At 34.6% G+C, this 115343-nt stretch carries 82 protein-coding genes and 2 tRNA genes (1 of these 84 only partly in view); 57 read left to right on the top strand and 27 right to left on the bottom strand.

Annotated elements, in window-relative coordinates; translation table 11 throughout:
* Nucleotides 1-310: the final stretch of a M48 family metallopeptidase gene (locus R1X58_RS14670; RefSeq protein WP_240573095.1), read on the top strand. It extends 506 nt beyond the left edge of the window; 310 of the gene's 816 nt are visible here — the last part of the coding sequence; the start codon falls outside the window, past its left edge; the stop codon is at nt 308-310.
* 93 nt (nt 311-403) lie between these two features.
* Nucleotides 404-1735 carry an MFS transporter gene (locus tag R1X58_RS14665; RefSeq protein WP_240573094.1) on the top strand — a complete coding sequence of 444 codons (1332 nt, stop codon included), beginning with the start codon at nt 404-406 and terminating at the stop codon, nt 1733-1735.
* Nucleotides 1736-1804: 69 nt separating this feature from the next.
* Here R1X58_RS14665 and R1X58_RS14660 read toward each other — a convergent pair whose 3' ends face one another.
* The gene (locus R1X58_RS14660) at nt 1805-4351 is read right to left on the bottom strand and encodes an ATP-dependent Clp protease ATP-binding subunit (RefSeq protein WP_240573092.1); all 2547 of its coding nucleotides are present in this window, start codon (nt 4349-4351) and stop codon (nt 1805-1807) included.
* Between the two features lie 257 nt (nt 4352-4608).
* Here R1X58_RS14660 and gyrA point away from each other — a divergent pair, with 257 nt between their 5' ends.
* Nucleotides 4609-7179: a DNA gyrase subunit A gene (gene gyrA, locus R1X58_RS14655; RefSeq protein WP_240573090.1), complete on the top strand. Its 2571-nt coding sequence runs from the start codon at nt 4609-4611 to the stop codon at nt 7177-7179.
* 11 nt (nt 7180-7190) lie between these two features.
* On the top strand, nt 7191-8438 hold the full coding sequence (locus tag R1X58_RS14650; protein WP_240573089.1) for a tetratricopeptide repeat protein: 1248 nt from the start codon (nt 7191-7193) through the stop codon (nt 8436-8438).
* Between the two features lie 50 nt (nt 8439-8488).
* Here R1X58_RS14650 and R1X58_RS14645 read toward each other — a convergent pair whose 3' ends face one another.
* Together R1X58_RS14645 and R1X58_RS14640 are read right to left on the bottom strand one after the other, a co-directional pair.
* Nucleotides 8489-9238: a C40 family peptidase gene (locus R1X58_RS14645; protein WP_240573087.1), complete on the bottom strand. Its 750-nt coding sequence runs from the start codon at nt 9236-9238 to the stop codon at nt 8489-8491.
* 5 nt (nt 9239-9243) lie between these two features.
* Complete coding sequence (locus tag R1X58_RS14640) at nt 9244-10422, bottom strand: acetyl-CoA C-acyltransferase (RefSeq protein ID WP_240573462.1); 1179 nt, start codon at nt 10420-10422, stop codon at nt 9244-9246.
* A 125-nt stretch (nt 10423-10547) separates the two neighbouring features.
* On the opposite strand from R1X58_RS14640, the gene R1X58_RS14635 reads away from it, so the two are divergent.
* From R1X58_RS14635 to R1X58_RS14620, 4 genes are all read left to right on the top strand, one after another.
* On the top strand, nt 10548-12608 hold the full coding sequence (locus R1X58_RS14635; protein ID WP_240573085.1) for an HD family phosphohydrolase: 2061 nt from the start codon (nt 10548-10550) through the stop codon (nt 12606-12608).
* A gap of 105 nt (nt 12609-12713) precedes the next feature.
* Nucleotides 12714-12797, top strand: a tRNA-Ser gene (locus R1X58_RS14630).
* A 53-nt stretch (nt 12798-12850) separates the two neighbouring features.
* Nucleotides 12851-12925 (top strand) — tRNA-Pro (locus tag R1X58_RS14625).
* Nucleotides 12926-13129: 204 nt separating this feature from the next.
* Complete coding sequence (locus tag R1X58_RS14620; protein ID WP_317292995.1) at nt 13130-14350, top strand: site-specific integrase; 1221 nt, start codon at nt 13130-13132, stop codon at nt 14348-14350.
* Nucleotides 14351-14748: 398 nt separating this feature from the next.
* Here R1X58_RS14620 and R1X58_RS14615 read toward each other — a convergent pair whose 3' ends face one another.
* Both R1X58_RS14615 and R1X58_RS14610 read right to left on the bottom strand, forming a co-directional pair.
* The gene (locus R1X58_RS14615; protein ID WP_240575078.1) at nt 14749-16602 is read right to left on the bottom strand and encodes an alpha,alpha-trehalase; all 1854 of its coding nucleotides are present in this window, start codon (nt 16600-16602) and stop codon (nt 14749-14751) included.
* On the bottom strand, nt 16586-17812 hold the full coding sequence (locus R1X58_RS14610; protein ID WP_240575077.1) for an MFS transporter: 1227 nt from the start codon (nt 17810-17812) through the stop codon (nt 16586-16588). The genes R1X58_RS14615 and R1X58_RS14610 overlap by 17 nt, the downstream gene beginning before the upstream one ends.
* Before the next feature lie 464 nt (nt 17813-18276).
* Between R1X58_RS14610 and R1X58_RS14605 the strand changes: the two genes are divergently transcribed.
* Nucleotides 18277-19299, top strand: coding sequence for a LacI family DNA-binding transcriptional regulator (locus R1X58_RS14605; protein ID WP_240575076.1), 1023 nt, complete (start codon nt 18277-18279; stop codon nt 19297-19299).
* 7 nt (nt 19300-19306) lie between these two features.
* Here R1X58_RS14605 and R1X58_RS14600 read toward each other — a convergent pair whose 3' ends face one another.
* Nucleotides 19307-19480 (bottom strand): hypothetical protein, encoded by a 174-nt coding sequence (locus R1X58_RS14600; RefSeq protein ID WP_240575075.1) that lies wholly within the window; start codon nt 19478-19480, stop codon nt 19307-19309.
* Nucleotides 19481-19813: 333 nt separating this feature from the next.
* Between R1X58_RS14600 and R1X58_RS14595 the strand changes: the two genes are divergently transcribed.
* The 9 genes from R1X58_RS14595 to R1X58_RS14555 all read left to right on the top strand — a co-directional run bounded on the left by R1X58_RS14595 (nt 19814) and on the right by R1X58_RS14555 (nt 38835).
* Nucleotides 19814-20071: a hypothetical protein gene (locus R1X58_RS14595; protein WP_240575074.1), complete on the top strand. Its 258-nt coding sequence runs from the start codon at nt 19814-19816 to the stop codon at nt 20069-20071.
* A 54-nt stretch (nt 20072-20125) separates the two neighbouring features.
* A complete protein-coding gene (locus R1X58_RS14590; RefSeq protein WP_240575073.1) occupies nt 20126-21178 on the top strand; it encodes an alpha-L-fucosidase in 1053 nt (350 codons plus the stop codon).
* A gap of 33 nt (nt 21179-21211) precedes the next feature.
* Nucleotides 21212-23302 (top strand): alpha-galactosidase, encoded by a 2091-nt coding sequence (locus R1X58_RS14585; protein WP_240575071.1) that lies wholly within the window; start codon nt 21212-21214, stop codon nt 23300-23302.
* Nucleotides 23303-23463: 161 nt separating this feature from the next.
* Nucleotides 23464-26631 (top strand): SusC/RagA family TonB-linked outer membrane protein, encoded by a 3168-nt coding sequence (locus R1X58_RS14580; RefSeq protein WP_240575069.1) that lies wholly within the window; start codon nt 23464-23466, stop codon nt 26629-26631.
* A gap of 42 nt (nt 26632-26673) precedes the next feature.
* Nucleotides 26674-28143: a RagB/SusD family nutrient uptake outer membrane protein gene (locus tag R1X58_RS14575; protein WP_240575068.1), complete on the top strand. Its 1470-nt coding sequence runs from the start codon at nt 26674-26676 to the stop codon at nt 28141-28143.
* 238 nt (nt 28144-28381) lie between these two features.
* A complete protein-coding gene (locus R1X58_RS14570) occupies nt 28382-31612 on the top strand; it encodes a VCBS repeat-containing protein (protein WP_240575067.1) in 3231 nt (1076 codons plus the stop codon).
* A 219-nt stretch (nt 31613-31831) separates the two neighbouring features.
* A complete protein-coding gene (locus R1X58_RS14565) occupies nt 31832-35179 on the top strand; it encodes a VCBS repeat-containing protein (RefSeq protein WP_240575066.1) in 3348 nt (1115 codons plus the stop codon).
* Between the two features lie 175 nt (nt 35180-35354).
* Nucleotides 35355-37382, top strand: a complete 2028-nt coding sequence (locus R1X58_RS14560) for a thioredoxin domain-containing protein (RefSeq protein WP_240575065.1) — start codon at nt 35355-35357, stop codon at nt 37380-37382.
* Nucleotides 37369-38835, top strand: a complete 1467-nt coding sequence (locus R1X58_RS14555) for a vanadium-dependent haloperoxidase (RefSeq protein WP_240575064.1) — start codon at nt 37369-37371, stop codon at nt 38833-38835. Before R1X58_RS14560 ends, R1X58_RS14555 begins: the two co-directional genes overlap by 14 nt.
* Before the next feature lie 390 nt (nt 38836-39225).
* Here the strand turns inward: R1X58_RS14555 and R1X58_RS14550 are convergent, their stop codons facing one another.
* The 6 genes from R1X58_RS14550 to R1X58_RS14525 form a co-directional block, all read right to left on the bottom strand.
* Entirely contained in the window at nt 39226-40068 is an 843-nt protein-coding gene (locus tag R1X58_RS14550; RefSeq protein WP_240575063.1) for a universal stress protein, read from the bottom strand.
* A 32-nt stretch (nt 40069-40100) separates the two neighbouring features.
* Nucleotides 40101-40949, bottom strand: a complete 849-nt coding sequence (locus R1X58_RS14545; RefSeq protein ID WP_240575062.1) for a universal stress protein — start codon at nt 40947-40949, stop codon at nt 40101-40103.
* A 381-nt stretch (nt 40950-41330) separates the two neighbouring features.
* The gene (locus tag R1X58_RS14540; protein ID WP_240575061.1) at nt 41331-41717 is read right to left on the bottom strand and encodes a hypothetical protein; all 387 of its coding nucleotides are present in this window, start codon (nt 41715-41717) and stop codon (nt 41331-41333) included.
* 5 nt (nt 41718-41722) lie between these two features.
* The gene (locus R1X58_RS14535) at nt 41723-42571 is read right to left on the bottom strand and encodes a universal stress protein (protein ID WP_240575060.1); all 849 of its coding nucleotides are present in this window, start codon (nt 42569-42571) and stop codon (nt 41723-41725) included.
* A gap of 87 nt (nt 42572-42658) precedes the next feature.
* Nucleotides 42659-43717: a response regulator gene (locus R1X58_RS14530; protein ID WP_240575059.1), complete on the bottom strand. Its 1059-nt coding sequence runs from the start codon at nt 43715-43717 to the stop codon at nt 42659-42661.
* Complete coding sequence (locus tag R1X58_RS14525; protein ID WP_240575058.1) at nt 43714-45594, bottom strand: PAS domain-containing sensor histidine kinase; 1881 nt, start codon at nt 45592-45594, stop codon at nt 43714-43716. Before R1X58_RS14525 ends, R1X58_RS14530 begins: the two co-directional genes overlap by 4 nt.
* A gap of 131 nt (nt 45595-45725) precedes the next feature.
* On the opposite strand from R1X58_RS14525, the gene R1X58_RS14520 reads away from it, so the two are divergent.
* The 8 genes from R1X58_RS14520 to R1X58_RS14485 all read left to right on the top strand — a co-directional run bounded on the left by R1X58_RS14520 (nt 45726) and on the right by R1X58_RS14485 (nt 51524).
* Nucleotides 45726-46133, top strand: a complete 408-nt coding sequence (locus tag R1X58_RS14520; protein ID WP_240575057.1) for a hypothetical protein — start codon at nt 45726-45728, stop codon at nt 46131-46133.
* 110 nt (nt 46134-46243) lie between these two features.
* Nucleotides 46244-47131, top strand: coding sequence for a DnaJ C-terminal domain-containing protein (locus tag R1X58_RS14515; RefSeq protein WP_240575056.1), 888 nt, complete (start codon nt 46244-46246; stop codon nt 47129-47131).
* Nucleotides 47131-47427, top strand: a complete 297-nt coding sequence (locus R1X58_RS14510) for a chaperone modulator CbpM (RefSeq protein ID WP_240575055.1) — start codon at nt 47131-47133, stop codon at nt 47425-47427. Before R1X58_RS14515 ends, R1X58_RS14510 begins: the two co-directional genes overlap by 1 nt.
* 9 nt (nt 47428-47436) lie before the next feature.
* Complete coding sequence (locus tag R1X58_RS14505) at nt 47437-48357, top strand: mechanosensitive ion channel family protein (RefSeq protein WP_240575054.1); 921 nt, start codon at nt 47437-47439, stop codon at nt 48355-48357.
* Nucleotides 48344-48931, top strand: a complete 588-nt coding sequence (locus R1X58_RS14500; RefSeq protein ID WP_240575053.1) for a CDP-alcohol phosphatidyltransferase family protein — start codon at nt 48344-48346, stop codon at nt 48929-48931. Before R1X58_RS14505 ends, R1X58_RS14500 begins: the two co-directional genes overlap by 14 nt.
* Before the next feature lie 15 nt (nt 48932-48946).
* A complete protein-coding gene (locus tag R1X58_RS14495) occupies nt 48947-50167 on the top strand; it encodes a metallophosphoesterase (protein WP_240575052.1) in 1221 nt (406 codons plus the stop codon).
* A 127-nt stretch (nt 50168-50294) separates the two neighbouring features.
* Nucleotides 50295-50792, top strand: a complete 498-nt coding sequence (locus R1X58_RS14490) for a nicotinate-nucleotide adenylyltransferase (RefSeq protein ID WP_240575051.1) — start codon at nt 50295-50297, stop codon at nt 50790-50792.
* A gap of 63 nt (nt 50793-50855) precedes the next feature.
* Nucleotides 50856-51524, top strand: coding sequence for a BON domain-containing protein (locus R1X58_RS14485; protein WP_240575050.1), 669 nt, complete (start codon nt 50856-50858; stop codon nt 51522-51524).
* 49 nt (nt 51525-51573) lie between these two features.
* On the opposite strand, the gene R1X58_RS14480 is transcribed toward R1X58_RS14485, so the two are convergent.
* The 3 genes from R1X58_RS14480 to R1X58_RS14470 are packed head-to-tail and all read right to left on the bottom strand — an operon-like array spanning nt 51574 to nt 54126.
* Nucleotides 51574-52560, bottom strand: coding sequence for an MlaD family protein (locus tag R1X58_RS14480; protein WP_240575049.1), 987 nt, complete (start codon nt 52558-52560; stop codon nt 51574-51576).
* A 12-nt stretch (nt 52561-52572) separates the two neighbouring features.
* Nucleotides 52573-53352 carry an ABC transporter ATP-binding protein gene (locus tag R1X58_RS14475; protein ID WP_240575084.1) on the bottom strand — a complete coding sequence of 260 codons (780 nt, stop codon included), beginning with the start codon at nt 53350-53352 and terminating at the stop codon, nt 52573-52575.
* 3 nt (nt 53353-53355) lie between these two features.
* Nucleotides 53356-54126 (bottom strand): MlaE family ABC transporter permease, encoded by a 771-nt coding sequence (locus tag R1X58_RS14470; RefSeq protein ID WP_240575048.1) that lies wholly within the window; start codon nt 54124-54126, stop codon nt 53356-53358.
* Between the two features lie 218 nt (nt 54127-54344).
* Between R1X58_RS14470 and R1X58_RS14465 the strand changes: the two genes are divergently transcribed.
* Entirely contained in the window at nt 54345-54947 is a 603-nt protein-coding gene (locus R1X58_RS14465; protein ID WP_240575047.1) for a hypothetical protein, read from the top strand.
* Nucleotides 54948-55028: 81 nt separating this feature from the next.
* Here the strand turns inward: R1X58_RS14465 and R1X58_RS14460 are convergent, their stop codons facing one another.
* Both R1X58_RS14460 and R1X58_RS14455 read right to left on the bottom strand, forming a co-directional pair.
* Nucleotides 55029-56732 (bottom strand): ABC1 kinase family protein, encoded by a 1704-nt coding sequence (locus R1X58_RS14460; protein ID WP_240575046.1) that lies wholly within the window; start codon nt 56730-56732, stop codon nt 55029-55031.
* 4 nt (nt 56733-56736) lie between these two features.
* A complete protein-coding gene (locus R1X58_RS14455) occupies nt 56737-57105 on the bottom strand; it encodes a hypothetical protein (protein WP_240575045.1) in 369 nt (122 codons plus the stop codon).
* Nucleotides 57106-57306: 201 nt separating this feature from the next.
* Between R1X58_RS14455 and R1X58_RS14450 the strand changes: the two genes are divergently transcribed.
* Nucleotides 57307-57714 carry a CBS domain-containing protein gene (locus R1X58_RS14450; RefSeq protein ID WP_240575044.1) on the top strand — a complete coding sequence of 136 codons (408 nt, stop codon included), beginning with the start codon at nt 57307-57309 and terminating at the stop codon, nt 57712-57714.
* 22 nt (nt 57715-57736) lie between these two features.
* Nucleotides 57737-58636, top strand: a complete 900-nt coding sequence (locus tag R1X58_RS14445) for a L,D-transpeptidase (protein ID WP_240575043.1) — start codon at nt 57737-57739, stop codon at nt 58634-58636.
* A 46-nt stretch (nt 58637-58682) separates the two neighbouring features.
* On the opposite strand, the gene fucP is transcribed toward R1X58_RS14445, so the two are convergent.
* Nucleotides 58683-59987: an L-fucose:H+ symporter permease gene (gene fucP, locus R1X58_RS14440; protein ID WP_240575042.1), complete on the bottom strand. Its 1305-nt coding sequence runs from the start codon at nt 59985-59987 to the stop codon at nt 58683-58685.
* Between the two features lie 214 nt (nt 59988-60201).
* On the opposite strand from fucP, the gene R1X58_RS14435 reads away from it, so the two are divergent.
* The 3 genes from R1X58_RS14435 to nagB all read left to right on the top strand — a co-directional run bounded on the left by R1X58_RS14435 (nt 60202) and on the right by nagB (nt 66299).
* Complete coding sequence (locus R1X58_RS14435) at nt 60202-62100, top strand: exo-alpha-sialidase (RefSeq protein WP_240575041.1); 1899 nt, start codon at nt 60202-60204, stop codon at nt 62098-62100.
* A gap of 30 nt (nt 62101-62130) precedes the next feature.
* Nucleotides 62131-64236 carry an alpha-L-fucosidase gene (locus R1X58_RS14430; protein ID WP_240575040.1) on the top strand — a complete coding sequence of 702 codons (2106 nt, stop codon included), beginning with the start codon at nt 62131-62133 and terminating at the stop codon, nt 64234-64236.
* A gap of 131 nt (nt 64237-64367) precedes the next feature.
* Nucleotides 64368-66299 (top strand): glucosamine-6-phosphate deaminase, encoded by a 1932-nt coding sequence (gene nagB / locus R1X58_RS14425; protein ID WP_240575039.1) that lies wholly within the window; start codon nt 64368-64370, stop codon nt 66297-66299.
* Nucleotides 66300-66417: 118 nt separating this feature from the next.
* Here nagB and R1X58_RS14420 read toward each other — a convergent pair whose 3' ends face one another.
* Together R1X58_RS14420 and R1X58_RS14415 are read right to left on the bottom strand one after the other, a co-directional pair.
* Entirely contained in the window at nt 66418-67131 is a 714-nt protein-coding gene (locus R1X58_RS14420) for a LytR/AlgR family response regulator transcription factor (RefSeq protein WP_240575038.1), read from the bottom strand.
* Nucleotides 67132-67169: 38 nt separating this feature from the next.
* Entirely contained in the window at nt 67170-67970 is an 801-nt protein-coding gene (locus R1X58_RS14415) for a sensor histidine kinase (RefSeq protein WP_306468594.1), read from the bottom strand.
* A 375-nt stretch (nt 67971-68345) separates the two neighbouring features.
* On the opposite strand from R1X58_RS14415, the gene R1X58_RS14410 reads away from it, so the two are divergent.
* The 18 genes from R1X58_RS14410 to R1X58_RS14325 all read left to right on the top strand — a co-directional run bounded on the left by R1X58_RS14410 (nt 68346) and on the right by R1X58_RS14325 (nt 99743).
* Nucleotides 68346-70589 (top strand): GH92 family glycosyl hydrolase, encoded by a 2244-nt coding sequence (locus tag R1X58_RS14410; protein ID WP_240575036.1) that lies wholly within the window; start codon nt 68346-68348, stop codon nt 70587-70589.
* Nucleotides 70590-70593: 4 nt separating this feature from the next.
* The gene (locus R1X58_RS14405) at nt 70594-72468 is read left to right on the top strand and encodes a sodium:solute symporter family protein (RefSeq protein WP_240575035.1); all 1875 of its coding nucleotides are present in this window, start codon (nt 70594-70596) and stop codon (nt 72466-72468) included.
* A gap of 12 nt (nt 72469-72480) precedes the next feature.
* Entirely contained in the window at nt 72481-73446 is a 966-nt protein-coding gene (locus tag R1X58_RS14400) for a glycoside hydrolase family 130 protein (RefSeq protein ID WP_317292994.1), read from the top strand.
* A 40-nt stretch (nt 73447-73486) separates the two neighbouring features.
* Nucleotides 73487-74527, top strand: a complete 1041-nt coding sequence (locus R1X58_RS14395; RefSeq protein ID WP_240575081.1) for a carbohydrate-binding family 9-like protein — start codon at nt 73487-73489, stop codon at nt 74525-74527.
* Between the two features lie 69 nt (nt 74528-74596).
* Entirely contained in the window at nt 74597-75766 is a 1170-nt protein-coding gene (locus tag R1X58_RS14390) for a glycoside hydrolase family 18 protein (RefSeq protein WP_240575034.1), read from the top strand.
* 59 nt (nt 75767-75825) lie between these two features.
* The gene (locus R1X58_RS14385; protein WP_240575033.1) at nt 75826-76941 is read left to right on the top strand and encodes a family 10 glycosylhydrolase; all 1116 of its coding nucleotides are present in this window, start codon (nt 75826-75828) and stop codon (nt 76939-76941) included.
* Nucleotides 76942-76950: 9 nt separating this feature from the next.
* Nucleotides 76951-79191 carry a GH92 family glycosyl hydrolase gene (locus tag R1X58_RS14380; RefSeq protein WP_255802978.1) on the top strand — a complete coding sequence of 747 codons (2241 nt, stop codon included), beginning with the start codon at nt 76951-76953 and terminating at the stop codon, nt 79189-79191.
* Between the two features lie 10 nt (nt 79192-79201).
* Nucleotides 79202-80218, top strand: coding sequence for an isoaspartyl peptidase/L-asparaginase family protein (locus tag R1X58_RS14375; protein WP_240575031.1), 1017 nt, complete (start codon nt 79202-79204; stop codon nt 80216-80218).
* A gap of 23 nt (nt 80219-80241) precedes the next feature.
* Nucleotides 80242-82569 carry a glycoside hydrolase family 20 protein gene (locus R1X58_RS14370; protein ID WP_240575030.1) on the top strand — a complete coding sequence of 776 codons (2328 nt, stop codon included), beginning with the start codon at nt 80242-80244 and terminating at the stop codon, nt 82567-82569.
* Between the two features lie 25 nt (nt 82570-82594).
* Nucleotides 82595-83923, top strand: coding sequence for an alpha-L-fucosidase (locus R1X58_RS14365; RefSeq protein ID WP_240575029.1), 1329 nt, complete (start codon nt 82595-82597; stop codon nt 83921-83923).
* A gap of 13 nt (nt 83924-83936) precedes the next feature.
* On the top strand, nt 83937-86264 hold the full coding sequence (locus R1X58_RS14360; protein WP_394804312.1) for a GH92 family glycosyl hydrolase: 2328 nt from the start codon (nt 83937-83939) through the stop codon (nt 86262-86264).
* Nucleotides 86265-86271: 7 nt separating this feature from the next.
* The gene (locus tag R1X58_RS14355; RefSeq protein ID WP_240575027.1) at nt 86272-87747 is read left to right on the top strand and encodes an alpha-L-fucosidase; all 1476 of its coding nucleotides are present in this window, start codon (nt 86272-86274) and stop codon (nt 87745-87747) included.
* 149 nt (nt 87748-87896) lie between these two features.
* Entirely contained in the window at nt 87897-90320 is a 2424-nt protein-coding gene (locus tag R1X58_RS14350) for a glycoside hydrolase family 3 N-terminal domain-containing protein (protein WP_240575026.1), read from the top strand.
* 11 nt (nt 90321-90331) lie between these two features.
* On the top strand, nt 90332-92593 hold the full coding sequence (locus R1X58_RS14345) for a GH92 family glycosyl hydrolase (protein WP_240575025.1): 2262 nt from the start codon (nt 90332-90334) through the stop codon (nt 92591-92593).
* Nucleotides 92594-92809: 216 nt separating this feature from the next.
* A complete protein-coding gene (locus tag R1X58_RS14340) occupies nt 92810-96124 on the top strand; it encodes a SusC/RagA family TonB-linked outer membrane protein (protein WP_240575024.1) in 3315 nt (1104 codons plus the stop codon).
* Between the two features lie 15 nt (nt 96125-96139).
* The gene (locus tag R1X58_RS14335) at nt 96140-98125 is read left to right on the top strand and encodes a SusD/RagB family nutrient-binding outer membrane lipoprotein (protein WP_240575023.1); all 1986 of its coding nucleotides are present in this window, start codon (nt 96140-96142) and stop codon (nt 98123-98125) included.
* A gap of 29 nt (nt 98126-98154) precedes the next feature.
* Nucleotides 98155-98493 carry an SdrD B-like domain-containing protein gene (locus tag R1X58_RS14330; protein WP_240575022.1) on the top strand — a complete coding sequence of 113 codons (339 nt, stop codon included), beginning with the start codon at nt 98155-98157 and terminating at the stop codon, nt 98491-98493.
* A 167-nt stretch (nt 98494-98660) separates the two neighbouring features.
* Complete coding sequence (locus tag R1X58_RS14325) at nt 98661-99743, top strand: formylglycine-generating enzyme family protein (RefSeq protein WP_240575021.1); 1083 nt, start codon at nt 98661-98663, stop codon at nt 99741-99743.
* Between the two features lie 92 nt (nt 99744-99835).
* Here the strand turns inward: R1X58_RS14325 and R1X58_RS14320 are convergent, their stop codons facing one another.
* Nucleotides 99836-100468, bottom strand: coding sequence for a hypothetical protein (locus R1X58_RS14320; RefSeq protein ID WP_240575020.1), 633 nt, complete (start codon nt 100466-100468; stop codon nt 99836-99838).
* A 168-nt stretch (nt 100469-100636) separates the two neighbouring features.
* Between R1X58_RS14320 and R1X58_RS14315 the strand changes: the two genes are divergently transcribed.
* The gene (locus tag R1X58_RS14315) at nt 100637-101614 is read left to right on the top strand and encodes a DUF3667 domain-containing protein (protein WP_240575019.1); all 978 of its coding nucleotides are present in this window, start codon (nt 100637-100639) and stop codon (nt 101612-101614) included.
* 57 nt (nt 101615-101671) lie between these two features.
* On the opposite strand, the gene R1X58_RS14310 is transcribed toward R1X58_RS14315, so the two are convergent.
* Entirely contained in the window at nt 101672-104284 is a 2613-nt protein-coding gene (locus R1X58_RS14310) for a T9SS type A sorting domain-containing protein (protein WP_240575018.1), read from the bottom strand.
* A gap of 620 nt (nt 104285-104904) precedes the next feature.
* Entirely contained in the window at nt 104905-107685 is a 2781-nt protein-coding gene (gene uvrA, locus R1X58_RS14305) for an excinuclease ABC subunit UvrA (RefSeq protein WP_240575017.1), read from the bottom strand.
* Nucleotides 107686-108009: 324 nt separating this feature from the next.
* On the opposite strand from uvrA, the gene R1X58_RS14300 reads away from it, so the two are divergent.
* Together R1X58_RS14300 and R1X58_RS14295 are read left to right on the top strand one after the other, a co-directional pair.
* The gene (locus R1X58_RS14300) at nt 108010-108594 is read left to right on the top strand and encodes an RNA polymerase sigma factor (RefSeq protein WP_240575079.1); all 585 of its coding nucleotides are present in this window, start codon (nt 108010-108012) and stop codon (nt 108592-108594) included.
* A 57-nt stretch (nt 108595-108651) separates the two neighbouring features.
* Nucleotides 108652-108798: a hypothetical protein gene (locus tag R1X58_RS14295; RefSeq protein WP_240575016.1), complete on the top strand. Its 147-nt coding sequence runs from the start codon at nt 108652-108654 to the stop codon at nt 108796-108798.
* Between the two features lie 22 nt (nt 108799-108820).
* Here the strand turns inward: R1X58_RS14295 and R1X58_RS14290 are convergent, their stop codons facing one another.
* The gene (locus R1X58_RS14290) at nt 108821-109480 is read right to left on the bottom strand and encodes an endonuclease III domain-containing protein (RefSeq protein WP_240575015.1); all 660 of its coding nucleotides are present in this window, start codon (nt 109478-109480) and stop codon (nt 108821-108823) included.
* Nucleotides 109481-109565: 85 nt separating this feature from the next.
* On the opposite strand from R1X58_RS14290, the gene bcp reads away from it, so the two are divergent.
* Nucleotides 109566-110021, top strand: a complete 456-nt coding sequence (bcp, locus tag R1X58_RS14285) for a thioredoxin-dependent thiol peroxidase (protein ID WP_240575014.1) — start codon at nt 109566-109568, stop codon at nt 110019-110021.
* 68 nt (nt 110022-110089) lie between these two features.
* On the opposite strand, the gene R1X58_RS14280 is transcribed toward bcp, so the two are convergent.
* Nucleotides 110090-111553: a TonB-dependent receptor gene (locus tag R1X58_RS14280; protein ID WP_240575013.1), complete on the bottom strand. Its 1464-nt coding sequence runs from the start codon at nt 111551-111553 to the stop codon at nt 110090-110092.
* Nucleotides 111554-111650: 97 nt separating this feature from the next.
* Here R1X58_RS14280 and R1X58_RS14275 point away from each other — a divergent pair, with 97 nt between their 5' ends.
* On the top strand, nt 111651-112412 hold the full coding sequence (locus R1X58_RS14275) for an MBL fold metallo-hydrolase (RefSeq protein WP_240575012.1): 762 nt from the start codon (nt 111651-111653) through the stop codon (nt 112410-112412).
* A 10-nt stretch (nt 112413-112422) separates the two neighbouring features.
* The gene (locus R1X58_RS14270) at nt 112423-112923 is read left to right on the top strand and encodes a hydrolase (RefSeq protein ID WP_240575011.1); all 501 of its coding nucleotides are present in this window, start codon (nt 112423-112425) and stop codon (nt 112921-112923) included.
* A 103-nt stretch (nt 112924-113026) separates the two neighbouring features.
* Here R1X58_RS14270 and R1X58_RS14265 read toward each other — a convergent pair whose 3' ends face one another.
* Entirely contained in the window at nt 113027-113395 is a 369-nt protein-coding gene (locus R1X58_RS14265) for a DNA topoisomerase IV (protein WP_240575010.1), read from the bottom strand.
* Between the two features lie 56 nt (nt 113396-113451).
* Nucleotides 113452-113871, bottom strand: a complete 420-nt coding sequence (locus R1X58_RS14260; protein WP_240575009.1) for a helix-turn-helix domain-containing protein — start codon at nt 113869-113871, stop codon at nt 113452-113454.
* A gap of 335 nt (nt 113872-114206) precedes the next feature.
* Between R1X58_RS14260 and R1X58_RS14255 the strand changes: the two genes are divergently transcribed.
* Nucleotides 114207-115340 (top strand): M14 family zinc carboxypeptidase, encoded by a 1134-nt coding sequence (locus R1X58_RS14255; protein WP_240575008.1) that lies wholly within the window; start codon nt 114207-114209, stop codon nt 115338-115340.
* Nucleotides 115341-115343 lie beyond the last annotated feature (3 nt).

Here is a 115343-nt window from a genome sequence, read left to right as displayed (position 1 = left end):
AGATCAGAAGTCGTTAGATATTTTCAATCAGGCTTATGGTGTTGGTTCTCAGGTAGGTGTGATGTTGCCTTTTAGTCGTTCGCACGAAACAGAAGCTGATGAGATTGGATTATATTTAATGGCTATAGCCGGTTATAATCCAGATGAAGCAGCAGAATTATGGAAACGCATGAATTCGCTAGGCGGTGAGGCACCACCAGAAATGTTAAGTACACACCCGTCAAATGAATCGCGTATTGCTAACTTAACAGCATTGGCACCTAAAGCAAAAGCGGAAGCTGCTAAATTTGAGGTGACGTCATTTAAGTAAAATTTCATCAAGAAGAAGTTAAAAATATTTGTTTACTTTGAGGCTGCTCGTTTTGGGCAGTCTTTTTTATTTAAAAACGATTAAGGTTACTTTATGAAGCAATTAGAAAAAGGAAGTAAGAAACTATTAAATGCGTGGGCTTTTTACGATTGGGCAAATTCGGTTTATAGTTTAGTTATCGCATCGGCTATATTTCCTATTTTTTATGGTGCGCTTTTTAGAATTGCAGACATAGAAAAAGTATCAGTATTTGGAGGTGAAATCTCAAGAGCACCTTTAATTAGTTACACCACATCTTTGGCTTTTGTTTTTATAGCTATTGTAACACCCTTGATTTCTGGAGTTGCCGATTATTTAGGAAATAAGAAGGTTTTCATGAAGTTTTTCTGTTATCTGGGTGGTGTTTCATGTATAGGTTTATATTGGTTTTCATTGGAACATATTTATTTCAGTCTGGCGTGTTACTTTTTTGGCTTAGTCGGTTTTTGGGTAAGTTTTGCTATTAATAATTCGTATTTACCCGATATAGCATTCACCAATCAACAAGATAAAATTAGTGCCAAAGGATTTTCATTAGGCTATATAGGAAGCGTGATACTTTTGTTGCTAAACTTGGCTATGGTTATGAAGCCTGATTTTTTTGGTATCACTACAGATGAAAGTGGAGCAGCCGAGATTAAAGCTATGAAGTATTCTTTCGTATCTGTTGGGATTTGGTGGATATTATTCAGTCAGTATTCATTTTACTATTTGCCAAAAGGAAACAAAAAGGGAACTGAAAGTCCGAAGAAGAATATTATCTTAAACGGTTTCAAAGAATTAAAATTAGTTTGGAATCAATTGGCTCACAATGTAAAACTGAAGCGTTATTTAGGCGCCTTTTTCGTGTATAGTATGGCAGTTCAAACGGTTATGTTAATCGCTACTTATTTTGGTGAAGAAGAAATTGATTGGGGAAGCGATACCGAGCGTACAATAGGATTAATTGTGAGTATTTTGGTGATTCAAGTGGTTGCTATTTTAGGAGCTGTGGTTACAGCGAGAATTTCAAAAGTGTTTGGAAACATAAAAACCCTAATTGGTATCAACGTTATTTGGGCGATAATTTGTGTGTATGCGTATTATGTTATCACGCCAATGGATTTCTATATCGCGGCCGGTTTTGTGGGTATTGTTATGGGCGGAATTCAAGCGTTATCAAGATCGACATATTCTAAATTTCTTCCTGAAACTAAAGACACGACGTCGTTTTTTAGTTTTTACGATGTCGCTGAAAAGATAGGTATTATCATTGGAACATTTTTGTACGGTTTTGTAGCACAGTTTACCGGAAGTATGCGTAATGCCGTGTTGTTTTTATTTATATTCTTTTTTGCAGGGATTGTACTCTTGTTTAGAGTCCCAAAAGAAGTTGATATGAAATAAGCTTAATTAATAAACATAAAAAAGCCCGAAAGTAAATTTCGGGCTTTTGTTTTTATAAAGAGAATCAAATTATGATTCTGTTGGATTATTTTCAGCTTTTTGAATACTGATATCTAATTCCTGAGTTGTATCGTTTAAATCGATAGCAATGGTATCACCTTCTTCAACATGAGAAGTGATGATTTCTTCAGCAAGTGCATCTTCAATGTATTTTTGGATGGCACGTTTTAAAGGTCTAGCACCGTATTGTTTATCGAAGCCTTTTTCAGCAATATAATCTTTAGCTTTATCACTTAGTTTTAAGATGTATCCTAAATCTTTAATACGAACTAAAAGTTTGCTTAATTCGATATCTATAATCTTGTTGATGTCTTCTTTTTCAAGTGCATTAAACATGATGACATCATCAATTCTGTTTAAGAATTCAGGAGCAAACGATTTTTTAAGTGCGTTTTCAATAACACTCTTCGCATTGGCGTCTTCCTGAGCTTTTTGCGATGATGTTCCGAACCCGATTCCTGTACCAAAATCTTTAAGTTTACGAGCTCCAATGTTTGAAGTCATAATGATGATTGTGTTTCTGAAATCGATTTTACGACCTAAACTGTCTGTTAAATACCCGTCGTCAAGCACCTGAAGTAACATGTTGAATACGTCAGGGTGTGCTTTTTCGATTTCGTCTAATAAAATTACAGCATAAGGTTTACGTCTAACTTTTTCAGTTAACTGACCACCTTCTTCGTAACCCACGTATCCTGGAGGTGCTCCAATTAATCTAGAGATGGCAAATTTCTCCATGTATTCGCTCATGTCGATTCTAATTAATGAATCTTCACTGTCAAATAACTCTCTGGATAACACTTTGGCTAACTGTGTTTTACCAACTCCCGTCTGACCTAAAAATATAAATGAACCAATTGGTTTATTCGGATCTTTAAGTCCGGCACGATTACGCTGAATGGCTTTTACAACTTTAGCAACTGCTTCATCCTGACCAATAACTTTACCTTTAATTAAGTTTGGTAAATCGGCAAGTTTATTAATTTCAGTTTGCGCTATTTTGTTTACAGGAATGCCAGTCATCATCGAAACGACGTCGGCAACGTTTTCTTCAGTAACCACTTCGCGATGCTGCTTGGTGTCTTCTTCCCATTTTTCCTGTGCAACAGCTAACTCTTTTTCAATACGTTTTTCATCATCTCTAAGCTTAGCAGCCTCTTCGTATTTCTGTTTTCTTACCACAGCATTTTTGGTTTCCTTAATAGCTTCAAGCTGTTTTTCAAGCTCGATAATTTGTTTAGGAACTTCGATGTTTGTGATGTGAACACGTGAACCAGCCTCATCTAAAGCGTCGATTGCCTTGTCTGGTAAGAAACGCTCCGTCATATAACGGTTTGTTAATTTCACACAGGCTTCAATAGCTTCAGGAGTGTAATCCACATTATGGTGTTCTTCGTATTTTGCTTTAATGTTATTTAAAATCTCAATGGTTTCAGAAACACTTGTAGGCTCCACAATAACCTTTTGGAAACGACGCTCTAAAGCACCATCTTTTTCGATATACTGTCTGTATTCATCAAGTGTAGTAGCACCAATACATTGAATTTCACCTCTAGCCAATGCAGGTTTAAACATGTTGGAAGCATCTAGACTTCCGGTTGCGCCACCTGCGCCAACAATGGTATGAATTTCGTCGATGAATAAAATAACATCGTCATTTTTTTCTAGCTCGTTCATAACGGCTTTCATACGCTCTTCGAACTGTCCACGGTACTTGGTTCCGGCAACTAAACTTGCCAAATCTAAAGTCACCACACGTTTATTGAAAAGAATTCTGGACACTTTTCGTTTAATGATTCTAAGTGCTAAACCTTCGGCGATGGCAGATTTACCAACTCCGGGTTCACCAATTAAAAGCGGGTTGTTCTTTTTGCGACGACTTAAAATTTGCGATACACGCTCAATTTCCTTTTCTCTTCCAACAACAGGATCTAGTTTACCTTCTTCCGCTAAAGCGGTAAGGTCGCGACCGAAGTTGTCTAAAACAGGTGTTTTAGACTTCTTATTGGTTTTACCTGTTGGGCTGTTGAAAATGTCTTTTGACGCATCATCATCAGAACTCGTATCATCTTGAAACGATTCTGCTTTTGGCTCTATATATTCATTATCGTTTGTAATCATAAATTTAAATTGTTCTTTAACATTATCGTAGTCAATTTTTAGCTTATTTAAAAGCTTGGTAGTGGGGTCGTTCTCGTTTCTTAAAATACACAGTAAAAGGTGTGCAGTGTTGATAGAAGAACTTTGAAACAGTTTAGCTTCTAAAAAGGTTGTTTTTAGCGCGCGTTCTGCTTGCCTAGTAAGGTGCAGGTTCTTTTTTTGGTTTGTAGCTGCCGCAATATTAGGGTTCGCAGGACTTAATATTTCAACTTTTCGTCTTAGATGATTTAAATCCACATCTAAAGCGTTTAGAATATTTATAGCCTTACCGTCTCCATCGCGTAATAACCCAAGCATCAAATGTTCGGTGCCAATAAAATCATGACCCAAACGAAGCGCTTCTTCTTTGCTGTAGGCAATTACGTCTTTTACTCTTGGTGAAAAATTATCATCCATAATTATTTCCTTTCTGCATTAAAAATACTAAAACATTTTACTAAAGGCAAAAACTATACCCTAAAATGTGTGAAAGTTGCTAATTGACAAAAAAAACTTCATAAAATCAAAATTTAGCTAATCATTTTTATTAACTAAAAAAAGTGTTAAAATTGTTAATAAAAATACGAAAAAACACAAGAAAAAGTCAGGCCGTGATTGACGAAATACTTATATTAGCGTGTTTTGAAAAACACATAAAACTTAATTAAATATTTATGGCAGAAGGAGAAAAATTGATCCCTATTAATATTGAAGATGAGATGAAATCGGCTTACATTGATTACTCAATGTCAGTCATTGTGTCACGTGCCTTACCAGATGTTAGAGACGGATTAAAACCGGTACACAGACGTGTATTGTTTGGTATGCATGAGCTTGGTGTTAAATCTAATACAGCATATAAAAAATCAGCGAGAATCGTAGGAGAGGTTTTGGGTAAGTATCACCCGCACGGTGATAGCTCTGTTTATGATACCATGGTGCGTATGGCTCAGGAATGGAGTTTACGTTATATGTTGGTTGACGGACAAGGGAACTTTGGATCTATAGATGGAGATAGTCCTGCGGCGATGCGTTATACCGAAGCACGTATGCGTAAGATATCTGAAGATATGTTAGCAGATATCGACAAAGAAACAGTAGATCATAAATTAAATTTCGACGATACATTACAGGAACCAACGGTTTTACCAACGCGTATTCCAGGACTTTTAGTTAACGGAGCGTCTGGTATTGCTGTAGGTATGGCAACTAATATGCCACCTCATAACCTTTCTGAGGTTGTAGATGGAACCATTGCTTACATTAACGATAACAGCATTGAAGTTGATGAGTTAATGAAGCACATAAAAGCACCAGATTTCCCAACAGGAGGAACCATTTACGGTTATGATGGTGTTAAAGAAGCATTCCATACAGGACGTGGAAGAATAGTACTTCGTGGTAAAGCGAATATCGAGGAAGTTCAAGGTCGCGAATGTATTATTGTGACAGAGATTCCTTATCAGGTAAACAAAGCAGAAATGATTAAAAAAACTGCTGATCTGGTAAACGAGAAAAAGCTTGAAGGTATTTCAACCATTCGTGATGAGTCTGATAGAAACGGTATGCGTATTGTTTACGTACTTAAACGCGATGCGATTCCAAATATCGTTTTAAATAAATTATACAAATACACGGCGTTACAATCGTCTTTTAGCGTTAATAACATTGCGTTGGTAAAAGGACGTCCGGAATTATTAAACTTAAAAGATTTAATTTATCATTTCGTAGAGCACAGACATGAAGTAGTTGTAAGACGTACGCAATACGAATTGCGTAAAGCAGAAGAGCGTGCTCATATTTTAGAAGGTTTAATTATTGCTTCAGATAATATTGACGAAGTTATTGCAATCATCAGAGCGTCTTCAAATGCAGATGAAGCGAGAGCAAGTTTAATTGAACGCTTCAAACTTTCTGAAATTCAAGCGAAAGCGATTGTTGAGATGCGTCTGCGTCAGTTAACAGGACTGGAGCAAGATAAGTTACGTTCAGAATATGACGAATTACTTAAAACAATTGAAGACTTAAAAGATATCCTAGACAAGAAAGAACGTCGTATGGATATTATTAAAGAAGAACTTGAAGTTGTAAAGGAGAAATACGGAGACGAGCGTCGTTCAATTATCGAGTACGCTGGTGGTGATTTAAGTATCGAGGATATGATTGCAGATGAGCAAGTAGTCATTACTATTTCGCATGCTGGTTATATTAAACGTACATCACTTAACGAATACAAAACTCAAAATAGAGGAGGTGTTGGGCAAAAAGCATCAACAACACGTAATGAAGATTTCTTAGAGCATTTATTTGTGGGAACGAACCACCAGTACATGTTATTCTTCACGCAAAAAGGAAAATGTTTCTGGATGCGCGTTTACGAAATTCCGGAAGGAAGTAAAACTTCTAAAGGGCGTGCGATTCAAAACCTTATCAATATAGAACAGGACGACAAAGTTATGGCGTTCATCTGTACCCAGGATTTAAAGAATGAAGATTACATTAACAGTCATTATGTTATCATGGCGACTAAGAATGGTCAGGTTAAGAAAACATCTTTAGAACAATATTCTCGTCCGCGTACAAATGGTATCAATGCGATCACTATTAAGGAAGATGATGAATTACTAGAAGCACGTTTAACTACAGGAAACAGCCAGGTTATGCTTGCGCTGAAATCTGGTAAGGCTATTCGTTTCGAGGAAGCTAAAACACGTCCGATGGGTCGTAGTGCATCAGGGGTTCGAGGTATTACTTTAGCTCATGAAGGAGACGAAGTAATTGGTATGGTAACCATTGAAAATCCACAGGAAGAATCGGTACTTGTAGTTTCTGAAAACGGATATGGTAAACGTACATATATTGATGATCCGGAAGATGGAGAACCAGTTTACAGAATTACAAACAGAGGTGGTAAAGGAGTTAAAACCATTTCTATTACAGAAAAAACAGGACAGCTTGTTGCTATTAAGAGCGTAACAGATAACGATGATTTAATGATTATCAATAAATCTGGAATAGCGATTCGATTAGAAGTTAGCAATCTGCGTGTTATGGGTAGAGCAACTCAAGGTGTTAAGCTTATTAATCTTAAAGGAAAAGATTCTATTGCTGCTGTTGCGAAAGTAATGCACGAAGAAGAGCAGGAAACCGAAGAAGGCGTTGTAGATGCTCAAAATGGTGAAGGTATAGAGGGTGGCACAACTCTTGATATCAACACAACAGAAGAGAATAACAATGATAATTAAATAAAACAAAAATGAAAAAACAGATTATTGTAGCTTTAGCGTTTTCGGTTAGTGCACTTTCATTTGCACAAAAGAAAGAATTGAAGGCAGCGGAAAAAGCTATTAAGGGAACTAATTATGCTGAAGCTAAATCTGCTCTTAAGCAGGTTGAAGCTTATATGCCTTTAGAGGATAAGTATAAAGCAGAATATTATTATTTATATGCTCAAACCCTTTATGCAGGAGGAGCAGGTTCTTTAAGCGATATTGATGAAGCTATAAAAAGCTTAGGAAACATTGATGGGGCTCTTTCAGCCGAAAGTACAGAATTAAAGCAACAAATGATTAATTCTTTACTGACTAAAGGAAACGAGTCTTACGAAGGTAACGACTATGCTAAAGCTTCTCAATACTTTGAGAAAGCTTACCGATTAAGTACAAAGGACACCTTGTTCTTATATTACGCAGCGGCTACAGCAATTAATGTTCAGGATTTCGACAGAGCTTTAAGTATCTATGAAGAATTAAGAGATTTAGGATATACAGGTATTAAAACAGAGTATTTCGCGACTAATGTTGAGACAAATAAAGAAGAAGTTTTCGAAAACAAAAACATGCGTGATATTTCGGTTAAAGCAAAATCTCATAGTAACCCAGGTGATCGTACTACAGAATCTAAAGAGCCAGAAATCGTAAAAAATATTGCTATCATTTATGTGAATAAAGGTGATAACGAAAAGGCGATTGAAGCTATGGCTGCAGCAAGAGCGCAAAGCCCTAACGATGTTAATTTGATTTTAACAGAAGCTAATGTTCACTACAAAATGGGGAACACGGAGAAATTTAAAGCGTTGTTAGAACAAGCGACTAAAATGGATCCAGCTAACCCGGAGTTACAGTATAACTTAGGAGTTATAGCTTCAGAATCTGGAGAAACTGAACAAGCTAAAGGGTATTATGAAAAAACAATCGAGTTAGATCCTAATTACGTTAATGCATATATCAACCTTTCAGCTTTAGTATTATCAAAAGAAGAAGGTATTATTAAAGAAATGAATGGTTTAGGAAGCTCTAAAAAGGACGATTTACGTTATGATGAGTTAAGACAGCAACGTCAGGATCTTTATCGTGAAGCAGTGCCTTATTTAGAAAAAGCTTTGGCTATTGATAATCAAAACATCAACGCTGCTAAAACATTAATGAATATTTACAGTATTCTTGGTGAAACAGATAAGCATAAAGAAATGCAAGCTAAAGTAGCTGAATTAGAAGGAAACTAATTCATTCAGATATAAATACAAAAAAGCCGCAATTTTAATTGCGGCTTTTTTTATATAATCTTTTTAATGACCCTTAATTTATGGGTGTGCATGCGTTTGTCGACGTTGTAAATTCCCGTATGATCTAATCGGTCAATTCTAACCTTTCCGTGGGCATGAATAATGTAATTATCACTCATAATTAATCCTACATGAGTAATAACACCTTCCTGATTATCAAAAAATGCTAAATCACCTGGTTCGCTTTCTTCAATAAAACTTAAAGGTTCACCTTGTGTAGCCTGTTGCGAAGCGTCACGCAATAATTTATAACCGTTAAGCTTGTAAACCATTTGTGTAAATCCGGAACAGTCTATTCCAAATGGCGTTTTTCCTCCCCATAAATACGGTGAGTTTAAGTATAGAAAAGCAGTTTCTATCAGGTTGTTTTTTGAAATTTTCCCAGAAACCGTATTGCCGTCATGAGTGTGATTTAATAGTGATAACCCATTTAATGATGATCCCAGTAAAATGGGGTGCAACTGGTGTTGCGGGTCTTCAATAAATTCAACTAAATCTATCGATAATTTTGGTGTTTCGCGTTGCAGGTGGTTATAAGCTTCAGCAGATATTTCTATATACTGTTTACTATCAATCCAACCTTCATATTTATCGAAAGACAATCTTATTTTACTCCAGTTTTTGCGTTGTTCCAACACTTTAAAAAAGTCACCGTATAATACCTGAGAAACAAGTTCGCTGGCATCTGAAGGTTCTCTTCTTAAAGGGACAATGCTTAAATTACAAATTCCGTATTGCATTAAACTTAATTACGTTCTATAATAATTGCAGATGCGCCACCGCCACCGTTACAAATAGCAGCTGCGCCAATTTTAGCATCGTTTTGTTCTAAGACATTTAATAATGTAATAATGATTCTAACGCCCGAACATCCCAGTGGATGTCCTAAAGAAACGGCACCGCCATTGACATTAACTTTAGAATCGTTAAGACCAAGAAGTTTCATGTTAGCTAAACCAACCACAGAAAATGCTTCGTTAAACTCAAAATAATCTACATCATCAATGCTGATATTTGCCTTGCTCAGTGCTTTAGGAAGTGCTTTAGCTGGAGCAGTTGTAAACCATTCTGGCTCGTGAGCGGCATCGGCATAGCTTTTTATAGTAGCAAGAGGTGTTAATCCTAACTCCATAGCTTTGTCTTTACTCGTTAAGATAACAGCGCCAGCACCATCATTTATGGTTGAGGCATTTGCAGCTGTTACTGTTCCTTCTTTTGTGAATGCCGGACGTAGCTGTGGAATTTTATCCAGATTTACGTTAGTGTATTCTTCATCCTTTGAAACAATAAGCGCATCACCACGACGCTGAGGCACTTCAACAGGAACCACTTCGTTACCAAATTTTCCAGCCTCCCATGCTGCGGCAGAACGTTTGTAAGATTGAATAGCGAAAGCATCTTGTTCTTCGCGCGTAAAGTTGTATTCAGTGGCACAAGCATCAGCACAAACACCCATAGCGTGTTCATCGTAAGCGTCAACCAAACCATCTTTTTGCATGCCATCAACTAAAGTTGCAGGTCCGAATTTAGTACCTGTTCTTGCATGTAAATAATGCGGTATTAAACTCATATTTTCCATACCGCCGGCAACAACAATTTCGGCATCACCAAGAGCGATGGCCTGAGCGCCTTGCATTACAGATTTCATACCGCTTGCACATACTTTATTAACTGTTGTACAAGGTACAGTATTGGGGATTCCGGCATAAATAGCTGCCTGTCTGGCTGGTGCCTGACCCGTTCCTGCCTGTACCACATTACCCATTAGCACTTCATCTACCAACTCGGGTTTTAAACCAATTTTGTCTAAAGCGCCTTTTATGGCAATGGCACCTAATCGGGGTGCTGGAACTGTAGATAAAGCCCCTAAAAAGCTACCAATAGGGGTTCTGGCTGCAGAAACGATTACAACTTCTTTATTCATCATTTACTGTTTGTCTTATTACCTGCGAAATTAATCATTTTTTAGTAAATAGGGGAAGGATTCATTTATTATAAAAGTTATTGAAGTTTATAATTTTATTACATTTGATTTACTTATCACTTTAAATGAAAGACTTAATAAATAAACTCTACAAAAACCACTCCTTGATTTACAAAGGGTTACTGTTTTTGTGTACATCGTTTTTAATTGTTTATCTGTTTCCGAAAAGCGGAAAATTCAGATATAATTTTGAAAAAGGAAAACCCTGGCAATCTGAAAATTTATATGCACCATTCGATTTTGCGATAAAAAAGACAGATGAAGAAATTGCTTTTGAAAAACAGAATATTATTGATAATTCGGTATTGTATTTTGATATTGATAATTCGGTTGAATCTAAAGTAAAAAACTTATACAAGGAGCAGTTTAAAAAAGTCTTTACAGATTCTTTGCCGGTAAAGTCATTTCAAACGGTTTATAATGCTGGAATGGATATCATTGACGAACTTTATAGTTATGGTATTCTTAATGAATCTTACGATTATGCCGACACCAGAATTATTACTTTATTAGCAGATCGTACAAAAAAGCAAGACGGTTTCTTTGGCGATTTAATTAAGCTGGATGCTGTTAGTCCTATTATTAGTAAAGTTTTAGAAAGTAGGGAGCTTCAAGCTTATAAAACGAATTTTACATCGCTGTTTTTTGATATTGTTGAACCGAACTTAACCTTCGATAAATCGTTTACCGATAAAGCTTTAGAGGAAGAATTAGGGAAAATAGCTTATACACGAGGAAGTATAGAAAAAGAAACCTTGATTATTTCAAAAGGAGAAGTTATTGAGGGAGATAAATATCAGGTTTTGAAATCACTTGAATCGGAATACGAGTCGCAAGTCTGGACCAAATCAAATTACAACTGGATTATTTTTGCATACACGCTACTTGTAGCTTTGGCGTTGTTGATGCTGTTGCTATTCTTAAGAAAATACCGTGTTGAAGTTTTTGAGAACAATAACAAAGTAACCTTTATTTTCTTTAATGTGTTCTTGATGGTGTTTATGACGACGCTTGTTGTAAATTACAATTCAGAGTTTGTATATGTGGTTCCTATCTGTATTTTACCACTTATTTTAAAAGCCTTTTTCGATGCTCGATTGGGTATGTTTACGCATGTCATTACTGTCTTACTTTTAGGTTTTATTGTTCCGAATAGTTATGAGTATACCTTTCTTCAAATTATAGCAGGTATCGTTACTATTTTAACGGTTTCAGAGCTTTATAAACGCGCTAACTTGTTTATTTCTGTAGGACAGATCACTTTGATTTATATCGTGGCTTATTTTGCCTTTTTCTTAATTCATGAAGGAAGCATTGAAACCATCAAGTGGGAAATGTTTAAGTGGTTTCTTTTAGGTGGATTAGCTACTTTGTTTGTTCAGCCATTAATTTATGCTTACGAACGCATTTTTGGTCTGGTTTCAGACGTGTCGCTTTTAGAGCTGTCTGATACGAATTCAAAACTCCTAAAAGAGCTTTCCAATAAAGCACCGGGAACATTTCATCATTCTTTGAATGTAGCAAATTTGGCAGAAGCATCAGCAAACGAAATTCATGCCAACGCCATGTTGGTTAGGGTAGGAGCTTTATATCACGATATTGGTAAAATGAAAAATCCAACCTATTTCACCGAAAATCAATCGACAGGGATTAATCCGCATGATGAGTTGTCTCCAAAGGAAAGTGCTCGTATTATTATAGATCATGTGATTAATGGTATTGAAATAGCCAAGAAGAATAATTTGCCCGATCGCGTTATTGATTTTATACGTTCGCATCATGGAACGAATCTGGTTTATTATTTCTACATGAAAGAGAAAAAGGAATTCGAGGAAACAGGAAGAGAACCAGATTTGACTGATTTTAGTTATCCGGGACCAAAACCTTTCAGTAAGGAAACAGCCATTCTTATGATGTGTGATAGTATCGAGGCCGCTTCCAAAAGTTTAAAGGAACCAACCTCAACAAAAATTGATGCGTTTGTTGAAAATATCATAGATAAGCAGATTGAAGATGGCCAATTTTTAAATGCGGACATAACTTTTAAAGAAATTCAAAAAATAAAAAAAGTGCTAAAACGCAAGCTTGCAAATATTTACCATTTGAGAATCGAATATCCTGAATAATTTTCAAAAAAAAGTGTAAAAAATGTTTGTGAGAATCTCAAGTATCGCTTACATTTGCAACCGCAAAAACGAATAACTTTTGCGAAGTTCATAATTAAAAGTTTAGGAGAGGTGCCAGAGTGGTAATGGAGCAGATTGCTAATCTGTCGACGGGTAACTGTCGCCAGGGTTCGAGTCCCTGTCTCTCCGCAAATTAAATATTTCTTTTAAGAATACCGGTTAAAGAAATATAACATACACCTCGGGGTGTAGCGTAGCCCGGTTATCGCGCCTGCTTTGGGAGCAGGAGGTCGCAGGTTCGAATCCTGCCACCCCGACTAGATCAGAGATCAATAAGTAATAAAACCTTGGTAATTTTATGATTATCAAGGTTTTGACGTTTTTAGGGGTTCATATTATTTGAATTCATTTAAATAAAAATGTGACCTATTCGGTTACCTCTTTTAAAAACGTACAAAAAGGTAACCGAGCAATTTGATTTGGCTTTTGTTTCTAATGTTCAATTTTAAAAACAAAAGTGTATGAAAACCACACAAACTTTCAGTGTTCTGTTTTGGCTGAAGCAATCCAGTATCAAAAACGGGAAAGCACCCCTTTATGCTCGTATTACCGTAAATGGCAAACGAGCCGAACTGTCCTTAAAACGAAAAGTCCTTATTTCGGAATGGGATTCTAATAAAAGCCGATTAAAAGGCTTAGGTGATGAACCTAAATTAATCAATGAATTTTTAAAGCAGGTTAATGTCGATCTCTTCGAGATCTATCAAAATTTAAAAAGAGAAGGTAAACTCATTAGTTCTAGTATCATTAAATCACAATACTTGGGGGAAAATGATTCTCGTCAGGCACTAACGGATATTATTGATTATCATAAGATCCATATGAAGTCCACTTTAAGATGGGGAACCCAAAAGAACTACTTCACAACCCACAAATACATCTTTAAGTTCTTAAAGTTGAAGTATGCTATAACTGATATGTATCTATCTGAGTTAAATTATCAGTTTATAATCGATTTTGAGCGGTTTTTAAAGGTTCAGGAGAATATGAGCAACAATACTGTTATGAAACATATCGAACGCTTGAGAAAACTCGTAAGTTTAGCCTTTAAAATGGAATGGATTGATAAAGATCCTTTTATAAAGTTTGAAGCCAAATATGATAAAAAGGAGCGTTGCTTTTTAACAGCCGAAGAATTGGAAGCTATAGAAAATAAGTCTTTTGATATAACCAGACTTCAGCAGATAAAGGATTTATTTGTGTTCGCCTGCTATACAGGTTTGTCCTATGGAGATGTGATGCAATTAACGCCTAACGATTTGTGTTTAGGGATTGATGGCAAGCTTTGGATTCATTCGAAAAGAGAGAAAACGAATGTTCCTATTAAAATACCTTTACTACAAAAGGCTTTAGAACTTATAGAAAAATATGAAACTTATCCTGAATCTGTCTCAAACCAAACAATTTTTCCAGGTATATCCAATCAGAAATTGAATTCTTATTTAAAAGAGATTGCCGATGTATGTCGAATCAAGAAGAATTTAACCTTTCATGTGGCCAGACATACCTTTGCCACAACGGTAACGCTTTCAAACGGTGTGCCGATTGAAACGGTGTCAAAATTATTAGGTCACACAAAATTATCAACGACTCAGATTTATGCAAGAGTAGTGGAGAGTAAGATTAGTGAAGATATGGGAAGTCTACATCAAAAGCTGGAAAAGCGAACAGCTGAGATTTAGAAATTGCCTCAAACAATATTTTTTTAGCCTTAGAATGAATTTCCTTTCAATGCGCTTCTCGAAAGGTCACGGGAGTGTATTGAAAGGAAATTTTGTTTATATAAAATTCATCTCTATAAATTAAAAAAAAGCATGCTTATGAAAATAAAGAAGAGTTATTAATCAATACATAAATAAGCTCATAAAACTCATTTTTTAGTAAAAAATTCGTTGATTTTACTGGGCTGAGCGCATTTTTTACGAAAAAATGAGAGACTATAAAACAAAGCAAATTTTAAAATCTTAGTATTTATAGGGCTTCTGAGAGGAATGAAAACCGTAACATCGCTTTAGCGTGTTACCCTCTTGCTTTACAAACAAATTAACATAGTACATAGGATTGTAGGAACAATTGTAAGTTATTTTTTAAATACAATATCAGGGTCGACCAATTCATTGAGGTGTTTTATGTATTTTGAATTTAAATGTTTGATGCCCATTTTATAAGAGGCGTTAGTCCAACCAAAACCTCCATCTGGTATGTATTTAAAGTTTGTGCCGACATTACCATATTCTACATTAACTTTATGAGTGCAGGTGTTTACATTAAATTTTTCAGGTATAAGTCCATTATATTCAACAGCCGTTTTTACTATAAGCCATAACCATCTGTAAATTAATTCTTGACTTTCATTGATAAAACCATAGTTATTTAAACCCTCCCATATTAACATTTGATGTGGAGCCCATCCGTAAGGATAGTCCCATTGGCGATTGGGCATATTTTTTGAAAGGTTTTTGATTAATCCGGTTGAGGCTATTCCTCCTTTATAAGTAAAGGTTGCAAGCTGTCCTTTAACAAGGTCTTTGGCCTGTTGGGTTGAGCAAAGTTGGCTCCATAAGGGGTAAAGGTTTGTTGCAGAATTAAAAGGTTGTTGTCTTTTGTTTTTATAATTATAATCGTAAAAGCATTTATTTTTGTCATTCCACATAAAATGTATCATTAAAGCTTTACGATTATTAGCCTTTTCAAACCAATCTTTTGAACTGTATATTTTTCCATTGTATGAAAAAGCATCATTAAAATAAGTTTTAATGAAATAGGCAATATCATTTTCGTATTTAAACAATAAGCTATTTAAGTCAACTGTATTAAGGTCTGCCGAACAATTGTCTAATCTAGTTGTTGTATCATGGCCGCTTTCACGCATACTTCGATCGTGAATAAAATACATGTCTAAATCCTGATCAATAACTTTTCCGGTTTTGTATTGCTTTTTAAATTCAGTTAAAGATAGTCTGTGTTTTTTTGCAAAAATTTTATAAATAGCATCAAAATGACCTTGTTCAGTTTCACTTGGAGCTCCTGTGCCTTCTCCGAAATATCGGTTTAATCCGTTAGGTGTTAATCTTATGCCTTCGGTCATCCAAACATTAAAATATTCGATAAGCGAAGTGTTTATTTTTTGTGTAAGCCAATTTATAGTTATGCGATTTTTGTAAGTTTCATAAAACGTTTTAAGAAAAGAAGTGAAAAATGGAGGTTGAGATCTGGATAAATAATAACTTCTGTTGGCATTTAATATTTTACCATAATGAATAATTTGATATTCTAAATTATCAATCATGGCTTGGGCTAGCTCAAACTTATCATCTATAATAAGACCTAATCCTATAAAATAGCTATCCCAGCCGTACATTTCATTGAATCGTCCACCTGGCACAACAAAGGGGATACTAAGCCCTTTTTCACGTGAATAAGCTAAAGATAAAATACCAGGTTTTTTGTTTAAAGCTGTAATTAATTCTTTTGATATGTTTTCTGGGATAGTTTCAATTTTAACATTTTTAAATTCAGTAGCATTTTTTTTATGAAATTCGAAGGCGTCTTTATCTGTTTCTGGAACATAAAGCCTTAAAAATTCTCCCTTCATTTTTTCATCTTCAAGTATCTTTAACAGGTTGCCCTTATCGAAGTTTCGTGTTAGTTTATCCCAATAAAAGTCCTTAATTATCCGAGATAATCTTGACACTGGTTCTTCTTTAACATGTTTTATCTCTATAATTCCTGTTTCACTTTTTAAAAGGGCTGCTTCCTGAAGTAGATTAGATAAGTGATATGTACCTTTAATGATAATATCATTTCCCTTATCTGTTTGAATTTTAAACGATTTTTTGCCATTATCATCAACTGTTATGGTATAGCTACCTGTAGTATCTTCCTGTTTTAATAGCTGATCAATAAGCTTTGTTTTGTTAACAAATAACTTCATGTTTTCTAATAGTTTTATTTAGCATTATAAGGGAGATAATAAGGATGGTCATAGGAATTAGCATAAAGTAAAAGGCCTTGTGTCCTCCAATATGCTCGAATAAGTACCCAATAATTCTGGAGCCAAAAGTTCCTCCTAGCGCAGAAAAAATAACAATTAGTCCAGTCATTGCACTATGTAATTGTTTGGGTAAAGCAGAAAGCACAACGGAATTAATTAAAGGGTATATAGGGGCTATAAATAGACCTATTATTGGAAAAATAAAGCCAGTAAAAGTAATTTTTGTAACACTGGTTATTTCGGTTGTTTTTAATTCAAATATATTAGGTAAGATAGCGACAACTATAATCATTGAAATGATTATACATATTGTGGTAATGACTAACCAGGATATTCTTTTTACTATCATTCCAGCTAGTAATCTTCCAACAGCTAAGGATATAGCAAGGATACTGGCCATTTGTACACTTAGTGAATCGCTTAAGGATAAAACTTTTTTGTTAAATGTAGGTAACCAGGTCATAATTCCTTGTTCTACCATAACAAATAGAAATGCGCTGAGAACAAAAAAGATAACCAAAGGAGAAATAATAAGTTTAATCATACCCATAAAATCTTGAGTAATGGTTTTATTCGATATTTCAGGTTTTACATTAATTTTAGAAAATAACAGAATGAAGAATGATAATGCGATTAATCCAGCTAAAAACAGGTAAACATTCAACCATGCATTCGGGTTTTTATTGTCGAAAAATGCAGGAAAAATGAAATAAGCAGATGCAATACCAATCATAAAAAAACCCTCTATAATACTCATAAAACTACTATGTTCTTTAGTAGATTTGGTTAGTAAGCCTATCATTGAATACACAGATACTTTAATTAAGGCAAAGGCTATTCCTATGGTTAAGAATAGCACTTTTGTAGAAGCAAAAGAGTTACCATAATACATGTAAAAACAACCAAAAAAAACCAATAATAAAGCGAAAAGCATACTTTTTTTGTATCCTATTTTAGGTAAGAATGAAGCCACCAAGAAAGAAACAATTGCAATAGGAAGGTCTTTAAAAGCCTCTAAAGCACTGGCACGGGTTTCTAAGACTTCATAATTATCAATCGCTTGTTTAATTACAATTCCTACACTATTTAATAGAATTGCGAAGACAAAATAATTAATGAATAAGGCAACTTTAATTCCTAAATTCTTCATTTTTAATTAGTTTTTAAAAACACCGCCCGAAGTTTAATGTCAAGCGGTGTTTAACACAAACAACTTAAATAATCCCAATTAGATTATTAATAAAATTTTATAGATGTATTTAATCTATTTTATTCATTTGAATTGAATGTAATGAATATAAACCCGAAACTAAAATTTGCTATTAATCCTAAAATTAGATTTTGCCGACTTTGAAAAGCCAAAAAAGGCCATTCCAATTGTTTAATATCTTATTAGAAGCAAATACTTGCTTTAAATTTTATAAGGTATTTAGTTCAGTTACTCAAATGTAGTTATCAGAATAAATTAATTAGAAAAAAAATCATCGAAAACATTTTCGTTTTTACCGAAAACGTTTTCGATTTGTTTTTTGTTTTCATATCTTGAAATGATTCAATTACTTTACAAGGTAGTTGATTTTAAACCAGCTAAAAGACCAACCTAAACTAAAAGATATGAAAACTGTAACCTTGAAGCAAATTGCCGAAAAGTTAAATATTTCGGTTACGACCGTTTCAAAAGCATTAAAAGATTACCCAGACGTTAGCAAAACTACAAGACAACGTGTTTTAGATTTGGCTCAGTCACTGGATTATACCCCTAACTCCTTTGCAGTCAGTTTAAGAATGCAGCAATCTAAAACAATTGGTGTTATTATACCAGATACGGTTCATCACTTTTTTTCAAATGTTATAAAGGGCATATTAAAAGAAGCAGAAAAGAATGATTATATGGTTATTCTTATGCAGTCTAACGAAAGTTTTGAACTAGAAAAGAAGCAAATTGATTTGCTATTGAGTAAGGGGGTAGATGGTATTTTGGTGTCCTTGTCAAATAATACCAAGAAGTTTGATCATTTACAGAAAGTAATTAATTATGGTGTACCACTTGTTCTGTTTGACAAGATTTCTAAAACACTAAAATGTAGCAAGGTGTTTATCGATGATAGGAAAGCAGCTTATGATGCTGTGACCTATTTGATTAATAAAGGACATAAACGTATAGCACATTTTAGAGGTGATTTAAATCCTCAAAATTCAATTGATCGTTTTTTAGGATATAAACAAGCTTTACTGGATAACAATATTTCTTTTGATCCAACTTTAGTTTATATGTGTAATAATAATGCTGATTTTGATGACGGATATAAAAATGCAGAAATGCTATTAAAAGATCATGGAAATACGGTTGATGCTATTTTTACCATTACCGATTTAATTGCTATTGGTATTATGAAATACTTTGATGATCATGGTATTCGGGTACCTGAAGATATTGCATTGTTTGGTTTTAGTAATTGGTTTATGTCATCTGTTATAAGTCCCGGACTTTCAACTGTAGAACAGCATGCTTTTCAAATAGGAGAGGAATCTGCTCATATTTTGTTTTATGAAATAAAGAGTAAAATGAATGATACTCCTATAGAACACCAGACAGTTGTTATTCCAACAGAAATGATTTTTCGAGAATCGAGTTAACACAAGTTTACTTGCATTTAGTATGGTTTTTTATTAAAGTGTCCAAGACTATTTCTCCAGAATTACAAAGACTAAGTTTCTTTTCTTTACTTAGTTGAACCGCCAAGTCTTGCCATTCTTTAAAATAACCAAGTTTCGCAGTTTTAAACCCTAACTCTTCAAATAATTCAGCATTTATCATTGTATATAATTTTAATAATAGTGCATATTATATATTGTTACACCTGATTATCATAGATGTAATCTTGCTTTATTGTATAGCCTAATTGACTTAACAATTCAAAAATTATAAATGCTTAAATAATTTAATGGAAATTATTTATCGAAAACGTTTTTGTTATTATCGAAAACGTTTTCGAAATAAAAAAGCAGAAGTTTTATGAACATATGTAATAATATTATAAAACCAAACTAAATAAGAACCTGTTTTGAAAGGTCAAAATAGTTTTGAAAATTATAATGTTTAATACTTAGTTAAAAATTATAAATACCAAATAAACTAATTAAAGAGGTCATGAAAAGAATTGATAAGTTTAAAATACGTAAAGAGGCTTATTCTTTATTAAAAGGGAAAGTTAATTATCAGGTTTGTCAAGGAATTTATTATCTACAGGATTTTAAAGGTCTTACCGATTTAACTAAGTGTAATAACTTGGATCCGGTAATAGAGTTTCTTTCCCAAATAAAGCCAAATCACAAATTTTCAATTTCAAAGGGAACATCTTTAAAAGGATTCCATTCTATAATGGATTTAAGAATGCACTTAAATTAGTGTGTGAAATAAGCTTAAACAACTTGTAAACTAACTTTTTAATTAATAATGATTATGATGAGCAAATATGTATTAGTTCTACTTTTGGCTGTTTCGTTTATACTACCAGCACAAGAAAGAGATTATTATCACGAAGAAATCCCTGAGGCCTTTAAAGAGCGCATAGCCTGGTTTAAGGAAGCTAAATTTGGGATGTTTATTCATTTTGGTCTTTATAGTCAGTTAGGTGGTGAATGGAAAGGAAAAGATATTTGGGGCGATGCAGAATGGATACAGGCTCATGCTGATATTCCAGCTCAGGAATACGCTATGCTTACTCATACGTTTAATCCGAAAAATTTTAGTGCAGATGAAATTGCAAAGCTTGCCAAAGACTCTGGTATGAAGTATTTGGTTGTTACTAGTAAGCATCATGAAGGTTTTGCTTTATACGATAGTAAGTATACCAATTTTGATGTTGCAAATACTCCTTTCAAAGGGAGAGATATATTAAAGGAATTGAAAGAAGCCTGTGATAAGAATGGTATTAAATTCGGTACCTATTACAGTATATTGGATTGGCACCATATAAGCCAAGAAAGAAATATTGACGGCGATAGTGTTCAGCAACGTTGGAAATTCACCAGAATGAAGCTTGGTAAGGCTAAAGATTATGAAACTTTTGTAAGAAATCAGATTAAAGAATTAATTGATAATTATGATACAGACATTATCTGGTTTGATGGAGAATGGTGCGATTGGTGGACAGATGAAATGGGGCTTGATTTATACAATTATATACGCAGTTTAAAACCAAGTATTCTTGTTAACAATCGATTTGGTACTCGTGAAAAATTCGAAAAGGATTTTGGAACACCGGAAGATGAAACACCTGAAGATCTTTTAAGTTATAACTGGGAATCTTGCTATACTTTAAATACGTCTTGGGGATTCAAGAAGAATGACCATGAATGGAAATCTGCTGAAACAGTATATAAAATGTTACATGAAATAAATGATAAAGGAGGAAACTTTCTTTTAAATATAGGCCCTGATGGTAATGGAGATGTGCCAAAAGAAAGTGTAGATATATTGTTGGAGGTCGGTAAAATGTTAGAGAAGAAGTAATTCTTTTATTCAGCTAGTTTGAAAATAATTTTAATGAAAATATTAAGACACATATTATTTGTTAGTGCTTTGATCTTAGGATTAAGTAGTTGTAAAAATGAGCAAAACGAGTTTGTTTTAGAAAACGATTTTTTAAGCAGAACTATTACGGTACAAGATAATCACCTGAAAACGGTAAAGATTGAAAATAAGGTGAATGGAAAAATTCTTAATCCAACAAATGATAAAGAATTTAGTCTTAGAATATCAAAAGGGACAGACAAGATTGAAGGCGATAAGATGTTAACCTCAAAAGATTTTAAGGTTGTAAGTATCAGTGAGTCAAAAAATACTAAAAGTCAAAATGTGACTGTTCATTTAGTTAACCAAGAAAATCTATTGCAGCTAACCGTCAATTATGAATTGAGGAATGACAAAGATTATATACATAAATATTTAACGATTATTTCTCAAAATCAGATAACGCTAGAGCGTATCGATGTTGAAGCCTTAGATGCAAAAGGCGCATATCAGCCTTATAAACTAAAAGAAATTACCACAAGAGTAGCGGCAGGATGGAAACCAGGGTTAGGGCAACCTTTATACGATTCAGAAACGGCAACATTTTGGGGTGTTGAATTTCCAGCCGCTACAAATGCGGTCGTAGGTAATGAGTTGCATTGTGGTTATTTATGGGGTAATACCTTAAAAAAGGGAGAAGAGTATACATCTTACAAGTCGGTTATTGGCGTTTCCGATGATTATCAATACATAGACGAAGCGTTCTATGAGTATATAGATGATATAAGAATTCGCCCGCTACGCTTGCAAATACAGTACAATTCATGGTTTGACTTTTATACCAATGTCAATAAAGAGAATTTTAAAACAAGTGTATTAAAAGTTAATGATGAGTTAGTAAATAAGCGTGATGTAAATCCACTAAAAGCTTATGTAATTGATGATGGTTGGCAAGATAGTCGTCGTCCGGAATCAGATTGGTCAGATAAGGTTTGGAAGATAAACGATAAGTTCTCTTCTAATTTAGTAGATACATACAGAGTTGTTGATTCTCTTGATGCAATGCTTGGTGTTTGGTTAAGTCCAGCCAGTATTTTAGGAGCATTACCCATGGTTGAAAAAATGGGTGATCAGGGGCTGGAAAAACTAGGGAGATCGATGTCTATGACCGGGCCTAAGTATATGCAGATGTTAGAGGATAGAATTCTTGAACTTGAAAAAGGAGGTGTAAGTTATTTTAAATTCGATGGCCTTTTTGGACATTTAAATATTCGCGATTTTGAATTGAAAGGACGTGGAACGCCGAGTATGCCGCAATTAGGTGTTGAAAATTTAGTAGAGAATGACAGTGTTTTAAGTGACCATAAATATGATGAATTGAAAACTTACTATCTGGTAAACGGCACAGAGCGTTTAATGGCCATATTTAAAAAAATGCACAAAGTTAACCCAGATGTGTTTGTTGCCATTACCAATGGAGCATATTTAAGTCCTTGGTGGTTACAATATATCGATGTTGTTTGGATGATTAATGCTGGTGATGCTGCAGAAGGAGGTACTAGAACTGACGAACTGGTTTACAGAGATGGTGTTTATTATGAAATATGGAATGAGGAAAATACAAAATTCCCGATGAGTTCTTTATTTAATCATGAGCCGAAGAAAGTAAAAACAGGTGAAGATCAAAGTATCTTTAAAGACTATTTGCTTATGAATATATCTAGAGGTACTGGGTTTATAGAGCTGTACTTAAAAACCGACGTATTATCAGATTCAGACTGGGATGTTGTTGCCGAAGGTTTAAAATGGAGTGAAGAGGTATTCCCTGTTTTCAAAAATGTAAAAATGCACGGAGGTAATCCTAAAAAATTGGACGTGTATGGGTATGCTGCCTGGAACGAAAATCAGGGGTATATCTCTATTCATAATCCATCAAATGAAAAAAGGGCTTATGCAATTAAGTTGGATAGAGTAATTGGCCTAAAGAGTGAAAAAGGTATCTATACATTAACCTCTCCAGTTGGAGAAGATACTTTAGATCTAAAGAACTTATATAATTATGGAGATAGCTTAAAATTGGAGTTAGAGCCTAAAGAGATACGTATTCTAAATTTTAATAAATAAACTATAACTAAACAAATGAAAAACGGCCTATGAAAAACTAAAATAAAAAAAACTAACCAAACACGTAATAAAAAAAAGTCGGGGACTGCTCCAACATAACCCCGACAATTTTGAGTTACATAATTTTTTTAAAAAAAATATTAACTAATGATTACAAACATATGAAAAAATTGACACATAAGAGGTTGTGTTTTTTCAACCTTGGAGTTTCTAATTATAAGGTGAAGTTTGCAGCCGTGTTTCTATCGGCGTATTGCTTAAACCTTAATGCTGTTACACTTTCAGAAAATTCAAATAATCACACTGTCACTAAAGTTGTATCAGATAAACAAATCAAAACTCCAACACAGTCTCAGGTAATAGGAACGGTAACAGATGAAAATGGTGTACCTCTTCCGGGAACAAATGTTCTGGAAAAAGGTACAACTAATGGCGCACAAACCGATTTTGATGGGAATTTCTCGTTGGAGGTTGGAAAAAATGCTGTTTTAGTGGTTTCTTATTTAGGGTATATAACAAAGGAAGTACCTGTAAATGGACAATCTAAAATGACCATTGTATTAAAAGAGGATGTATCTTCTTTAGATGAGGTAGTGGTGATTGGATACGGTACAAAATCAAAAAGAGACATTACCGGAGCCATTGCATCGGTAGGAGGTGATGAACTTAAAGAACAAAGTGTTGCAAGTTTCGATCAGGCATTATCGGGTAGAGCCGCTGGAGTTCAGGTGGTACAAAACTCTGGAGCTCCAGGTGGAGGTGTTTCCATCAGGATTAGAGGGGTTGGTACTCCTGGAAATAGTGAGCCATTATATGTAATTGATGGTGTTCCAGTATTTAACGATAATAATGGCCGTGGTATTAGTGCAGGACAAAGTGGTAATGTATTGTCAACTATTAACCCTAATGATATTGAATCTATCGATATTTTGAAAGATGCGTCCTCTGCTGCAATATATGGTTCGAGAGCAGCGAATGGGGTGGTTTTAATTACTACAAAACGAGGTAAATCTGGTCGAACAAAAGTGAATATAGATGTTTATGGAGGTATTCAAACACCAGCACGTAGTGTTGATGTTCTTGATGGACCTGCATATGCACAATTTATAAATGAACTTGAAGGTACGGTACCTGTAAATCCAGCTGATACTAATTGGTTCGATGAAATTTATGGTTCAGCTCCTATTAGAAATGCACAAGTGTCTATTTCTGGTGGTAACGAAAAATCGACTTATGCTTTGAGTTTTGGTAATTTTAAGCAAGATGGTATTGTTAAAAATAGTGATTTCGAAAGATGGTCGGTAAGAATGAATAGTGACCATAAACTAGGAGAAAACAATAAAATAAGAGTAGGAAATAGTTTTACAGCGAGTAGAACGTTTGAGAATGGTACTTTAACGGATGACCCGAACAGAGGGGTTACTTCGTTAGCTCTTGTTTTTCCTTCAGTTATACCTGTTTACGACGAAAATGGAGACTATGCAGGGCCACCAAGCGTTGGAATCACTTTTCCTAGGTTAAACCCTATGGCAATTGCTGATAAGATTATTTTTGAAAATCAAAAGGTAAGAATGTTAGGAAATGTTTACGGAGAGTATGATATTTTAAATGGACTGACTTATCGTTTAAATTTGGGTGCTGACTTTTTATATGGTGGATCGAATAATTTTAACCCTGGTGTTGCGGTACCCGGAGGACCCCCATTACCACAACTATCGCAAAGATTCGATAGTAATGAACTTATTTTCTTAGTAGAAAACACATTAACATATAATAAAACCTTTAACGATGCTCACAACTTAAATGTTTTAGCGGGTTTTACAAGACAGCATTCGCAGTACGAATCACATTTAGGTAGTAGAGATGGTTATATAACAGATAATCTTTATTATTTATCGGCTGGTACTTCAAATCCTAATGCCTTAGGTAACGGGTTTGAGTGGGGTTTACAGTCTTATTTAGGACGTTTGTCCTACGATTATATGGGGAAATATTTATTCTCTGCTAGTGTAAGACGTGATGGGTCTTCTAGATTTGGCCCAGGTAGAAAATATGGAACGTTCCCTTCTGTTTCTGCAGGTTGGAGGATTTCAGATGAAGCATTTTTTGAGCCTCTAACAAATGTAATTAATGACCTTAAATTCAAAGCCAGTTGGGGTAAATTAGGAAATCAGGAAGTTGATCCTTTCCAGTACTCAAGTATATTAAAAAATACAGCAAGTTACGTATTCGGTGTAGATCAAAGTGCAGTTACGGGAATTTATCCTGGAAACTTGGCTAATCCAGATGTGTCTTGGGAAACAACAGCTCAAACCGACTTTGGTTTCGATGCCACGTTATTTGATTACGCTTTAACTATCGGATTCGATTATTACAAGAGAGAAACTTCAGATATCCTTTTGCCAATTCCGGTGCCATCATCTTTTGGATATGCTAACAATTCGGTTTCAGTAACACCTATTGTTAATGCTGGTACGGTTGTTAATAAAGGTATAGAATTATCTCTAGGTTACCGTCACCAGGGAGATAAGGTACAGTGGGATGTAAATGCCAATTTAACTACTGTTGATAATGAAGTTACTAGTTTAGGTGGAGGTGAACCTATTTTTGGTGGTGATGGAAGCACATTCCAATCCATTACCGAAGTAGGTGGAGAAATTGCTTCTTATTATGGATGGGTGCAAGAAGGTATTTTTCAAACTCAAGCTGAAATTGATAATTCACCTACTCAAGATGGAGCTGTTCCTGGAGATATGAAATTTGCCGATTTAAATAACGATGGTGTAATTAATGAAGGAGATCGTAAAAGATTGGGCAGTAATATTCCAGATTATATTGCAGGTCTTCAAGGAAGTATTACTTATAAAAATTTTGATTTTAGTGTCTCTTTTCAAGGTGTCTTCGGCAACGAAGTTTATAATAATTTAAACGCTTTGGCTTCTAATTTCTCAAGTTCAGCTAATAAATACACAGTATTATATAATAGCAGATGGACGGGACCAGGTACAAGTAATTCCGTACCAAGAGTTGGTCAAGATAACAATAACAACTATAGAGTGTCAAGCTATAGTGTTTGGGATGGTTCTTTTGTAAGATTAAAAACAATGCAAATTGGTTATACTTTACCGGAAGATATATTCAATTTCATTGGAGCTACTAAAGTTAAGGTATATGCTTCAGGGCAAAACTTATTTACTATTGATAAATATGATATTGGTTTAGATCCAGAGGTTGGTTCTCCTGATCAAAATGCATTGTTTTCAGGGGTAGATAATGGAGGGTATCCTCAAGCAAAGACGTTCATTTTAGGTTTAAATATTTCATTTTAAAAAAATACTATGAGAACAAAAGTTAAAATAATATTATCAATTATGTCGCTCATAATTATAAGTTGTGACAACATTCTAGACCTAGATCCTCAGGATACTTTAACCGAGGATGTTTTTTACCAAACCGCAGAGGATGCCGTGATTGCAGTTAATGCAGCTTATGATCCATTTCAGAATTTATTCTATTATGGTTTTGCCTATCCAATTCTTGGAAATCTTGCTGGAGGTGATGCCATTAAAGGTGGTTTTGGTTCTGGAGATCAAGCAGCTATGTTGCAATTTCAGGATTTTACATCTGATGCGTCTAATGGTAGATTAAATGATTATTGGAAAGCGATTTGGCCTGGTGTTTTAAGAGCTAATGTGGTTTTGACAAAGGTACCAGATATTGATATGGATGAAGCCTTGAAAAATAGAGTTCTAGGTGAAGCTAAATTTATTCGAGCCTTAAATTACTATAATTTAACGATGACATGGGGTGGTTTACCAATTTATGATTTTGTGCCAACTGCAACAACCGAATCATTACCTAGATCATCGAGAGCAGATGTATTAAAATTCATAGAGGAAGATTTATTAGATGCAATTAATTTGTTGCCAAATGCTTCAGATTACGCGCCTGCCGATGTAGGTAGAGCTTCCAAAGGTTCTGCCCAGGGGTTATTGGCTAGATTATATGCGAATTCAGGTCGCTGGGGAGAAGCTAGTAAAATTGTAGATGATATCATGGCGAGCCCTGCTAGTTACGCGTTAGTGCCAGATTATGCTAATAACTTTAATGGCGAAGGCGATAATAACATTGAGACATTATTTGAAATTCAATATAATACAGGTTCTAGTCCGGATCAATGGTCTGATAACGGACAATGGAATGGTAACCAGATAGCAGATACTTGGGGACCTATAGGAACTGCCGAAGATGCTATTTTTGGTTGGGGATTCTCAGCACCTTCTGAAGATTTAGTGAATTCATATGAAGCTGGAGATTTAAGGTTGCCGGCAACTATATTACAGCCAGGAGATGAATTTTTGGGAGATATCTTCGATCCTGAAAATTCTGGACATTATGCTAATACAGGAAGTATGTATGGTAACGTAAAATATATTAACCCAGGTGCTTCAGGAGCTGGTTCTTTAGATAGTCCGGTTAATTTTAAAATTATCCGTTTTGCCGAAATGTTGTTAGTTAAAGCAGAGGCACTTAATGAAGGCGCTAACGATCAACAAAATGCGGTAGTGTATTTAGATATGGTTCGTGAAAGAGCTGGATTGGCAGATATCCAAACAACTTTAGGTTACTTACCAGGTCAATCTGAATTAAGAGAACTAATCTACAAAGAAATGAGGATTGAATTGGCTCTTGAAGCTACATCTTACTTCAATTTTGTTAGTAGAGATTTAGGTTCTCAAATGTATGGGGCTAGAGGTTTCAAAGTAGGACAAGATGAGTTATTTCCAATTCCTCAAGGAGCCCTTGATATTAATGGTTGGAATCCAAATCCAGGTTATTAATTAGTAAAATATATAGATTGTTAAACAGTAGAATTATAATCAGTAAAATATGTTTTTAAAACCATAAAAATAAGTACCTGTTCAAATCTAAATTTGAACAGGTACTTTCAAACCATAAAAACTAAATAAGATGCTTGTTTCTTCCCTAACAACCATAATTAAAAGAAAAAAAAACAATAGAATTGTAATATTACTAGGTCTGATTTTTTTGTGGTCCTGTAATAGACACTCTAATAAGATGTTACCCTCGTGGGATAAAACCGACGATATTTTTGTTCAAGTAAATTCAGATTCTTCAAATGTTAAGTTCGCAAACGTACTTACCGAAACTAAAACCTTCAATTACTATACCTTTCCGTATATGTACTTTGGTGGGGGAGTGGCCACTGGAGATATAAATAATGACGGACTTCCTGACCTATATTTTACTGGAAATATGGTGAAAAATGCCTTGTACTTAAATCAAGGTAGTTTACAGTTTGAAGATATTAGTGAAAGCTCTGGTACGATTGGAACTAAAGGCAAATGGGCGAACGGTGTTACCATGGCCGATGTTAACAATGACGGACTTTTAGATATTTATGTGTGTTATTCTGGTCCTGGACAAAGCAGAGAAAACGAACTCTTCATTAATAAAGGCAATAATACATTTAGAGAAAGTGCCAAAAATTATAATATAGCAGATAACGGGCATTCTGTTCAAGCTGCTTTCTTCGATTACGATAACGATGGTGATCTTGATTTATATGTGGCAAACTATCCGCCTACACCATTTCAAATTGGTAATGACTATTATGCCGATAAAAAAAATAATCCTTCCTTAGAAGATTCAGATAAATTATTTAGAAATGACGGGAATAATAAATTTACAGATGTTACTGAAATTTCTGGAATACTAAATTTCGGTCTTTCATTAGGTCTAAGTATAAGTGATATTAATAACGACGGCTGGCCAGATATATATGTCTCGAATGATTTTAACGCGCCTGATTATTTATACATCAATCAAAAGGACGGCTCTTTTAAAAATGAGATAGATGTTATGATGACCCATACGTCAAATTTTGGTATGGGTACAGATGCAGCCGATTTTAATAACGATGGGCTAATTGATTTAATACAGGTAGATATGGCTTCCAGTCAGAACGATCAGGAAAAAGCAAATATGTCGGCTATGAATACCGAAAAATTTTACGAGGCAGTACGTTTAGGACTGCATCATCAATATATGAAAAATAGTTTGCAGGTAAACACAGGCTCAGGAACCTTTAGTGATGTGGCTTACCTTGCAGGCTTAGCAAAAACAGAATGGAGTTGGGGGCCGTTGTTTTTCGATTTTGATAACGATGGATGGAAAGATATTTTTATAACTAACGGTATACGAAGAAATGTTAACGACAACGATGCTATTATTTATTTAAAATTAAAACAGGCTTACAATAAACTTACCCAAAATGATATTGCAGAAACCTTAAGTAAGTTACCAGTAATACCTGTCGATAATTATTTGTATCATAATTCGAAGTCTTTGAAATTTGATAGAAGTGAAGGGAACTGGGGATTGTCGTTTAAAGGTTTTAGTAATGGAGCAAGTTATGCCGATTTAGACAACGATGGAGATTTAGACATGATTGTTAATAATCTTGATGCCACTTCTTCAATCTTTGAAAATAAATCGAATCAATATTCAAATACGAACTACTTAACGGTTAGTTTAAAAGCTAAAAAAGATAATTATTTTGGTGTGGGGGCGAAAATTATCGTTGTCACGGGAGAAGATAAGCAAATTCAGGAGTTGTTTTTAACGAGAGGTTTTGAATCTTCTACCGAACCAAGGGTTCATTTTGGATTAGGAGATGTACAAAAAGTAGATACGCTTAAAGTAGTTTGGCCTTCAGGACATCTACAAACTTTTACCAATGTTGACGGGAATCAAATATTAAACATTGTTCAGAACGACAATAACGCATCTAAAAATAATACGTATTCAAAGCAAGATGTATTATTTACGGAAGTTACCGAAAAGCTTAACATAAATTACAAACATCAGGAAAACGAGTATAACGATTTCGATAAAGAAACACTGCTTCCTCATAAAATGTCCACTTTAGGGCCCTTCATTACCGTTGGCGATGTTAATGGCGATGGTTACGACGATTTTTATGTTGGTGGCGCTATGGGACAATCCGGAAAGCTGTTTATTCAAAGTGCCGATGGAACTTTTGTAGATACTTTTCAACAAAGTTTTACAAAGGATAAGGTTTATGAAGACATGGGCGCGTTATTTTTTGATGCTGATGCCGATGGCGATTTAGACTTATATGTGGTTAGCGGAGGTAATGAATTGCCAAAAGGAAATGAGCATTATCAGGATAGACTGTATTTAAATGATGGAAAAGGGGTATTTAATAAAAATATAAATGCCTTACCAAAAATTATAGCAAGTGGCTCTTGTGTAACAGCTTCCGATTTCGATAACGATGGAGATCTTGATCTTTTTGTTGGGGGTAGATTGTCGCCTCAAAATTACCCAAATACAGGAGAATCTTTCATTTTAGAAAATCGAAACGGAACATTTAAAGATATTACCAATAAAGTTGCTCCGGGCCTTAAAAATATTGGAATGGTGACTTCGGCAGAATGGAACGATTTAAATAACGATGGAACAATAGATTTGTTAATTTCTGGCGAATGGATGCCAATAACCGCACTATTGAATAATAACGGAACTTTTGAAATAAACAATTCCAGTAAAGAAATAGGGTGGTGGAACCATGTTACGGTAGCCGATTTAAAGGGAGATGGTTCGAAGCAAATAATTGGTGGTAACCTTGGTTTAAACTATAAATATCAGGCAAGTCACGAATTTCCGTTTGTAATTTATGGTGATGATTTTGATGAAAATGGCTCTTCAGACATTGTTTTAGGATATTACAATCAGGAAACCTTGTATCCAGTTCGCGGAAGATCGTGTTCATCAGATCAGATTCCTTCAATTAAAAAGAAATTTCCAAACTATACAGCATTTTCAAAAGCAACTTTGCAAGACGTTTATGGTAAAAAGGCTTTAGATAGTGCGAAAGTTAGGTATGCAGCTACCAATTTTGCTTCAGGAACTTTTTCTTTCGATAACAATATGGATTTAGCTTTTAAATCTTTCCCAGTTGAAGCACAAGTATCTTCGGTTAACGACATGTTAGTTCAGGATTTTGATGGAGATGGATTTCAAGATATTATCATTGCGGGTAATTTGATGAATTCAGAAGTAGAAACGCCTCGTAATGATGCTGGTTTCGGATTGTTTTTAAAAGGTAAAATCGATGGTTCTTTTCATCCAATGCCTTCATACCGTTCAGGAATATTGTTTTCGGGTCAGATAACAGATTTAGCTCTATTGGAAACTTCCAATGGGAAGGTGGTTTTGGCAGCTGCTAACAACGGAAAATTAAACGCATACCGTATTAATTAATAATACAGAAAGTATGTTTGGATTTATTGCTTTTTTGAACGAAGCAGAAGGTTACTGGTTTTTGCTGTTCATTAGAAAGGTATGTTAACAAGGTTCATATACGCAATAGTTATAAAATACACATTTGAATCTTTATAAAAAATGAATGTGAGGGTGGGGTGAAACCTAAAAAAGGAAGCTGTTCCTAAGGCTATTCAATACGATGATATTACTAATACAATGAAAAATTATAAACTATATACACTCATATGGATGCTTTTATTAAGTGTTTACTCTTGTCATAAAGAAGCAAAGGAGCAGCTAGTAGAAGAAGAAATGGTTGTTCAAGAATTGTTTACAGAACTTAGCCCGGAGCAATCGGGTATTTACTTTGAGAATCGTTTGGTAGAAACTGATAGTATGAACTATTTTGTATACCCCTATATATACATGGGTGGAGGAGTGTCTATTGGAGATATCAATAATGATGGTCTTAACGATATTTATTTTACAGGCAATCAAGTTCCAAATAAATTGTACCTGAACAAAGGGGGGATGAGGTTTGAAGATATTAGCGAAAAGGCAGGGGTAAGTGCAGATAATCGATGGATTACAGGTACGACGATGGCCGATGTTAATAACGATGGTTTTTTGGATATCTATGTGTCCGTGGCTGGGAAATTTGGTCCAAAACAGAATTTGCTCTATATCAATAATCAAGATTTAACCTTTACTGAAAGTGCTGAAATCTATGGTGTTTCGGGTAATACCAATACGATGCAGGCGAGTTTTTTTGATTATGATTTGGATGGTGATTTGGATCTTTATGTGGCTAATTATCCCATCGCCAAGTTTTCTACACCAAATTTTGTTTACAAAAAATTGATTGATAATCCAGATTTAGATTCTAGTGACAGGTTGTATAGAAATGACGGAGGAACTAGGTTTACTGATGTTACTAAATCTTCGGGTATTTTGAACTATGGGCTTACCGTAGGTATTGCTATTAGTGATATTAATAACGATGGATACCCAGATGTTTACGTGTCCAATGATTTTGCTACGCCTGATTATTTCTACATAAACAATGGAGATGGGACGTTTAAAGAGAGTATTAAGGACATAACCAAGCATACAGCATGGTACGGTATGGGGGTGGATATCGCCGATATCAACAACGACGGGCTGTCAGATTTTTTTCAGTTAGATATGACCCCAGAAAATAATCGTCGTAGTAAGGCCAACATGGCTAGCATGAATCCTAAAAAGTTTTGGGACAATGTAAATATGGGATTTCATTATCAATACATGCAGAATTGTCTTCAATTGAACAATGGCGATGTAAATGGTGTCATACAGCCTTTCAGTGACATATCACGCTTAGCAGGAATGGCTACCACAGATTGGAGTTGGGGTACGCTAATGGTTGATTTTGATAATGATGGTTGGAAGGATGTGGTGGTTACCAACGGGGTGCGCAGGGAAATTAATAATAAAGACTATTTCAAGACTTTAAAGACTTATACGCCAATGGCTTTTAAGCATAATATGTTGGAGCTCACAAAAAAAATGCCTTCTGAAAAAGTACATAACTATGCTTTTAAAAATAATGGAGATCTCACTTTTTCCGATGTAAGTCAAAGCTGGAATCTTGATTTTGTTGGTTTTTCAAATGGTTTAGCCTATGGAGATTTGGATAATGATGGCGATTTAGATTTAGTGGTTTCCAATCTTGATAGTATTTCGAGTATTTATGAAAATCAGGCAGCAAAAATTTCCGGAAACCATTATCTAAGATTCAAGTTTAATGGTCCAGAAAAGAACAAGTTTGCATTAGGTACTAAAGTGTTTCTTGAATGTGATGGAATTAAACAGTTTCAGGAGCTTACACTAACCAGAGGCTATCAATCGTCTGTTGAACCTTTTCTAAATTTTGGATTAGGAAAACAGTCAAAAGTTGATAAAGTAACTATTATTTGGCCTGATGGAAAACAAGAAATAAAAAGAGACATTCAAAGTAATGCTTTGGTTGAGGTTAACTATAATGATGCTTCCGATGAATTTAAAGTTGCTGTAAAGGATAATAATCCGGTCAATTATAAATTCACTAATGTAACCTCTCTATTAGGTGTTGTTTATAAGCATGAGGAGAACGTATTTGATGATTTTAAAAATGAGCCTTTACTTCCCCATAAAACATCTCAGTTCGGTCCGGGTCTTGCTACAGCAGATATCAACAATGACGGTAGGGAAGACTTTTTTGTTGGTGGAGCTAATGGTCAATCCGGCCGAATTTTCAAACAACAATTGGACGGAACATTTCAGGAAATTATTGTATTGGATATACAAAATGATGCCATTCAAGAAGATTTGGGGGCTTTGTTTTTTGATGCGGATAATGATGGCGATATGGATTTGTATGTGGTTAGCGGTGGAAATGAATTTGCCGAAGATTCCGAACTTTTGCAGGATCGATTATATATAAACGATGGAACTGGAAGTTTTATCAAGAGTAAAAACGCCCTTCCCAAAATGATTACAAGTGGCTCAAAGGTTGAAGCAGCCGATTTTGATAACGATGGTGATTTGGATCTTTTTGTAGGAGGTAGGATTGTACCAGGAAAATACCCATTGCCAGCAAGAAGCTATCTGCTGAGAAATGATAGTAAAGAAGGTGTGTTACACTTTGTAGATGCTACCAAAACTGTTGCACCTGACCTTTATAAACCGGGCTTAGTTACAGATGTGAAGTGGTTTGATATGGATAAAGATGGGTGGAAAGATTTGATTGTCGTTGGTGAGTGGATGCCGATATCAATATTTAGGAACGATGGTGGTAAATTGATTTCAAAAACCAAGGAATATGGTCTGGAAAACAGTGTAGGTTGGTGGTACAGTGTGGATGTTGATGATTTTGACAACGATGGTGACTGGGATGTTGTTGCTGGTAATTTGGGACGCAATTATAAATATCAGGCATCGAACATCGAAACATTTGATGTCTATGCATCCGATTTTGATAAAAACAACAATCTGGATATTGTTTTAGGCTATTATTCAGATGGTATCCAATATCCTGTCCGGGGCAGAGAATGTTCTTCACAGCAGATTCCGGGAATCACCAGGAAGTTTAAAAATTACGATGCTTTTTCAAAAGCAACTATTGAAGATGTTTATACAAAAGATAAATTGGAAGATGCTTTGCATTATCAGGCGAAAACATTTGCTACAACTTATTTTGAAAATTTGGAAGGCAGTTTTATACCGAAAGCCTTGCCTATGGAAGCCCAGATTTCAGCGATTAATGGCATAATCAGTGAAGATTTTAACGGTGATGGAAAGTTAGACTTGGTATTGGCTGGTAATTTATTTACATCAGAAGTGGAGACCCCACGAAATGACGCAGGACAAGGGGTGTTTTTAATAGGTGATGGCAAAGGGAACTTTAAGGCTCAAGCACCATATGAAAGCGGATTGAGCTTAGGTGGAGATGTAAAAGGTTTAGCCTTACTAAATGGTAAAGGACAAAAATTGATTATCTCAGCGAGCAATGACGATTATGTACAAGTAATTCTGTACAATCCATAAATGTAAAATAATCAAAACAAAGAATAAATTGAAACCATTTTTCATAAAATATAATTTGGGTTTTTTTGAGATATATCGAGAAGGCATCATTTACAAAAAGGTTATCGCTTTATTTCTTTTTGGCGGTCTGTTTCTGGTTACCATATCTTGTAAGAAAGACAAAAATAAACAGCCAATGGAGATACGCCTTAACCATTTGGCTGCCGAAACTAGCCCTTATTTATTGCAACATTCAAGTAATCCGGTAGATTGGTATCCATGGACTGATGAGGTACTGTCTTTGGCTAATACTAAAAACAAACTTCTAATCATTAGTATAGGATATTCTACTTGTCACTGGTGTCATGTAATGGAAGAGGAAAGTTTTTCCGATACAGAGGTAGCGAAAGTAATGAATCAGGATTTTATCAACATTAAGGTTGATAGGGAGGAACGCCCTGATGTTGACCAAGTGTATATGACGGCTGCCCAAATGATGAACGGTTCTGGAGGCTGGCCACTAAATGTTATAGCGCTACCCGACGGACGCCCGGTGTTTATCGGTAGTTATATGGAAAAGGATGTTTGGACGAAAGTTTTGAAGAGGTTTAATGCACATTTTAAATCCGAGCCCGAAAAACTATATGAATATGCTGCGCAGGTTTCAGAAGGTTTAGAAGAGATTGTACCAATGGCGGGAACAATGCAGACGAATGCTTTTAGTTTGCAGGAGCTAGAGGAAGCCATGGGGAAATGGAAAAGGAATTGGGATACTCAATGGGGAGGCGATCAGGCTACTGAAAAGTTTATGCTACCCGTAAAGATGAAATTTCTATTAAAATATGCTGTAATGTTAGGGGATAAGGATGCCTATAAACAGGTTATGTTGACTTTAGATAAAATGGCTTTGGGCGGTATATTTGACCATATAGGAGGTGGATTTTTTCGGTATGCTACAGATTATAAATGGCAGGTGCCCCATTTCGAGAAAATGTTATACGACAATGCGCAAATGATAGACCTTTACGTTAATGCCTATAAGGCGTCAAAAGATTCGAAATATAGGAATGTTGTTTATGCTACTTTTTCTTTTTTAGAAAATAATATGGCTAATGGAAAAGGGGGGTATTACGTAGCTATTGATGCGGACAGTGATGGCGAAGAGGGACGTTTTTATTTATGGAATGATGAGGAATTGCAGAATGTTCTGGGAGTTGAGTTAGACAATTTTAGCAAGGTATTCAACACCCTAAAAGTTAAATTAGATGACGAAGGTGAGGGTTATGTACTTCAACCTGTCGAAACGGACAGTGTTTTGTCTAAGCGATTGGATGTTGCAACAGAAGAACTATTAAAAAATAAACAGAAGTGGAAGAGACTATTATTAGAACGTCGCGATAAAAGGGTTAAGCCGCTGACAGATAAAAAAGTAATTTCTTCTTGGAATGCACAACTAGCCAGTGCCTACATAGAGGCTTATATGGCTTTTGGAGATGAAACCTTTCTTAAAAGAGGTATCGCTATTCACAAGTTTATTAAGGAAAACCTGATGAATGGTAATCAACTGTACCATTCCTATATTTCTAAGCAAGTCGGCAATAAAGGGTTTTTAGAAGATTATGCATTTTATATAAATATGCTAATCAATTTATTTAGAGCTACAACAGATTTGACGTATTTAGATGAAGCAAGACATGTGTTGGAGCGTACCAATGCGCTTTTTTACGATGCTAAAAAGGGATTTTACAATTTTGTTAGTGAAGATGAATTAATTACCCAAGTCATAAAACTAGACGATGGGGTTAATCCATCCCCCAATGCTGTAATGGCCCAAAACTTATTACAATTGGGGAATATTTATTTTGATAAGGATTATAAAAATAAGGGCAAGACAATGTTAGTTCACATCCAGTCCGAACTGGGAGAATATTTGCCATATTATACCTTATGGGCTAGTGAATTGTTGAATTTTATGGCCGATTCATATGAGGTGGCCATAATAGGTGATGAAGCAAAATCTATGCTAAAAGATATAAATAAGACTTATTTGCCAAACGCTTTAATTGTGGGTAGTCCAAAAAATTGTCCAATAGCCATTTTTGAAGATCGATATACAGAAGGGGGAACTTATATTTATATCTGTCAGGAAAATATGTGCAAATTACCAATGGAAAAGGTTGAATTAGCAATTAAACAAATACAGGAGAATTATGAAGAGAATTAAATTAGTATTAATCTTAGCGACGTTGCTACTCGCATTAGGATGTAAACAAGAAAAACAGCAAACTCAAATTATTGAAGAGCCTAAAGGGAAACAAAATATCGCTTATAAATGGGGTTTTATGGCCATACAGGCACAGGCAAGGGATACCGAACGATTTAAGCCGAGGCCAACAGTTACTTCACGCTATCTAGGACTTATATCAGTTGCTATGTTTGATGCTTGGTCACGATTTAACGACAAGGCAACTCCTGTTTATGCCTCAGAAATAGAAAGACGGCCTGAGAATGAACATACTTTAAAAAATAAGGAAATTGCTGTGAGTTACGCTGCCTACCGAGCCTTGTTGGAATATTATTATTCTGATGCAGATGTATTTGAGGATTATATGAGGGAATTGGGACTTGATCCCATGGATGTGTCTATGGATCCAAGTACTCCAGTGGGGATAGGCAATCTTGCAGCTAAAGCAGTTATTGAAGCAAGAAAACATGATGGTTCTAATCAGTATGGTGATGAAGAAGGTTCAAATGGAAAACCATACTTTGATTATACTGGTTATAAACCAGTAAATGATGCCGATGATAATGTAGATGTTAACCGCTGGCAACCAAAGTACTTTACAGATGCTAAAAAGGGTAAATATGCTCCAGGTTGCCTAACACCTTATTGGCAATTGGTAAAACCTGTTACAATGGACTCAGCAAGTCAGTTTAGACCGGGGCCACCACCTATGGTAGGGTCTGAACAATTGGCTATGGAAGTTGCTGAGGTAGTAGAATTACAGGCAAATTTAACCGACGAGCATAAGGCTTTGGTTGAGTTTATGAGAGATGGACCACAGTCGGTACAACAAGCAGGGCACTGGTTCAAATTTGCCCAAGAGGTTTCCATTAGGGATCAGCATAATTTGGATGAAGACGTTAAAATGTATTTTTTAAATCAGATTACAGCTATGGATGCTTTTATTGCCTCATGGGAATCTAAAATGTTTTACGATTTTGCCAGACCTTTTGCGTTGGTTCATGAATACTATGGGGGTAAAGAAATTGTTGCATGGGCAGGCCCAGGAAAAGGTATGCAGAAGATGGACGGTAATGACTGGAGACCCTATTCACCCTCAAATTTTTTGTGTCCTCCGTTTCCGAGCTATACATCTGGTCATAGTACTATTAGTGGTGCGTGCGCGGAAGCCTTAAAACTATATACAGGTGATGAGTATTTTGGAGCGTCGGTAGAGTTAATACCAGGTTCGCTCACCGAAACCGATCCTGATTTTTTTGGAAAAAAAGTTACCTTAGAATTTCCAACGTTTACTAAAACAGCTGAAATGGCTGGTATTTCAAGAGTAATGGGAGGTTATCATATTCAGGCCGATAACGTGGCGGGTTTGCAATTGGGACGAGATGTTGCCCACCAAGCTTGGAAGTTTTATAAACAACATTTAGGTGAATAGAATTCATGTAATTGGGAGATTATGGGGTGAAAGTGGCTATAATTAACTAACAGTAGAAGGAAGAGAGTCATTAAAATCAATTTGAGTACTAACGAGAGGGGGGCTAATTCAGATTAATCATCCAATATAGTTTGTTTTTAACAATAAGTATTTAAAATTAATGGTTTGCGCACTTTATTTGAAATTTTAAGATGTATCTTTGTTCAAAAGAAATTAAAAAGATCTTATCAAATAAGTTACTTATTCGGTTACCTAAAGTTAATTGAAGTATGAAACTTATTGATTTCACTACATAAGTTGGAGTTTCAGGTCTTCCTGCCACCCCGACAAACAACGCCTGATGAATTTCATCAGGCGTTGTTGTTTTTATGAAGCTGATAAAGCCAATTGTTATAGTTTAGCAGGAATAACCAAAAAAGGAACATTTAAGTGAAACCCTATTTGGTTTATGGTAGATTTAAAGAATAGATTTGTAAAGAATGAGTGTTTGTTATTTAGCATGACTAATAAATTAATTCTGTTTTTAAGTTGAAAATTTGAAATACCTTGCTCAACAGTTTGTTTATCTACTTCATGAATTAAGTAGGTCGCATTTTTAAAATGATTTTTAAGAGCTTCTTTATTTTCTTTTTGATATCCAGCCAAACCGTATCCATCGAGTACGTGAAGGATATTAATGCAAGTATGATTTAATGAAATTAAATCCAAAATGGGTTTTATTTGTCGTTCCTCATATTTCACACCATAATCTGTTGGGAACAATACTTCATGAATTTCTTCAAATTCAAATTCACTGGGAATAGCCAGCACCGGACATTTTACGTGTTTTAAAACATGTACGGTGTTAGACCCAAACAGAATGCCTTCGGCACCTGTTGCTCCCTTGGTACCCATAACAACATAGTCTATACGTTTGTCTTTTATAATATCATTGATTTCTGAAATTAGAGTGTTAAAGGCGGCAATGATTTCTATAGTGTGTTTAGGATTATCATATTCGTTTTTTATTCGAGTTTTAAAATCTTCCAGACCATGAATCGAATTGTCTCTAACAGCGTCGTACATCCCAAACTGAGCTGGCTGAACTAATACATATTCAACATGATAAATAGCGGGTGTGTATATGTTTAATAAATAGAATGTACAGGTTTCATTTTTAAAAAGTTGCATGGCATACTTTATGGCATTCCAAGAGTTCTCGGAAAAATCGGTGGGAAGCAGTATTGTTTTCATGACTTTAGTTTTATTTAGTTAGCTGTTATTCGTTAGTAGCGTTTGATGTTTTGCAAGGCTAAAAATGGAATATCTAAGTTTAAGCCGAATTCATCTATGGTAGATTGGTATATCATATTTTCTAAAAATGAATGTCTCGTATTTACCATGACTAGCATATTAATGTCATTCTCTTTTATGTGTTGGTAAATTGAATTTATAATATGTTTACTATTAGCTATTTTAAAATTAAGGGTGGTTTTATGTAACTCTTCTTTTATAAATTTTTGATTGTCTTTTTGTCTTAAGGATAGTTTGTCGCTAACTGATATATAAAGCACATCAACTACAGCTCTGTAAGTTGATGCCATTTCACAAAGTAATTTTAATTCTCTTCTTTTATATGGAATTAAATAGTTGGTAGGAAAGAGTATATGTTTAGGTTGTGTGTATTTATAGTTTTCAGGAATGGCTAAAACAGGGCACTGTACGTATTTTATAACTTGTAGAGTATGGCTTCCAAAGGTTATTTTTTTATCATTAGTTTTTCCTTTAGTTCCCATGATAATAACATCAATGTTTTTATCATCAACAATAGCGTCCATTTCGTCTATTAGCATATTATTTGCTGAAATAATATTATAAGTATGCTTTGGATTAGGAGAGATGGTTTTAATGGTTTTTAAAGTACGTTCTAAGGAAGTTTTCGATGAGTTGCTTACGGTTTCAGTTACCTTTTTTACGTCGCTTTCATCAATTAGATCTTCAGATTCATATATTTCATCTTGATAAGCGTGCATTATATAAAATTCACTTATCTCATATTTAAATAGGTCGATGGCAAACTTTATAGCATTGAATGCATTTTCAGAAAAATCGGTAGGAATTAATATCTTTCTCATCACTTTAAGAATTAGTGTCTAAAAGTAATCAGTGCAAGGAGTTGATGCAATGATATTTATCAGATGGATTTAAAAAAAGGGAATGTTTTTAATAAAGAAACATTCCCTTTTTTCATCGCAAATCCTCAAGTAAGCGAACTGATCAATAGCCAATTTGAAACTAAAAGAAACAGGACGTTTTAACTTAACGGCCTGTTTCTTCTAAAGATTTAATGCTAAGCCTTGATTTTTGGCTTTCAACAATATGTATTTAGATTTTATAACTTGAAAAGCATTAAACCGTTTGTTGTTTTAGTTTGTCATTAAATAAATGAACGTTTTATGGTGTCGAAGATATTTTAACTTTTCAGTTTTAAAAATGATATTTATCAGTCTTTAAAATTATAACGGAACAACATTATAAGCCATGTTTAAAAGAAATAATCCAACAAGAAATAAAAGCGTGTAAATAAGTTGAACAAGTTTAATGTTTATGATTTGTAATACGGAAACGGTTTGCTTTGGAAAAATAAAAAGCGATAATCCTATAAAAATGGAAAACCAGCCTGTAAGTGTAATGATTAACGTCCAGTTTGGTTCCCATATGTTATGAAAAAGGGTGTTTACTAAACCTACAAGAATGGCTATAAAAGATGATAGAATGAGAAATTTTTCATCTTTCAAATCGCTGAAAATTTGTTTAATGCGTTTCGGGTTGAAACTCAATATCAGGAAGAATATGATGAGATACCATCCCCAGAATTTTGCTAATAAAATTGAAGTTTCCATAATATTTAAGGTGTTTCATGTAATACTAAAAATGGTATTTTTAAATGATAGCTTAATTCTTCAATTTGCGAATGAAATAAGATTTGCTGAAAATAGTTTAAGTTTTTGGCTACCATACAAATCATATTGATCTCTCTGCTATCAATAAAGCATTGTACAGCATCTTCTAATTTTCTGTTTGTTAAGTAGTGAAAACTAGATTCGATACTTGTAAAGTAATCTTCAAGTAGTTCACGGTTTTTTAATTGTTCAGCATTTAAATCGGTTTTGTTTTTACTAATGTGTAATACGCGAAGAGACGCTTTGTTGTGTTCTAATATATCTAATAGCGGTTGGAGAATTTGAATGTTATAGGTTAGTGAAAAATCTGAAGGAAAAGCAATTTCCTTTATGGTGTTAAACGTTGCTTTTTCGGGAACTGTTAAAACATTACATTTTACTTTTTTTATAACATCTCCGGTATTGCTTCCCATAACAATCTTTCTTAAACCATCAGAGCCTTTTGTACCCATAACAATAAGGTCTATATTTTTTTCTTCAACATGTTTCCGAATAGAATCAATAAAGAAATTATAGTCAAACAGTGTATGGAATTTATGATTGGTGTTTGCCGGGAGTTCTGTTACTATACGTTTTAAAATGCTATGTAATTTTTGTTTAGTTGGTTTTACATAAACATCTTCTAGTACCTCCTCTGAAACGATATAAGGGGAGCCATTCATATAATTCTCACCAACTCTGTTAACATGCAGTAAATAAAAATGACATGTATCTTTTTCAAAAAAGTTAATAGCATACTTTATGGCATTCCATGAATTCTCAGAAAAGTCCGTTGGTAAGAGTATATTTTTCATTTTAACAACATCTTAATATGTCTAAATTACAATGAAGATGTTGTTGCTAAAATGATATTCATCATTTTAATGAGGTGAGCCGAAGCATTAAGTAATGCTTTTTAATTTGTTAAGGTCTAATATTTTAATGTTTCGTCCTTCAGCAGAAATAATACCCGATTTTTTAAATTCGGTTAGGGCTCTAATTAAGGTTTCTGTCGCTATACCGGCAACACTGGCCAGGTCGTTTCTTGAAATTTTTATAGGGTCGTCTGGCTTCCGATTTATTTTTTCAGCAAACTTTAAAATGGTTGAAGCGGTTTTTTTATTTACGGTTCCATAAGCCATTTGTAATAGTAATCCTTTGGCAGAGGAGAGGTCGTCGGTTAGTAATTCTATAAGCGCTAAAGCGACTCTGTGATTTTTATCCAGAAGTTCATTGAAGTGTAAAAGGGAGATGCCCATTAATTTTGTATCTGAAATGGCCGAAGCAGTTTCTTTATGTGGCGCATTAGTGTTTAAGGACGTGTATCCAAACAAATCGTCTTCTTTATAAAGTGCGGTAACCAGTTCCTTGCCTTTTTCATCAATTCTAAAACATTTAACAGTACCATAGCTAATCAGGTAGATGAAATTGGAATGATCGCCTTCGTAGTAAATAATATCTTCTTCATTATACTTAAACTCCTTTCCGTGGTCATCAAAGAAATTTTTTAAATCGTTAAGCGATTTTATTTCATTTTCTTCAGTATGCGTTGCTTCAACAACTTGATTCTGGTGTTTTAAATCTTCTAGTATGGAAACTTTTGCTAACCGGCTTTCAATAGCACTTACAATATCGTCTTCAGTAAAGGGTTTTGTAATATAATCGTCAGCTCCAAGATTCATGCCTTTTCTAATGTCCTGTCGTTCAGTTTTTGCCGATAAAAATATAAACGGAATATGTTTAGTTGTACTTTGTTTAGACAGGGTTTGTAGCGTTGTATAACCATCCATAACAGGCATCATAATATCGCAGATAATAATATCAGGGATTTGTTTTTTTGCCAGTTCAACACCTAAACGACCATTAGAAGCGGTTAAAACTTTGTAATTAGAGAGCTCTAAAAGTTCGGCTGTGTTTTCTCTTAAAACAGTATCATCTTCAATTAATAAAACAGTTTTCATGGTGTGGCTGTATTTGGAAAAGTTATTATGAAGGTAGAACCAATATCTTCTTTAGTTTCAAAACAAATAGAACCACCTAAGTTTTCTAAGTGGTTTTTAACGATATTTAAGCCAATGCCAGTGCCTTGGGTGTTGAGTACATTTTCGGCTCTGAAATAGCGTTCAAATATATGTTTCTGGTCTTTTTCAGGAATACCAATACCTTGATCTATAACTTTAATGGTTGTGGTGTTATTATCTTGTTTTACAATAAGTTCAATGCTAGTGCTTTCGTGTGAATATTTTATAGCATTATAAAGCAAGTTGGATAAAATAAGCTGAATTATTTTTTCATCCTGGTATATCGATAAATCATCAATATTTTCAGGGTATTTAATTTGCTGCCCTTCTTTTAAATGCATATTCGCATCGTAAACCGCCTCGTTAATAACCTTGCTGAGTTTAAAATCACTGAAGCGGTAATTTACTTTACCCGTTTCCAGTTTTTCAACCGATAAAAAGTCGTTAAGAATATTATTTAGGAAATGAACTTTATCTACAACAGTTTTAATGTGTTTGTTGCGTTTGTCTTGTTGTTCCTCAAGCTGATATTTGTTTAATAATTCACAGGATGTTAAAATAGCACTTAGCGGTGTTTTGAATTCATGGGATACTAACGATAAGAAGCTTGTTTTAAGTTCGTTGAGTTCCTTTTCTTTGTTCAGGGCTTTTTCTAATTGTTTGGTTCGTTCTTCAACCTGATTTTCAAGATTCGTGGTATAGTTTTTACGTTCGGTAATATCTAAAATAATGGCGACTAACACATCCATTTCATTTAAACGTGATAGCTGAAGGTGCACTTCAATAGGGTATTCGCTGCCATCTTTTCTTTTGTGAATACTTTCAAATTCTAATTTCTCTATATCTTTTTTTAATAAAGATTTGATTGTTTTTCTGAAGTTAGATTCGGTTTCACTTTTAGTTAAATCTAAAGGCGTCATCGCTTTTAGTTCTTCTAAACTGTAACCTATATTTTTCTGGGCTCCATAATTAGCATTTACAAACTTTAAAGTGTGAGCATCGAAAACGTAAATTTCGTTAAGAGATTCATCGAAGATGGTAGCCAGGTGAAGGCGCTCTTCTTCGGCTATTTTCTTTGTTGTAACATCGTTTTGTATGCCAACAAAGTTAGATACAACACCTCTGGAATTGGTTATCGGGAAAATATATAAATCGTTCCAGAACATGGAACCGTCCTTCCGGTAATTACGAATGGTAGTTTGGCAACTTTCCCCTTTTTGTAAGGCTTCGTTGAGTTTTTTTATAGCCTCTTGTTTGGTGTCTTTACCTAAAAGAAATCTAAAATTATGATTTAGAATTTCTTCCTCAGGATATCCTGTTAAGTTTTGAAAACTGGAATTAAAATAGATTATGGGGTTGTCCTGTTTTAAAGCGTCGGTAATGAAAATGCCACTTTTAGCAGATTCCAAAGCCTGCGTTCGCAACATCAGGTTTTTTTCTACTTCTTTCCGTTTAGAAATGTCATTAATTAAGGCGATAACAAAGTTTTGATTGTAACTTTTAAACGGATTTAATTCAATATCAATAGGGAAGATAGTACCATCTTTTTTTAACCCGTAAATGTCGGCAGACTCTGTCATTTTACGACGTTTACCTTCCTCAATAAACCGTTGAAAATAGTTATGATGATTGATGTGATAATTTGAAGGGATAAGTACATTAAGAGGTTTGCCTATTAATTCCTCCCTGGAATATCCAAATATGGCTTCAGAAGCCGCATTCACTTCTCTTAATATTTGATGACTATCAACTATAACCACGCCTTCTGATACGGTTTCTAATAGAATGTTAAATATTTCCTGATCTTGGTGAAACATGAATGATTTTAAGTTAGGAATGGTTACTTAAAAATACGAAAAAATCAACTTTAAATGTTAATGTAACTGATGAATATCATTACAAAAGCACTCTGTAGCGTGTATTTTTATTGTAATAAAAACGCGACGTCATGGAAACTACAAAGAAATTAACACATACCTTTTACCAAAATCTTGGTAAGCTATTTTATGCCATTGCGGCTTCCGATAATCAGGTGAGACAAGCAGAGTTTGATAAGCTGAAGGCATTAGTGAAAAGCAATTGGTTAGACATGGACCCTTTGGTGGATGAATTTGGTACAGATGCAGCTTACGAGATAGAAATTGTTTTCGACTGGCTAAACGCACAACAAGCATTAAATGTTAATACTTGTTTTAATGATTTTGTGACTTATAAAAACGCTCAACCTCATCTGTTCACTCCCGAGGGTAAAAAACTCATTTTAAAAACAGCTCATGCTGTAGCCGATGCTTTTTCAGGCATTAATAAGTCGGAATTAATTCTTTTAGCGAAGTTAGATTTGGAATTGAAAAAATAGCACAAGATCCTTTTAGTATAAGACTAAAAACGTAAGATTTCACTCTGATATATATCATTTTATTATTGGTATAAACGCTTTAATTTAGGAAATACTTTAATAAGAAAACCATGGCTTATATAGATTATTATAAGGTATTAGGAATATCGAAAACAGCTTCCGAAAACGATATTAAAAAAGCGTACAGGAAGTTAGCAAGAAAATATCACCCTGACTTAAATCCTAATGATGCTGAGGCCGAAAAGAAATTCAAAGAAATTAACGAGGCTAATGAAGTTTTAAGCAACCCTGAGAATCGTAAAAAATACGATCAGTATGGAGAGCACTGGCAACATGCCGAAGAATACGAAAAAGCAAGACAGCAGGAGCAGTACCATCGTCAGCATCAAAGTGATGGTGGTCGTTATTCTGAAGAGGATTTTTCAGAGTTTTTTGAGAATATGTTTGGTGGCGCCGGAAGAGCTTCAGGTGGCCGACAAGTTAAGTTTAGAGGACAGGATTTCAACGCAACACTTCAGCTGGATTTAAAAGATGTATATACCACACACAAGCGCACTTTAACAGTAAATAATAAGAATATTAGAATTACAATTCCGGCAGGTGTTGAAAACGGTCAAATCATTAAAATTAAAGGTCATGGCGGTAAAGGCATTAATGGCGGACCAAATGGTGATTTGTACATTCAGTTTTCTATTGAAAACCATTCAAAATTTAAACGCGACAAAGATAATCTTTATACAAATGTAGATTTGGATTTGTACAAGGCTTTATTGGGAGGAGACATTATGGTTGACACGTTTACCGGAAAAGTAAAACTTACGGTAAAACCGGAAACTCAAAGCGACACCAAAGTAAAATTAAAAGGCAAAGGCTTTCCTAAATATAAAATGGAAGGGCAGTTTGGTGATTTAATCATTACCTATAAAATTATTTTGCCAACCAAACTTTCTGAAAAAGAAAGAGCACTGATAGAACAATTACAAACCTTAAGAACCTAATGGAAACAACAGATTTTATATCGGTACAACTTATTTGCAAGCATTATAATATTCCACAGGACTTTATAAACAGGTTACAGGAATTTGAGTTAATAGAATTAAAGATGGAATCAAACGATTTTTTTATTCATAAAACAGAATTGAAAAGGGTTGAAAAAATGGTTCGGTTGCATTACGATTTAGATATTAATATGGAAGGTATTGATGCAATTTCTAATCTCTTAGATCAGGTAGATAGTTTGAAAAAGCAAATAACAAACCTGAACAACAGATTGCGTTTGTATGAGGATTTTTAAATAGCAGCCATGGAACAAATAAAACAATGGACAATAGATAAACCAACACTTTACAGTGTTGTAAAATATGTTTTGCTTGTTGTTTTTGTGTTTGTTTTAATTCAGCTGGTAAGAAGGTTGCTACGGAAACAAGTAACCGATTCTACAGCAAGGTACAAGTCACAAAAGGCTATCGAGATTGTAGGTTATGTTGTTTTAATTTTTTTAACGGTTTCTTATTTTACGGGGAATATTAGAGATTTTACATTAGCTATTGGTTTGTTTTCTGCAGGCGTAGCCATTACGCTTCAGGAACTTATTTTAAGCATTGCAGGATCACTTTATATTTTTGTTGTTAAAGTATATAAACCAGGCGACCGTATAGAAATAAACGGCATTAAAGGCGATGTCATAGATGTGGATAGTATTTACACCACGATGATGGAAATAGGGCAGTGGGTAAGTAGCGATAATTACAGTGGTCGTATTGTTAAACTAAGCAACTCCTTTGTGTTTAAAGGGCCGATATATAATTATTCTAGTGATTTTCCTTTTATATGGGATGAATTTAATATTCCCATTAAATACGGAAGCAATATAGAATTAGCCAAATCTATTGTTATTGAAATCGCTTCTAAAATTCTTTCAGAGTATACGGCAAATTCTAAATCGCAATGGCAAGAGGTGGTCAATAAATACTATATAGAGGACGCTCAGGTCGATCCCACATTGGCCATAACATTAAATGATAACTGGATTCAGTTTAACCTGAGATATATTGTAGATTATAAAAAACGGCGATTAGTAAAACATATACTTAATGAGGAAATTCATAAAGTTGTTTTAGAAACAAATCGTGAAGTAGAACTGGCATCAACGACGTTAGAACTTATAAAAATTCCAGAACTGAGTGTTGAATTAAAAAATAATCAAACACATGCTAACCTTTAAAAACTATAACATAGCCGATTGGTTATCATTTTACCGAATAGCCGCTGCACCTTTTTTACTTGTATTAATTGGGTTAGATCATCGTTTGCTGTTTTCGTGTTTTTTATTAATAAGTTATTTAACCGATGCTCTGGATGGGTATTTAGCTAGAAAGCTTAAAATAACGAGTCCCAGAGGTTCTCAGCTTGATTCTTTTGGCGACCAAATAACCTTGATTGTAGGGCTTGTAGGTTTGTTTTATTTCGAGATGGCCTTTATTAAAATCCATCTAAAATTAATAATTATTGCGTTTATCCCTTATGTATCTCAAATGCTTATAGCATATTTTAAGTATGGCAAAGCCACGGCGTTTCATACGTATTTGGCAAAACTTTCAGCTATACTTCAAAGTATATTCATCTTATTCTCCTTGTTTTTCTTTCCGGAAAAGCACTTGTTTTACATCATGATTATAATTGGAGTTTTAGAAACCATAGAAGAGATTACCCTCATTTTTATTTACGATAACTGGGCATCCGATGTTAAAGGTATTTACTGGGCCTTAAGAGACAAACGAAGATTGAAAAATGAATAATTAAAACACACTCTAATGCGCAGCTATTCGTTATTTACCATATTACTGTTGTGCGCTGCTGTTTTACTGGTTGATGTGCTGTCTTTTTACTGGTTACAAAGTATTACGAAACTCATAAGTTCGTCATTTCTGAAAAATAGTATAAAAATACTATTCTGGTGTTTTTCTATAGGGTTGATAAGTGCCATAATTGTTCTAAAAGTAACTTTAGATGATATCAATCCGCAACGAAAACATCTTTTAATCTCATCGTTATACGGGCTAACAGTGTCATCATTTATTCCGAAAATTCTTTTTGTTATTGTAATATCCGTACTGTTTTACGGGAATTATATGTTTTCAGAAAATCAGTCCTTGGTGGTCATACCATTAGTTGGTCTACTTTCAGGAGTTTTACCATTTCTGGCTATTTCCTATGGTATTTTCAGAGCCGTTTATCGCTTTAAAATTTATAAGCATAAATTGTATTTTAATCATTTGCCTGAAGCCTTTGCTGGATTAAAGATTGTGCATATTTCCGACTTGCATTTGGGAGGGTTTAATAAACGATACAAGGTGTTAAAGAAAGCTGTGAATCTGATTAATGATTTGCATGCAGATTATATTTTTTTTACGGGTGATTTGGTAAACAATTACGCCTGGGAGCTTGTAGGCTGGGATAAAGTGTTTAATCAACTATTGGCAAAAAAGGGAAAATACGCAGTTTTGGGAAATCATGATTACGGCGATTATTCGAAGTGGGATAACAAAGAGGAAAAAGAGGATAACTTAAATCAAATTAAGCATTTTTATAAAGAAGTAGACTTTAAATTATTACTTAATTCGTCGGAGATTGTGGAGAGCGAAGGAGAAGCTATTGCCATTGTTGGTGTGGAAAACTGGGGAAAACCACCGTTTAAGCAATATGGCAATTTAACCGAGGCTTTAAAATCGGCTTTACAAATTCCGTTTAAAATTTTATTAACTCACGATCCCACGCATTGGAATGAAGAAGTAATAGAAGATACCACTATCGCTCTTACTTTGTCAGGACATACACACGGTATGCAATTGGGACTCAATTATAAAAATATGACCTGGAGTCCCATAAAATACAAGTATAAACATTGGGCAGGTTTATATAAGCATAATCAGCAGTATTTACATGTTAACAGGGGACTGGGATGGATTGGTTTTCCTGGCCGATTAGGTATGCGTCCTGAGATTACTTATTTAGAACTTCACTCGAATCAATAGGGTGTTTAAAATCATGATTTTATGATTTAGGCTTTTGGGTTGTAAGTGTAAAAAACTGATGTTCATCATTTTACATTTTTTATTATCTCAATAGATTTAATCGTATTAACCCGTAAAGATTAGAATCATGAAAAAGTTAATTATTGGTTTGTTTATTTTGGGATTAACCATCCCTATGCACGCCCAAGATCCCATTCAATTACCAACAGTAGTTATAGTTCACAACTATAAATATTTGGATGCTACGGGCTCAGAAGATTTGGCGGTAGACGTTGAACAGTTAGAGTTAAAAGTTAGCGATTTCAACGTTAAAGAATTAGATGTCTATTCAGAAGACAATGAATTTTACAGAGTGTTTTTTATCATTCCAAAAGGAAAAATATTAGCAACTTACGATGAGCATAGCCATCTAATAAGAACAGCTGAAAGATTTCAAGATATCGATTTACCAATACATATAAAAGAATCGATTGCTGAAAGATTTCCTCAATGGACTGTTTCAAAAAATGTGTATTTGGTGAATTATTACGAACCAGACAACATAAAAAAAATGTACAAAATTACATTAGAAAATGGTGATAAACGTATTAGAATAAAAGTAGATGATCATGGTGATTTTATGTAAAATCCTTATGATTCTAATGTGTTAAACATAGCTAGACCAGATAAAATATTAAATCTTAAAATTATGAAAACAGATTCTCAAATAAAACAAGATGTGCTTGACGAATTAGCGTGGCAATCAAGTATAGATGAAACTCAAATAGGAGTCATTGTAAAAGATGGTATAGTGACTCTAAACGGCGTGGTAGATTCATATGCAAAGAAAATGGCAGCAGAACGCGCAGCTAAAAGTGTTTATGGAGTAAAAGCCGTGGCAGAAGATATCGAAGTTAATTTTAAAACAGGACAAGGAAAATCAGATGCAGAGATTGCTAAAGTAGTGGTTGATGCTATTAAATGGAATTCCTCCCTTCCTGAAGATAAAATTAGCATTAAAGTAGAAAATGCCTGGGTTTATTTATCAGGAGAGGTAGAATGGTCTTTTCAAAAAACCGCGGCCAAGGTAGCTGTCGAAAACTTACATGGTGTTAAAGGCGTTGTAGATAATCTTAAAATAAAACAACGTGTAGAACCTGTGGAAGTTAAAGACAGAATTACCAAAGCCTTTGAAAGATCGGCTGATCTTGAAGCTAAAAACATTCAGGTAGAAGTTAGTGGAGGTGTGGTAACCTTAAGCGGAACAGTGCACTCTATTACCGAAAAAGAAGAAGCTCGAAGAGCCACTTTTTTCGCACCTGGAGTAATTAAGGTTATTAATAACTTAAAAGTTAAATTCTACCCTGAATACGCCTAAGTATTTTCTAAAGAACAACTAAAAGTATGATACAAATACAATTATGCTTTTAGTTGTTTTCTTTTTCAGCTTTTTTCTGCTGACGCTCTAATTTTCTAAAATAACCACGAGTTAAAAAGTTGTGTTTTAAAGCCTCCATGTTCTGATTGAAGTTATCCGTGCCTTCGTTTATATTTTTTATGGATTGCTCCAGGTTTTTTACAAATTCTTCATCGTTAAAAAGGTAGTTTACCGCGCCATTTCCATTTCTGTAGTCGGAAATCGTTTCGTTTAGATTATTAATGACTGTTTTAATCTCTTCGGTTGAGGTTTCAAGGTTTGTAAGTACAGCACTTACTTTTTGGGCTTCAATAGAATCGTTAAGCAATTTGCCTGCAACACTTTCATCAAAATTCACGGAGTTTATTATAGTATTTAATTCTCGCATGGCTTTATTGGCTTCAATACTCATGATGCGCAATTGGTTTACGGTTTGTTTTAAATTTGAGGCTACTAAAGTGTCGTTAATCAACATACCCAAGGTTCCTTTATCATCCGACATGGCATCGGCTACATTAAGCAATTTTGCTGTTAATAGGGCGGCATTTTCATTGGTTACATTTAAGGTGTTTAACATTTCGCTCGTGCCTATTTTCGTATAGGTTTTAATTACATCGCCCGATGAAATCATTTCAGCATCACCTTTTCCTGGAATAATATTTACAATCATATTACCCACAAGTCCGTCTGTACTAATGGTGGCAATCGCATCTTTTTTTATATGTTGAACCATTTTTTCATCGATAACCATATTTACGTTTATGGTAGAATCGTTAATCATGAAAATGGTTTTTACGGTTCCAATATTAATACCCGAATACCTTACATTATTACCTTGCATAAGGCCATTTACGTTAGTGAAATTAGCACTTATGGAGAAGGTTTTAACAAACATGTTTTGTCGGTTGCCAATTAAATAGACAGCAACCACAAAAAGTATTAAACCAATAACAACAAAAAGGCCTAAATTCAGTTTTTGATTATTTGTTTGTTTCATGACTCTAAATATTTATTTAAAGAATGCTTTTACTTTATCGTCTTTAGAAGCTCTTAAATCTTCAAAAGTACCTTCGGCATAATTAACACCTTCAACCAATAAAATCATCCGTTCCGATACGACACGTGCGCAATCGACATCGTGGGTAATAATAAGCGATGACGTTTTATATTGTTTTTGTACGCGACGCATGAGTTCTATAATTTCTTTTGATGTAATCGGGTCTAAACCACTTGTAGGTTCGTCGTATAAAATGATTTTGGGTTTTAGTATTAATGTTCTGGCTAATGCCACGCGTCTTTGCATACCACCGGAAAGCTCATTGGGCATAAGGTCTATAGTGTTTGCAAGACCTACATTTTCTAAAGCTTCTAAAACCAGGGGTTCGGTGTCCGTAATATTTCCAAATTTGTGTTTGTGCCGTCTTAGCGGAAATTCTAAATTTTCCCGAACCGTCATAGAATCGTATAAAGCACTTCCTTGAAACAGGAATCCGATTTCGGTTCGAAGTTTATCTAAATCCATGCGATTTAAGGTGTTGATGTCTTGCCCCATAACATTAATGTTACCAGAATCGGGTAGCATTAAACCAACCAGACATTTTACCATTACCGATTTACCCGCGCCCGATCTGCCCATAATTACGAGATTTTCACCTTCGTATAGTTTTAGATTGAATCCGTTTAACACTGCCTTATCACCAAACGATTTTTTCAAATCTTTGATTTCTAGAATAGGTTGTTTAACCTGTAAACTTTCAATTGAATGTGATATGTTATGTGTTTCGTTCATCATTTAAATTTCAAAGAAAATATCGGTTACAAACACAGCTATAAAGTCGATAATAAAGAGCAACATGGATGAAAAAACAACCGCCGAATTGGCTGCTAAACCTACACCAACCGTACCTTTTTCGCAATAATATCCTTTAAAACAGCCTACCAGTCCTATGGCAAATCCAAAAAAATAGGTTTTAATAGTGGCTGGGATTAAATCTCCAAACTCTAAAGCATTAAAAACCTTATTAAAATATAACAGAAAGGAAACGTCTCCCTTTAAATTCTCTATGATGTAAGACCCGTAAAGCGCAATGGCATCGCCTAAAACAACCAGAATAGGAAGCATTAAAGTGGTAGCCAGAATACGAGTTACTACCAAAAACTTAAACGGATTGGTACCTGAAACTTCCATAGCATCAATTTGTTCGGTAACACGCATAGATCCCAATTCGGCACCAATACCAGAAGCAATACGCCCTGCGAAGGTTAATGCAATAATTACAGGGCCAATTTCTCGAATAATAGAAATACTAACCATGGAAGGCATCCACGATTCCGCACCGAATTCTTCTAAAGTAGGACGGGTTTGTAAAGTAATAACCAAGCCAATTATGAAACCAGTAACTCCAACTAATAATAAAGACCGGTTACCAATGTTATAGCACTGTTTGAGTAGCTCATTAAATTCAAAAGGTTTATTAAAAAGCTCTTTAAAGAACCTTTTGGTAAAATAAGTGAGTTCACCAATTTCTATAAAAAAGGATTTTATTTTAGTTGGTTTTAGCATTGCATGTGTTTCTATATTTAAAGTTATAATAGCAATGACACATATAAAATGATTAAAATCATTTGGTTAATCAGGTTAAGTTACTAAAATTAAGTGTAAAACAAATATTACTAACCTTTAAAAGGAAAAGTATCTGTAAAGAGGTTTAAAACTGATATTCCTCATTGCAAAACAGTTAGTTTGTTATGATATTTAGTAGAATCTTAAACTAAATAGTCATGAAAAACAAGGATATTCATTTTGTCGATCGGGTAATAGATGCTCTTAGAAAATCGGCTACCGAACTTGAGGAATTCCAGGTACAGGCTGCTTTAGGAAAAGCAGAAGCTCAAGATAAATATGAAGAGGTTAAGAAAAAATTTAATCAATTCATTCACGATAACGAACATAAAATAAAAGATGTTAAAGAGAAAATAGAAGAATTGCACACTAAATTCGATCAGCTTCGTGTACAATTAGCATTAGGTAAAGCAGAAACCAAAGACATGTTTAAAAAACAAAAAAAACAGCTGCTGGCTATAATACATGATATAGAAACTAAAATAAAAACCAACGAAACGTTAAATAGAATGTATGCACTAACGCTTATTGAAATGGAGCAGTTTAAAATACAACTGGAAATTTTAGAGCAAAAATTCAATAAGGAAAAACCGGAGGCTAAGGCGTCTTTCGAACAAGGGAAAAAAGACTTCAATACTTTTATAGATAAGTTTAGAAGTAAATACACCCAAAAGAAAGAAGAAACCAAATTGGAGCATTTTCAAAATGAAATATCTGCAGCCTACGACCATTTTAAAAAAGCATTTTCAATGCCAAACTAATTATAACCTCTATGAATAAGAAAAGCACAATTTAAAGTTGTGCTTTTCTTTTTTGGAGGAACGTTATTTTATGAATACTCTTCAGTAATCGTAATCGCCTTTTTTTATATTAGAGAGCATGCCAAAACCTAATAGAAAAGCAATTACGAAACAAATAATTCCAATTACAGATATACCTTTCCAAAGCGGAAGAATTTTAAAGGCTATAAATAGAGAGGCGCCAACAATTAAAGCAACCATAATAAAGGCTGTTATGAGCTGTTTAGTTATTCTTTGAAGGGTGTGAACCATAGGATCAATGCCCTTGTGGGTAAGATCTACTTTTATTTGACCAGAGTTTATTTTTCGAATGGCATTTTTTAAATCCATTGGAAGTTCTTCAATATAATCGGTAAGTTCTACAATAGAATTTATGACTTTTTTTCCCATTTTTATAGGATTGTATTTTCTGGTGGCACTGGCTGTTAAATAGGGTTTTGCAATTTCAAATTGTTCTAAATCCGGATCCAGTTTTTCAATAACACCTTCAATGGTTACTAAGGAACGTGCAAAAAGGAAAAAGTAAGTTGGCACTTTTAATCCGTGAGAAATGATAATATCTTTTAGTTCCAATAGTACCGTGCTCATTTCGTTATCATGAATATCACGCACGTAATATTTTTCTACAAATTCGTTAATATCAAACTCCAGATCTCTGCGATTTGCTATAGGAGCATTATTTGAAAGAGCTTGTAAGACTTTGATTATTTTCTTTACATCCTTATCGGTAATAGCCATAAATAATCTTCCAAAAATTGTAATATCTCGAGGGAGCATACTACCCATCATGCCAAAATCTAAATAGCAAATATGGTTGTTTGGGAGCACTAATAAATTGCCAGGATGTGGATCGGCATGAAAAAAACCATATTCGAAAATTTGTTTGTAAAAGCTAATGCTTAAACGTCTGGCAATAATTTTCGTGTCAACATTTTTAGCCTTAAGTTCTTCAATTCTATCAATTTTAATTCCAGATACAAATTCTAATGCCAGAACTCTAGAGGTTGTAAATTCCTGATACACTTTAGGAGCTTGAGCAAATTGTTCCAAAGAATCGTCTTTTTTAATGTTATTATAAAAACGTTGAACGTTAATGGATTCATGAATAAAGTCGAGTTCTTTTAAAATGGAGGATTCAAAATTTTTAACCAAACCAACAGGATCAAAACTTTTTAATGAAGGAATTCTGTGCTCTAGAATTCTGGCAATTTTGTACATGACTTTAATATCTTCAACAATAACATCGTGAATGCCTGCACGTTGAATTTTTAAAGCAATACGTTTGCCAGAGTGCAAGGTTACTTTGTGAACCTGTGCCATTGAAGCCGATGCAAAAGGGGTAGGCTCAAACCAAGCAAACAGATGTTCTACAGAATTTTTTAATTCGGTTTCCACAACTTCCTTGGCTAAATCTTCAGACATAGGAGGCACATTGTCCTGAAGTTTTTCAAGTTCGATGGTCAATTCCAAAGGAACCAAATCTGGCCGGTTACTTAAAATTTGTCCGAACTTCACAAAAGTAGGGCCTAATTCTTCGCAAACTAATCGCATTTTAGCCCATTTGCTATACTGTGCAACATGTTTTTTTGTGCTGTTAGGAATGAATTTTTGAATGAAAGTATAGCGCTTGTTTTCTTCCAGATAATGTACTAAATCCTCAAAGCCATATTTCATCAAGACTTTAAGAATCTGGTTATATCTGGAAAAGGATTTAAAACGTTTTGTTATGTCGGTTACGATTCCCATGGTATTAAGCTTCCATTTTGTTCAATCTGGCCTCCAAAAGCGCAACAGCTGTGTCCAGCTTTTCAATTTTTTCATTTAGGGCTTTGATTTCATCTAAGTGAGCTACATTTATTTTTTTATAAAACTTAGCCACCAGTTCTTCAATTTTAGTATCTAATTCTTCTTTGAGTTCATGGGTTTTTAAAAAAATCTTATCCATAAATTCCAGTTCATTTCCATTTTCATCTAACTGAGATTCGGCCATTGCTTTGTTGATGTTATCTTTTCCTTTTTCGGAATACTCATTTAGTTTTTCTAAAAATTTAGTGTCTCTGGCCAAAACATATAAACTAGAACTTAAAGTGAGTAATTCTATGATGGTTTTAGTTTTCATAACTATATTTTTTATTGATCATATTTACAGAAGAAAATGTGCTGTTTTAGTTGTTGTTAATCTTTTGTATGTAAGACTACACTTAACTTATACTTGTATTAAATGTATTAACAATTATGGTTTTTTAACATGATATATATCATGTGAGAAAAGCGCTTTAAGTTCTAACTTTAAGTGTTGGATAAACTAAATAATTGCGCCATGAAAACCAATTCAATTGTATTAGTAATGACTAGAGATGTGGTAACGGTATCACCGCATCAAAAGCTTTTAGATGTAAAACACATTTACGAAAAAGAAAAATGGCATCATCACATTCCGGTTTTGGAAAATGATAAACTGGTGGGTATGGTTAGTTTGGTGGACTTTATGTACAACATCGCAGGAGCCGGATTGAAAGATAATCATGAGGTTTATAAAACCTTGGAGGTGAAAGATATCATGACTGCTAAGCCTTTTTATTTAACTACCAGTGCGAGTGTTGAAGATGCTGCAAAAGTATTCTCTAAAGCATATTATCATGCCGTACCTGTTTTAGAAGACGATAAGCTGGTAGGAATTGTTTCAACTGCCGATATTATAAATTATTACCTTAAGAAAGCCGTGTAAAAGATTTAAAGTATCAATGGATATGAAACTTTTTAAAGCATTTTTGATTGTTTTTACTTGGCTTTTATCGAATTCACTATTAGCTCAGAATACAAAGGTTTATTCAAGAGATAAAGAGCAAATTTACCCCGAATATATTCAGGTAGATCGAAATATTCTGGTTGAGAATTATTTTCAATTTATGGATTCTCTTGTCACAGTATATGATTCCATAACATCTTATACTTTAACAGAGCATCTTTTGGTTAGAAATAATCCTTGGATTATTGATACACTTCAAAATACCGATTATTACCGAATGAAAGCTAGAGATTCCTTTGTGTACAATCAAAAAAAGATGATTGTAATTCCAAAAGGAAATAGAATTAGGCTACCTGATTCACATTCGGCAGATTCCCTTAATAATGTATTTAATCACACTCAAATAGATATCAATATCCCTGAATTTAAACTTCGTATTTTTCACGATGCTGTTAAGATGTATGAGTTTCCTATTCGGGTAGGACGAAATGAAAAGAAGTTTCTTGAGATGTCTGGCAGGGAGGAGGATTTAAGAACTAAAACCGGAACGGGAAGTATTGTAGGTTATAATAAAGATCCGAGATATGCAAATCCTGCTAATAATCATGATTATACTGTAACCAGACGAGATGATAAAAAAATCACTTTGGTTCCACAAATTCCGTTTATAGAAACCGAGCTAAATGGTATTAGATACGGACAAATGATTCATCCGACGACCAATCCTGAGACTTTAGGGAAAGCATATTCTAATGGATGTATCGGTACTAAAGAGGCTGATGCCTGGGTGATTTATTATTATGCACCTGTCAATGCTAAAGTAACAATTAGATATGATTTGAGGGTTCTTAATGAGAATGGAGATATTGTAATTTTAAAAGATATTTATGGGTATCAATAAAAAAAGCCTGATACTGTTATCAGGCTTTTTTTTAAAAGAATATTATTTATTCATGCTTTTTATAAACATGAGCACCATACCAGGCTATAAAACAAAAGCAAATAAGCGGTAAGACAAACGAAAAGTTGATTTCTGAAACGCCTAAAACTGTTGTGTCGGCAACACCATGTCCGCCAAGATCAATAATATCACCTTGAAGTTTTGGTAATAAAGCACCACCTACAATAGCCATAACTAGTCCCGCTGACCCAATTTTTGATTCTTCCTCGGTTAAATCACCTAATGCAATTCCGTAAATTGTAGGGAACATTAAAGACATAAAAAATGAAATCATAACAAGGAAATAAAGTCCAACAGAACCTTTTATAACAATTGCTCCTAAAACACATAAAGCGGCCAATAAGGCAAAAGACATTAAAAGTTTACCAGAGCTAACAAAACGTAACATGTATGTTCCAACAGCTCTTCCAACAGTAAACAGTATAAATGCTGCCATCTGATAATATCCGGCTGTGACGCTATCGACACCAATAGCCTCCGCATATTGATAAATATAGGTCCAGCACATAATCTGAGCACCTACATATAAAATTTGAGCTAAAACTCCTAGAATGTATTTTTTGTTTTTAGCCAAAATCCCAAAGGTTTCTCCAATTTTTGGAGTATTTCCCTCATCTTTTGATTGTGGCATTTTACTAACTAAAAATAACACGAATACAGCAGAAATAACTAAACCTAAAACCACATAAGGGTTGCGAATCACCATTAAATCTGAGGTTCTTATTAATAGTTTAGAAGCTTCATCTAAAACACTAAAGTCAGCAATGTCATCTGATTGTAAATTTTTTAACACGAATTGTTGAGCGACTAATAACCCAATAATTAATCCAACAGGATTGAAGGCCTGTGCAAGATTCAAACGTTGTGTAGCTGTTTCTTTAGCGCCCATAGCTAAGGCATAAGGGTTGGCTGCGGTTTCTAAAAAGGCTAATCCGAAGGTTAAAATATAAAGACCCAAACAGAAAAACCAAAACTTTTCGGTAATTGCAGCTGGATAAAATAATAAAGCGCCGGTCGCATAAAGAGCCAATCCAATTAAAATTCCAACTTTATAAGAGAACTTTCTCATAAAAATGGCCGCTGGAAGCGCCATACAAAAATAACCACCGTAAAATGCCATTTGAACCCAGGCGGCTTGCGAGTTAGATAGTTCTAATACTTTTTTGAAAGCTTGCACCATGGGGTCGGTTACGGCATTTGCAAAACCCCATAAAGCAAAAAGGGAAGTGACTAGAATAAATGGTACGAGCATTTTTTTCTCAACCACAGGAACGTGTTTAATTTCACTCATGTTTAATATTTAGTTTAGTTTTTAATTGAAGGAAAAATAATTGTTTTGTTGACAATAATAAATATTTTTTCGACGAGCGCTACTTTTAATTATCTAAATGTTATAAAGAATAATATTTCAAATAGGACTTTTAAAGACGCATTCGTCGAAAAAAGTGCAGAGCGTGAGCTATTTATGTTAATCTTGTTTAATCCGATAACACAAGGTTTTAAAAATGAACACTAAAATAAAAATCACTCGCCCTAATTGTTTTAAACGTTTTAAAGCAGTAATCCTAGTAGTTGGGGTGTTTTTTGGAGGATTTCAAGTTGTATTTGGTCAAACGGGAAGTGTCTATGAACCTGTTCGTTATGTTGGAGGGATACATATAGATCGTTTTACACATGAAGGCGGTTTACGATATGCTATTGGCGTAGAAAATATTCAAACCATGAGAGCGAACAGAACGCATCCTGAATGGAGTGATGGTTTTGGATGGACCTATAATCACGCTTCAAATTTAGCGTATTGGAATGGGCAGTTTTTTCAGCAATATTTAAGTGGAGAATCAGATGAACATGTTCCTCCGGTTCAAACACTATTAATAACATCGAAGAATGGAAAAGAATGGAGTTTTCCTCAAGTTATTTTTCCACCATATCAAGCGCCTGAAGGTGTGGCATTGCAAGAAGGAGCAACTGGGTATATGATGCATCAGCGTATGGGTTTTTATGTGGCGCCAAACGGACGGTTTTTAACCCTCGCTTTTTATGGGCATTCCGAAAATCCGTTTAGAGAAAATGGGATTGGTAGGGTTGTTAGAGAAATATATAAAGACGGTAGCTTCGGACCAATTTATTTCATTCGTTATGATAGTCAGACAAAATGGAATGAAACCAATACGTCTTATCCATTTTATAAAACCTCTAAAGACAAAGGTTTTATTAAGGCTTGTGAGGCACTACTTAGCAATAAGTTACAAACCTTGCAATGGTTTGAAGAAGATAATGGTGATGATGGTTTTTATTCATTTAACAAAGGGGAGCAAGCGTTTTCATGGTATCATAGAAAAGATGGTAAGGTTGTAGGGCTATGGAAAAAGTCTTATGTAGCCTTGTCTGATGATGAGGGAGAAACTTTTTCAAATCCCGTTAAGGCAAAAACCTTAATTATGTCTGGAGGAAAAGTATGGGGGCAGCAAACTGATGACGGAAAATATGCGATGTCTTATAATCCTATAGACCAAACACAATATCGTTTCCCGATGGCTTTGGCAACCAGTGATGATGGAATTGTTTATGATAACTTATTGTTAGTGCAGGGCGAAGTGCCACCGCGTCGTTTTTTTGGCAGATGGAAGGATTTCGGACCGTGCTATATGCGTGGAATTACAGAAGGAAATGGAAATCCACCTGGCGATGACATGTGGATGACTTATAGTATGAACAAGGAGGATATTTGGATGTCTCGTATACCAGTTCCTGTTAAATATGTAGTAGAAGAAGACATCCATGATGATTTTGAAAATATGAAAGAGGGAGGGCACATTATAGATTGGAATACATATTCACCAAAATGGGCTCAGGTAAGTTTGGTGAAGGAAAATAGTGGTAATCAATGCTTACTACTGATTGATGAAGATTATTACGATTATAGTCGTGCTATTCGGGTTTTTAAAGAAGGAACTCAGGTAAGCGCAAGTTTTAAACTGAAATTGGAAAGTGTTGACACGACACAGTTTGATATTGATATTACAGATCGATATGGCAATCGACCGGTTCAAATATCTATAGATAAAAACGGAGTTTTAAATGCTTCTAAAGGCTCTAACATGAAGTCTATATTGAAGTTGGACCTAAGGAAATGGTACAATATAAAAATAGTGATGAACACGGCTGGATTAGGAAGCTATTCGTTGTTTGTTAATGAGGAACAGATTTTAACGGAAGCTTCCACTGTTATGGCGGTTAAATCTGTAGAAAGAATATCTTTTAGAACTGGAGCATATAGAGACATTCCTAATAGAGAAACACCTAACGAAGTGAAATATCCTCCGCTTGAAAATGCAGATGAGAAACAAAATAAATCTATGTATTTAATTGACGATGTGTTCATCTCATCCGAATTGGAATAATCTTACAAAATATAACTAAAAACTTAAATAATGAATTACAAAGGCTTATTGATTATTATGCTAGTATTTTTTCAACTATACAGTTGTAAAGACGCAGTTGCGCAGCCAAAAGCATATGGTCCAACACCTTCTGAAAAACAATTGAAATGGCATGAAATGGAGTTTTACGCCTTCGTCCATTTTTCTTTAAACACCTTTACTAATAAAGAATGGGGTTACGGAGATGAATCTCCTGAATTATTTAATCCAACAGAATTGGATGCCAAACAATGGGCTAGAGTAGCAAAGGAAGCGGGTATGAAAGGGATTATCATAACAGCAAAGCATCACGACGGATTTTGTTTGTGGCCATCAGAATACACAGAGCGTTCTGTTAAAAATTCACCATGGAAAGATGGTAAAGGCGATGTAGTTAAAGAGTTGGCTGAAGCTTGTAAGGAATATGGTTTAAAACTAGGTATCTATTTATCGCCATGGGATAGGAATCACCCAGGTTACGGAAAAGAAGAGTATATCACATATTTCAGAAATCAGTTAAAGGAATTGTTAACCAATTACGGTGATGTTTTCGAGATGTGGTTTGATGGAGCTAATGGTGGTGATGGTTATTACGGAGGAGCTAATGAAACAAGAAAAATAAATACTTTAGAGTATTACGACTGGGATGAAACCTATAAAATGATTTACGATATTTCTCCCAACACTTTGGTTTGGGGTATTGGGCCATCAGAAGCACGTTGGATAGGGAATGAAAGAGGAAGAGCAGGAAAAACCAATTGGTGTTTATTACGACAAAAAGATGAGTTAGCGGGTAAAGTCCATTATTCCGAATTTATGAATGGCCATGAAGACGGTGAAAAATGGGTACCAGGAGAAGCCGATGTATCAATTCGTTCGGGGTGGTTTTATCATGAATCTGAAGACGATAAAGTCAGACCACTAGAAGAAATGGTGGATATCTATTACGAGTCGATTGGAAGAAATGCAAATCTGTTACTTAATCTTCCAGTAGATAAGCGCGGACTTGTTAATGAAAATGACATAGCCAGATTAAAGGAACTTACCGCGGTAATTAAAGCAGATTTCAAAGAAGAACTTTTAGCGAACAGTAAAGTTTCAGCTGATAATATTCGAGGTAATAGCGAAACATATTCCACAGACAACTTAGTAGATGATAATAAAGAAACCTATTGGGCTACTGATGATAGTATAAGCACAGCTTCAGTTCTATTTGAATTTGAAAAACCAACGAAATTAAATCGATTAGAATTACAGGAGTATATTAAGTTAGGTCAGCGAGTAAAAGCATTTAATGTTGAAGTTAAAGTAAACGGCAAGTGGCAAACTATAGCAAGCGAAACGACTATTGGTTACAAAAGAATCTTGCGTTTACCAAGAGTGACAGCAGAAGCTCTTAGGGTAAATTTTACAGAGTCTAAATCAAGTTTAGTTATTTCTGCCATTAAAGCATATAACGCACCAACTTTAGTAACCATGCCTAAAGTTACGCGTGATAAATCAGGAGAGATAACAATTGAAGCTGAAGGCGATAATATAATTTACTATACCCTGGACGGAACGGAGCCAACAGTGGATAGTCAACTTTATTCAAAATCCATTAAAGCGCCACAGGCGGTTACATTAAAAGTTATGTCTTATAATGAAGAAGAAGGTGTAAGTAGTAAGGTGAAAACTGTAAATTATGGAAAGGTTAAAGGAAAATGGAAAGTGATTTCCAGTTCAGCAAAGGATTTTAAATCTGCAGACAGAACTATTGATGGTGATAGCAATACATTTTGGACTTTTGGAGAAAACAATCCAGATAACCCACAAGAAATTGTAATTGATATGAAAGAGACTATAAGGATTAAAGGGTTTTCTTATTTTCCTAAGCAGTTGGGGCATGATTTAAATTTAATTTCTCAATACGAGTTTTATACAAGCACAGATAATAAACTCTGGGTAAAACAATCTGAGGGAGAGTTTTCCAACATTAAGAATAATCCGGTGGAGCAAGTAAAAACATTTAATAGTGTAAAGGCTCGATACATAAAATTTGTTGCAAAATCAGGGATTGATGACAAGCATATTTTTTCAATAGCTGAATTAGATGTACAGGAAACATTAGAAAACTAAATTCTCCTGTTAAGTATTTAAAAATATTTCCTTTGGAGCAGTTCTGTTGTTATTAGTCGAAATTATAAAAACAAAACAGATTGTAATAGGTAACTTAGATAACCATCATTTAATTAGTAATCGACATGTTTATGATTAATACGGTAATAAATAAATCTAAGGAAATAAGTTACAGCGAGGCTGGTAAGTTTGAAGAAACGCGATTTGAAAAAATTCACAATGTTATTTTTGAATCGTCGCAAGAAGCATCGGTTTTAGTAGCACACGAAATAGCAAACTTAATTCGTCGTAAAGAAGAACTAGATGAAATCTGTGTGTTAGGGTTGGCAACTGGTTCTTCACCTGTAAAGGTATATGAGGAATTGGTAAGAATGCACCGTGAGGAAGGATTGAGTTTTAAAAATGTGGTAACTTTTAACTTAGATGAGTATTATCCTTTGGATAAAGATAATATTCAGAGTTACTATTATTTTATGCATGATCATCTTTTTAACCATGTCGATATTTTACATGAGAATATTAATATTCCAGATGGTACTGTAAGTGATCAGGACTTGCATCAGTATTGTATTGATTATGAAATGAAAATTCAATCTTATGGAGGTATCGATTTTCAGTTGTTAGGAATAGGAAGAACAGGGCATATCGGATTTAATGAGCCAGGTTCTCATATAAATTCAGGAACCAGAGCAATTAATTTAGATTATATAACGCGAGTAGATGCAGCTCCTGCTTTTTTAGGATTAAAAAATGTACCTAGAAAGGCAATAACGATGGGAGTAGGAACGGTAAGGAAAGCTAAGCGCATTGTACTTTTAGCTTGGGGTATCAATAAAGCGGGTATTGTTAAGGAAGCCATAGAAGGAGAAATATCTTCACACGTTCCTGCTACATATTTACAAGAACATAATAATACCACATTTGTACTTGATGTTGAAGCGTCGTATGAGTTAACAAGGGTAAAAACGCCTTGGTTGGTGAAATCTTGTAGATGGAATGATGAATTGAAGTGTAAGGCCGTAATTTGGTTAAGTGAGCTAACGGGAAAACCATTTTTAAAACTTACGGACAAGGATTATAATGATAATGGCATGTCCAGCATATTAACCGAAGAAGGTTCTGCTTATAATTTGAACATAAAAATGTTTAATAAAATGCAGCATACCATTACAGGTTGGCCAGGAGGAAAACCAAATGTGGATGATAGTTGCAGACCAGAACGATCCGAGCCTGCTAAAAAGCGAGTGATTATTTTCAGTCCGCACCCAGATGATGATGTCATATCTATGGGCGGAACCTTTGCGCGATTAGTAGAACAAGGGCATGAAGTTCACGTGGCATATCAAACTTCAGGAAATATAGCGGTGTCTAATGAGGAAGCCTTAAAATTTGTAGAAGTTTCTAAAGTGTTGAATTCAGATTCAGCCGAAGTAGATAGTATTATTCATTTTTTAAAGAATAAATCTCAAAATGATATAGATACTCTTGAGGTAAGAAAATTAAAAACTACAATTAGAAAATGTGAGTCCTTAGCGGCTACAAGATATGTAGGTTTATCAGACGATAATGTTCACTTTTTAGAACTTCCGTTTTATGAGACAGGAACCATAAAAAAAGGGAAGCTTACTGAAACGGATATTAAAATTATGTGCGATTTAATAGATGATATTAAGCCACATCAAATTTATGCAGCAGGTGATTTGGCAGATCCACACGGAACTCATAAAGTGTGTTTAGATGCTTTGTTTGAAGCTTTAAAAATATTAAAGCCAGAAAGTTATATGAACGATTGCTGGGTGTGGTTATATCGTGGTGCATGGCACGAATGGGAACCTTACCAGATAGATATGGCTGTTCCTATGAGTCCGGATCAGGTGCTTAAAAAACGTCAGTCTATATTCTATCACCAATCACAAAAAGATGGTGTCATGTTTCAAGGTGATGATAATCGTGAGTTTTGGGTGCGTGCTGAAGACAGAAATCGCGAAACAGCAAAAAAATATAAAGACCTTGGTTTAGCAGATTACGAGGCAATAGAAGCGTTTAAACGCTTCTATTTTTAAAAGTTAAGAACGAACTCATTATAGTTTTTTATTGTTTAGTTTATGTTATTTGAGTTTGGTTAATTAGATGGTTGTTTCTATTGAATTAGAGGTAACCATCTTCTTTTTTATAAACATACTAAACAGAAGCGTCTAAAATTTTTTGCTTTACTTCATCAATATAAGAGCGTCCAATAACATATCTTAAACCTTCAATTTCCACACTATTTCCCTCTAAAGCATCAATTTTGTCGATAGCTACAGTGTAAGATCTGTGAATTCTAATAAAATCGCCTGGAGGCAGTAAGTTTGTAAAATCCTTTAAGGTATAATGGACGATGTAAGAGCCAGAAAATGTTTTTATTTTTAAGTAATCTTTTAAACTTTCAATGATTAAAATTTCATTAAGAAAAATTTTCTTCATTTTCTTTTTATCTATTTTAATAAAGATAAAAGGAGTTTCTTTATTAGCGCTAACCGGTATTTTTTTTGCGTTTTCAAGACGTTTGGTAATTTTATTTAAGGTTTTCATAAACCTAGGCATTTCAATAGGCTTTACCAGATAGTCTAAAACATCTAACTCATAAGTTTCCAAGGCATATTCATCATAAGCACTGGTAATAATAATTAATGGTGGATTTTCTAAGCTTTTAATGAAATTAATACCATCAAGAACAGGCATATTAATATCAAGAAAAATAACATCAACATTGTTGTTTTTAAGAAAATTTAATCCATCGATCGCATTGTTAAAAGTTTCTGCAATTTCATAATTATCTATTTGCTCCAGATAATTTTTAATCACATTTACAGCTAACGGCTCGTCATCAATTATCAAGCATTTAATTTTCATAGTTTGTTTGGTCGTAGTTTTAGTTTTGTAATAGTTTGTTAAGCAACTTTAATCTTTAGTTTAACAACAAATTTGTTCTTTTTTTGCTTTATTGAAAGTTTGTAATCGTTTTTATTGTAGCCTAATTCCAATCTTTTTTTTGCGTTTACCAATCCAATTCCGCCGGCTTTTTTATTCGGTTTTTGATGCTCACTAATTTGAGGTAATGGGTTGGTGACGGTAAAGTAAAGAAAATTTTCTATAATCTTAAAGTTGATGTTTATTTTTACTTTGCCAATATTCTTGTCAGCCCCGTGTTTAAAGGCGTTTTCAATAAAAGTTAATAAAAGAATAGGTGCGATTTTCTTGTCTTGAATGTCACCGGATATGTACATATTAACTTCTAAATTCTCATCATATCTAACACGCTCTAAATCCAGATAATTTTGAATATATATAATTTCCTTTTCTAAAGTTTGTCGCCTTTCTCGTGTTTCATAAAGGAGATAACGCATCAATTCAGAAAGTTTTAAAATCATTCGAGGTGTTTTGTTCGATTTTTCTACTGATAATGAATAGATGTTATTTAAAGTGTTAAAAAAGAAATGCGGAGAAACCTGAGTTTTTAAAAAACGCAGTTCTGTTTCTAATTGGGTTTTTTCTAAAAGTGCTACACGCTTATGTTCTTTGAGGTAGTCTAAAGTTATTTTTATAGCGGTAACAAAAGTGATGACATAAAGCTCCCCAATCATCATATCTATAGTGTAATTTAAACTTAGCTTGTCGGTAGCTTCAGGACCTTCGGGCCATACATTATGGCTAACCAGCCAATAGGTTAAATTGTACTTTACTAGGACCATAATAAATATGGATCCCAAAACAGAAATAACATATAGCACATACTTTTTATTGTAGACCAAATAGGGCATTAGAATAAATATGTTCAAGTAGCACAAAATCATATGAATAGGAAATCCAATAAGAGTGGTTTTTAAAGAATATCCATAATCGTCAAAATAACTTCCCCAGCGCAATGTATTTAGAAGAAAGTAAATTGACCAAAAAACAATGTGGTAAAACAATGGAATTTTAAAGAGTTTGTTTTGATTTGCATCCATTTTAGAAAACAATTTTTATTTTTTGGTGTTTAGGTCTTAAAATGTGTTATCCGTCTAAAATAATTTTAAAGTTTAGAAAAAACTAGAAACTTTAGAGTTCAATATTAAAAATATTATATGAAAAACGTATCGGTAATTGTTTTATTAGTTGGTCTTTTTGTGAGCTGCGGAGACAATGTTACTAATAAAACCATGACTAGCAAAATTTTAAGTGATAAAGTAGATCCGTTTATTGGCACAGGAGGACATGGGCATACATACCCAGGAGCAACAGTGCCTTTTGGAATGTTGCAGGTAAGTCCTATAAATGGTATAAGTAAATGGGACTGGTGCTCAGGGTATCATTATTCAGATTCCATTGCCGTAGGATTTAGTCACTTAAGTTTAAGCGGAACAGGAATTGGAGATTTAGCCGATATTTTATTCATGCCGATAAATAAAGAAGTGGATCTTTCGGTTTATCCAAAATCGAGAGACAGCATTACGTATAAATCAAAATACAGTCATTCAAATGAAACAGCCAAGCCAGGTTATTATCAATTGTATTTGGATGATCACAATATAAATGTAGAATTAACAACGGCTAAACGCACAGGGTATCATAAGTATACATTCAATCCTGGTGATTCACAATCGGTTATTGTCGATTTAGGGTTTACTTTAAACTGGGATAGAACGGTTGAGACTATTATTACTGTTGAAGATGAACATACCATTTCTGGTTACCGATACAGTAAGGGATGGGCGCCTAATCAAAAAGTGTTTTTTGTAGCGAAGTTTTCAAAACCTATTACTGGTAAAAATGTATTTGCTGATGGCTCTAAAATTGAAGGGAATAAAGTTGAAGGAGAAAAAACAGCCATTCAGCTATTTTTCGATAATGCTGACTCTAATGAGCTTTTTGCAAAAGTAGCCTTGTCCTCTGTTAGTATTGAAAATGCTAAAGGAAACATAGAAGATGGTGGTTTTGAATTTGAAGCAGTTAAATCTACTGCAGATAAAAGCTGGAATAGCGCTTTAAAATCTATTGAAGTTGAAAGCTCAGTAGATTCATTGGAAACCATTTTTTATACCGCCATGTATCATGCTCAAGTAGCTCCGGTAACTTTTAGTGATGCTAATGGGGAGTTTAGATTAGAAACAGACAGCATTGTAACAGCGAAAGATTATACAGCATATTCTACATTGTCGCTTTGGGATACCTTTAGAGCAGAGCAACCATTGTTAACTTTAATAGCGCCTAAAAATGTCTCGGATATCATTAATTCGATGCTGGCATATTATGAAACAAAGAAGATTTTACCGGTATGGACACTTTATGCCAATGAAACGAATACTATGACAGGGTATCATTCCATTCCTGTAATTGTTGAAGCTTACTTAAAAGGTATTAAAGGTTTTGATGCTGAAAAGGCGTTTGAAGCGATGAAAAATACCATGATGCAGGATGAACGTGGTTTAAAATATTATAAAGAATTCGGATATATTCCGTACACGTCAATAGACGAATCGGTTACTATTACTTTAGAATATGCTTACGACGACTGGTGTGTGGCGCAAATGGCAAAAGCCCTTGGTAAAACAGAAGATTATAATTTCTTTTTAAAACGTTCTGAAGCTTATAAACACTTATTAGATACCGAAACCGGATTTATGCGTGGAAAATCTGAAGATGGTAAATCTTGGAACGAGCCATTCGATCCGAAATACTCAAACCATAGAGTTCAAACCGATTATACCGAAGGTAATGCCTGGCAACATAGCTGGTTTGTACCTCATGCTGTTAAGGAATTAGCAGAGTTGCATGGTGGTGAAGATGTATTTACTTCGCGTTTAGAGCAACTTTTCACTGAAAGTTCTGAGATTACAGGGACTCACACCTCGGCAGATATTTCAGGTTTAATTGGTCAGTACGCACATGGTAACGAGCCAAGTCATCACATTGCTTATATGTTTAACGATGCCAATAAACCATGGAGAACACAATATTGGGTACGTCATATTTTAGATACGCAATACAATACAACGCCTAATGGATTAAGTGGTAATGAAGATTGCGGGCAAATGTCGGCTTGGTATGTATTTAGTTCCATTGGTCTTTACCCAATGAATCCGGCTTCAGCTGAATACGAAATTGGAAGTCCGATTTTCGACAAGACCACCTTGAATTTAGCAAACGGAAAAACATTCACCATTGAAGCAGAAAACGTTTCCGATAAGAATATTTACATTCAATCGGCAACCTTAAATGGTGAAGATTTCAACGACACATCAATAGCCCATAAAACAATTTTAGAAGGAGGTACTTTACATTTCGTAATGGGACCAAATCCAAATAAAAACTGGGGAATTAAAAAATAGTAGGATGGATATAATAGATATAAGTATTATTGTCTCCTACGTTTTAATAACCGTAGGAGTAGGAGTCTGGATTTCAAAAAAGGCTTCACAGGGGTTAGATCATTATTTTTTAGGTGGAAAATCCATTAAATGGTATTACTTAGGTTTAAGTAATGGCTCCGGAATGTTTGATGTCTCTGGAACGGCCTGGATGGTTGGAATTTTATTCCTGTATGGTGTTAAAAGCTTCATGTTTATGTGGCTTTGGCCTATCTGGAATCAGATTTTCGTTATGATGTTCCTGGCAGTTTGGATTCGCCGTTCAAAAGTAATGACAGGTTCTGAATGGATTTTAACACGCTTCGGAAATGATAAAGCCGGAAAAGCATCTCATATTATTGTGGCTATTTTTGCTATTATTTCAGCCATTGGTTTTATAGCTTATTTCTTTGAAGGTGTAGGAAAGTTTTTAACCATTATTTTACCTTGGGATTTAACTGCGCAAATAGGTGAAACAGTATTGTTTACATCCACCCAATCTTACGCATTAATCATTATTTTACTAACGACAATTTATACCATAAAAGGGGGGATGTTTTCTGTTGTGGCAACAGAGGTTCTTCAGTATTTAATAATGGTTGTGGCAGGTCTTCTTGTGGCGAGTTATACGTTAATTACCTTTACAGATTTCGAAATAACGTCTATCATTTCAGAAGAATGGAAAAACATTTTCTTTGGATGGGAATTAGGTCCGCAGTGGAGTGATAAATATCAGGCGTTTAACGATTTAATAGACTCTGAAGGCTATAAAATGTTCGGTGCTTTTATTGGTATGTCTTTGTTTAAAGGCTTCTTTGCAAGTATTGCAGGACCAACGCCGAGTTACGATTTACAACGTATTCTTTCTACAAAAACGGTTAAAGAAGCAGCGTATATGTCTGGCTTTACGAATTTGATTTTATTTATTCCAAGGTATTTATTAATTGGTGGAATTGTAGTTATAGCATTGGTTGTTTTATCTCCGGAAATGAATAATGGCGCCTTGACAGGTGGCGATTTAGAAATTATTCTACCAAAAGTGATTAATTTTCATGTTCCTGTTGGGATAAAAGGCTTGCTGTTGGCTGGTTTATTAGCAGCTTTTATGTCTACGTTTTCAGCCTTTGTAAATGCTGGTCCAGCGTACATAGTTAACGATATTTATAAAAAATATTTTAAACCAGTTGCTGATAGTTCGCACTATATAAAAGTGAGTCATTTGGCTTCTTTGGTTATTGTTTTGCTGGGGGTTTTAATGGGCTTTTTTGCGGACTCTATTAACTCTTTGACCTTGTGGATAACAAGTTCGTTATTTGGTGGTTATGTAGCAGCTAATTTTCTGAAATGGGTTTGGTGGCGCTTTAATGGCTGGGGCTATTTCTGGGGTATGTTAGCAGGTCTTATAATAGCGTCATTTCAATTTGTATTAGATCAGAATAAAATGAATTTTGATGTAGAGGGTGTATGGTATCAATTAGCAACCATGCCATCAATCTACTTATTCCCAATCATCTTTGGTTTTTCATTATTAGGTAGTTTATTAGGAACCTGTTTTTCAAAACCTACTGATGAAGCGGTTCTAAAATCGTTCTACACCAATGTTAGACCTTGGGGTTGGTGGAAACCTGTATATAAAAAATTAAAAGCAGAAGATGCGTCTTTTGAGAAAAATAATGAGTTTTTTAGCGATATGTTAAATTGTATTATTGGGATTGTATGGCAATCGAGTATGATTGTTTTGCCAATATTTCTTTTAATACGCGATTATCCTAAAACAATCATATCGTTAGTTGTATTTGTAATTACCTCAATAATTTTAAAATACACCTGGTTAAATAAAGTGAATAAAATAACAGATTAAATTATATAAAAAGTGGCAAATATACCTTGGCAAGACAGACCGGAGAATAATAATGAGGTCATGTGGAGATATTCTGAAAACCCGATTATAGATCGTTACGCAATTCCATCATCAAACAGTATTTTTAATAGTGCTGTAGTACCTTTTAAAGATGGTTTCGCAGGTGTTTTTAGATGTGATAATAAGGCGGTGCAGATGAATATTTTTGCAGGCTTTAGTAAAGATGGTATTAACTGGGATATCAATCACGAACCTATTGTGATGCAGGCAGGAAATACCGAAATGATAGATTCGGATTATAAATACGATCCGCGTGTGGTATTTATTGAAGATAGATATTGGATTACCTGGTGTAACGGGTATCATGGCCCAACAATTGGTATCGCATATACATTTGATTTTGTGGAGTTTTTTCAATGTGAAAATGCCTTTTTACCATTCAATAGAAATGGGGTGTTATTCCCAAAAAAAATTAATGGAAAATATGCGATGTTAAGTCGCCCGAGTGATAACGGTCATACGCCTTTTGGTGATATCTATATTAGTTACAGTCCGGATATGAAATACTGGGGAGAGCACCGTTGTGTTATGAAAGTAGCTCCTTTTCAAGATAGTGCCTGGCAATGTACTAAAATAGGCGCAGGACCAATACCAATTTTAACTGATGACGGTTGGTTAATGTTGTATCATGGGGTTATTAATACCTGTAATGGATTCCGTTATGCTATGGGAGCTGCCATTTTAGATGAAAATGAACCAGACAAGGTAAAATACAGAACCAAGCCTTATTTATTAGGCCCTGCAGAAATGTATGAGTTAACAGGCGATGTACCAAATGTTGTATTCCCATGTGCAGCCTTACATGATTACGAAGAAGATAAATTAGCAGTGTATTATGGCGCTGCCGATACCGTTGTAGCTATGGCATTTGGTAAATTGAGTGAAGTAGTAGAATTCACAAAAAATAACAGTTTGTAATTTGAAAATACAGAGAAAAATAAAGGTGTTGTTTGGAGCAATGAGTTGTTTTTGTGCCGTTTGTTGCGCACAACCTAAGCAAGACATTGAACCCAGACAATACATAGCCTATAAAACTTCAGAATCCATTTCTATTGATGGAAGAGGTTCTGAGGCTTCGTGGGATAAGGCCGAATGGACCAATTTGTTTATCGATATTGAAGGTGATAAAAAACCTAAATACGACACCAAAGTAAAAATGCTTTGGGACGAGCAGTACTATTATATTCTGGCTAAAATGGATGAGCCTCACGTATGGGCAGATTTAAAACAGCGAGATACTATTATTTTTTACAATAACGATTTTGAAGTTTTTATAGACCCGGATAGTGACTCCTATAATTATTATGAATTGGAAATTAACGCCTTAAATACGGTTTGGGATTTGTTTTTAACGAAGCCTTACCGCGAAAATCCAAAGATTTTAAACGACTGGGATATCAATGGGTTAAAGTCAGCCGTTACTATTCAAGGTACTCTAAATAATTCAAAAGATATAGATGAAGGCTGGACATTAGAAATTGCCATTCCTTTTGCAGCGTATAAAACCTCGTATTTTCATAAAAATGTTCCGGTTGATAGTTTTTGGCGTGTTAATTTTTCACGTGTTAACTGGCAACATGATTTATCAAACGGAAAGTATAGTCGTAAAAAAGGAGAGGATGGTAAATTTATACCAGAATACAACTGGGTGTGGTCCCCAATGGGCGTGATTAATATGCACGAGCCAGAAAAATGGGGTTATGTGTATTTTTCATCGAAGGAAATTGGTGGGAAAGATGCCTTTGAAATTCCTCAAGATGAAAAAATAAAATGGCAAATGTTCAGTTTATACCGCGCTCAAAAAAGCTATAAAAACAAAAATAAAGTTTGGGCATCATCATTATCCGAACTTGTCGATAACGATATTAAGGTTGATGGTAAAGTTTTAAAACCAGTTTTAGAAAACCATTCAACGGGGTATAATATTTCTGTGAAAAGCCCTTTTTCAAATAAAACATTGATAATTAAGGAGAATGGAGAACTTTCTGAAATAAAATAAAAATCCAGAATAAAAAGAAGCAGGGTTCAAAAAAAATTGAACGTATTATTATTAAGAAAAAGTCGATACATGTTACAGTTAAACTTAATCAATACAACATCTAAATTCATAAAATCAGGAGTTTGTCTTTTGATGTTTTCTGCACTTTTAAACTGTGAAAACAAGGTAGAAAAAGAAGGAAAAGTTGAAGCTCCAGTTGAAAACTTAAAATTGATTGGTTACGTGGCGGGTTACGAAGATTTTGATCCTGCTCAGGTCGATGCCAAGAAGTTAACACATATTAATTATGCTTTTGCCAATATTGTACAAGGCATACCAAAATTTGAGTTAGCTGTAGATTCTAGTAAAATTGAGAGTTTAATGGCGTTAAAATCTAAAAAATCAGATTTAAAAGTGTTGTACTCTGTTGGTGGTTGGGTTTGGTCTGATCAATTTTCTCATGTAGCGGCATCAGAATCAGCACGACAAATTTTTGCTAACGGTTGTGTTTCACTTTTGAAAAAACACGGTTTTGATGGTGTTGATTTAGATTGGGAATACCCGGGGCAACGTGGTGAGGACAACGCATTTCGTCCGTCGGATAAAGAGAATTTTACGTTATTATTAAAAACCATCCGCGAAGCTTTAGAAATACAAGGAAAAACAGATAACAAGCATTATTTACTAACTATTGCGAGTGGTGCAGATCAAGCTTATATAGATCATACTCAATTAGGCAAGGCTCAGGAGTATCTTGATTTTATTAATGTAATGTGTTACGACTACTATCATGGCTGGCATTATCAAACGGGGCATCATGCGAATTTAAATCCTTCATATTCAGAAAAATTTGAAGGAAATAGTGGTAAACAAGCCATAGAACGCCATTTGAAAGCGGGTGTTCCGGCAAATAAATTAGTGATGGGCATTCCGTTTTACGGAAGAATGTGGGAAAAAGTGAATCCGCAGAATAACGGATTGTATCAATCGGCTATGTCTACCGGTATGATTGTACCGTATTGGGATATTGTTGAGAAAATCAAGTCTGGGCATTTTAAAGAATTATATGATGAATCGGCTAAAGCATCTTATTTATGGAATGCAAAAGATAGCGTGTTCATCTCATGGGAAACACCTAAAGATATCGAAGCTAAAGCTCAGTTTATAAAAGAAAATGGACTTGGAGGCGCGATGTTTTGGGAATACAGTTTAGATAACAATCAGAAATTATTAAACGCATTGTTTAAGGGTATGGAATAACAAAAGACGTCTAGGGATAGACAAAAGGTGACAAAATAACAAACGACTAACAACAACTTATGAAAACAAAATACTTACTAATAACTGCTTTGGTGTTACTCTGCATATCTTGTGGATATCAAAAAAAAGAGAATACTATAGCTGAAGTTGATTCTCCTGAACCTAAAAAAGAAGCTTTCGAATTTGGGGTTTGGACTACCGCAAATGGAAAAAAATCGGATGAAGAATACCTTAAAGAATTTGAGAAATACAGTAATGGTGGCATTGATGAAGTTCTAATTAATACCGGAACTGACCCTAAGTTATTAGAACGATTAGTGCCGTTAGCCAAGGAAAAAGGTTTACGAGTGCATGCCTGGATTATGGCTGTAAACCGTCCGGGAGATACTATTGCTCTGCAACATCCAGAATGGTATCAGGTTAGTAAAGAAGGTAAATCATGTTTCGATACGCGTCCGTATGTAGGGTATTATCAGTGGTTATGCCCGACAAGAAAAGAATCCCGAAATCATATTTTAGGTTTAGTTGAAGGACTAGCAAAAGTTGAAGGCGTTGAAAGCGTGCATTTAGATTATATTCGTTTTCCTGACATCTTTTTACCAATCGGATTATTACCAAAATACAATTTAGTTCAGGATGAAGAATTACCTGAATACGATTTTTGTTATTGCGATGTGTGCATTAGCGAGTTTGAAAAATTACACCATAAAAATCCTTTAGAAAGTAAAAATACTGCGATAGATATGGAGTGGAAAAACTTCAGATTAAACGCTATTAAATCGGTGGTAGATGATGCTTATAAAATCGTTCACGATAACAATAAAATTTTAACAGCTGCGGTATTTCCATATCCTGAAATGGCAGACCATATGGTACGCCAACGTTGGGATAAATGGGATATTGATGAAGTTTACCCCATGATTTACCATGGATTTTACAACGAAGAGGTTGACTGGATTGGGTATGCAACAAAGCAAGGCGTATCCGATGTTGAAAACGAAGGCATTAAATTAAACACAGGAATTTACATCCCCGATTTTAAAACCACTGAAGATTTAAAACAGGCTATTTTATACGCTAAAGAAAATGGAGCAAAAGGCGTGTCTTTCTTCGATGGAAATGCGATTTCAGATGAGTTTTTTGAAACTATAAAAACGACAAAAGCTAATTTATAATCGAACGGAATGAAGTTTGGAGTTTACATAGTTTCAGTCGGTGCAATGCTTTTGATGAATTGCAAACAGACTGATGATGTAATTCATAAAAAACTCACGCAGTATGTGAACCCGTTTATAGGAACAGATGGACCGGGAAACACGTATCCGGGAGCCACGGTGCCTTTCGGAATGGTACAGTTGAGTCCAGATATAGGTATTCCTGGTTGGGACAGAATTGCTGGGTATTTTTATCAGGATTCTATTATTTCTGGCTTTTCACATACCCACCTGTCTGGAACTGGAGCGGGCGATTTATATGATATTCTGGTGATGCCGACCAATAGCCGTTTTAACAAACGCATGGAAGCGAATAATTACAAGCCGTTTTCAAAGTATGATCATAAGCAAGAATCGGCAGAACCAGGATATTATCAAGTCGATTTATTAGATTATGGCATCAAGGCAGAGTTAACAGCTACTCAAAGAACAGGGATTCATAAATACACCTTTCCGAAGGATTCCTTATCACAAATCCATATCGATTTAGGCTATGCGCTTAATTGGGATGCGCCCACAGACACGCATATAAAAGTGTTGAATGATAGCACGCTTCATGGTTATCGAAAATCAACAGGTTGGGCTAAACACCAGCGCGTGTATTTTGAGATTCAGGTGTCTAAACCATTCCAGTCCTATCATTTATTTTCAAATGATTCTTTAGTTGAAAGTGAGGCTGTAGGAAAGAATACAAAAATCATTCTGAATTATAATACGGAGGAGAATGATGTTATCATTTTAAAAACAGGATTATCGACAGCAAGTCTGGATGGTGCTCATAAATCTTTGGAGAACGAAGCGCCTCATTTCAATTTTGAGGACTATAAAGAGCAAGCGAACCAGGTTTGGGAACAACAACTCGAAAAAATTGAAGTATTTACTACCGATGAAACAAAGAAGCATATTTTTTACACGATGCTGTATCAATCTATGTTGGCACCAACTTTATTGAGTGATTACAATAACGAATACAAAGGTGCTAATGATAGTGTTATGACAACTTCTGGTTTTAAACGTTACGATACCTTTTCGTTATGGGATACGTATCGTGCAGCACATCCTTTATACACCATAATACATCCTAATAGGGTTTCGGATATGATTAATTCCTTGTTGGCGCACTATAAAGAAACCGGATTGTTGCCGGTTTGGTCCATGCAGGGGAATGAAACAAATATGATGATTGGTAATCATGCGATTCCTGTTATTGTTGATGCTTATTTTAAAGGAGTTAACGGGTTTAATGAAAATTTAGCCTATGAAGCCTGTAAATTAAGTTCTATGGTCGATGCTCGTCAGTTGGATGAATATAAAACATTAGGCTTTATTCCGGTTGATGAGCATCACGAAAATTGGTCGGTTTCAAAAACTTTGGAATATGCATATAACGATTGGTGTGTCGCTCAATTTGCCAAAGCTTTAAATAAAACAGAAGATTACGAGTATTTCTTAAATCGTTCTGAAAACTGGAGGAATTTATACGATTCAAAAAGTACTTTTTTACGCCCAAAAAGTGAAGATGGGACTTTTATAGAAAACTTCATTCCTAAGGAATATACACCCTATTATTGCGAGAGTAATGCCTGGCAATATATGTGGTCAGTACCCCAAAACATTGAGGGTTTGATAAAAGAAGTTGGTACTGAGCAATTTGAAAAAAAACTTGATTCTATGTTTAGTTTTTACCCTTTAGCTACCGACAAATTACCTATTTTTAGCACGGGTATGATAGGTCAATATGCTCACGGTAATGAGCCAAGTCATCATGTAGGCTACTTGTATAATTACATTCGTAAGCCTGAAAAAACACAAGAAATTATCAGAACCATTTTAGAGACACAATATAACAATACACCAGATGGCCATTGCGGAAATGAAGACTGCGGACAAATGTCGTCTTGGTATGTATTTAGTGCTTTAGGGTTTTATCCGGTAAATCCTGCCCAGGGTGTTTATACTTTTGGTTCGCCTATTTTCGATAAAGCAATTATTCATTTAGAATCGGGAAAAGATTTTACAATTGAAGCTGAAAATAATTCCTCGGAAAACAAATACATTCAATCTATAACTTTAAACGGAAAGGAAATTTCAAAAAGTTATATAGAACACAAAGACATTATACAAGGAGGAACCTTACAATTTGTTATGGGGCCTCAACCAAATAAAAACCAAACGTACACTATGGCAATATCGTCACAGGTATATAAATAATATTGAGAACATGGGAGACAGAAGACATTTTATTAAAAACGCAGCATTAGGAACATTAGGTGTCAGTGCACTTTTAAGTTGTAAAGAAGAAACAAAATCAGCGGTTTTGGCTGCTGTTTCTGACGATAAAAAAGGAACTAAACCTTTAATTATATCCACCTGGAATCATGGCTTACCAGCTAACGAAGAAGCATGGAAATTACTAAAATCAGGTAAATCTGGATTAGATGCTATTGTTGCTGGGGTTGGAATTCCTGAGGCGGACCCAAAAGTAAGAAGCGTTGGTTATGGAGGTTATCCAGACAGAGAAGGAAAGGTAACTTTAGATGCTTGTATAATGGATTCTAATAGCGATTGTGGTTCGGTATCTTTTCTTCAAAATATAAAACACCCTATTGCAGTTGCACAAAAAGTATTAGAAAATACGCCTCATGTTATGTTAACTGGCGCTGGCGCCTTACAGTTTGCTAAAGAGCAAGGTTTTAAAGAAGAAAATTTGTTAACAGAAGCCTCTGAGAAGGACTGGAAAAACTGGTTAGAAAAATCTAAATATCAACCAGTCATTAATATTGAAAATCACGATACTATAAGCATGTTGGTGATTGATGAAAATGGCGATATTACGGGGGGGTGTACAACCAGTGGTGCGGCTTGGAAAATGCACGGACGCGTAGGAGATTCTCCTATAATTGGTGCAGGATTATTTTTAGATAATGAAGTTGGAGCTGCCGCTGCTACAGGACTTGGTGAAGCAGTTATAAGAACGGCAGGAAGTGCTATGGTTGTTGAGTTAATGCGTCAGGGGAAATCGCCGGACGAAGCTTGTAAAGAAATTGTAGAACGTATTTATGATAAACACAAAAACCATAAAGATATGGAATATTTACAGGTAGGATTTATAGCCGTAAATAAGGCCGGTGAATATGGTGGTTATAGTTTAAGATCTGGGTTTAATTATGCAGTTTACGATGAAGCTCATGGTAATAGAATGGAAGATTCTAAATTTAAAATGACCTGGGATAAATAAAACAAGACACAAACTAACTTAAAATGATAAAATTTAGTCACTCAAAAATATTGCTTTTAGGACTTGGATTGATGTTGGCATCGTGCCAGTCGAAACAGGTAAATTTCACAGAAGCGGATATTCAAATCATTCCAAAACCTGTTGAATTAACCTTGAATCAAGGTGGATTTGAGATAAACGAGAACACGCAATTTGTTATTGAAGATGAAAGTCAGAAAGCTGCTTTAGAGGTTTTAATTAATAAATTAAAAACGGCTGCAGGATTTACTCCTGAAATTGTTAATGAAGCGCCTTCAGAAAATTATGTTCAATTTGTAACAGATGCTAATCTCAAACCTGAAGCTTATGAGTTAGATGCAGATTCAAAAGGGGTAATCATCAAATCCAACGGGGCTGCTGGTTTTGTGTATGGTATTGAAACGCTTAGACAATTACTGCCAACAACAATTGAGAATACTTCTTTAGTAGCAAATCAAGATTGGATTGTTCCTAATGTTTCTATTAAAGATGAACCACGTTTTCAATATCGTGGATTAATGCTTGATTTATCGCGCCATTTTTTCGACAGTGATTATATTAAGCAAACCATCGATCGTTTAGCGATGCATAAAATGAATGTTTTGCATTTGCATTTGGTTGATGATCAAGGGTGGCGAATAGAAATCAAGAAATATCCAAAATTAACCGAAGTTGGTGCATGGCGCGTCGATCAGGAAGATAAATTCTGGCACAACCGCGATAAAAACCCGTATGGTGTTAAAGGAACATACGGCGGTTTTTTAACCCAGGAAGAATTAAAAGATATCGTTGCTTACGCAGCGTCTAAAAACATAGAGGTGATTCCTGAAATTGAAATGCCGGCTCACGTGTCGAGTGCAATAGCGTCTTACCCAGAATTAGCGTGTTTTAATCAAGAGATTGGAGTACCTTCTGGTGGACTTTGGCCAATCACAGATATTTATTGTGCAGGAAAGGACAGTACGTTCAAGTTTTTAGAGAATGTATTGGATGAAGTCATGACCATTTTTCCATCAAAATATATTCATATTGGAGGCGACGAAGCCACTAAAACCAATTGGAAAATCTGTCCGAATTGTCAAAAACGTGTTAAAGAGGAAGGTTTAAAAGATGTTGATGAATTACAAAGTTATTTTGTAAAACGTATGGAAAAATACATCAACTCGAAAGGCAAACAACTAATAGGTTGGGATGAAATTATTGAAGGTGGTCTTGCTCCTGAAGCGACAGTAATGAGCTGGAGAGGTAACAAACCAGGTATCGAAGCAGCAAAGCAAGGACATGACGTGATTATGACACCAACATCTCATTGTTATTTCGATTACTATCAAGGGCCTCAGGAATACGAACCAACGGCATTTACGGCTTATACACCTTTAAGTAAAGTATACCAATTCGATCCGGTAGCAAATGAAATGACTCCGGAAGAAGCGAAGCATGTTTTAGGTGGTCAGGCAAATTTATGGGCGGAATATTTACCAACCACAGATCAGTCTGAATACATGATATTCCCAAGACTAGCAGCTATGTCTGAAGCTTTATGGAGCAGCAAAGAATCTCGTAACTGGGAAGATTTTTCACACCGAATGGAAATGATGTTTGAGCGTTATAAGGATTTAGATATCAATTATGCGAAAAGTGCTTATACTCTAAGGCCTGCATATTCTTTCGATTCTATTAATCAAGCAGTCAATTTATCGCTTAAAAATGAATTTCCAAATCCAGATATTCGTTATGTGTTAGGTACAACGGACTTAAATGAAAGTGCACAGAAGTACACTGATACGTTTCAGATTAAAGAAACTACAATTTTAAAGGCGTCTTTATTCAAGGATGAAAAACCTATAGGAATCACTTATGTAGACACGATTAAATTTCATAAAGCCATAGGAAAAAAAGTGACCTATAATACGCAGTATAGCAATGCTTATAAAGGTACTGGAGCAACCACGCTGGATAATGCATTACGTGGCTCGCAAAATTTCCATGACGGACAATGGCAAGGTTGGTTAACCGATATGGAAGTGATTATCGATTTAGAAAATGAAACTGAAATTAGTAATGTAGCCGTTGGAACTTTAGAAAGTCAGAAGGCAGGTATTTATTTCCCTGTTGCTGTTGAAGTATCGATATCTAATGATGGTAAAGGTTTCGAAAAAATTGGAGAAGCAACAAGACCATATGCGCAAGCTTCAAAAGTCACAAAAAAAGATTTTACGGTGAATTTCCCTGAACATTCTGCAAGGTTTGTAAAAGTGAAAGTAAAAGCTTTAGAAAAAAATCCAAGAGGTGGCGGGGTTTGGCTATTTGTTGATGAAATATTGGTAAACTAATTAGACTTTAAAAGATAAACTTAAAATGAAGAAACGTTATATAGCTGCAGCTTTACTGATGACATTATTCAGTTTTCAAACTAAAGCGCAGGAAACAGAGCAAAGTAAAGAAGAGCGCATGGCGTGGTTTAAAGATGCTAAGCTTGGTATTTTTATTCATTGGGGAATTTATGCCGTAAACGGAATCGACGAATCCTGGTCGTTTCACAACGGATACATCACTTATGATGATTATATGAAGCAATTAAATGGCTTTACAGCTAAGAACTATGATCCTGAATATTGGGCAAAATTAATTAAAGAAAGTGGCGCAAAATATACAGTTATTACTACAAAACATCATGATGGTGTAGCTTTATGGAATACCAAACAGGGTGATTTAAATGTTATTGATAAAACCCCAGCGAAAAAAGATTTAATCACGCCTTTTGCAAAAGCGGTTCGTAAAGAAGGCTTAAAATTAGGGTTGTATTATTCATTGTTAGACTGGTCTTATCCTGATTATCCAAACTTTTTAAGAAATGAAAAACGTTATAAAGAAGATGATAAACGTTGGGATAAATTCACCAAATTTAATTTCGGTCAATTAAAAGAATTAGCTGCTTACAATCCGGATTTATACTGGTTTGATGGCGATTGGGAACAGAAAGCAGAAAAGTGGAAAGCTAAAGAAATTCGTGAGCTTTTATTCAAAGAAACCCCTTCAACCATCATCAATTCAAGACTACAAGGTTACGGAGATTACGCGACGCCAGAGCAAGGGGTTCCTGTAAACAAACCAAAAGATAAGTACTGGGAATTATGCATGACCATGAACAATTCCTGGGGCTATCAACCAAACGACACCAAATACAAGAGCTTGAATCAAATCATTCGCATTTTTGTGGACTGTATTAATATGGGAGGTAATCTACTTTTAGATATCGGACCTAAAGCGGATGGAACTATTCCAGAGGAGCAAGTTGAAATCTTAAAAGGATTAGGAAAATGGACGAATAAGCATGCTGCAGCCATTTATGGAACACGTGCAGGAATTCCATTCGGTCATTTTAATGGTTATACGGCATTATCGAAAGATAAAACCATTTTATATCTGTACGTAGACAACAAACCAAACGGGCCGTTATTAATTAAAGGACTTAAGAATAAAGTAAACCGTGCTTGGGTAGTTGGTAATGGCACCAAATTAAAAACCGATGTGGTTGGGAAATTATACTGGAGCAAAGTTCCTGGTTTATTATATATCGATTTACCAGAACACGTGCAGGATGAAAACGTTACTGTAATCGCACTTCAGTTAGATGGCGAGGTTGATTTATATGGAGACGCTGGTCAGGTAATAGAAAGTAATTAGAAGAATTATGGATATGAGTCGGTTAACAATATTTTTAGGGGTATTACTATTAAGCTTTGTTTCGTGCAATAAGACGACCAAACAAGTTGAAAATACAAAAGCGGTTAAAAATGATAATTTAGTCGACTTGGTAAACCCGTTAATGGGAACCGACTCCGATTACAGTTTATCTAACGGGAATACGTATCCAGCAATCGCCACACCGTGGGCGATGAATTTCTGGACTCCGCAAACGGCAAAAATGGGAGATGGCTGGACCTATACTTATGATGCCAAGAAAATAAGAGGGATTAAGCAAACACATCAACCAAGTCCGTGGATTAATGATTATGCCGCCTTTTCTTTAATGGCAGTTACTGGCGATTTAAAATTTCAGGAGGATGAACGTGCCTCATGGTTCTCGCATAAAGCGGAAACTGTAAAACCGTATCATTATTCGGTGTATTTAGCTGATTACGATGTTAAAGCAGAAGTTGCTCCAACCGAAAGTGCAGCACATTTTAAATTTACGTTTCCTGAAGCCGAACAGTCGTATATTTTATTAGATGCCTTTTTTAAAGGATCCATGGTGAAAATCATTCCTGAAGAACGAAAAATCATTGGCTATTGCAGAAATAACAGTGGCGGCGTTCCAGAGAATTTTCATAACTATTTTGTTGCGGAATTCGATCATGATTTTGAAATAACAAACACCTGGCATGACGATTGGAAATTACAGAAAAACGTTAAAAACAGTGAAGGAAATCATGTCGGCGCCATTATCGGATTTAAAACCAAACGAGGCGATGTGGTGCATGTAAAAGTAGCGTCGTCTTTTATAAGTCCAGAGCAAGCGCAGTTAAATCTTGATAGAGAAATTGGAGGCGACTCTTTTGAAGATACTAAAGATAAAGCAAAGCAGGCATGGAATAAAGAGTTAAACAGAATTGAAATAGAAGATGATAATATCGATCATATTCGAACTTTTTATTCTTGTTTATATCGCGTGTTATTATTCCCAAGAAAGTTTTATGAATTCGATAAAAATGATGACATAGTACATTATAGTCCGTACAACGGAAAAGTTTTACCTGGCTATATGTTTACTGATAACGGATTTTGGGATACGTTTAGAGCTGTTTTTCCATTTTTTAATATGATGTATCCGGAATTAAATAGTCACATCATGGAAGGGCTTGCAAATACATATAAAGAATCAGGATGGTTGCCGGAATGGGCAAGTCCCGGGCATCGCGATTGTATGATTGGTTCTAATTCGGCGCCAATAATTGTTGATGCATTTCTTAAAGGAAATGTAAAAGAGAAGGATGTTGATGTGCTTTTTGAAGCGATTCTAAAAAATGCTACCGTTGAAGAAGGACGCCCTGTAAATTCTGTAGGTCGTGAAGGGTTAGACTATTATAATACCTTAGGATACGTGCCTTATAATGTAGATATAAAAGAAAATGCAGCAAGAACTTTAGAGTATGCGTATGCCGATTTTACAATTTCTGAAATGGCTAAAAAACTTGGTCAACAAGAATTAGTAGAAAAGTTTGAAAAGCAATCGTTGAATTATAATCATTTATTCGATCCTTTAACCGAGTTAATGCGTGGTAAAAATGAAGACGGTTCGTTTCAATATCCGTTTAACCCTTTAAAATGGGGTGATGCTTTTACCGAAGGCAATAGTTTGCATTATACATGGTCGGTATTTCATGATATACAAGGCTTAATTAATTTAATGGGTGGTAATGACGCATTTATTTCAAAATTAGATGGCGTTTTTACGATGCCTCCAAAATTTGACGATTCGTATTATGGGCATACTATTCACGAAATTCGAGAAATGCAGGTGGTAAATATGGGGAATTATGCGCACGGTAATCAGCCTATTCAACACATGATTTACCTTTATAATTATGCAGGAGCACCTTACAAAACTCAGGAACGCATTAGAGAAGTTTTAACTAAACTATATTCATCAGCCCCAGATGGTTATTGTGGTGATGAGGATAACGGCCAAACTTCGGCTTGGTATGTGTTCAGCTCTTTAGGATTTTATCCGGTAACGCCTGGAATAAATCAGTATGTCATCGGTAGTCCGCTATTCAAAAAGGCAACGCTTCATTTAGAAAACGGAAATACTTTCGAAATACATTCAGAAAATAATTCAAAAGACAACTTTTATATTCAATCAGTAAATCTGAATGAAGGAGTTTACAACAATACCTATTTGAATTATGAAACCATCCAGAATGGAGGTGTTTTAAAATTCAATTTAACAAACACGGCAAATACGGAGTGGGGCAGCAAATTAGAAAATACACCTTACTCACTTAATAACTCAATTAAAAAATAATTAAAGTATGAAAAAGACGCTTATAGCTATTACGGCATTGCTTTCATTGCAATCGTTTTCGCAGGCCATTTATGAAGATGAACGCTATGTGCCGGAAACAGATCCGTTAGTATTAGAGAAGTTAGACCAATGGCAAGACCTTAAATTCGGTTTATTAATGCACTGGGGAACATATAGTCAATGGGGAATTGTGGAATCATGGTCCTTATCACCAGAAGAGTACGGATGGTGTGAACGTAAAAAAGGAAGCAATCCAGACGATTATTTTGCATATAAAAAGGAATATGAAGCGCTTCAAACCACTTTTAATCCAACAAAATTCGACCCAGATAAATGGGCAAAAGCAGCCAAACATGCCGGGATGAAATATGTGGTATTTACGACAAAGCACCATGATGGATTTAGCATGTTCGATTCAAAATATACCGATTATAAAATTACATCGCCTAAAACACCTTTCTCCTCAAATCCTAAGGCGAATATTGCTAAAGAAGTATTCAATTCATTTAGAAATGAAGGACTTTGGGCAGGAGCATATTTCTCTAAGCCAGATTGGAATGTAGATAGTTACTGGTGGCCAAAATACCCACCAAAAGATAGAAACGTGAACTATTCGCCTTCTGAAAACCCTGAAAAATGGCAGGAGTATGTCGATTTCACGCATAACCAGATTATGGAACTTTTAACCGATTATGGTAAAATAGATATTCTTTGGTTAGATGGTGGTTGGGTTGCTAAAACGCCAAAAGCTGAAATTACGGAGTGGTACAAACATACGATTGACAATGTTGAAGATGGCTACTTGAAACACCGCATCATCAATCAGGATATTAAAATGGATGAGTTAGTGGTTAAAGCTCGTAAACAACAACCTGGTTTAATTGTGGTTGATCGTGCTGTTCACGGAAAAAATCAAAATTATTTAACCCCAGAAAACCGTGTGCCAGAGAAAACCTTACCATATCCTTGGGAGTCTTGCATTATTTCAGGTGGTGGATGGTCTTACACGCCAAATGCAAAATACATGAGTCCTCGCGAAGGTATTCACACGCTTATTGATGTGGTTGCTAAAGGTGGTAATTTACTATTAAATATTGCCCCAAGTCCGGAAGGTGAGTGGCAGCAAGGTGCATACGATTTATTACAGGCTTATGGCGATTGGATGGATGTAAACAGTACGGCTATTTATGCAACAAAACCTATTGCACCCTTCAAAGAGAATAACATTTGTATGACTCAGAATGAAAAAGGTAATGTGTTTTTATTTTATATGGCAGGAGAGGATGAAAATAAAATTCCTGCTGAAGTTATTGTGAAATCAATCACACCAAAAAAAGGAACAAAAATTACTATGCTTGGTTCAAAAACACGTTTAAAATGGGAGAAACAAGCTGAAGGATTTAAAGTGATTATTCCTGAAAACTTAAAAAACAACCTGCCTTCAAAATATGCTTGGACATTAAAAATTGATGCAGTAAATTAATAAACATTTGCTTTATATTATAGATAGGTGTTTGCTTAATTTTTAATTATGTAAACACCTATTTTTGATTTGATTACTAGTCAATAATTCGTTTAAAACTTTAATTGCTTAGAAACGTGATTAATGCCTCAAATAGAACAATATAGTTTATGAAAATAAAACAATTAATTCCATTATTAATAATAGGTGCTGTATCTTACAATACAGTGTCTGCTCAGGAATTTATTTCAAAGAAAAGGAAAGTTAAAATATATCACGATAGTTGGATTGATTTCAATAAGAATAATAAAAAAGACATTTACGAAGATCCTGCAAAATCTATAGATAGCCGAATAAATAACCTTGTTGAGCAAATGTCTTTAGATGAAAAAACCTGTCAGATGGCAACGCTTTATGGGTTTGGTCGTGTGCTTCAAGATGAATTACCTAATGCCGACTGGAAAAATCGAGTTTATAAAGATGGAATTGGTAACATCGATGAACATTTAAATGGATTAGCTTATCATAAAAGTGCCGAAACGGAATACTCTTGGCCGCCATCAAACCATGCTAAAGCTATTAATGAGGTGCAACGCTTTTTTGTTGAAGATACGCGTTTAGGTATTCCGGTAGATTTTACCAACGAGGGTATTCGTGGGTTATGTCACGACGGCGCAACGAGTTTTCCAGCTCAAATAGGCATTGGAAGTACCTGGGATAAAGATTTGGTTTCAGAAATTGGCGCCATCACAGGAAAGGAAGCCCGAGTTTTAGGCTATACCAATGTGTATTCTCCAATTTTAGATCTAGCCAGAGACCCGAGATGGGGTAGAACGGTGGAGTGTTACGGTGAAGACCCGTATTTAGTATCTCAGTTAGGCCTAAATATGGTAAAGTCATTACAGGCTCAGAATATTGTGTCTACAGCAAAGCATTTTGCGGTGTACAGTGCTCCAAAAGGCGGACGTGATGGCGATGCCAGAACCGATCCGCATATTACTGAGCGCGAAATGCATGAAATTTACCTTGAGCCTTTTCGAACTGTAGTTCAGGAAGGCGGATTAAAAGGCATCATGTCATCTTACAACGATTATAACGGTATTCCGGTTACTGGAAGTCACTATTTTTTAACCGAATTATTAAGAGATCAGTGGGGTTTTAAAGGGTATGTGGTTTCAGATAGTTGGGCCGTTGGCGGTTTAAACGGACGTCATCACGTTGCAGAAGATTTTAAAGAAACCGTATATTTATCAGTGATGGCGGGCTTAAATGTGCGTACTAATTTTTCACCTGCCGAAGATTTCATTTTACCTTTAAGAGAATTGGTTGAAGAAGGCAGAATTCCAATGAGAGTTATAGACGACCGCGTTAAAGATGTTTTAAGAGTTAAATTTGAATTAGGTTTATTCGATAGTCCTTATGTAAATAAAGCAAAAGAAGCTGACGCTATTGTTCATGGAGCCGAAAGTGAAAGTACTGCATTAAAAGCATCAAGAGAGTCTTTGGTATTATTGAAAAATTCAGATAATCTGTTGCCAATTAAAGTTGGTGCCTTCAAAAATATTTTGGTAACTGGGCCAAATGCAAAGGCTATAAATCATTCCATTAGCAGATACGGTCCTTCCAACGTGAAAATTCAATCGGTTTATGAGGGCATTAAAACATTTGTTGGCGATAAAGCGAATGTGAATTTTGCTCAGGGTTGTGACTTTTACGATGCAAACTGGCCTAAAAGTGAGTTGTATAGTATTGCTCCAGATGAAGTACAACAAAACTATATAAATGAAGCAGTTAAAGAAGCTGAAAAATCAGATTTAATTGTGGTTGCAGTTGGTGATAATGAAGACACTGTAGGTGAATCGAAGTCGAGAACATCTTTAGATTTGCCAGGTAATCAACTGGATTTAATAAAAGCACTTTATGAAACCGGGAAGCCGGTTGTGGTGGTTTTAATTAATGGCCGCCCAATGAGTATTAACTGGGTAGACGATCATATTTCATCCATTATTGAAGCTTGGTTTCCTGGAGAATATGGGGGACAAGCCATTGCTGAAGCCATTTTTGGAGTTTATAATCCGGGCGGAAAATTATCAATAACGTTCCCAAGAACGGCTGGGCAGATTCCGTTTAATTTCCCTTATAAAAGAAGTTCTCAAAAAGGTCAAGGGAAAGGAGATATTGGACAAACCAGAATCAATACTGCCCTATACCCGTTTGGATATGGATTAAGCTATACTACGTTTGAATACAGTGATTTAAAAATTACACCGGATAACACTTCAGAAGATTTCAATTCTATTTCAGTGTCATTTAAGCTTAAAAATACAGGGGAATATGAAGGAGATGAAGTAGCTCAGCTTTATATTCAGGATGAGTTTGCTTCGGTGGTAACGTACACCAAGCTTCTGAAAGGTTTTGAGCGCGTGACTTTAAAATCCGGAGAAGAAAAGGAAATAACAATAATGCTTAATCCAAAAGATTTATCTTTATTAAATCCAGAAATGGAACGTGTTGTTGATCCTGGTAAGTTTAATGTTTTTGTTGGATCCTCTTCAGAAGATGATCGTTTAACCGGGCAAATAATCATAAAATAAAAGTGATAATTATGAGAAAAAGTAACATGACTCATTCTGCTATAAATCAATTAAAAAAAGCTTTTGTTTTTGGTTTGTGTGGCATCGTTTTTCAAAGCCTGCAAGCCCAAGAACAACCTGCCGATTATGTAAATCCGTTTATTGGAACTTCAAATTATGGCGCGACCTATCCTGGGCCTATCGCTCCAAGAGGAATGGCAAGTGTGAGCCCGTTTAATGTGGCGGGACCTCAAAATCCTTTAGAAAAAGATAGTCAGTGGTTGTCTAACCCTTATGTTAACGAAAACACCTTTTTAACTGGTTTTTCACATGTTAATTTAAGTGGTGTAGGCTGTCCGGATTTAGGGGTGTTATTATTGATGCCAACTACAGGTGATTTAAAAACCAATCATTTGGAATATGGTACCTCCTATAAAAACGAAGTTGCCAAAGCAGGCTATTACAGTGTTGATTTAGATCAATACAATACCAAAGTAGAATTAACCGCTTCCGAACATGTTGGCGTTAGTAGAATTTCTTTTCCGGAAGGTAAATCTAATCTTTTATTAAATCTTGGTTTAGGACTTACAAACGAGCAAGGCGCCATGGTTAAAATTATATCGCCAACCGAAATAGAAGGGATGCGCACCGTAGGGTCGTTTTGTTATAATAGTCCTGAAGATGCTTATCCGGTGTATTTTGTCGCTCAGTTTTCTAAACCCGCTGAAACTTTCGGTGTTTGGAATACGCCTGCAAAATATGATGGTGTTGAAGCGCAATGGATGGGTTATAATGGTAAAACCCGTATTATGGAAAATGCCACAAAAACGGTAGCAGGCGATAGTATCGGCACCTATTTTTCATATCAATTCGAAAAACCGGAAACCATTGAAGTTAAGATTGGTGTATCGTACGTTAGTATTGAAAATGCAAGAGAGAACTTAGAAAAAGAAACTCAAGCAAAATCGTTTGAAGATATTTATCAAGAAACCTACACTAAATGGAATACTTTATTATCCAGAATACAAGTGGAAAGCGGTTCAAAGGATGATAAAACCATTTTTTATACGGCGTTATATCATACCTTAATTCACCCGAATATGCTTAACGATGTTAATGGTGAATATCCGGAAATTAAAACCGGAAAGATTGGCAAAACAATCGGAACGCGATACACGGTGTTTTCATTATGGGATACCTATAGAAATCTGCATCAGCTGATGTCGTTGGTTTATCCTGAACAGCAGGTCGATATGGTTAATAGTATGATTGACATGTATGATGAAAATGGCTGGTTGCCAAAATGGGAATTAAATTCTACCGAAACCTTTACTATGGTGGGAGATCCTGCAAGTATTGTTATTACTGATACATATTTAAAAGGCATAAAGGATTTTAATGTTGAAAAGGCTTATGAAGCGATGCTTAAAAGTGCCGATCAAATTGAAAACAATCCGTTACGTCCTGCATTGAAAGATTATATAGAAAAAGGCTATTTAACAACAGACAGCAAAGGGCCGGTTTCCACCACTCAGGAATATAATATTGCCGACTATGCAATCGCACTTATGGCGAAAGCCTTGGGAAAGAATGATGATTACAAACGTTTTTATAACCGTTCATTATCATATAGAACATTATTTGATAAAGATTGGGATTTACTAAGACCACGCAATGCCGATGGCAGTTGGTATGAGCCTTTCGATCCGGATGCAGGCGCAAACTTCACAGAAAATGTTGGTTTTATAGAAGGTAATGCATGGCAATATGCTTTTATGGAGCCACATGATATTAAAGGTTTGAAAAAGCTTATGGGTGGCGATAAGCCATTTACGGCTCAACTACAAAAGATTTTTGATGCTGATAAATTCGATATGGCTAACGAACCTGATATCGCTTATCCATATTTATTTAATTATGTAAAAGGCGAGGAGTATCGCACACAGAAGTTGGTTAAAGCATTAGTTAGAAAGCATTTTAAAAACACTCCTGCTGGTTTACCAGGTAATGACGATACAGGAACCATGTCTGCATGGTTGGTGTATTCCATGATGGGTTTTTACCCAATTATTCCGGGAGAACCATTATATACCATTACAACACCAATGTTCGATAAAGTTACCATTCAATTAAATTCTAAATATTATAATAAAAAAGAGTTGGTTATTGAGCGTGTAAAAAACAATGATGGTAATGTTAAGGAAATCCTAACAAACAACAAGAAGAACAACAGTTATTTTATTAGTCATGATGACTTAATTCATTCAGAAATAATAAAAATTATTCAGGAATAATAGATTTCTGAAAAATAAAGTGTATTTATACCACTTCAAAAAGCTTATAAATATTGGGTTTTTCCATTCTTTGTAAGCTTTTTACTATTATAAAAAAACAATTATTCAATTTGTTTTTCATTCACTGCTTCAACATGGTTGTTGGTCGAAAAAAGAATGTGAGTCAAGTTAAATAATTGTTAATTCAATCCTTATTAACTCAAAACTAAAAAATTTATGAACCAAAAATTATTTAAACTACTGTTTGTATTTTGTTTCTTCGGTGTTTTGTATGCCGGAGCGCAAACTACAGTTTCAGGGGTTGTTTCCGATGCCAACAGTGGTATTCCTCTTGCAGGAGCCAATGTTATTATTAAGGGAACATCAAGTGGGGTTTCAACAGATTTTGACGGTAATTACTTTATAGAGGTACCCGATGAATCTACTATTTTAGTAGTATCTTATGTAGGATATATTTCTACAGAAGTTACTGTTGGAAGCCAAAAAACTCTTAATGTATCTTTGATAGAGGATACAAGTCAGTTGGATGAAGTTGTTGTTACAGCTTTAGGAATTAAAAGGGAAGCTAAAGCTCTTGGGTATTCTGTATCAAAAGTAGATAGCGAACGTATTCTTGCCAGTGGAACGCCTGTTAATGCTTTACAATCTCTTTATGGTGCAGCTTCAGGTGTTACAGTTGCTTCTACAGCAACCGGGCCATCAGGCGGTATGAAAATTAACATTCGTAATGCAGTGTCATTTGACCAAGCATCAACCACTAGACCTTTAATTGTAGTAGATGGAATCCCTATTCATGATGAAAATAGTTCCATGACTACCAATGCTAGAACAGGTAGAGATAATGGTACTGGTATTAATGATATAAATCCGGATGATATTGCATCTATAGAAATATTAAAAGGAGCTAAAGCTTCTGTTCTTTATGGAAGTGAAGGAGCTAATGGTGTTATGTTAATTACCACAAAAAGCGGTTCTAAAAGTCGTGGTCTGGGAGCGTCTTTTTCGTTTACAAGTACTATAGAAAATGCTGCTTTTTATCCTGAGTTACAGGATCAGTATGGTACAGGTAGAAGTGCAAGTTTAAGTGCTACAGATGATCAAGGGTATTATCTTGATGAAAATGGCGAAAGAGCTTTAGATCCAGCGGGAGCAGCTTTTGGACCAAAATTTGATCCTGACGTAAATTTAAATTGGTGGGATGGTTCTGTAAGGCCATGGGTTGCTAATAACAAATCTGTTTACGATCAATTATTTAGAACGGGATCACAAAATGTAGCCAACGTTTCTTTAAGTGGAGGAAGCGATAAAGGTTCAGCTCGTTTTTCTTATACAAATACCCAGTATTCTCCTATAACATTAGGGGCAAAGTATACAAAAAATGCATTTAGTTTTTCTTCGGCTTATGACTTAAATGATTTTATTTCTGTAAAATATTCAGGAAATTATTTTACGACAGACAATCTAAACTCTTCTTATGAAGGCTCATTAGATTCTCAAGGAGCGGAATCAAGTTTAGGAGCCTATGCAGCAGATATTGATGTAAACTTGATAAGAGGTTCTTTATTGACGGAAAATGGGTATAATTATTTTTCAGATCCAAGTTTTAACAGCAATTTTGTCTCTCCAGGTAGAATGGCAGTGGCAAATACAATTTGGGATTGGACGCAAAACGAATCTATTTTTAAGCGTACCCACAGTATTCAATCACTAACTCTTGATTTTAAATTCAACGATAATTTAAGTCTTACAGTATTAGGCGGTTTAGATAATACTGTAGAGCGAAATGAATATAAAGGAAAGTTAAGACACCCTTCTTTAATAGGGCCAAATAGTGGTGCTGTATACAGAGATACTAATAGAATTATCCGTAAGAATTACGGGCAAGCTACTTTTAATTTCGATAAAGACTTTAATGATTTTAACATATCTGGTTTTGTAGGTGGTGTAATTAGAAAAAATTATACCGAATCTAAAGGAGCAGAACAAATAGGTGGATTTGTTATTCCAAATTATTTTTCTTTTTCAAATTTGGCATCCGGTGTACAACCTGTATATCAATTTCAAAATGGAGAAGATATTCTTTATAGTTTGTTAGGATCTGTACAATTTGCTTATAAAGGTCAGATTTATTTAGAAGCACAAGCCAGACAAGATTGGTCTTCAATTTTACCTCCAGAAAATAATAGTTATTTTTACCCTGGTTTAAGTGCTACTTGGGTGGCATCAAATACTTTTGATTTACCTGAAGTTGTTAAGTTTTTAAAGTTAAGAACTTCTTGGGCAGATGTTGGTCGTCCAGGACCTCGTTACTTTAGTAATGTTAATTTCGATGTATCTGCTTCTGGTTCAGGGTTTATTTTGTCTCCACCAAGTGATTTACCTCCTATTGATGATAATTTTAAACCTAATTTAAAACCTGAAAGAAAAAGAGAATTCGAAGTTGGATTTGAGAGTTATTTGTTTGAAAATAGACGTTTGGGAGTAGATTTTTCTTTGTACCACTCAAATACTTATGATCAAATAATGAAAGTTTCAGCACCTCCAGGATTAGGGGTTAATAACATACGATTAAACGCCGGTGACGTGGCTAATACAGGATGGGAATTGGCATTAAAAACAAAACCAGTTTTTAACAAAGATTTTCAATGGAGTGTAGATATGACTTTTGCGGGAAGTAAAACAAAAGTAAATCGTTTAGATGGTGAACTACAAAGTTTAACAATGTGGACAACCAATGGTTTAAATGCTGTAGCTAAAGTAGGTGGTGAGTATGGATTAATTTATCAGCAACAAGGGTTACAGCACTATATAAATCCTTCTGATGAAAACGATCCAGCGAATGGGCAACTTATTGTAGATACAAACAATAGTGGTGCTAGATACGCTTACGGTAGTTCAAGTAACAGAGTGGTTGGTAAGTTGTTGCCAGATGTATTTGGGGGTTTCTTTAGTAGAATGAATTATAAGAATTTTGGCTTAGTAATAAATATGGACTATACTTTTGGTGCAACTTTTATTCATGAAGCAGAATCTTACATGATGGCTTCAGGAGTTTTAAATGAAACGTTAAAATATAGAGATGAAGCGTCAGGAGGTCAACCATATTACTTAAATGGTACTACAAGAGTTCCTGGTGTTAATCAAAGTGGGCCAACTTATTATGATGGGGTTGTGTTGCCTGGGGTAAAAGCAGATGGTTCTCCTAATGATTTGATTGTTCCAGCTCAAGATTATTATTACCAATCTTATTTTTCTAATGGTTTTTTCCCAGCAGACAGAATATTTAAAAGTGATTACATAGCTATTCGTAATATTGCTTTAGATTACAGGTTACCAGATTTATCGAAAAAAATAGGGTTAAAAGACGTTGTTTTTTCTGTTTTTGCAAATAATGTTGGGTATATTTATAAAGCTGCTCCTAATACAATACCGGAATCTTCTAATGGAACCGGGTGGGCCGATGGTTCTACAGGAACTACAGCTTTGCCTATGCAACGTACATTCGGATTGTCTATTAAGGGTAAAATTTAATTAAAAAATATTACTATGAAGAATTTATATTTAAGATTGACATTGTCAATATTAATAGTATTCAGTGCTACCAATTGTAGTGAACTGGATGATTTATATCAGGATCCTGATGGATTCTCAAAGGAGCAAGCTGATGCCGCTGGTGTAAGTATTATTGCCGGATATTTCACATCACAACTTACACGAGGTTTTTTCTTAAGAGGAGAATATGGTGCAGCATATCATCAACTTAGAAGTGGTTCTCGTGTTATGGGAACAGGTGTTCAGTTATATTATACAACTTCAGATTATGGTTTGTCTTTAAGTCTTAGAGATGTTGAAGGCGATTGGGGTTCAAATGGATTTAACAGAACTGTTTTCAATAAAATTAATAGTGACTGGATAAAGCAATACCTTTGGGCTCAAAAGGAGTACAACAAGATTCCTGAAGAAAGTATATCTACAAGTGATGAATTGTATATGAGACTTCTTCACTTATTGAAGGCTGTTGCATATCAACGAGCTATAGATCTTTACGACGAAGTTCCTTATTTCGAAACAGGAACAGCAGGTGCTTTAGATGGAGAAAAAGCCTCATGGGTAGGACAGGAAGAAATTTACCCAATTATTATTGATGAAGTTAAAGAAATTGAATCGTTTTTAGAAGGTTTAACACTTGGATCCGCAGAGGCTACATTGTTTTCTCAACAAGATGTTATCTTCGGTGGAGATATTATGCAGTGGAGAAAATATGCTAACTCACTTCGTCTTAGATGGGCAATGAATGTGAGTGAGCAACTACCAAGCTTAACATCAACTGTACTTACAGAGTTAAATGGTAAACCATTATTTAACGAGGCTGAAGATGTGGCTGGTTTAGCAGATATTGCGATTGTCGAACCTTACAGACTTCAAAGAGAACTTGGTATTACAAGGGCATTTAGAGAACGTGCTGATGAGTGTCGTGCGCCAAAACGTTTTTTACATGATGTAATGAATTGTATTCCAACCGAAAAAAGTATTTTGGTAAATGGTGAAATGCTATATTATTTTGATGGAGACAATTCAGAAGAAGGTTTAGTAAATGGAACAGTAGATCCTAGGGTTACTTATTTATTTTCAAAAGATGTTTTAGGAAGATATGTTGGAGCAGAAACAACCTGGGATGATGGATCGGATCCAAATAGTTATTTTAGCAAAGCAATGAGAGGGTATTATATTAATGATCCTATCATGACTGATATTAATGTTACAGAAATATCATTTGGAGCTTCTGGAAATGAAATGACTATTAAACTAAACGATGAAGCTGCGACCGACTTAACAAAAAGAGAGGCATTTTTATTAAAAGCATTTAGAGAATATTGTTCTCAGTATAGCGATATTAGCTGGACTATTGGAACAGATAGAAATATGATTTCTGAGTACAACGTTCGTCCTCAATATAATTTTGATATTCGTTACCCTACTTTACATTCTGTAGAAACCGAATTGTCATTGGCTGAAGCTGCTGTTAGAGGATTCGGAAGTGGAGATGCAGCTACGCATTATAAGAATGCTATCGAGCTGTCATGTGCATACTGGTATGATAAGAATGTGAATAATTCATATTCACAGACTACAACACCAGCATTTCCAGGAAATATGGATGCTTCAAGAATTGATAGAGATAGACCTTCAATGGAATATAATCCTGGAGCTTATGCAGAGTTTGCTGCACAACAATTTAGTGCGATGACAGATCAGCAAAAAGTAAAAGCTATTTTTGATCAGTTGCAGTTACATTATAATATGTTTAATTTTGAGACACCTTATACAGCTGCACGTAGATTAATAAAATACTTGAACGATAACCCGGCAGCTCCTTACGAGACTTTTGCATGGAAAGAACGTATGCTATATAACCCTAGTATCCAAGGAACCGATCCAGAAGCTTGGTCACAAGTTAGCCAGCACGATGATTATAATCTTCCAATTTGGTTTACTGGACGTACTACTAAATGGAAAAATGTTCTTGAATAAAATAATTATAAACTATAGAATTTGATAATATGAAAAAAATATTAATGGTTATACTTTCAATTGCTTTGTTCGCTTCTTGTAGTAAAAAGAACGACGGATCAATTATAGGTACAGCTTCTGCTGCTGGAGGAGAAGTTACAGCGGGAATAACAGTTAAGTTATACGGTGAGAATACATCATTTCTTAGAGATACTCAAACCGATAGTGAAGGTAATTTTGCATTTACTGGTTTAGATTCAGGAAATTATTACATAGGAGCAACGATTACAGTCGATGGTACGGTATGGGATACAGGTAATAAACCAAGAATGGTCTATGTGAGTGATGAGATTGTTGAAGAAGTTGCTTTGTCACTTACGCAAAAATAAAATAGTTTTTAACTTCTAATTTCTAAAAAGCCTTTCATTAAGTTGAAAGGCTTTTTTTGTAATTAAGATTTAAAGAATACCTTAAAAAAAGTCATTAGGTTTTATGTTTTAACTCTTATATTTGCTTTTCAACTTTATAAAATAATTACCCAATCAGTGGTTTTGCAATGAATGTAAGTTTTAAGTATCACACCTTGTTTTTTGTTTTTTCAATGGCTATCATGTTTAGTTGTAAAACAGATAGTAAGAACACCGCACGATTGCTTACTGCAAGTGTTTCTGAAAAAATAAAAGCACCGATAGGTATGGTTTGGGTAGAAGCAAAAACGTTTACTCAAGGTGCTAAAAAAGATGATAAAATGGCTTTGCCAAGAGAAAAGCCTGGGCATGATGTATTTGTTGATGGATTTTTCATTGATGTTACTGAAGTCACCAATAAGCAATTTAAAGCTTTTGTTAAGGAGACAGGCTACATTACGGTTGCAGAACGTCCTATAGATTGGGAAGATTTAAAAAAAGAATTACCAGAAGGCACACCAAAACCACACGATTCGGTTTTAAAGCCAGGTAGTTTAATATTTAATAAAGAAATAAAGCAGGTAGCTAATATGCGAAACTACGAACAGTGGTGGCGTTGGCAGGTAGGAGCGGACTGGAAACATCCGGAAGGCCCTGAAAGTTCTATAAAAGGAAAGGATAATTACCCGGTAGTGCATATTGCTTTAGAAGATGCCTTAGCGTTTTGTAAATGGGCTAATCGAAGATTGCCTACAGAAGCGGAATGGGAGTCGGCAGCCCAAGGAAGTAACAAGGATGCTGTGTATACCTGGGGAAATAATCCAGAGATTTTAAATGAAAAGGCAAACACATGGCAAGGTGTTTTTCCTGTGAAAAACGAATCCAAAGATGGTTTTGATCTAATTGCACCTGTAAAAGCATATCCGGCAAACAGCATCGGTATTTATGATATGTTGGGCAATGTCTGGGAATTGACTGGTGATTTATTTAATGAGAATTATTACAATCAAATAGATTCTAATAAAGTTTTAAAGAACCCTAAAGGCGCTGATAAAGGCTATAGCATAGGAAAACCTTATATTGAAGAACAGGTTATTAAAGGAGGATCTTTTTTATGTAATGCTTCATATTGTGCAAGTTTTAGAATTTCAGCAAAAATGGGTATGGAGCCTAATTCAAGTTCAGATCATATTGGTTTTAGAACCGTTGCCACTCCAGATATGTTAGAATAATTTCAACTTGAAAAGAAATACGTTATTGCAAAAAAAAAATCCCGAACTCATGGAAAACCGAGTCCGGGAATCTTTAACTAACTAATAAAAATCTAATTTCTCTTTTTCACTTTCTTTACTTTACCATTTTTCTGGTAATAGTAATAATTATCGTCGTTATCGAAATGCGTGTTGTTATTCCATGAGTCATTTTGAACAGCACATAAATCTGCATTTCGGTTATGTGTATTTATATATCCTCTGGTCGAAACAATTTGTCCCCAATTATTGTAATTAACTGTTAATCCACCAACTTGGTTTAACGTTGTGTTTCTTCCGCGACCGTAACCAATAAAAACAGAACCTATTTGAGTTACATTTCCAGCACGATCGTAATTAATTGGTACATTTCCAATAACACGAATCGTGCCATTTCTGTCTCTTGAGATATAATTTCTGTTTGGAGAGGTAGATGTGTAGTTAATACTTACCCTGGGGCCATTATAAGAAGCATTTATAGAACTTCTTCTTGAATTTGAATTGTAATATGCGTCATTATAAAGAAAATCAAAATCGAAATTTCCATCAGGAAAAATTGAAAATTCAATGCCGTTCTCTACAAAAGTTACAGGTTGTGCATAACGATAATGTTTAGGGGTATCTGTACTGGTAGCATTTAAATCTAAAGCCGTAACACTATTTGTGCTAAAAAAGATTCCTGCAAATAAAAGTACTAGTGTTTTCATAATCATTCAATTTTTAGATTGTACCTACTCATAAGCTTTTCGGTATCCGCTTCGATTTTAATTTAAACAATTTGCGTGCCAAAAATGTAAGTAATTGTTTATCAGTAATATTAGTTTTGTAGATGTATCGGCTTTTTTATTATTTTTATATAAACCAACCTTTATTAGATGAAAAAATCTCAGGAAACTTGTAAAAATTGTGAAAATGATTTTGAGCAAGGTTATAATTTTTGTCCGCACTGTGGGCAGAAATCAAATGACGAACTCACGGTATCTGTATTGTTTTATAATACGATAAGTAATTATTTTTCGGTTGATGCTCGTTTTTTTAAAAGTTTTATTCCTTTAATGTTTAAGCCGGGATATTTGGCTAAACGCTTTGTTGAAGGTAAGCGTTTGTTGTATTTGCATCCAGCACAAATGTATTTGTTTATTTCTGTAGTGTTTTTCTTTTTGTTTTCATTTATTAGTCGAGATCAGGTTAAAACCGTAAATAATGCATTAAAAAAAGGTGAAATACCTGTGGTTATCCACGATAGTTTAAAAACTCAGGTTATCGATTCCTTGAAAAATGTAACTACAGCAGATTATGTTCTTAAAGATGATTTTTCTTTCAATCAAAGAACTGTAGATTCCTTGATAGCGATTGATGCTCCGGAAGAGGACATATATACAGCTATGGGAATGGATAGTGATGCCGGATTTTTTAAAAGAAGATTGTATACACAAATTTTAAAATTCTACGAGCAACGAAATGGCGGGTCTATTTTACAGGTGTTTTATGATAGTATACCTATTGCTATGTTTTTTTTATTACCCATTTTTGCATTTATTTTAAAATTGCTCTATTACAGGAAAGCTTCATTTTCATATCACCTTGTTTTTAGCTTGTACTTTTTCGCTTTTATTTTTATGGCTTTTAGTTTTTTAGTACTCGTAGATTTGATTTGGAAACCGCAATCAAGGCTAAATACCCTGGTGTTAATTTTAATTTTTATTTATTTCTATCTTGCTGTTTTAAAGTTTTATAATCAAGGTAAGTTGAAAAGTTTATTTAAGAGTATAGTTGCTGCTTTTTCTTTTATATTAATGGTTATTCCAGCTGCAGTTGTAGTGATGTTTATGGTTGCCTTTTTCTTTTATTAGGACATAAAAAAAGAGGAACGTAATGTTCCTCTTTAAATGTTGAATTAAAAAATATTTCTACTTAACTAATATTTTAACAGCTTTAGAGCCCTCAAAAGTTTTAACTGTAGCAATGTAAATTCCAGATCTAAAGGAGAAGTTTACATCTTCATTTGTTTTAAATTCTTTAACTAAAGCACCAGTAAGACTATAAATCTTTACATCTGTTTGAGATTTTACATCGGTAATATAAATGTAGTTCCCCATGGCTCTAACATTTGTAGAAACCTTAGAAACTTCGCCAGCTTTATCAATGCTAAGGGTAAAGTCTGCATTTTGAACCATAGTGGCAGGAGGTGTTTGACCAGTAAGTAAATAAACAGCATTTCTCCAAATCGTTAGCGCTTCAGGACTAATGTTAGCACCATCTCCCATAATAGTGGCTCCATAACTAAATGATAAAGCAACAGCGTTAACACTTAAAACATCGTTAGAATCCTCACCTAACTGAGTACCAGAAGGGATGTAGTTTATAACAAAGGCCTTTGCTGCATCTGTAACTTCAGGAACAGTTGCAATAGTAGCGGCATCTGTGCTAGAAATTTCTAGATTATTAAGGATATCAATACCTTTATTTCCTCCAGTACTACCATCATCATTAGCAGTAGCTTCACTAAAGATTCTAATATCATTACCACCTGAAAAATCAATTCCAGTAAAAAGAGGATGTGAAGTATTTGTTGCAGTTACAGAAACATTTTGGGTTGCAGAAACAGTTGCATCGGCATCCGTTATAGCTCTTGTGTTTCTAAATGCCCATGTTTTATTGTAAATAATTGGAATTGTTACGTCTTTTACTCCTAATACACCTCCAGGTTTAAGCATCGCTGCACCCGAACTGATATTTTCCTGAGCAATAACCACATCAAAACCAGACAGGGCAGGAATAGCACTACCATCTTGAGGAGTTTCTATATAAGTAACCTCTAAATTTGAATCTGCCATTAACATTCTAATAACAGGATCGTCACCAGGAGCAGAAGCACCAGCGCCTTGCCCAACACCAGATTGATTTACATATAGTACTTTTTTTGGTTTGGTACGTAATAGATCAAAGTCTACTTGTATGTAGGGTAAATACATGTCTGTTCCACCACCAGTACCGTCTACAACAAATTTAAAATCTATACCGCCAGGGTTTCCATAGTATTCAAAAGTAAAATCAGTGCCACGAGCCCCATCAATTGTTGCATCATAAGCAACTGTACTTGGACCAACAAGACTCGAGCCATCAACAGAACCCCATCCTTTGTTATTGAAGTTTGGAGCATTAACAATATAATCCAAAGTTGATTCAGACATTAACGGTACTGTAACTTTTCCTCCACTAAGGGTTTTTATGTGAAATTCACTACCTGCTTTTAAATTAAGCCCTAATGTGCTGTTATAATAATTATCGCCATTACCAACAAAATTTCGAATTTGAACATAACCAATACTAGGACTTAAAGGGTTGTCTCCATCACTCATAAATCTTCCTGTCGGATATGCAACTAAATTATTTAATTCAGTAGTCCCATCTGTATTTGAGAAACGAGATATGTTTTCCAAAAGCGTGCCTTCAGTGGTAACATTGCCAAGAAATGATGAAGTATTTCCTCCTCTAAAATCATGATAATAGGTAGTTGTTACAACTTCATAATCACCCGCAAAATCATTAGACACTAGACCGCCTGGGTTAGATAAACCAGTTAGTTGATATGCTGCATTTCTCCAAACAGTTAAAAGCTGTGGTGTTATGTTACCTCCATCTTGTTTTACGGTTGCTCCCCAAGAAAAAGGTAATGCAACAGCATCTTGAGCTAAAATACCTGTAGCGTCGGTACCAAGATGGGTTCCTGCAGGAAAATAGTTAATACCAATAGCTTGGTCTGGACTAGTTATTTCTGGAACCGTGGCTAATAAGGTGTTTGTTACAGGAGTAGAACCATCACTAGTTATCTCAAGGTTATTAATGACATCAATACTTCTATTTCCTCCTGCTTTTCCATAATCATCTGATGTTGTTAGAAAAAATGGTATATCATCTCCATTTGTAAGACCTAATCCGGTGAATAATGGGCTAGAAGCATCAACAACTTCCATAGATAATCCAAGTGTTTTAGTTTCTTTGGCTGTTGCAGAAGCAATAGTGTTATTGTTTCTAAAATGAAGGGGTTTACTATAAATAATTGGAGCCTGAATGTTTGCTGGTGTTAGAGCCCCAATACCTACTTTCATAAAATTATAAGTGGCTACATTTTCGGTTACAATAATTAAGTCAAAACCAGTTTGATCAATACCTGAATCAACTGTCATTGTATTCCCGACAGGAACTGTACCGTCAAGAGCAGATACATATGAATCTGGTGAGGCAGCACCATTTTTAGCAATAATAGTTACCACATTAAAATTGGAATCGGCTTTTAACATTCTTGATACAGGATCATTGTAAAGAAGGGACGATTTAGTTATAATCCCATAGCTAGTATCACTAGCATTAGTGCTGTAACCAGTTCCCCCCACTTGGTCATCATTGTAAATTTTCACACCATCTGATAAAATGTACAATACATTTTTTTGTGCAATTAGATCACTCGATGCCAATGCAAAAAATAGAGCAAATAATAAAAAAGTAATTTGTTTTCTCATAATTATTAATTTAGTTTAGTTAGAAAATATAATTTAAATATATCAATATGAGTTTGATATATTTTTTTTACAATAGCTAATATGGTGATTATAGCAATAAAACTATAGTACTATTGAACGGTGGTCGATTTTATAAAATTAATATTTTTTTAGGGTTTTAAACAAAAAACAATCTTAATATTTTAAAATTTAACAATTAAAGTTTAAAAATTTAATGAGTATGGCAATTTACTGTAGTATCGTATTGTCATATTTATTATTATTTTTACAGTTTTGAAAGCAAAGTCTCTTTCAATTTTAAAATATACATACCCTTCGATAATTTCTTCAAATTAATAATTTTGTGAATTATTATTACCTGATTTCTCTAATTGAATCAAATTATGTTGACTGTTATATTGTAGAGAAGCAATTAGAGTATCTTTAGATTCTCCAGAAATATTCATTTCTTAAAATTTATCTTCAGGTTTGTATGCAAAGCTTGATTAGTTTTTTTTGTTTAATAAGGATAATATTTACTTACGGTAGATATCAAGCTAGCGAAAATTAAAAGGAGAATTATGAAAACAAACCCGAATACATAATTGAAATTTTATGTGTTTTTAATGAAGAATCCGCTTTTATAATTTACCTTTTAAATATTTTCCAATTAAAGAAGGGGAGTTCATAATATCTTCAGGTGTGCCTGATGCTACTAAGTTGCCTCCGTATTCACCGCCATTTGGACCTAAATCGATAATATGATCAGCGCATTTTATAAGCTCAATATTGTGTTCTACAACTATAATGGAGTGTCCTATTTCAATTAGAGCATTAAATGATTTAAGTAGCTTTTTAATATCATGAAAGTGCAAACCAGTGGTTGGCTCATCGAAAATAAAAAGTGCTTTTTCTTTACTACTACCTTTTCCTAAAAACGATGCCAGTTTTATACGTTGCGCTTCACCACCTGAAAGTGTAGAGGAACTTTGTCCTAAAGTAACATAACCAAGTCCAACATCCTGAAGCGGTTGCAGTTTGTTCTTTATTTTAGTTTCATCGTTTGCTTCAAAGAATGTGATAGCATCGTCAATGGTTAAGTTTAAAATATCGTCTATGTTTTTATTAGCAAACTGGACTTCCAAAACTTCTTTTTTAAAACGCTTTCCTTTACAAGTTTCGCATTCTAAGTGAACATCAGCCATGAATTGCATTTCAATGGTTACTTCACCCTCGCCTTTACAAGTCTCACAACGCCCGCCATCTACATTAAATGAAAAGTGTTTTGCCTGATAATTTCTAAGTTTGCTTAATTTTTGTTTAGAGAACAAGGCTCTAATATCATCGTAAGCTTTAATATAGGTTACCGGATTGGATCTCGATGAACGCCCAATAGGGTTTTGGTCTACAAATTCGATATGTTTTATGTTGCTGAAGTTTCCTTCTAGATCAGTAAACTGACCAACTTTATCGCTAAAATCGGTTAGTTTTTTTTGTAAAGCCGGTAATAAAATCTTTTTAACTAAGGTACTTTTTCCGCTTCCGGAAACTCCTGTTACCACCGTAAGCATACCTAAAGGAAAACGCACGTCAATATTTTTTAAATTGTTTTCACGAGCCCCTAACACGTCTACATAGTATTTTGAAGTGCGACGTTTTTCAGGGATTTCAATCTTTAATTTTTCATTTAAATATTGAGCTGTTAGTGATTTCGAATCAAGTAGTTCTGTAAAATTACCATATGCTACAACTTCACCTCCAAAAGTCCCTGCTTCAGGCCCGATATCGATAATAGTATCTGCCGCTTTCATGATGTCTTCATCGTGTTCTACGACAATTACGGTATTTCCTAAATCACGTAATTGTTTTAAAACTAAAATGAGTCGCTCGGTGTCTTTGGGATGTAATCCAATACTTGGCTCATCTAAAATGTACATCGATCCTACAAGACTACTTCCTAAAGAGGTTGCCAGGTTAATACGCTGACTTTCTCCACCCGAAAGTGTGTTAGATTTTCTATTAAGTGTTAAATAATCTAAACCTACATTCGATAAAAATGACAAACGGTTATTAATTTCTTTTAAAAGACGATCTGCAATTTTTGTATCGTGTTCGTTTAAAGTCAGGTTTTTAAAAAAATCAGCCAAACGATGTAATGGCATTTCAACCAAATCTGTTATTGTAGCTCCAGCTATTTTAATGTAATTTGCTTCTGCACGTAAACGTTTGCCGTTACAGGCTTTACATTTAGTTTTTCCGCGGTAACGCGATAACATCACTCGGTTTTGTATTTTATAGGCCTTAGCTTCTAACTCAGCAAAGAAGGAATTTAAACCTTCAAAGTGTTTGTTGCCGTCCCAGATAAGTTGTTTCTGCTCGTTACTTAACTGGAAATAGGGTTTATGGATAGGGAAATCGAATTTATGAGAGTTATTTACCAATTGATCTCGATACCAACTCATGCTTTCGCCTCGCCAAGGAAAAATCGCATTTTCGTAAATTGAAAGCGCCGTATTTGGAATGACTAAATCCTCATCAATCCCAATAATATCACCATAGCCTTCGCATTTAGGACAAGCTCCATAAGGATTATTAAAACTGAACAGATGCACATTAGGTTCTAAAAAACTCATGCCATCCAATTCAAATTTATTAGAAAATGGGCGCAGATAGCTGTCTGATAGCGTTTCAATAAAACATTCTCCTTTTCCTTCAAAAAATGCGGTTTGAATAGAATCTGCCAGTCTGTTAAAAAAATCTTCGTCCTGTTTAATAACGATTCGGTCTACAACCAATAAAACATTGTCCTGTTCAGTAAGATGTTCAGCTTCGTCTATTCGAATAACACTTCCGTTAACTTTTATTCTGGCATATCCTTGTTGAGCTAAAGTGCTAATTTTATCATTCATCGCTCGGCCTTCCTCCAAATGAATAGGAGATAGTAACAGTAATTTTTCGCGTTCAGGAAAACTTTTTAAATATTCAAGAACATCGGTAACTGTATCTTTTTTTACTTCTAAGCCAGAAATAGGCGAGTAGGTCTTACCAATCCTGGCGAATAACAATTTTAAATAGTCGTAAATCTCTGTACTTGTTCCAACAGTTGACCTTGGGTTTGTTGAATTCACCTTTTGTTCAATAGCAATTGCAGGAGCAATTCCTTTTATGTAATCGACTTTAGGTTTGTTTAATCGTCCTAAAAACTGACGCGCGTAACTCGATAAACTTTCAACATAACGTCTTTGTCCTTCAGCATATAATGTATCGAAAGCTAAGCTAGACTTTCCAGAACCCGATAACCCGGTAATAACCACAAGTTTATTGCGAGGTATTACAACATCTATATTTTTTAAATTGTGCAGTTTAGCACCTTTTATAATAATATTTTCTTTCGGATTTACTTCAGAAATAGTCGTATTCATAGGTCTTAAAAGGAATGATTTCGCAAAGATACTAAAGTATTTATTCTGTTAAATATAATCTGTTTTTAAATGAATTTACAGCAATCTTTTTAATTGAATTCTAAAAGAAAAACAATTTTTTAAGATAAAAGCAGCATAAATCATCGGGTTAAGAATAAAAAAAGTCGCATTATTTTTGTTTTGGGAACGATTGTTGTTATATTTGAATCTATTAATCAATTTATCAAACTAACACAAACTCCGCCTATAGTATAACATTACTTTAAAAAGTTTATAACCCCAAAAGCCTGGAAGTTCGCTTCTATGCCTAAAAAAGTAATGATTATGCAATACGATAACGTACAAGATTCTATCTTAGTTAGCAACTACATTAAAGGAGATGAAAGTGCTCTGGAAATACTAATAAACAGGCACAAACAAAAAATTTACAGTTTTATATTCTCGAAGGTTTACGACAGAGATGTTGCTGAAGATATTTTTCAGGATACCTTCATTAAAGTGATTCGCACTTTAAAACGAGGAGCGTATAACGAAGAAGGTAAATTTTTACCTTGGGTGATGCGCATATCTCATAACCTTGTGATTGATTATTTCAGAAAAAACAATCGCATGCCTAAATTCGATAATACTGAGGAATTCAATATTTTTTCGGTTTTGAGTGATAATAGCTTAAATGCAGAAAGTAGTATTATTAAATATCAGGTAGAAAATGATGTAAGACGTTTGGTTGAAGAACTTCCTGACGATCAAAAACAGGTGTTGCTAATGCGTATTTATGATGATTTAAGTTTTAAAGAAATATCAGACAAAACAGGAGTGAGTATTAATACGGCTTTAGGGCGCATGCGTTATGCTTTAATTAACCTTAGAAAAATAATTGATAAGCATAATATTATTTTAACGAATTAATGCAATAAACTGATTTTTGCCACGTTAGTAATTTAAATGAATCCTTAAATTAATATAATGGCAAAACTTTACTCTGGAAATTCTATTAAAAAATCGAATGCAATGGAACCGCGCGAAGAAACGGTAAAATTTCTTCTTGATTATTCAAAGGCTTTAAGTGTTATAAATTGTAATAAAAAGAAGTTTGAAGCGCTTCTGAATTAAGTTGGAAAAGTCCTAATGAAAATTAGGACTTTTTTGTTTTATAATAATCGTCAATAACTGATTTTCTTCCTATTGTTTTAGTAATGATATCTTTATCTAAATCCCAGCCTCGGGCAGGCGAATATTCGCGGCCATACCAAATAATTTGAAGATGCAAATCATTCCATAATTCCATTGGGAATAGGCGTTTAGCATCTTTTTCTGTTTGAGCAACACTTTTTCCGTTACTTAAATTCCAGCGATACATTAAACGAAGAATATGTGTGTCTACCGGAAAAGCAGGAATACCAAAAGCCTGAGACAAAACAACTCCCGCAGTTTTATGACCAACAGCAGGTAATTCCTCTAAGTCTTCAAAATTTTGAGGTACCTCGCCATTGTGTTTTTCAATAAGAATTTTCGATAAGCCATGAATGCCTTTACTTTTCATAGGTGACAAACCTACAGGTTTGATGATTTCTCTAATTTCTTCAACCGTTAGTTTTACCATATCATACGGATTGTCGGCTTTTTCAAACAACAAAGGTGTAATTTGATTAACGCGAACATCGGTACTTTGTGCAGACATTAATACCGCAATTAACAAGGTATACGGATCTTTATGATCTAATGGTACTGGTATAGTAGGATATAACTCTTTAAGTGTTTTTATTACGAACTCAATTTTTTGTTCCTTGGTCATAAATCGTATTTTTGTACAAAAGCAAAGTTAATATAACTATTGTATTTGGCTTTGATATTGAATTTAAATTGTAAAAATTAAACAAATGAATACGTTAAAAGTAGGAGATACGGTTCCTGATTTTTCTTCAATAGACGAACAAGGTAATGCGGTATCGCTAAGCGATTATAAAGGTAAAAAGTTAATTGTATTTTTCTATCCTAAAGCGAGCACGCCTGGTTGTACTGCTGAAGCTTGTAATCTTAGAGATAATTTTGAGGTTTTAAAAGAAAAAGGATTTGAATTGTTAGGCGTGAGTGCCGATAGCGCAAAGCGTCAAAGCAATTTTAAAGATAAATATGAATTTCCTTTTCCTTTGTTAGCTGATGAAGATAAAACGGTGATTAATTCATTTGGTGTTTGGGGACCGAAGAAATTTATGGGACGCGAATTCGATGGAATTCACCGAATGACTTTTATTATTGATGAAAACGGGGTTATAGAGCGTGTTATTGAAAAAGTAAAAACTAAAGATCACGCAGCTCAAATTTTAGAAGCTTAAAGTTTGAAAATATTACACAACAAAAAAGCAGCTTAATAAAGCTGCTTTTTTGTTTCTATATAGAAAGATTATTTTCTTTTCCTGATTAGAGTTAATGGTTTTCTTGAATAACCGAATAATCTATAATCTTTAATTAATTCAGCTGTTCCGTCAGGTACCATATCTTCCCATCCGCTTTCCCCATTGGCAATCATATTTAAGATTTCGCGAGAGAAAATATTCATAATTGTAGGATCGTATTCTTCAATGTCGATCACTTTGCCATTGTATTTAAAGAATTTATATAATTCTTTCATACGTGGATACACTTTTAGGTTTTCACTGGTAATTAATTCACCGGTTTCCTGATCGTGCATTGGGTATAGGTAAACTTTTAAATCTTTAAAGAATAACTTACCAAATGCTTCTAAAATACCTCCACTTAAATGTCTGTAATATTTCTCGTCGAAAATATCAACCAGGTTACTAACACCCATGGCTAATCCCATTCTGGATTTTGTATAGTTAGAGAAGTATTCAACTACTTTATAGTATTCCTGGAAGTTCGAAATCATTACCGAATGTCCAAGCGCACAAAGTAAATCGGCTCTATCAATGAAATCCTGCTCGTCAATTTCACCTTCAGCTCTTAAATTAGATAAGGTAATCTCGAAAACAACTTCGGTTTTTTCTTTATCAACTTTATTTTCTTTGATAAACATTTCGTATGATTTCTCATACATCTCCATGTTTACCTTGGTTACTGGTCTAAAACTTCCGCGAAGCGCTAAAATGTTTTTTTTGTAAAATATTTTAGCAGGCAAAACATTTGTTCCGTCAGGCCCAAACATTACAGCATCGGTCATACCATTCTTAACCAGTTGTAAACTCATTAAACGGTTGTCAACATTTTTAAAGACAGGACCAGAGAAGTTTATGGTATCGATTTCTAATCGATCTTTATCTAAATGGTCGTATAAATAACGAAGTAATTTTTTAGGTTCGTTATATTTATAAAAGGCACCATAAATTAAGTTAGTTCCTAAAACACCAAGGGTTTCTTGTTGTAATCTGGCATCGGTTTCTTTAAAACGAAGGTGTAAAATAATTTCGTTGTAATCGCCACCAGCTTCAACCTGATACTTAATACCAACCCAACCGTGTCCTTTAAATTGTTTAGCAAAATCTATAGTCGCTACAGTATTGGCATAGGTAAAGAAGATTTTATTCGGATTTTTTTCACGTGTTAAGCGGTTTTCCATAAGATTCATCTCATGGGTTAACATTTTTCTTAAACGCGCTTCGGTTACATATCGACCGTCGTCTTCGGCACCATATATAGCATCACTAAAATCTTTATCGTAAGCAGACATTGCCTTTGCAATGGTTCCAGAAGCACCCCCGGCTCTAAAAAAATGTCTACAGGTTTCTTGTCCGGCACCAATTTCGGCGAAGGTTCCGTAAATATTTTCGTTTAAGTTAATTCGAAGGGCTTTAGTTTTTAACGAAGGAATATCATCAAATTCTCTATCACCTTTAATGGTTATTTCCATAGGTTTTTAAAGTTAGTTTCTATTGTGGAGTAAAGATATTAAATAAGTAAGTTAAACAAAAAAACATTCTTATTTTTGTGATAAACTTAAGAATCGATTGAAAATAACATTTCTTGGTACAGGTACATCTCAAGGAGTTCCTATAATAGGGAGCGATCATCCAGTTTGTTTAAGTAAAGACCCTAAGGATAAGCGACTAAGAGTGTCCGTTTTAGTAGAATGGGATGATTACACTTATGTGATAGATTGTGGTCCTGATTTTAGATACCAAATGTTACGTTCAGGTTGTAAAAGAATAGATGGTATTGTGTTCACTCATGAACATGCCGACCATGTTGCTGGTTTAGATGATATTCGTCCGTTTTATTTCAGACAAGGCGACATTCCTATTTATGCACACAAGCGTGTTTTAAAATCTTTAGTAAAGAAGTACGATTATATATTTGCTACAAAAAACAAATATCCGGGAGCACCAACAGTCCTTACAAACCGTGTTAAAAATAAACCCTTTCAGTTAAAGAATTTAGAAGTTATTCCGGTAAACGGAAAGCATGGAGACTTACAGGTTTTTGGATATAGATTTGGAGATTTTGCATATCTCACCGATATGAAGACCTTAAAAGAAAAGGAGATTGAGAAAATAAAAAATGTAAAAGTATTAGTTGTTAATGCATTACGATACGAACCACATTATTCTCACTTTAATTTAGACGAGGCTTTAGACTTTATAAAAAAGGTAAATCCGGGAAAAGCATATTTAACGCATATTAGTCATTTGTTAGGTTTTCACGAAGAAGTAGAGAAAACTTTGCCAGAAAATGTATTTTTGGCCCACGATGAATTACAAATTATCATTTAAAAAATAGAAGATGAAGCAAAGAATTTTTATGTATTTGTTTGTGTTTGCCATGTTATTGGTATTGTTTCAGTTTGTTAACTCGAAACGCGTTTTTGAAGACATGAACAAAAACATAGGTGACTATAAAGAACAATTACAGCAATACAAAGATTCACTGGTAACCATGCAACACGAAATTGCAGATTTATTACATTTCAATTTAAATAGAAATGAAGACGCGATTAGCTATTTTGAAAATCAAGGTTACAATACAAGTGAATTAATTCCTATTATAAAAGACGAGCTTTACAAGTTGAATGAAGTAAAAGGAGAACATCCTATTGTACCATATGCCCCAAGTGAAGGTAAGCGCATGATGATTAACACAATTAAATTGTTAAATCACAAATGGATTATTGCAGATTTCACGGATGGAAAATACTGGGGAGAAATGTTTTTAACCTATTACATTAACCAAGATCAACAAATTGAATTTAATATTGTTGAGTCGTTTTTGTATCCATTCGATTAAATTCTGAATTTTACTCGATAACTGAAATGTAAATATTCTGAAGCTTGCTTCAAAATTAAACTAAGTTTCTTTATAACGCCTCGTGTACTTGTATCGAGGTGTTTTATTTTGTTCTATAAGCTATTCCCTTTTGTTTTTTGGTTTCGCCAACATACGAGTATTCGTAAGTGTAAGAGCTGTCGGTGGTTGTTAAGATTTTTAAATGAATATCTTTTCGTTCAGCCATGTTTTTCGGATTAATGGTTTTAAAAATAACTTCACAATCATTAATCCATCGTAAAGAAGAAGAATCTACTTTATTGTTATAGGTTTCCACCTGAAGATTTTCAGTACGTTTAAACTTTGACTTAAATAATTCGCCGTTAATAGTTACTTCGCTATAAAAATCTCCGGTTTTGTAATCACTACAATTACGTATCGTTTCATAACAGCTAAATAAGCTTAAAAAGATTAGAGCGTATAAAAATTTCATCTGGACGAATTATATGGTTTTAAAATTTCAGGCAAAGGTACTAAACAATCTTAATTTTAATTGTGATAGTTCTTAAAAGTACCATCTGAATAAAAAACAACAATACGCTCTATAGTTTTGCCATTTGCATTTTCAGAAAATATTTTTTCTTCTGGAAGATTTATGGGCGCTCTGGAAATTGGTGGTGTATTTACAACCTGATTAATTTTTGGAGGAGCTTCAACCGGAGGTGAAGGTGTAATTTCTTTTTTCGCAGGAAAACTTCCTTTGCCGTTTAACAACCAATACAATTCTACTTCCGGATAAGCTGAAAGAATTTTTAGAACAAACTCTAAACTTGGTTTATTTCGTCCGGATAAAATGTGCGATATGCTTGAGCGTTGAACACCTATTTTTTCTGCAAAAGAAGAGGCAGATTCACCGTAAAAATTGATGACTCTCTCCAGGCGTGTTGTGAATTCTTCTGTGTTTATCATTGTAACTGTTTACAAATGTTTGCTATGTCACAAATGTAACAAAAATATGTTTACAGTATACAAATGTATACAAAAAACAAGTAAAAAATGTAAATTTATATAAAGTTTTACTTTAATTTATAACAACTAAACAACTGATAAACAATTTTTTAATCCTAAATAACAGTTTATCGATAAACGACAAAGTTATTAAGGTGGTTAAAGGGTTATCCGATGAAATACTCGTGTTTACAAATGTATACAACTCATTTTAAATAGGTGTTTACAATTGTAAATACTTGATTGTTGACAATTGTAACTTTTTAAATTCTTACATTTGTCAACAAATTATTATCATGCAATTAGAGACCATAAAATCACTTTACTTAAACAACAAAGAGTCGCGTTTAAGTCATCGATATATAACCAACAATCACATTAAACCTGTTCTAGATTCTTTAAACAACCAATTAAATATTGAGTGTATTGGGCAATCTGTTTTAAAAGACGATATATATGCATTTAAAATTGGTAAAGGTGATAAACGGATTCTTATGTGGTCGCAAATGCACGGTAACGAATCGACAACAACTAAGGCTATTTTTGATCTTACAAACACCTTATTAAGCAACGATGCTTCTGTAAAACACATTTTAGAAGCTTGTACTTTGTATGTTATTCCAATTTTAAATCCGGATGGCGCTAAGGCTTATACGCGAATAAATGCCAATGAAGTGGATTTAAACAGGGATGCTCAAAATTTAACTCAGCCTGAAAGTTTGGTTTTAAAAGCAGCTTTCGAAGCTTTTAAACCACATTATTGTTATAATCTACATGGTCAGCGTACTATTTTTAGTGCTGGAAGAGCCGAAAAATCGGCTACAGTATCATTCTTGTCACCAGCGCAGGACCAGGAATGTACTATTACGCCTAACAGAAAGGTGGCTATGGAAATTATAAGTGTAATGAATGAGGCTCTGCAAAAGGAGATACCAGGGCAGGTTGGGGTGTATGATGATGCCTTTAACTTAAATTGCGTAGGAGATACGTTTCAAAGTAAAAATGTGCCAACCATTTTATTTGAAGCAGGTCATTTTCATGATGATTACGGAAGGGAAAAGACACGAGAGCTTATTTATATATCTTACATCACTTCCTTTGATTATATCGCTAAAAACAACGTTTCAGGCGATAATTATGAAGCTTATTTAGAAATTCCTGAAAACGAAAAACTATTTTTAGATGTTATTATTAGAAATGCATCTATTGGTGATATTGGCATTATGTTTCAGGAGACATTGGTTGATGATGAAGTTGTTTTTATTCCTAAAGTTGATAAAATCGAGGATTTGAAAGAATTTTATGCACATAAAACGATTCAGGCCAATGGTTTAGAAGTGTTAAATGAATCAGGAAAACCTATTAAGATAGGTGACGAAAACGTTTTCGTGATTATGAATAATGAAAAAATCTCATTAATTTCAAAATAAAGC

Source organism: Aestuariibaculum lutulentum (assembly GCF_032926325.1).
Lineage (GTDB): Bacteria > Bacteroidota > Bacteroidia > Flavobacteriales > Flavobacteriaceae > Aestuariibaculum > Aestuariibaculum lutulentum.
This window is presented reverse-complemented; position numbering and strand designations above follow the sequence as displayed.

Excerpts from the sequence above, each read along its gene's own strand:
- R1X58_RS14665 (WP_240573094.1), top strand. The coding sequence starts at position 404 with ATGAAGCAATTAGAAAAAGGAAGTAAGAAACTATTAAATGCGTGGGCT.
- R1X58_RS14660 (WP_240573092.1), bottom strand. The coding sequence starts at position 4,351 with ATGGATGATAATTTTTCACCAAGAGTAAAAGACGTAATTGCCTACAGC.
- gyrA (WP_240573090.1), top strand. The coding sequence starts at position 4,609 with ATGGCAGAAGGAGAAAAATTGATCCCTATTAATATTGAAGATGAGATG.
- R1X58_RS14650 (WP_240573089.1), top strand. The coding sequence starts at position 7,191 with ATGAAAAAACAGATTATTGTAGCTTTAGCGTTTTCGGTTAGTGCACTT.
- R1X58_RS14645 (WP_240573087.1), bottom strand. The coding sequence starts at position 9,238 with ATGCAATACGGAATTTGTAATTTAAGCATTGTCCCTTTAAGAAGAGAA.
- R1X58_RS14640 (WP_240573462.1), bottom strand. The coding sequence starts at position 10,422 with ATGAATAAAGAAGTTGTAATCGTTTCTGCAGCCAGAACCCCTATTGGT.
- R1X58_RS14635 (WP_240573085.1), top strand. The coding sequence starts at position 10,548 with ATGAAAGACTTAATAAATAAACTCTACAAAAACCACTCCTTGATTTAC.
- R1X58_RS14620 (WP_317292995.1), top strand. The coding sequence starts at position 13,130 with ATGAAAACCACACAAACTTTCAGTGTTCTGTTTTGGCTGAAGCAATCC.
- R1X58_RS14615 (WP_240575078.1), bottom strand. The coding sequence starts at position 16,602 with ATGAAGTTATTTGTTAACAAAACAAAGCTTATTGATCAGCTATTAAAA.
- R1X58_RS14610 (WP_240575077.1), bottom strand. The coding sequence starts at position 17,812 with ATGAAGAATTTAGGAATTAAAGTTGCCTTATTCATTAATTATTTTGTC.
- R1X58_RS14605 (WP_240575076.1), top strand. The coding sequence starts at position 18,277 with ATGAAAACTGTAACCTTGAAGCAAATTGCCGAAAAGTTAAATATTTCG.
- R1X58_RS14600 (WP_240575075.1), bottom strand. The coding sequence starts at position 19,480 with ATGATAAATGCTGAATTATTTGAAGAGTTAGGGTTTAAAACTGCGAAA.
- R1X58_RS14595 (WP_240575074.1), top strand. The coding sequence starts at position 19,814 with ATGAAAAGAATTGATAAGTTTAAAATACGTAAAGAGGCTTATTCTTTA.
- R1X58_RS14590 (WP_240575073.1), top strand. The coding sequence starts at position 20,126 with ATGATGAGCAAATATGTATTAGTTCTACTTTTGGCTGTTTCGTTTATA.
- R1X58_RS14585 (WP_240575071.1), top strand. The coding sequence starts at position 21,212 with ATGAAAATATTAAGACACATATTATTTGTTAGTGCTTTGATCTTAGGA.
- R1X58_RS14580 (WP_240575069.1), top strand. The coding sequence starts at position 23,464 with ATGAAAAAATTGACACATAAGAGGTTGTGTTTTTTCAACCTTGGAGTT.
- R1X58_RS14575 (WP_240575068.1), top strand. The coding sequence starts at position 26,674 with ATGTCGCTCATAATTATAAGTTGTGACAACATTCTAGACCTAGATCCT.
- R1X58_RS14570 (WP_240575067.1), top strand. The coding sequence starts at position 28,382 with ATGTTACCCTCGTGGGATAAAACCGACGATATTTTTGTTCAAGTAAAT.
- R1X58_RS14565 (WP_240575066.1), top strand. The coding sequence starts at position 31,832 with ATGAAAAATTATAAACTATATACACTCATATGGATGCTTTTATTAAGT.
- R1X58_RS14560 (WP_240575065.1), top strand. The coding sequence starts at position 35,355 with ATGGAGATACGCCTTAACCATTTGGCTGCCGAAACTAGCCCTTATTTA.
- R1X58_RS14555 (WP_240575064.1), top strand. The coding sequence starts at position 37,369 with ATGAAGAGAATTAAATTAGTATTAATCTTAGCGACGTTGCTACTCGCA.
- R1X58_RS14550 (WP_240575063.1), bottom strand. The coding sequence starts at position 40,068 with ATGAAAACAATACTGCTTCCCACCGATTTTTCCGAGAACTCTTGGAAT.
- R1X58_RS14545 (WP_240575062.1), bottom strand. The coding sequence starts at position 40,949 with ATGAGAAAGATATTAATTCCTACCGATTTTTCTGAAAATGCATTCAAT.
- R1X58_RS14540 (WP_240575061.1), bottom strand. The coding sequence starts at position 41,717 with ATGGAAACTTCAATTTTATTAGCAAAATTCTGGGGATGGTATCTCATC.
- R1X58_RS14535 (WP_240575060.1), bottom strand. The coding sequence starts at position 42,571 with ATGAAAAATATACTCTTACCAACGGACTTTTCTGAGAATTCATGGAAT.
- R1X58_RS14530 (WP_240575059.1), bottom strand. The coding sequence starts at position 43,717 with ATGAAAACTGTTTTATTAATTGAAGATGATACTGTTTTAAGAGAAAAC.
- R1X58_RS14525 (WP_240575058.1), bottom strand. The coding sequence starts at position 45,594 with ATGTTTCACCAAGATCAGGAAATATTTAACATTCTATTAGAAACCGTA.
- R1X58_RS14520 (WP_240575057.1), top strand. The coding sequence starts at position 45,726 with ATGGAAACTACAAAGAAATTAACACATACCTTTTACCAAAATCTTGGT.
- R1X58_RS14515 (WP_240575056.1), top strand. The coding sequence starts at position 46,244 with ATGGCTTATATAGATTATTATAAGGTATTAGGAATATCGAAAACAGCT.
- R1X58_RS14510 (WP_240575055.1), top strand. The coding sequence starts at position 47,131 with ATGGAAACAACAGATTTTATATCGGTACAACTTATTTGCAAGCATTAT.
- R1X58_RS14505 (WP_240575054.1), top strand. The coding sequence starts at position 47,437 with ATGGAACAAATAAAACAATGGACAATAGATAAACCAACACTTTACAGT.
- R1X58_RS14500 (WP_240575053.1), top strand. The coding sequence starts at position 48,344 with ATGCTAACCTTTAAAAACTATAACATAGCCGATTGGTTATCATTTTAC.
- R1X58_RS14495 (WP_240575052.1), top strand. The coding sequence starts at position 48,947 with ATGCGCAGCTATTCGTTATTTACCATATTACTGTTGTGCGCTGCTGTT.
- R1X58_RS14490 (WP_240575051.1), top strand. The coding sequence starts at position 50,295 with ATGAAAAAGTTAATTATTGGTTTGTTTATTTTGGGATTAACCATCCCT.
- R1X58_RS14485 (WP_240575050.1), top strand. The coding sequence starts at position 50,856 with ATGAAAACAGATTCTCAAATAAAACAAGATGTGCTTGACGAATTAGCG.
- R1X58_RS14480 (WP_240575049.1), bottom strand. The coding sequence starts at position 52,560 with ATGAAACAAACAAATAATCAAAAACTGAATTTAGGCCTTTTTGTTGTT.
- R1X58_RS14475 (WP_240575084.1), bottom strand. The coding sequence starts at position 53,352 with ATGAACGAAACACATAACATATCACATTCAATTGAAAGTTTACAGGTT.
- R1X58_RS14470 (WP_240575048.1), bottom strand. The coding sequence starts at position 54,126 with ATGCTAAAACCAACTAAAATAAAATCCTTTTTTATAGAAATTGGTGAA.
- R1X58_RS14465 (WP_240575047.1), top strand. The coding sequence starts at position 54,345 with ATGAAAAACAAGGATATTCATTTTGTCGATCGGGTAATAGATGCTCTT.
- R1X58_RS14460 (WP_240575046.1), bottom strand. The coding sequence starts at position 56,732 with ATGGGAATCGTAACCGACATAACAAAACGTTTTAAATCCTTTTCCAGA.
- R1X58_RS14455 (WP_240575045.1), bottom strand. The coding sequence starts at position 57,105 with ATGAAAACTAAAACCATCATAGAATTACTCACTTTAAGTTCTAGTTTA.
- R1X58_RS14450 (WP_240575044.1), top strand. The coding sequence starts at position 57,307 with ATGAAAACCAATTCAATTGTATTAGTAATGACTAGAGATGTGGTAACG.
- R1X58_RS14445 (WP_240575043.1), top strand. The coding sequence starts at position 57,737 with ATGAAACTTTTTAAAGCATTTTTGATTGTTTTTACTTGGCTTTTATCG.
- fucP (WP_240575042.1), bottom strand. The coding sequence starts at position 59,987 with ATGAGTGAAATTAAACACGTTCCTGTGGTTGAGAAAAAAATGCTCGTA.
- R1X58_RS14435 (WP_240575041.1), top strand. The coding sequence starts at position 60,202 with ATGAACACTAAAATAAAAATCACTCGCCCTAATTGTTTTAAACGTTTT.
- R1X58_RS14430 (WP_240575040.1), top strand. The coding sequence starts at position 62,131 with ATGAATTACAAAGGCTTATTGATTATTATGCTAGTATTTTTTCAACTA.
- nagB (WP_240575039.1), top strand. The coding sequence starts at position 64,368 with ATGATTAATACGGTAATAAATAAATCTAAGGAAATAAGTTACAGCGAG.
- R1X58_RS14420 (WP_240575038.1), bottom strand. The coding sequence starts at position 67,131 with ATGAAAATTAAATGCTTGATAATTGATGACGAGCCGTTAGCTGTAAAT.
- R1X58_RS14415 (WP_306468594.1), bottom strand. The coding sequence starts at position 67,970 with ATGGTCCTAGTAAAGTACAATTTAACCTATTGGCTGGTTAGCCATAAT.
- R1X58_RS14410 (WP_240575036.1), top strand. The coding sequence starts at position 68,346 with ATGAAAAACGTATCGGTAATTGTTTTATTAGTTGGTCTTTTTGTGAGC.
- R1X58_RS14405 (WP_240575035.1), top strand. The coding sequence starts at position 70,594 with ATGGATATAATAGATATAAGTATTATTGTCTCCTACGTTTTAATAACC.
- R1X58_RS14395 (WP_240575081.1), top strand. The coding sequence starts at position 73,487 with ATGAGTTGTTTTTGTGCCGTTTGTTGCGCACAACCTAAGCAAGACATT.
- R1X58_RS14390 (WP_240575034.1), top strand. The coding sequence starts at position 74,597 with ATGTTACAGTTAAACTTAATCAATACAACATCTAAATTCATAAAATCA.
- R1X58_RS14385 (WP_240575033.1), top strand. The coding sequence starts at position 75,826 with ATGAAAACAAAATACTTACTAATAACTGCTTTGGTGTTACTCTGCATA.
- R1X58_RS14380 (WP_255802978.1), top strand. The coding sequence starts at position 76,951 with ATGAAGTTTGGAGTTTACATAGTTTCAGTCGGTGCAATGCTTTTGATG.
- R1X58_RS14375 (WP_240575031.1), top strand. The coding sequence starts at position 79,202 with ATGGGAGACAGAAGACATTTTATTAAAAACGCAGCATTAGGAACATTA.
- R1X58_RS14370 (WP_240575030.1), top strand. The coding sequence starts at position 80,242 with ATGATAAAATTTAGTCACTCAAAAATATTGCTTTTAGGACTTGGATTG.
- R1X58_RS14365 (WP_240575029.1), top strand. The coding sequence starts at position 82,595 with ATGAAGAAACGTTATATAGCTGCAGCTTTACTGATGACATTATTCAGT.
- R1X58_RS14360 (WP_394804312.1), top strand. The coding sequence starts at position 83,937 with ATGAGTCGGTTAACAATATTTTTAGGGGTATTACTATTAAGCTTTGTT.
- R1X58_RS14355 (WP_240575027.1), top strand. The coding sequence starts at position 86,272 with ATGAAAAAGACGCTTATAGCTATTACGGCATTGCTTTCATTGCAATCG.
- R1X58_RS14350 (WP_240575026.1), top strand. The coding sequence starts at position 87,897 with ATGAAAATAAAACAATTAATTCCATTATTAATAATAGGTGCTGTATCT.
- R1X58_RS14345 (WP_240575025.1), top strand. The coding sequence starts at position 90,332 with ATGAGAAAAAGTAACATGACTCATTCTGCTATAAATCAATTAAAAAAA.
- R1X58_RS14340 (WP_240575024.1), top strand. The coding sequence starts at position 92,810 with ATGAACCAAAAATTATTTAAACTACTGTTTGTATTTTGTTTCTTCGGT.
- R1X58_RS14335 (WP_240575023.1), top strand. The coding sequence starts at position 96,140 with ATGAAGAATTTATATTTAAGATTGACATTGTCAATATTAATAGTATTC.
- R1X58_RS14330 (WP_240575022.1), top strand. The coding sequence starts at position 98,155 with ATGAAAAAAATATTAATGGTTATACTTTCAATTGCTTTGTTCGCTTCT.
- R1X58_RS14325 (WP_240575021.1), top strand. The coding sequence starts at position 98,661 with ATGAATGTAAGTTTTAAGTATCACACCTTGTTTTTTGTTTTTTCAATG.
- R1X58_RS14320 (WP_240575020.1), bottom strand. The coding sequence starts at position 100,468 with ATGAAAACACTAGTACTTTTATTTGCAGGAATCTTTTTTAGCACAAAT.
- R1X58_RS14315 (WP_240575019.1), top strand. The coding sequence starts at position 100,637 with ATGAAAAAATCTCAGGAAACTTGTAAAAATTGTGAAAATGATTTTGAG.
- R1X58_RS14310 (WP_240575018.1), bottom strand. The coding sequence starts at position 104,284 with ATGAGAAAACAAATTACTTTTTTATTATTTGCTCTATTTTTTGCATTG.
- uvrA (WP_240575017.1), bottom strand. The coding sequence starts at position 107,685 with ATGAATACGACTATTTCTGAAGTAAATCCGAAAGAAAATATTATTATA.
- R1X58_RS14300 (WP_240575079.1), top strand. The coding sequence starts at position 108,010 with ATGCAATACGATAACGTACAAGATTCTATCTTAGTTAGCAACTACATT.
- R1X58_RS14295 (WP_240575016.1), top strand. The coding sequence starts at position 108,652 with ATGGCAAAACTTTACTCTGGAAATTCTATTAAAAAATCGAATGCAATG.
- R1X58_RS14290 (WP_240575015.1), bottom strand. The coding sequence starts at position 109,480 with ATGACCAAGGAACAAAAAATTGAGTTCGTAATAAAAACACTTAAAGAG.
- bcp (WP_240575014.1), top strand. The coding sequence starts at position 109,566 with ATGAATACGTTAAAAGTAGGAGATACGGTTCCTGATTTTTCTTCAATA.
- R1X58_RS14280 (WP_240575013.1), bottom strand. The coding sequence starts at position 111,553 with ATGGAAATAACCATTAAAGGTGATAGAGAATTTGATGATATTCCTTCG.
- R1X58_RS14270 (WP_240575011.1), top strand. The coding sequence starts at position 112,423 with ATGAAGCAAAGAATTTTTATGTATTTGTTTGTGTTTGCCATGTTATTG.
- R1X58_RS14265 (WP_240575010.1), bottom strand. The coding sequence starts at position 113,395 with ATGAAATTTTTATACGCTCTAATCTTTTTAAGCTTATTTAGCTGTTAT.
- R1X58_RS14260 (WP_240575009.1), bottom strand. The coding sequence starts at position 113,871 with ATGATAAACACAGAAGAATTCACAACACGCCTGGAGAGAGTCATCAAT.
- R1X58_RS14255 (WP_240575008.1), top strand. The coding sequence starts at position 114,207 with ATGCAATTAGAGACCATAAAATCACTTTACTTAAACAACAAAGAGTCG.